General features: G+C 66.0%; 80 protein-coding genes. 54 read left to right on the forward strand and 26 right to left on the reverse strand.

Annotation, left to right across the window (positions count from 1 at the left end; genetic code table 11):
• The first annotated feature begins 278 nt into the window (after window positions 1–278).
• The 5 genes from DIE12_RS08175 (at window position 279) to DIE12_RS08195 (ending at window position 6,095) form a co-directional block, all read left to right on the forward strand.
• Complete coding sequence (locus tag DIE12_RS08175; protein WP_124521459.1) at window positions 279–1,892, forward strand: DUF2957 domain-containing protein; 1,614 nt, start codon at window positions 279–281, stop codon at window positions 1,890–1,892.
• Window positions 1,893–1,963: 71 nt separating this feature from the next.
• Window positions 1,964–3,217 carry a DUF2957 domain-containing protein gene (locus tag DIE12_RS08180; protein WP_124521461.1) on the forward strand — a complete coding sequence of 418 codons (1,254 nt, stop codon included), beginning with the start codon at window positions 1,964–1,966 and terminating at the stop codon, window positions 3,215–3,217.
• A 72-nt stretch (window positions 3,218–3,289) separates the two neighbouring features.
• Complete coding sequence (locus DIE12_RS08185) at window positions 3,290–4,114, forward strand: OmpW family protein (RefSeq protein ID WP_124485133.1); 825 nt, start codon at window positions 3,290–3,292, stop codon at window positions 4,112–4,114.
• A 123-nt stretch (window positions 4,115–4,237) separates the two neighbouring features.
• Entirely contained in the window at window positions 4,238–4,741 is a 504-nt protein-coding gene (locus tag DIE12_RS08190; RefSeq protein ID WP_044844380.1) for a hypothetical protein, read from the forward strand.
• Between the two features lie 223 nt (window positions 4,742–4,964).
• Window positions 4,965–6,095, forward strand: a complete 1,131-nt coding sequence (locus tag DIE12_RS08195; protein WP_124521463.1) for a hypothetical protein — start codon at window positions 4,965–4,967, stop codon at window positions 6,093–6,095.
• Window positions 6,096–6,172: 77 nt separating this feature from the next.
• On the opposite strand, the gene betA is transcribed toward DIE12_RS08195, so the two are convergent.
• The 3 genes from betA to betI are packed head-to-tail and all read right to left on the reverse strand — an operon-like array spanning window position 6,173 to window position 9,982.
• Window positions 6,173–7,873 (reverse strand): choline dehydrogenase, encoded by a 1,701-nt coding sequence (gene betA / locus DIE12_RS08200; RefSeq protein ID WP_044844378.1) that lies wholly within the window; start codon window positions 7,871–7,873, stop codon window positions 6,173–6,175.
• 22 nt (window positions 7,874–7,895) lie between these two features.
• Window positions 7,896–9,365 carry a betaine-aldehyde dehydrogenase gene (gene betB, locus DIE12_RS08205; protein WP_044844377.1) on the reverse strand — a complete coding sequence of 490 codons (1,470 nt, stop codon included), beginning with the start codon at window positions 9,363–9,365 and terminating at the stop codon, window positions 7,896–7,898.
• 32 nt (window positions 9,366–9,397) lie between these two features.
• Entirely contained in the window at window positions 9,398–9,982 is a 585-nt protein-coding gene (betI, locus tag DIE12_RS08210) for a transcriptional regulator BetI (protein ID WP_044844376.1), read from the reverse strand.
• A gap of 719 nt (window positions 9,983–10,701) precedes the next feature.
• Here betI and DIE12_RS08215 point away from each other — a divergent pair.
• The 8 genes from DIE12_RS08215 to fdhA all read left to right on the forward strand — a co-directional run bounded on the left by DIE12_RS08215 (window position 10,702) and on the right by fdhA (window position 20,768).
• Window positions 10,702–11,604, forward strand: a complete 903-nt coding sequence (locus DIE12_RS08215; protein WP_124485137.1) for an alpha/beta fold hydrolase — start codon at window positions 10,702–10,704, stop codon at window positions 11,602–11,604.
• Window positions 11,605–11,671: 67 nt separating this feature from the next.
• A complete protein-coding gene (locus tag DIE12_RS08220; RefSeq protein WP_124485138.1) occupies window positions 11,672–12,241 on the forward strand; it encodes an isoprenylcysteine carboxylmethyltransferase family protein in 570 nt (189 codons plus the stop codon).
• A 17-nt stretch (window positions 12,242–12,258) separates the two neighbouring features.
• Window positions 12,259–13,542, forward strand: coding sequence for a glycosyltransferase (locus DIE12_RS08225; protein WP_124521465.1), 1,284 nt, complete (start codon window positions 12,259–12,261; stop codon window positions 13,540–13,542).
• Window positions 13,539–15,125, forward strand: a complete 1,587-nt coding sequence (locus tag DIE12_RS08230; protein WP_124521467.1) for a DHA2 family efflux MFS transporter permease subunit — start codon at window positions 13,539–13,541, stop codon at window positions 15,123–15,125. The genes DIE12_RS08225 and DIE12_RS08230 overlap by 4 nt, the downstream gene beginning before the upstream one ends.
• Before the next feature lie 10 nt (window positions 15,126–15,135).
• Entirely contained in the window at window positions 15,136–16,074 is a 939-nt protein-coding gene (locus tag DIE12_RS08235; RefSeq protein ID WP_124521469.1) for a glycosyltransferase family 2 protein, read from the forward strand.
• 8 nt (window positions 16,075–16,082) lie between these two features.
• Window positions 16,083–17,960, forward strand: a complete 1,878-nt coding sequence (locus tag DIE12_RS08240; protein WP_124521471.1) for an efflux transporter outer membrane subunit — start codon at window positions 16,083–16,085, stop codon at window positions 17,958–17,960.
• Window positions 17,960–19,150 (forward strand): efflux RND transporter periplasmic adaptor subunit, encoded by a 1,191-nt coding sequence (locus tag DIE12_RS08245; RefSeq protein ID WP_124521473.1) that lies wholly within the window; start codon window positions 17,960–17,962, stop codon window positions 19,148–19,150. Before DIE12_RS08240 ends, DIE12_RS08245 begins: the two co-directional genes overlap by 1 nt.
• A 421-nt stretch (window positions 19,151–19,571) precedes the next feature.
• On the forward strand, window positions 19,572–20,768 hold the full coding sequence (gene fdhA, locus DIE12_RS08250; RefSeq protein ID WP_044844368.1) for a formaldehyde dehydrogenase, glutathione-independent: 1,197 nt from the start codon (window positions 19,572–19,574) through the stop codon (window positions 20,766–20,768).
• A gap of 278 nt (window positions 20,769–21,046) precedes the next feature.
• Here fdhA and DIE12_RS38025 read toward each other — a convergent pair whose 3' ends face one another.
• Together DIE12_RS38025 and DIE12_RS08270 are read right to left on the reverse strand one after the other, a co-directional pair.
• Window positions 21,047–21,910 (reverse strand): ATP-dependent serine protease, encoded by an 864-nt coding sequence (locus tag DIE12_RS38025; protein WP_185640986.1) that lies wholly within the window; start codon window positions 21,908–21,910, stop codon window positions 21,047–21,049.
• An 8-nt stretch (window positions 21,911–21,918) separates the two neighbouring features.
• Window positions 21,919–23,340 (reverse strand): PLP-dependent aminotransferase family protein, encoded by a 1,422-nt coding sequence (locus DIE12_RS08270; RefSeq protein ID WP_124521479.1) that lies wholly within the window; start codon window positions 23,338–23,340, stop codon window positions 21,919–21,921.
• 283 nt (window positions 23,341–23,623) lie between these two features.
• Between DIE12_RS08270 and DIE12_RS08275 the strand changes: the two genes are divergently transcribed.
• Window positions 23,624–25,036 carry a discoidin domain-containing protein gene (locus tag DIE12_RS08275; protein ID WP_044844365.1) on the forward strand — a complete coding sequence of 471 codons (1,413 nt, stop codon included), beginning with the start codon at window positions 23,624–23,626 and terminating at the stop codon, window positions 25,034–25,036.
• A gap of 56 nt (window positions 25,037–25,092) precedes the next feature.
• On the opposite strand, the gene DIE12_RS08280 is transcribed toward DIE12_RS08275, so the two are convergent.
• Window positions 25,093–26,118 (reverse strand): GlxA family transcriptional regulator, encoded by a 1,026-nt coding sequence (locus DIE12_RS08280; protein ID WP_124521481.1) that lies wholly within the window; start codon window positions 26,116–26,118, stop codon window positions 25,093–25,095.
• Window positions 26,119–26,342: 224 nt separating this feature from the next.
• Window positions 26,343–26,567: a hypothetical protein gene (locus DIE12_RS08285; protein WP_124485147.1), complete on the reverse strand. Its 225-nt coding sequence runs from the start codon at window positions 26,565–26,567 to the stop codon at window positions 26,343–26,345.
• 9 nt (window positions 26,568–26,576) lie between these two features.
• Between DIE12_RS08285 and DIE12_RS08290 the strand changes: the two genes are divergently transcribed.
• The 11 genes from DIE12_RS08290 (at window position 26,577) to DIE12_RS08340 (ending at window position 40,876) form a co-directional block, all read left to right on the forward strand.
• Window positions 26,577–27,851 carry a serine hydroxymethyltransferase gene (locus DIE12_RS08290; RefSeq protein ID WP_044844363.1) on the forward strand — a complete coding sequence of 425 codons (1,275 nt, stop codon included), beginning with the start codon at window positions 26,577–26,579 and terminating at the stop codon, window positions 27,849–27,851.
• Window positions 27,852–27,894: 43 nt separating this feature from the next.
• On the forward strand, window positions 27,895–28,866 hold the full coding sequence (locus DIE12_RS08295) for a dipeptidase (RefSeq protein WP_124521483.1): 972 nt from the start codon (window positions 27,895–27,897) through the stop codon (window positions 28,864–28,866).
• Between the two features lie 139 nt (window positions 28,867–29,005).
• Window positions 29,006–29,539 carry a DUF5943 domain-containing protein gene (locus DIE12_RS08300; RefSeq protein WP_006488993.1) on the forward strand — a complete coding sequence of 178 codons (534 nt, stop codon included), beginning with the start codon at window positions 29,006–29,008 and terminating at the stop codon, window positions 29,537–29,539.
• Window positions 29,540–29,612: 73 nt separating this feature from the next.
• Window positions 29,613–31,676, forward strand: coding sequence for an NADH:flavin oxidoreductase (locus DIE12_RS08305; RefSeq protein ID WP_044844361.1), 2,064 nt, complete (start codon window positions 29,613–29,615; stop codon window positions 31,674–31,676).
• A gap of 3 nt (window positions 31,677–31,679) precedes the next feature.
• Entirely contained in the window at window positions 31,680–33,605 is a 1,926-nt protein-coding gene (locus DIE12_RS08310; RefSeq protein ID WP_124521485.1) for a (Fe-S)-binding protein, read from the forward strand.
• Between the two features lie 4 nt (window positions 33,606–33,609).
• Entirely contained in the window at window positions 33,610–34,779 is a 1,170-nt protein-coding gene (locus tag DIE12_RS08315) for an electron transfer flavoprotein subunit alpha/FixB family protein (RefSeq protein WP_124521487.1), read from the forward strand.
• The gene (locus DIE12_RS08320) at window positions 34,776–35,561 is read left to right on the forward strand and encodes an electron transfer flavoprotein subunit beta/FixA family protein (protein WP_044844358.1); all 786 of its coding nucleotides are present in this window, start codon (window positions 34,776–34,778) and stop codon (window positions 35,559–35,561) included. Before DIE12_RS08315 ends, DIE12_RS08320 begins: the two co-directional genes overlap by 4 nt.
• A 52-nt stretch (window positions 35,562–35,613) precedes the next feature.
• The gene (locus DIE12_RS08325) at window positions 35,614–36,855 is read left to right on the forward strand and encodes an SRPBCC family protein (RefSeq protein WP_124521488.1); all 1,242 of its coding nucleotides are present in this window, start codon (window positions 35,614–35,616) and stop codon (window positions 36,853–36,855) included.
• Window positions 36,856–36,882: 27 nt separating this feature from the next.
• Complete coding sequence (locus tag DIE12_RS08330; RefSeq protein WP_124521490.1) at window positions 36,883–38,031, forward strand: hybrid-cluster NAD(P)-dependent oxidoreductase; 1,149 nt, start codon at window positions 36,883–36,885, stop codon at window positions 38,029–38,031.
• Window positions 38,032–38,180: 149 nt separating this feature from the next.
• Window positions 38,181–39,044, forward strand: coding sequence for a glycine betaine ABC transporter substrate-binding protein (locus DIE12_RS08335; protein ID WP_044844355.1), 864 nt, complete (start codon window positions 38,181–38,183; stop codon window positions 39,042–39,044).
• Window positions 39,045–39,220: 176 nt separating this feature from the next.
• Window positions 39,221–40,876 (forward strand): APC family permease, encoded by a 1,656-nt coding sequence (locus tag DIE12_RS08340; protein WP_124521492.1) that lies wholly within the window; start codon window positions 39,221–39,223, stop codon window positions 40,874–40,876.
• Window positions 40,877–41,026: 150 nt separating this feature from the next.
• Here DIE12_RS08340 and purU read toward each other — a convergent pair whose 3' ends face one another.
• Together purU and DIE12_RS08350 are read right to left on the reverse strand one after the other, a co-directional pair.
• Window positions 41,027–41,914, reverse strand: coding sequence for a formyltetrahydrofolate deformylase (gene purU, locus DIE12_RS08345; RefSeq protein ID WP_124485154.1), 888 nt, complete (start codon window positions 41,912–41,914; stop codon window positions 41,027–41,029).
• Window positions 41,915–42,374: 460 nt separating this feature from the next.
• Window positions 42,375–43,301: a choline sulfate utilization transcriptional regulator gene (locus DIE12_RS08350; protein ID WP_124521494.1), complete on the reverse strand. Its 927-nt coding sequence runs from the start codon at window positions 43,299–43,301 to the stop codon at window positions 42,375–42,377.
• A gap of 202 nt (window positions 43,302–43,503) precedes the next feature.
• On the opposite strand from DIE12_RS08350, the gene betC reads away from it, so the two are divergent.
• The 7 genes from betC to DIE12_RS08390 all read left to right on the forward strand — a co-directional run bounded on the left by betC (window position 43,504) and on the right by DIE12_RS08390 (window position 53,148).
• The gene (betC, locus tag DIE12_RS08360; protein WP_124485156.1) at window positions 43,504–45,039 is read left to right on the forward strand and encodes a choline-sulfatase; all 1,536 of its coding nucleotides are present in this window, start codon (window positions 43,504–43,506) and stop codon (window positions 45,037–45,039) included.
• 43 nt (window positions 45,040–45,082) lie between these two features.
• Window positions 45,083–46,054, forward strand: a complete 972-nt coding sequence (gene choX / locus DIE12_RS08365; RefSeq protein ID WP_124485157.1) for a choline ABC transporter substrate-binding protein — start codon at window positions 45,083–45,085, stop codon at window positions 46,052–46,054.
• Between the two features lie 256 nt (window positions 46,055–46,310).
• Window positions 46,311–47,450 carry a porin gene (locus tag DIE12_RS08370; protein WP_124485158.1) on the forward strand — a complete coding sequence of 380 codons (1,140 nt, stop codon included), beginning with the start codon at window positions 46,311–46,313 and terminating at the stop codon, window positions 47,448–47,450.
• A gap of 225 nt (window positions 47,451–47,675) precedes the next feature.
• On the forward strand, window positions 47,676–48,926 hold the full coding sequence (locus tag DIE12_RS08375) for an MFS transporter (RefSeq protein ID WP_124485159.1): 1,251 nt from the start codon (window positions 47,676–47,678) through the stop codon (window positions 48,924–48,926).
• Between the two features lie 589 nt (window positions 48,927–49,515).
• Window positions 49,516–51,711, forward strand: coding sequence for a TonB-dependent siderophore receptor (locus DIE12_RS08380; protein ID WP_124521496.1), 2,196 nt, complete (start codon window positions 49,516–49,518; stop codon window positions 51,709–51,711).
• A gap of 46 nt (window positions 51,712–51,757) precedes the next feature.
• The gene (locus tag DIE12_RS08385; RefSeq protein ID WP_124521498.1) at window positions 51,758–52,441 is read left to right on the forward strand and encodes a Fe2+-dependent dioxygenase; all 684 of its coding nucleotides are present in this window, start codon (window positions 51,758–51,760) and stop codon (window positions 52,439–52,441) included.
• A 56-nt stretch (window positions 52,442–52,497) separates the two neighbouring features.
• Window positions 52,498–53,148, forward strand: a complete 651-nt coding sequence (locus DIE12_RS08390; RefSeq protein ID WP_409333441.1) for a PepSY-associated TM helix domain-containing protein — start codon at window positions 52,498–52,500, stop codon at window positions 53,146–53,148.
• An 18-nt stretch (window positions 53,149–53,166) separates the two neighbouring features.
• Here DIE12_RS08390 and DIE12_RS08395 read toward each other — a convergent pair whose 3' ends face one another.
• The 5 genes from DIE12_RS08395 to DIE12_RS08415 all read right to left on the reverse strand — a co-directional run bounded on the left by DIE12_RS08395 (window position 53,167) and on the right by DIE12_RS08415 (window position 59,216).
• Complete coding sequence (locus DIE12_RS08395) at window positions 53,167–53,535, reverse strand: YbjQ family protein (protein WP_124485163.1); 369 nt, start codon at window positions 53,533–53,535, stop codon at window positions 53,167–53,169.
• Between the two features lie 119 nt (window positions 53,536–53,654).
• Window positions 53,655–54,908 carry a M20/M25/M40 family metallo-hydrolase gene (locus DIE12_RS08400; RefSeq protein WP_124521502.1) on the reverse strand — a complete coding sequence of 418 codons (1,254 nt, stop codon included), beginning with the start codon at window positions 54,906–54,908 and terminating at the stop codon, window positions 53,655–53,657.
• Between the two features lie 76 nt (window positions 54,909–54,984).
• Window positions 54,985–56,697, reverse strand: coding sequence for a M36 family metallopeptidase (locus DIE12_RS08405; protein WP_124521504.1), 1,713 nt, complete (start codon window positions 56,695–56,697; stop codon window positions 54,985–54,987).
• Between the two features lie 474 nt (window positions 56,698–57,171).
• Entirely contained in the window at window positions 57,172–58,116 is a 945-nt protein-coding gene (locus DIE12_RS08410; protein ID WP_044847758.1) for a GlxA family transcriptional regulator, read from the reverse strand.
• Window positions 58,117–58,253: 137 nt separating this feature from the next.
• Window positions 58,254–59,216 (reverse strand): helix-turn-helix domain-containing protein, encoded by a 963-nt coding sequence (locus DIE12_RS08415; RefSeq protein ID WP_124521506.1) that lies wholly within the window; start codon window positions 59,214–59,216, stop codon window positions 58,254–58,256.
• A gap of 241 nt (window positions 59,217–59,457) precedes the next feature.
• On the opposite strand from DIE12_RS08415, the gene DIE12_RS08420 reads away from it, so the two are divergent.
• From DIE12_RS08420 to DIE12_RS08450, 7 genes are all read left to right on the forward strand, one after another.
• Window positions 59,458–60,615, forward strand: a complete 1,158-nt coding sequence (locus tag DIE12_RS08420; protein ID WP_124521508.1) for an amine dehydrogenase large subunit — start codon at window positions 59,458–59,460, stop codon at window positions 60,613–60,615.
• 7 nt (window positions 60,616–60,622) lie between these two features.
• Window positions 60,623–61,180 (forward strand): MauE/DoxX family redox-associated membrane protein, encoded by a 558-nt coding sequence (locus tag DIE12_RS08425; protein WP_124521510.1) that lies wholly within the window; start codon window positions 60,623–60,625, stop codon window positions 61,178–61,180.
• Complete coding sequence (gene mauD, locus DIE12_RS08430; protein ID WP_124521512.1) at window positions 61,177–61,812, forward strand: methylamine dehydrogenase accessory protein MauD; 636 nt, start codon at window positions 61,177–61,179, stop codon at window positions 61,810–61,812. Before DIE12_RS08425 ends, mauD begins: the two co-directional genes overlap by 4 nt.
• A gap of 39 nt (window positions 61,813–61,851) precedes the next feature.
• Window positions 61,852–62,397, forward strand: coding sequence for a methylamine dehydrogenase light chain (locus tag DIE12_RS08435; protein ID WP_044847763.1), 546 nt, complete (start codon window positions 61,852–61,854; stop codon window positions 62,395–62,397).
• Window positions 62,394–62,897 carry a cytochrome c gene (locus DIE12_RS08440; RefSeq protein ID WP_124521514.1) on the forward strand — a complete coding sequence of 168 codons (504 nt, stop codon included), beginning with the start codon at window positions 62,394–62,396 and terminating at the stop codon, window positions 62,895–62,897. Before DIE12_RS08435 ends, DIE12_RS08440 begins: the two co-directional genes overlap by 4 nt.
• Window positions 62,898–62,938: 41 nt before the next feature.
• On the forward strand, window positions 62,939–63,421 hold the full coding sequence (locus DIE12_RS08445) for a cytochrome c (protein ID WP_185500327.1): 483 nt from the start codon (window positions 62,939–62,941) through the stop codon (window positions 63,419–63,421).
• 133 nt (window positions 63,422–63,554) lie between these two features.
• Complete coding sequence (locus DIE12_RS08450; protein ID WP_044847766.1) at window positions 63,555–63,932, forward strand: RidA family protein; 378 nt, start codon at window positions 63,555–63,557, stop codon at window positions 63,930–63,932.
• 37 nt (window positions 63,933–63,969) lie between these two features.
• Here the strand turns inward: DIE12_RS08450 and DIE12_RS08455 are convergent, their stop codons facing one another.
• The 6 genes from DIE12_RS08455 to DIE12_RS08480 all read right to left on the reverse strand — a co-directional run bounded on the left by DIE12_RS08455 (window position 63,970) and on the right by DIE12_RS08480 (window position 70,013).
• Window positions 63,970–65,496, reverse strand: coding sequence for a CYTH and CHAD domain-containing protein (locus DIE12_RS08455; RefSeq protein ID WP_124521517.1), 1,527 nt, complete (start codon window positions 65,494–65,496; stop codon window positions 63,970–63,972).
• Window positions 65,497–65,521: 25 nt separating this feature from the next.
• Window positions 65,522–67,309 carry a SulP family inorganic anion transporter gene (locus DIE12_RS08460; protein ID WP_124521519.1) on the reverse strand — a complete coding sequence of 596 codons (1,788 nt, stop codon included), beginning with the start codon at window positions 67,307–67,309 and terminating at the stop codon, window positions 65,522–65,524.
• Window positions 67,310–67,546: 237 nt separating this feature from the next.
• Complete coding sequence (locus tag DIE12_RS08465) at window positions 67,547–68,521, reverse strand: alpha/beta fold hydrolase (protein ID WP_124521521.1); 975 nt, start codon at window positions 68,519–68,521, stop codon at window positions 67,547–67,549.
• A gap of 82 nt (window positions 68,522–68,603) precedes the next feature.
• Window positions 68,604–68,942 carry a muconolactone Delta-isomerase family protein gene (locus tag DIE12_RS08470; RefSeq protein ID WP_124521523.1) on the reverse strand — a complete coding sequence of 113 codons (339 nt, stop codon included), beginning with the start codon at window positions 68,940–68,942 and terminating at the stop codon, window positions 68,604–68,606.
• Window positions 68,943–68,985: 43 nt separating this feature from the next.
• The gene (locus DIE12_RS08475; protein WP_124521525.1) at window positions 68,986–69,462 is read right to left on the reverse strand and encodes a hypothetical protein; all 477 of its coding nucleotides are present in this window, start codon (window positions 69,460–69,462) and stop codon (window positions 68,986–68,988) included.
• Between the two features lie 5 nt (window positions 69,463–69,467).
• The gene (locus DIE12_RS08480) at window positions 69,468–70,013 is read right to left on the reverse strand and encodes a tautomerase family protein (protein WP_124521527.1); all 546 of its coding nucleotides are present in this window, start codon (window positions 70,011–70,013) and stop codon (window positions 69,468–69,470) included.
• 104 nt (window positions 70,014–70,117) lie between these two features.
• Between DIE12_RS08480 and DIE12_RS08485 the strand changes: the two genes are divergently transcribed.
• From DIE12_RS08485 to DIE12_RS08505, 5 genes are all read left to right on the forward strand, one after another.
• Window positions 70,118–71,155 carry a GlxA family transcriptional regulator gene (locus tag DIE12_RS08485; protein WP_044847771.1) on the forward strand — a complete coding sequence of 346 codons (1,038 nt, stop codon included), beginning with the start codon at window positions 70,118–70,120 and terminating at the stop codon, window positions 71,153–71,155.
• Window positions 71,156–71,356: 201 nt separating this feature from the next.
• Window positions 71,357–72,349, forward strand: coding sequence for a carbon-nitrogen hydrolase family protein (locus DIE12_RS08490; RefSeq protein ID WP_044847772.1), 993 nt, complete (start codon window positions 71,357–71,359; stop codon window positions 72,347–72,349).
• Window positions 72,350–72,529: 180 nt separating this feature from the next.
• Window positions 72,530–73,909: an epoxide hydrolase family protein gene (locus DIE12_RS08495; protein ID WP_124521562.1), complete on the forward strand. Its 1,380-nt coding sequence runs from the start codon at window positions 72,530–72,532 to the stop codon at window positions 73,907–73,909.
• 176 nt (window positions 73,910–74,085) lie between these two features.
• Window positions 74,086–74,718, forward strand: coding sequence for a LysE family translocator (locus DIE12_RS08500; RefSeq protein WP_124521529.1), 633 nt, complete (start codon window positions 74,086–74,088; stop codon window positions 74,716–74,718).
• A 188-nt stretch (window positions 74,719–74,906) separates the two neighbouring features.
• Window positions 74,907–76,034: an aminotransferase class V-fold PLP-dependent enzyme gene (locus tag DIE12_RS08505; RefSeq protein WP_124521531.1), complete on the forward strand. Its 1,128-nt coding sequence runs from the start codon at window positions 74,907–74,909 to the stop codon at window positions 76,032–76,034.
• A 186-nt stretch (window positions 76,035–76,220) separates the two neighbouring features.
• Here the strand turns inward: DIE12_RS08505 and DIE12_RS08510 are convergent, their stop codons facing one another.
• Complete coding sequence (locus tag DIE12_RS08510) at window positions 76,221–77,033, reverse strand: DNA-binding transcriptional regulator (protein ID WP_124521533.1); 813 nt, start codon at window positions 77,031–77,033, stop codon at window positions 76,221–76,223.
• 163 nt (window positions 77,034–77,196) lie between these two features.
• On the opposite strand from DIE12_RS08510, the gene DIE12_RS08515 reads away from it, so the two are divergent.
• The 7 genes from DIE12_RS08515 to DIE12_RS08545 are packed head-to-tail and all read left to right on the forward strand — an operon-like array spanning window position 77,197 to window position 85,000.
• Window positions 77,197–79,044: a bifunctional 3-(3-hydroxy-phenyl)propionate/3-hydroxycinnamic acid hydroxylase gene (locus tag DIE12_RS08515; protein ID WP_124521535.1), complete on the forward strand. Its 1,848-nt coding sequence runs from the start codon at window positions 77,197–77,199 to the stop codon at window positions 79,042–79,044.
• Between the two features lies 1 nt (window position 79,045).
• A complete protein-coding gene (locus tag DIE12_RS08520; protein ID WP_124521537.1) occupies window positions 79,046–79,999 on the forward strand; it encodes a 3-carboxyethylcatechol 2,3-dioxygenase in 954 nt (317 codons plus the stop codon).
• Between the two features lie 4 nt (window positions 80,000–80,003).
• Window positions 80,004–80,792 carry a 2-keto-4-pentenoate hydratase gene (gene mhpD, locus DIE12_RS08525; RefSeq protein WP_124521538.1) on the forward strand — a complete coding sequence of 263 codons (789 nt, stop codon included), beginning with the start codon at window positions 80,004–80,006 and terminating at the stop codon, window positions 80,790–80,792.
• A gap of 17 nt (window positions 80,793–80,809) precedes the next feature.
• A complete protein-coding gene (locus DIE12_RS08530) occupies window positions 80,810–81,757 on the forward strand; it encodes an acetaldehyde dehydrogenase (acetylating) (protein WP_124485186.1) in 948 nt (315 codons plus the stop codon).
• A 15-nt stretch (window positions 81,758–81,772) separates the two neighbouring features.
• Window positions 81,773–82,795: a 4-hydroxy-2-oxovalerate aldolase gene (gene dmpG, locus DIE12_RS08535; RefSeq protein ID WP_311766323.1), complete on the forward strand. Its 1,023-nt coding sequence runs from the start codon at window positions 81,773–81,775 to the stop codon at window positions 82,793–82,795.
• Window positions 82,796–82,853: 58 nt separating this feature from the next.
• Window positions 82,854–84,107: a 3-(3-hydroxy-phenyl)propionate transporter MhpT gene (gene mhpT / locus DIE12_RS08540; protein WP_124521542.1), complete on the forward strand. Its 1,254-nt coding sequence runs from the start codon at window positions 82,854–82,856 to the stop codon at window positions 84,105–84,107.
• A 14-nt stretch (window positions 84,108–84,121) separates the two neighbouring features.
• Window positions 84,122–85,000 (forward strand): alpha/beta fold hydrolase, encoded by an 879-nt coding sequence (locus DIE12_RS08545; protein ID WP_124521544.1) that lies wholly within the window; start codon window positions 84,122–84,124, stop codon window positions 84,998–85,000.
• Between the two features lie 326 nt (window positions 85,001–85,326).
• On the opposite strand, the gene DIE12_RS08550 is transcribed toward DIE12_RS08545, so the two are convergent.
• Together DIE12_RS08550 and DIE12_RS08555 are read right to left on the reverse strand one after the other, a co-directional pair.
• Complete coding sequence (locus tag DIE12_RS08550; protein ID WP_124521546.1) at window positions 85,327–86,334, reverse strand: HEAT repeat domain-containing protein; 1,008 nt, start codon at window positions 86,332–86,334, stop codon at window positions 85,327–85,329.
• A 145-nt stretch (window positions 86,335–86,479) separates the two neighbouring features.
• Entirely contained in the window at window positions 86,480–87,145 is a 666-nt protein-coding gene (locus DIE12_RS08555; RefSeq protein ID WP_124521548.1) for a HEAT repeat domain-containing protein, read from the reverse strand.
• 233 nt (window positions 87,146–87,378) lie between these two features.
• Between DIE12_RS08555 and DIE12_RS08560 the strand changes: the two genes are divergently transcribed.
• Together DIE12_RS08560 and DIE12_RS08565 are read left to right on the forward strand one after the other, a co-directional pair.
• Entirely contained in the window at window positions 87,379–87,687 is a 309-nt protein-coding gene (locus DIE12_RS08560) for a hypothetical protein (protein ID WP_124521550.1), read from the forward strand.
• 634 nt (window positions 87,688–88,321) lie between these two features.
• Window positions 88,322–88,555, forward strand: a complete 234-nt coding sequence (locus DIE12_RS08565) for a hypothetical protein (RefSeq protein ID WP_124521552.1) — start codon at window positions 88,322–88,324, stop codon at window positions 88,553–88,555.
• A gap of 1,423 nt (window positions 88,556–89,978) precedes the next feature.
• Here DIE12_RS08565 and DIE12_RS08570 read toward each other — a convergent pair.
• The 3 genes from DIE12_RS08570 to DIE12_RS08580 form a co-directional block, all read right to left on the reverse strand.
• Window positions 89,979–90,536, reverse strand: coding sequence for a DUF6891 domain-containing protein (locus DIE12_RS08570; RefSeq protein ID WP_124521554.1), 558 nt, complete (start codon window positions 90,534–90,536; stop codon window positions 89,979–89,981).
• A gap of 278 nt (window positions 90,537–90,814) precedes the next feature.
• A complete protein-coding gene (locus tag DIE12_RS08575; RefSeq protein WP_124521556.1) occupies window positions 90,815–91,543 on the reverse strand; it encodes a transporter substrate-binding domain-containing protein in 729 nt (242 codons plus the stop codon).
• A gap of 124 nt (window positions 91,544–91,667) precedes the next feature.
• Entirely contained in the window at window positions 91,668–93,968 is a 2,301-nt protein-coding gene (locus tag DIE12_RS08580) for an NADP-dependent malic enzyme (RefSeq protein WP_124521810.1), read from the reverse strand.
• A 136-nt stretch (window positions 93,969–94,104) separates the two neighbouring features.
• Between DIE12_RS08580 and DIE12_RS08585 the strand changes: the two genes are divergently transcribed.
• Window positions 94,105–95,076 carry a LysR substrate-binding domain-containing protein gene (locus tag DIE12_RS08585; protein ID WP_124485204.1) on the forward strand — a complete coding sequence of 324 codons (972 nt, stop codon included), beginning with the start codon at window positions 94,105–94,107 and terminating at the stop codon, window positions 95,074–95,076.
• Window positions 95,077–95,809 lie beyond the last annotated feature (733 nt).

Below are 95,809 nucleotides of genomic sequence, written 5' to 3' on the forward strand. Positions count from 1 at the left end.
GCGACGCGAGTCGCGTGCCTGCGTCATCACATCGCGTTGCCGCAGTAGCGACGCTCCATCTTCCGTTTCGATTGCTCCGACGGTGCCGTGCCGCATGACGGCGCCGCCGGAGAGCGCTTGCCTGCCGCGGCGGTCCTGATCACGTTTGCCCGACCGGCAACGCGGCGCGCATTGCGCGCATCGTCATGCGCCGCGCGCCGTCGCGGCGGCGCGATACCAACCGGCGGGCCACGCAGCCCGTCCGGACGAGACTTGTCGTACCTCAAAAGGAGGGGTTGATGCTTTGCATTCCTGAATGGCGGAAGGCGATCCTGTCGTGCGCCGTGCTGGCGCTCCCGTTCGTCGCCGGTTGCGGCGGCGGCGACGATCCGGGCCCGATCAACGTGCCGCAGTGCTCGGGCAGCGCATGCGGGCCGAGCGGCGCCGAGACGACGCCGCCCGTCGTGAAGAAGCTGTGTCCGGATTCGCTCGACTACACGACGACCTACACGGGCGGCGCCGGCAGCGGCGAATACGTGAAGGTGAAGTTCGACACGACGAAGCTGACCTACCAGATGCAGTTCATCGAGTCGTCGGTGCCGACGTCGGCGGGGCAGGTCAACGACACGCGTGCGGGCCTGACGATCAGCGGCGCGTTTCACCATCCGGCCAATCTGCCGACCGCCGAGCAGAACCGCTGCGCGTTCGTGCTCGACAGCGGCGCGACGAGCGACGGCGCGTATGCGGTGACGATCAATCGCGCGGACCCGCCGATGCTGTTCGTCGGCAACGGGGTGGTCGGCGGCGGGATTCCGGGCGCGACGATCGCGTTCGCCGGTCTCGAGCCGTTCCCGGGCGTCGTGCTCGGCACCGTGCCGTCGCGCACCTTCGATTTCTATCCGTTCATCGGCTTCACCGACACCGAAACCGACTTCTCGAAGGTCGCCGGCAACTACAACGAACTCGGCATCCACCTGTCGCCGGTCGGCGGCAGCGCGCAGAGCAGCACGGGCGCCGTCGGCTGGCAACCCGATGTCGTCAACTGGAACCAGACGTTCAATGCCGACGGCTCGTGCACCATCACGGCGGGCAGCGACTACTCGTGCCAGACCACCGGGACGCCGTGGGCGTTGCGCAAGAATACGGACGGTTCGCCCGACAACGTGTTCGTGAGCCACCCGGTGGCGAAGGCGGGCGGAAACCTCATCTATCCGTTCGCGGGGCAGGGCTCGGCAATCGTCATCGTCGCGCCGAGTCAGGCGAAGGGCATCATGATCGTCGGCAAGCTGAACGGCGTGCTGGTGCCGATCGTGATTCGCGTGGGCTACACGCATATCGACGCGAGCAACCTGCTGGCGTCGGTCGCCGATGCCGAGGTGGGGATCTCGATGCTGTCGCGGACCACGGCCGTCGGCGCGAATTCGCTGAAAGGCGGGTTCATCGGCGCAACGAGCGCGTCCGCGTGCGGCGTCGTGGCACCCAGCACCGCGACGTTCGCGATCGCGACGTCGGGGCCGAGCTTCAACAACAACGTTCCGCATCCGGATCTGCCCGGCACCTTCGACGGCACTTTCTTCCTGGCGCAGGCCGGCAACTGCAACGACGGCACCGCCGTGTCGACGATGGCCGCGAACTATACGTCGACGCTGTTCCAGGGCGCCACCGCGGCGTTCATCGATCCGCAGACGTCGTCGGTCACGTCGCAGTTCGCGCTCGACTACACGCAGGCGACGCCCGGCAAGATCAAGGTCACGGCCTCGCAGGACTTCGACGCGAAGGGGGCGAACGGCAACGTGGCGATCTTCGGCAAGGGTGACACGGGCTGGCTCGTGACGGCCGGCAACGTGTACGCGATGGTCGTCAACAACAGCAAGGTCAATCCGTTCTTCACGGTCGGCGCGTTCGTCCAGTAACCGCGGACTGAACCCGGAACACCGGCGGCGCATGCGTCGCCGCCGGCGAATCGAAATTCAAGAGGATTCCTATGAATGTGAAGCATTGGATGGCCGCGGCGTCGCTCGCGCCCGCGCTGGCCGCCTGCGGCGGTGATGGCGACCCGCCGCCCGCACCGGTGGTCCGGCTGTGCCCGCAGGCCATCGACTACGGCACGGTGTTCGTCGGCGGCTCCGGCTCGGGCGAACTCGTGAAGGTGCAGCTCGACACGACGAAGATGACGTACCGGATGACCTACCTCGCCTCGCCGGTGCCGACCACCACCGGCACCGTGCAACCGACGCGCGACACCGCGCCGGCCAACGTCGTCGACGGCACGCTGGCCGACGAAACGGGCCTGCCGACCGTGAAGCTGAACCAGTGCACGTTCCGGATGCAGAACGCGAGCCTCGACCCGAGCCGTCCGGCGCGCCTGTTCCTCGGCGAAGGTGTGCTCGGCGGCGCGATTCCCGGGGCGACGATCCAGTTCGACGGCGTGATCGGTGTCGGCAGGATTCCGAAGACGACGTTCCCGTACTACCCGTTCATCAGCTTCTCGTCGCTCGAAACCGATCTGTCGAAGATCGCCGGCACGTACAACCAGCTCGGCTACCACCAGGTGCCGTCGCAGAACTTCCAGCCGGTGGCGCTCGACCAGCAGGTGACGATCCACGCGGACGGCAGCTATGTCGAGACCGACAACTTCGGCAAGAAGAACGGCGGTCAGCCGCTCGCGTCGAGCGCGACCGTGAACCAGCCATTCACGCTGCGCGCGGACGCCCCGGCGTTCCAGTCGCTGAACTACCAGCCGCAGATTGCGCCGACGCTCGCCGCGCTCGATCCGGCGAGGGCCGGCAAGGGGATCCTGATCGTCGGCAAGCTGCGCAACCAGCTCGTGCCGGTTTTCATCCGCACGGGCGCCGCGAACGCGGACCTCACGCAGGGCCCGCCGAGCGCCGACGACGAATCGGGCATCTCGTTCCTGAGCCCGCAGGCGGCGATCGCGCAGGGATCGCAGAACGGCGAGTACACGGGCGTCGACAGCGCGTTCAACTATCGCGCGACCGCGCTCGTCGGTGCGCAGGCGACGCTGCTCGATCCGTTCAACGCATCGCAGGCCGCGCTCACGCGCGCGCTGAACCTCGATTACACGCAGAAGGTGCCGGGCGTCGTGACGACCGTGCACGCGGACGCGGCGTCGGGGCCGGCGACCGGCAAGTTCGTGTTCACCGGCGGCGTGTTCGGGTTCCTCGACATGGCCGATACGCGCAATCCGTACTTCACGGTCGGTGCGTTCGTGCAGTAACCGCGCATGGATGGAGACACGGCGGTGCCGCGCGCAACGGCGCGGTGCCCGGACGAAACGAGGGGAGACTTGATGAAGAAGCTGATTGTCGCGGGTGTCGTCGCAGGCGTGTCGACGCTCGCATCGGCCCAGCAGGCGGGCGACAACGTCGCGACGCTGGGCTGGTTGCACATCATGCCGCAGGATTCGACCAACGGGCTGACGACGAATCTCGCGAGCATGCCGATCAACGGGCCGCTGCGGCTGCCCGGTTCGTTCACGTCGCCGGGCACGAGCCTGACGGTCAACAACGCCGATACGGTCGGCCTCACGCTCACGCACTTCTTCACCGACCACATCGCGGTGACGTCGGTGCTCGGCGTGCCGCCCGAGTTCACGCTGACCGGGCACGGCGTGATCAGGCCGCCCGGTCCGGCCGGTTCGCTCGGCAACGTCGACATGGACAAGCCGGCGAACCAGCCGGCCGTGAAGAACGCACGGCAATGGAGCCCGACGATCATTCTGCAGTACTACTTCAATGCACCGACCGCGAAGTTCCGTCCGTTCGTCGGGATCGGCGTGGCCTACAGCTGGTTCAGCAACATCGAACTGAACGGCAACTTCGCGAAGGACATCAACGAGAACCTCGGCAGCGTGCTCGCGGCCGGCGCCGGCAAGCCGGGGCCGACGTCGGTGGAGGGCAAGGCGTCGTCGTCGTTCACGCCGGTCTACAACGTCGGCGCGAGCTATGCGATCGACAAGCACTGGGGGCTCACGGCGACGCTGACCTACATGCCGCTGAAGACCTACTCGTCGCTCGTGATCAAGGCCGCCGACGGTTCGACGCTCGCGACCACGCGCACGCGGCTGAAGGCGGACCCGCTGATCACGTTCGTCGGTGTTTCCTACAGGTTCTGAGCCGTCCGGCGTGCATCGCGCACGCCGGCGGCTTCCTGCGACCGCGCGGCCGGGCGAATCCGGCCGGCGTGTCGCGTTCCTGGCGGCGTGCCGCCAATTGTGAAGAGAGAGGGGGCAGTTCAAATGAGCATTCGCAAACTCGTATCGCTTGTTGCTGCAGTGGCATTCACCGTGGTTTCGGCCGCGCCTGCTTTCGCCGTGACCGTTTCGCGCGTCGACGGGCACGCGATGAACCCGAACGGGGAACCGTTCTCCGCGACGGGCCTCACGGTCCTGGCCAAGGGGGCGATCAACGCGAGCTGCAACGCGACGTTCAACGGCACGATCAGCTCGACGGGCATCGTCAACATCACGTCGACGACGTTCGCGGGCGGCGCGACGTGCGGCCTGATCAGCGGCAGCGCGACCAGCGCGGCGCCGTGGACGGGGCAGGCCGACAGCACGACGCAACTGACGATCAACAACGCGAAGGTGACCGTGACGCTGCTCGGTACTTGCGGGCCGAGCAAGATCGTGACGACGTGGAGCGATCCGAACTCGTCGCTGACGTTCAACAACGCAGTGCTGACGCCGGACTGCACGGTCAGCGGCACGGTTGCCACGTCGCCGAAGTTCCACGTGCAGTAAGCGGCACCTGATCGAGGCCGGACGCCCGCGATGAATGAGGGCCGTGCAGGGATGCGCGGCGGGCGTTCCGGTTTCGCGATGCATCCGCGTCGTCGCGCGTAGCGGCGCGACGGCCGGCGGGCCGCCTGCCTCGCGATCCGAGGCGGGCGGCCGTGCAGGGGGCCGGTGCGGCGCATCGTGCCGCCTGCTTCGGCCGATACAAGACAACCATTCCGGACCCCCCATGCTTACTGACCCAGCGAAGTATGGCGATGCCCGCGGTGCGACGCTCGACCGGCTGCGCACGGCCGCGTGGCTGCAGTATCTGATCGAACACCTGAACGAAGCGGTTTGCGTGGCGACGGCCGACGCCGACGCTGGCGCCGACGCACCGGCTGTCCTGCCGGCGCGCGCGGCCCGCGGGCGAGCCGGCGTGAACCTGTCGCGCGAAGCGATCGCCGTCCTGCACGAACTCGCGCCGTGGATTGCAACGGACGGCGGCGGTTGCGCGTGCGACGCGAGCGATCCGCTCGGTGCCTGCCTGCACATTCCCGACACGGCACAGCTCGCGCATGCCGAGCGACGCTGCCGCGGATCGCGCGCGGTATTCGATTCGGCGCACGGCTTCGTCGATGCATGGGCTTTCGACGATCCCGACGACGGCTGGGCCGCGCTCGAGCGGATTGCCGGCGGTGTCGAACCCGGCGGTGACGATGGCGGCGAGCACGAAGTACGGGAACCATCCGCGAACGGCGAAGCACCGCCCGTGAAGAACCTGAGAGAACGACGCGCGGCCGTCGCGGCAGCTTGCGTGGCGCCGTCGGCGCAGCCCGGGGCGATCATCGACGCGATCGTGCTGCGCGTCTGCGGGCCGCGCGACGATGCCGCGCGCGTCGACGAGATGGCCGCGCTCGCGATGTTCTGCGCGGAGCTTGCCGCCGGCAACGGGGTGTCCTTCGCTGCGTACGGCGGTCGGCACAACCTCGTTGCGCGCGCGATTCGCGAACGGCGCACCGATCTCGCGTCGATGGACGGTCTGCTCGCGGCGGTGTCCGTATGCCGGCTCGACCGGCTCGTCGGCGCGGGCAGCTTCTGGGCGTATTACCTGCTGGCGGGCATCGTGATCGCGGCGCCGGGTATCGTGCGCAAATTCGCGCGCCGCTTTCACGGCGACGCGTGGCGGACGTGGCTCGATGAAGCGCTCGCGTGGCCGGCGGTCGGCCGCTTCGGACCGACGGAGAATGTCGCGTTCGATCGCTTGCGCGGCGCGATGAGCCTGACGTCGCGAACGAATCCGATCGTGCGCGCGAAACGCGTGCGGCTGAGGGCGGCTGCGACCACGCGATTCAATACGGGCGGCGAGCGCGCCCGATGAAATGAAAAACGGCTCGCGGTGAAAACACCGCGAGCCGTGCAGGTTGCTGCTGCGCCCCGGGGAGGGTGCTTGCGCGGTTACGCCGTTTCCGGCTGCCGCACCGCCTTCGCGACATTGCGCGCCATCGCGCCGTTCGCGACGAAGTAAGGCACGTCGACACGCGCGAGCGGCTTGCGTCCGCGGATCTTGTCGGCGATCTTCTCCGCGATCATGATCGTCGGCGCGTTCAGGTTGCCGGTCGTGATGATCGGCATGATCGACGCGTCGACCACGCGCAGCCCGTCGAGCCCGTGCACGCGGCCTTCCTCGTCGACCACGGCCATGTCGTCGTAACCCATCTTGCACGAGCACGACGGATGGAACGCGGTTTCAGCGCGGGCCCGCACGAACGCGTCGAGTTCCTTGTCGGTCTTGCAATCGGCGCCCGGGTTCAGCTCGCGGCCGCGATAGCGGTCGAGCGCGGGCTGCCGCATGATCTCGCGCGTCGCGCGGATCGCATCGCGGAACTCGCGCCAGTCGAGCGCTTCGGCCATGTAGTTGAACAGGATGCTCGGATGATCGTTCGGGTCGCGCGAGCGCAGCTTCACGCGGCCGCGGCTCGGCGAACGCATCGAACCGACGTGCGCCTGGAAACCGTGCATCTCGATCGCGTTCGAGCCGTTGTAGTTGATCGCGACGGGCAGGAAGTGATACTGGATGTTCGGCCACAGGTCGTCGTCGCGCGTGCGGATGAAGCCGCCCGCCTCGAAGTGATTGGTCGCGCCGAGGCCGGTGCCGTTCAGCATCCATTCGAGGCCGATCTTCGGCTGGTTCCACCACTTGAGCGCCGGATACAGCGACACCGGCTCCTTGCACTCGTACTGGATGTACATCTCCAGGTGATCCTGCAGGTTCTGGCCGACGCCAGGCAGGTCGAGCACGACGGGGATGTCGAGTTCCTTCAGCCACGCGCCGGGGCCGACGCCCGAGCGCTGCAGCAGTTGCGGCGATGCGATCGCGCCGCTGCACACGAGCACTTCGCGGCGCGCATGCGCGGTCGCGCGCTCGCTGCCGCGCAGGTACGTGACGCCCGATGCGCGCTTGCCGTCGAACAGGATGCGGTCGGCGAGCGCGTGCGTGACGATCTCGAGGTTCGGCCGCGCGCGCGCCTGGTCGAGGTAGCCGCGCGCGGTGCTCGCGCGACGGCCCTTCGGCGTGACGGTGCGGTCCATCGGGCCGAACCCTTCCTGCTGATAACCGTTCAGGTCGTCGGTGCGCGGATAACCGGCCTGCACGCCCGCATCGACCATCGCCTCGAACAGCGGATTCACGCCCGGCTTGCTGGTCGTGACCGACACGGGGCCGTCGCCGCCGTGGTAATCGTTCGGGCCGACGTCACGCGTCTCGGCCTTCTTGAAGTACGGCAGGCAGTCGAGATACGTCCAGTTCTCGAGCCCCTTGTGCGTCGACCAGTTGTCGTAGTCGAGCGCGTTGCCGCGGATGTAGCACATCCCGTTGATCAGCGACGAGCCGCCGAGCCCCTTGCCGCGGCCGCATTCCATCCGGCGGTTGTCCATGTGCGGCTCGGGGTCGGTCTCGTAGGCCCAGTTGTAGCGACGGCCCTGCAGCGGATAGGCGAGCGCCGCCGGCATCTGCGTACGGAAGTCGAAGCGGTAGTCGGGGCCGCCCGCTTCGAGCAGCAGCACCGTGACATTCGGATCTTCCGTCAGGCGCGTCGCGAGCACGTTGCCCGCGGAGCCCGCGCCGCAGATGATGTAGTCGTATTCGCGTGTCGTCATGACGGGGAATCTCCTCTCGTTCTCAAAACACCGGGTTGTAACGGCCGAGCTCGACCTGTACCGACTTGATTCGAGTGTAGTGTTCGAGCGTCGTGATGCCGTTCTCGCGTCCGACACCGGATTGCTTGTATCCGCCAACCGGCATCTCGGCCGGCGATTCGCCCCACGTGTTGATCCAGCAGATGCCGGCTTCGAGGCGGTGGATCGTGCGGTGCGCGCGCGACAGGTTCTCGGTCACGACGCCGGCCGCGAGGCCGTAGTGCGTGTCGTTCGCGCGGGCGATCACTTCGTCTTCCGATGCGAATTCGAGGATGCTCATCACCGGCCCGAAAATCTCCTCGCGCACGATCTTCATGTCGTCGCGGCAGTCGCCGAACACGGTCGGCGCGACGTACTGGCCGTTGCCGAAGTGGCCGTCGGTCAGGCGCGTGCCGCCCGCAAGCAGCTTCGCGCCTTCGGCCTTGCCGCTCTCGATGAAGCCGAGCACCTTGTCGAGCTGCGCGGCCGACACGAGCGGGCCGAAGTTGGTGTCGGCATCGGTCGGCTTGCCGACGCGGATGCGCTTCACGCGTTCGAGCACCTTCTGCGTGAACGCGTCCTTCACCGAGCCGTGCACGAACACGCGCGTGCCGTTGGTGCAGACCTGGCCCGAGCTGAAGAAGTTGGCGGTGACCGCGATGTCGGCGGCGCGGTCGAGGTCGGCATCCTCGAACACGATCAGCGGCGACTTGCCGCCGAGCTCCATCGTCACTTCCTTCAGCGACGATGCGCCGGCCAGCGACATCACCTTCTTGCCGGTCTCGACGCCGCCGGTAAACGACACCTTCGCGATGTCCGGATGGCCGGTCAGCAGCGCGCCGACCGAACCGTCGCCCTGCACGACGTTGAACACGCCGGCCGGCACGCCGGCTTCCGTATAGATTTCCGCGAGCTTCAGCGCGGTGAGCGGCGTGACTTCGCTCGGCTTGAACACCATCGCGTTGCCGGCCGCGAGCGCGGGCGCGGTCTTCCAGCAGGCGATCTGGATCGGGTAGTTCCATGCGCCGATGCCCGCGCACACGCCGAGCGGCTCGCGGCGCGTATACACGAACGACTCGGCGCGCAGCGGCACCTGCAGCCCTTCGATCGCGGTCGCGAGGCCCGCGTAGTACTCGATCACGTCCGCGCCGGTGACGATGTCGACCGCGAGCGTCTCGCCGATCGGCTTGCCGGTGTCGCGCGTCTCGATCGCCGCGAGTTCGTCGTTGCGTTCGCGCAGCAGGTCGACCGCGCGCCGGAGGATGCGCGAGCGCTGCATCGCGGTCATCGCGGCCCATTCGCGCTGGCCTTCCTGCGCCGATGCGACCGCGCGGTCGACGTCGGCCGCGCTCGCCTGCTGCACCTGCGCGAGCAGTTCGCCGGTGGCGGGATCGAAGGTGTCGAAAGTCTTGCCGCTGGTGGCGTCGACGTAACCGCCGCCGATGTAGAGGCGCTGCAAACCGTATACGGACATGAGGATCTCCTTGAGGGCGAGTGCGCGACGCGTCAGTCGGACGCGAGCAGCAGGTCGATGTAATCGTGGGTGAGCTTCAGTGCAGCCCGGGTGTCGATCGGGCCGCCGGCGAGCGCGCCGCGCAGCCACAGGCCGTCGATCAGCGCGGCGAGGCCGCTGGCGGCTTCCCGTGCTTTCGCGCGCGGCAGCGCCTTGGCGAATTCCGCGCACAGGTTCGAATGGAGGCGCCGCGTGTTCACGTGCTGCAGGCGCTTGAGCATCGCGTCGTGCATGCTCTGCGACCAGAACGCGAGCCAGGTCTTCATCACGGGCGTGCTGACCTGCGTGACGTCGAAGTTCGCGGCGGCGATCGCGCGCAGCCGGGAGCGCGGGTCCTTGCGGGCGGCGACGCGGCGGCGCGTGGTGGCCGCCCACAGATCGCGCAGCACGTGCCGCATCGTGGCTTCGAGCAGGCCGTCCTTGTCGCCGAAGTAGTGGCTGACGATCCCCGTCGAGATGTTCGCGCGCTGCGCGACCGAGGCGAGCGTCGTGCCGGGCAGGCCGGCTTCGTCGATCGAGCGCAGCGTCGCGTCGATCAACTGCGCGCGACGAATCTCCCGCATTCCGACTTTCGGCATCGCGACTCCTTCGCCCGGACGGGCCGTTCCTGGAAGCCGAGAGCTTAGCGGTTTTTTATTGACCGTTCAATCAATAAAAAATCGGGGTCCGACGGTAGATGGAAGGGTGGAGGAACCAAGCCGATGATGCCGCCGCGATTGTGCAGGTGCGGAAAAACCGATTGAAAGGTGGTTAAATAATTTGAAGTTTGTTTAAAACGGTTTCGGTAAAGACGGTGCAATGGCCGCGAATGTTTCCGTATTCGATTTATTACTGATCGAAAGAATGTCGAGCTATGTGAAATTCTCGTAAATCCGGGAATTCGAATGCCGTGCGCCGCTAACGGAAATTTCTGAAAACTCGCTTCAATCGATCGATTAAAACATTTTATCTATTTGAATTTAAAGGAAATGATTCGGTGGTGCCATTGATTGAAGGCTCGCTCGCAAACGATTGCCGCCACCTTCTGATCGATTCCGCATACCATAAAAAATGCCAAAAATATTCGAATCTGGCGTATTTCCAGGTGGAGTAGAGGGGATCGTTTGAATGACTTGAGTAAGTAATATTGCCCGTATTAGTATGGCGCCGCACCACAAGGAATGAATCGGCGCCGCGGGTTATTCCCGCGGTGCGTCGGCAATGGGCGCGGCCAACGACCGCGACAGGGCCGGCGCCCGCCATTGCGCACCTGCAGCATGCCGCGACGCCGAGACGCCGCATCCACCGGAGAACGACGATGCCGACCGAAAAATACGTGGTCCCGCTACCGAATGGTCTGAAGGTCTACGTCGAACGGAACGTGTTCGATCCGTCGTTCGACACGGCGATGCTCGTCAACGGCGCGCTCGCGACGACCGCCTCGTTCGGGCAGACCGTCCAGTATCTCGGCGAGCGGATGAACACGATCTGCTTCGACCTGCCGTACGCGGGGCAGTCGCGCCAGCACAACCCCGGTTGCTTCATCCTGACCAAGGACGACGAGGCCGCGATCCTCCAGCATCTGGTCGAGCGTTTCGCGCCCGCGTTCCTCGTGTCGGTATCGTGGGGCGGCGTCGCGTCGCTGTTCGCGCTCGCGCGCGGCTGCCCGAGCGTGCGGCGCGCGGCGATCTGCTCGTTCTCGCCGTTCCTGAACGACGCGATGGTCGACTACGTGACGCGCGCCCGCGACCACATCGCGGCCGGCGAGAACCTGAAGGCCGCGCAGCTGCTGAACGATACGGTCGGCCGCTACCTGCCGCGCATCATGAAGCTGTACAACTACCGGTATCTGACGCGGCTGCCGCGTGACGAGCAGGACCAGGTCGCGTTCCACGTCGACCAGATCCTGTCGCTGCAGCCGGAGCGCTACCTGAGCGAGTTCTCGAACATCGGCTGCGAGCTGCTGTTCCTGAACGGCGAGCGCGACGAATACACGACGCCGGCCGACGTTCGCCAGCTGGCCGCGCACGTGCCGCGCGCACGCTTCGCGACGATTCCCGACGCCGGCCATTTCCTCGACATCGAAGGCCGCGCGCAGCGCGAAGCCACGCGGGCGGCGCTGCTCGACTACTTCTGCGACGCGCCGCCCGTTGCCGCGGGCATCGCGCTCGGCGCCGCGCATGCGTGCGTGCCAGCACCGATGCCGGCGCTGTCGTCGTGACGCAGCACGTCGCGCACCGGGCACGCCGGGTGCATCCGAATTCTCATCCACACGAGGCAGGCCAGCCGTGAATATCGTTCAGACCATCGCCATCGTCGCTCCGTGGGCCATCTGGCTCGCCTACTGGATCGCGACGTCGCAGGCCGTGAAGACGACCGTGCGCAAGGAGGCGTCGCGCTCGCGCACGCTGCAGTCGATTCCGCTGATCGTCGGCGGCGCGCTGATCATCCTGCCCGATCCGTCGTGGCAGGCGCTCGTGCCCGACTGGCAGCGCTTCGGCCTGCAGGCGCAATGCGGGCTCGCGGTGCTCGTCGCGGGGCTGCTGTTCTCCGTGTGGGCGCGGCTGCATCTCGGCACGAACTGGAGCGTGTCCGTCACGCTGAAGGAAAACCACGAACTCGTTCGCACCGGCCCGTACGGCCTCGTGCGTCATCCGATCTACACCGGCTGCCTGATCGCGCTGGCCGGCGCCGCGCTGATCGGCGGCGAGTGGCGCGGCGCGCTCGGCGTCGCGCTCGTGTTCGCGTCGCTCGCGTACAAGGTGCGTGTCGAGGAGAGCTGGCTGACCGGCCATTTCGGGCCGGCGTACACGCAGTATCGCCGCGAGGTCGCGGCGCTGATCCCCGGCTTCTACTGACTCCCGCGAGGCGCGCGATGGCGAAGGTGATCGTGACCGCGATCGGCTCGGCGGGCGACGTGCATCCGCTGCTCGGCGTCGCGCGCGCACTCGCGACGCGCGGCCACGACGTCGTGTTCTGCACGCATCCGCCGTTCGAGGCGGCCGCGCGCCGCTGCGGCTTCACGTTCGTGCCGGTCGGCACCGCGGCCGAGTACGAGGCCGCGATGGCGAACCCGGCGCTGTGGGATCCGCGCACGTCGTTTCGCACGCTGTGGCAGGTGATCGCGCCCGTGCTGCGCCCGCACTACGACGCGCTGCGCGCGCTGACCGATCGCGATACCGTGCTGGTCGGCACGCTGTGGGCGTTTTCCGCGCGCTTCATGCAGGAGCTGCACGGCACGCCGTACGTGTCGGTGCAGGTGTCGCCGTCGACGCTGCTGTCCGCGCACGTGCCGCCGACGCATCCGCGCCTGACGATTCCCGCGCGCTGGCCGCTGCCGGTGAAGGCGGCGCTGATGACGCTGATCGAGCGGCAGGTGCTCGACCGCGTGTGCGGGCCGGCGCTCAACGCGGTGCGCCGCGATCTCGGGCTCGCGCCCGCGCGGCGCGTGCTCGGCCGCTGGCTGCATTCGACCGACGGCGTGCTGTGCCTGTTTCCCGACTGGTTCGCACCGGCGCAGCGCGACTGGCCGGCCGGTCATCTGCAAAGCGGTTTTCCGCTGTTCAACGACATCGCGACGCCCGGCGACGATCGCGCGCTCGACGCGTTCCTCGCGGCCGGTGAGCCGCCCGTCGTGTTCACGGCCGGGTCGACACGGGTCGATCACGCCGCGTATGCGCGCGCGGTCGCGGACGCGCTGCATGCCACCGGCGCGCGCGGCATCCTGCTGAGCCCGCACGATGCGGCACCGGCCGGCGACCGGCTGCTGGTGCGCCGCTTCGTGCCGATGCGCGCGCTGCTGCCGCGTTGCCGCGCGCTCGTGCATCACGGCGGGATCGGCACTGCAGCGCTCGCGTTCGAAGCCGGGATCCCGCAGGTCGTGACGCCGTTCGCGCACGACCAGTTCGACAATGCGCAGCGCGTCGCGGCGAGCGGCGCCGGCGTGCGTATCGACGGCCCCGTCGACGGCGCGCGTCTCGGTGCGGCGCTCGCGCGCGTGCTGGACGAGCCGGAATTCGCGGTGCATGCGGAACGCACGCGTGCGCTGATCGATCGGGCGCCGGACGGCTGCGAGCGCGCCGCCGATTTCATCGAGCGCTTCGCGCCTAACCACGGACGCGCGCGGGTGCAGGCCTACCTCGCGACGGCGGGCGCATGAGCACCGCAGCGCCGCTTCAGGACGCGCCCGCCGCCGTCGATGCACGCGAACCCGCACCCGCCGCGCCGCCGGTGCGCGGCGCGCGGCTCGCGCTGCTGACGTTCGCGCTGTCGCTCGCCACCTTCATCGAAGTGCTCGACTCGACCGTGACGAACGTCGCGGTGCCGGCGATCTCCGGCAGTCTCGGCGTCTCGAATAGCCAGGGTACGTGGGTGATCAGCTCGTATTCGGTCGCGGCCGCGATCGCGGTGCCGCTGACCGGCTGGCTCGCGCGGCGCGTCGGCGAGCTGCGGCTGTTCGTCGGCGCGGTGCTGCTGTTCACGCTGACGTCGCTGCTGTGCGGGCTCGCACGCGACCTGCACGTGCTGGTGGTCTGCCGCGCGCTGCAGGGGCTGTGCTCGGGGCCGATGGTGCCGCTGTCGCAGACGATCCTGCTGCGCACGTTCCCGCCGGACAAGCGCACGGTCGCGCTCGCGCTGTGGGCGATGACGGTGCTGCTCGCGCCGATCTTCGGGCCGGTGGTCGGTGGCTGGATCGTCGACAGCTTCTCGTGGCCGTGGATCTTCCTGATCAATTTGCCGATCGGGCTGTTCTCGTTCGCCGTCTGCACCGCGATGCTGCGCCCCGACGCGCAGCGCGGCGCGGCCGGCCCGATCGACGTGCCGGGCATCGTGCTGCTCGTGATCGGCGTCGGTTCGCTGCAGGCGATGCTCGATCTCGGTCACGACAAGGGCTGGTTCGATTCGCCGCTGATCGTCACGCTCGCGGTGGTCGCGGGGCTCGCGATCGTGTCGCTGCTGATCTGGGAGGCGGGCGACGCGCATCCGGTCGTCGACCTCAGCCTGTTTCGCGACCGCACGTTCTCGTTCTGCGTGCTGATCATCTCGCTCGGGATGATGAGCTTCTCGGTGGTGGGCGTCGTGTTCCCGCTGTGGATGCAGGCGGTGATGGGCTACAACGCGTTCCACGCGGGGCTCGCCACCGCGTCGCTCGGCGTGCTCGCGCTGGTGTTCTCGATTCTCGTCGGCCTGCACGCGCATCGCTTCGACGCGCGTGTGCTTGCGACGTTCGGATTCCTGATATTTGAGGCCGTACTCGCATGGGATGCGCATTTCACGCTGAAGATGACGTTCGTGCAGATCGCCGCGCCCGGGTTGATCCAGGGTATCGGGCTGCCGTGTTTCTTCATTCCGCTGACGGCCGCGACGCTGTCGCGCATCCCGGACGACCGGCTCGCGGCCGCGTCGAGCCTGTCGAACTTCCTGCGCACGCTGTCCGCCGCATTCGGCACCGCGATGAGCGTGACGCTGTGGGACAACCGCGCGACCTATCACTACGACGTCGTGTCGCAATCGGTCACGCACGCGTCGGCGAACACGCAGCGCTTCGTGCACACGCTGAACGCGATGGGCGTGGACGGCGTGCGCGAGCTGTCCACGCTGCACCAGGTCGTGATGCAGCAGGCGTACATGATGGCGACGGGCGACATGTTCTGGATGGCGAGCATGACGTGCCTCATGCTCGCCGCGATGATGTGGCTCACGCGGCCGAAGCGCGGCGCGGCCGCTTCGTTCGGACATTGAGGAGAGCGGCATGACGACACTCGGCGCACTCGTGATCCTGTATCACCCGAGCGACGCGCAGCTCGCGGCGCTCGGCGCGTGGCGGCACGCGTGCGACGCGCTGCTGGTCGTCGACAACACGCCGCAGCCCGATGCGCGCGCTCGCGACGTGTGCGCGCGCGACGGCATCGCGCTGCTGCATCACGGCAATCGCGGCGGAATCGCGGGCGCCTACAACGCGGGGCTCGCGGCGCTGTTTCGCGACGACGTCGACGCGGTCGCGCTGTTCGACCAGGATTCGTCGGTGCCGGCCCGTTACTTCGCGACGATGCGCGACGCCTGCACGGGGCTCGCGGGGCGCGCGTTCCTGGCCGGCCCGCGCATCTTCGACGAGAACGCGCGCAGCTTCCTGCCCGAACTCGCGACCGACGGGATCGCGTTGCGCCGGCTGCATCTCGCGCCCGACGCGCCGCCGCAACGCTGCGCGTTCCTGATCTCGTCGGGCTGCGTCGTGTCGCGCGCCGCGTTCGAGGTGCTCGGCCGCTTCGACGAGACGCTGTTCATCGATCACGTCGATACCGAGTACAGCTTCCGCGCGCTTGCGCGCAACGTGCCGCTCTACGTCGTGCCGTCGCTGGTGCTGCCGCACCGGATCGGCGCGAAGCAGCGGCACGCGTTCGGCCCTTTCGAAATGACGTCGATGAATCACTCGTGGCAACGGCGCTACTACAGCGCACGCAATGCGGTGCAGCTCGGGATGCAGTACGGGTTGCGCTTTCCGGTGGCGATCGTGCCGAACCTGCTGACCGTGTGGCAGGTCGTGCAGATCGCGCTCGTCGAGCGCGACAAGCGCGCCAAGCTCGCGGGCATCGCGTTCGGCATCGCCGACGGCCTGTTCGGGCGGCTCGGTCCGCTCGAGCGCACGCGGCCGCGTCTCGCCGCGCGCGCGCGGCGCGTCCAGCAGGGGTGAGGGCGGCGATGGAACGCATCATGAAAGCGGCGCGAGCCGCTCGGCCGGCGCGGCGCGGGGAGGGCGGCTGGGCGATCGTCGCGGCCGCCGCGCTGCTGGCGCTGGGCGGCTGCGTGCCGTCGGGGTTCCTGCCGTCGCTGTCGCTGCGCTCACCGGCCGGCGACGCGCTCGCTCGCACCGCGGGGCCCGGCGCGGATGGCGCATGGCCCGCGCCCGACTGGGTGAAGCAGCTGCAGGATCCGCAGCTCGACGAACTGGTCGTGGAGGCATCGCAGAACAATCCGGATCTGCAGGTCGCGCAGGCGCGGCTGCGGATCGCGCAGTCGCAGCTTCAGCAGTTCGATTCGCTGACGGGCTTGACCGGCACGGCCGGCGCGACGGTCAGCCGCGCGCGGATGCCGAAGCCGGGCGACATCGCCGACGTGACGGCGGGCGGTTATCGCGTGCCGGTCGAGATCTTCGGCGATCCGGTCGTGTCGCCGTCGTCGGTGTTCGTCGGGCTGAACTACCAGCTCGACCTGTGGGGCAAGAACCGCGCGGCGACGAAGAGCCTGATGTCGCTGCGCGACGCGGCCGGTGTCGAGGCCGAGCAGGTGCGGCTCACGCTCGCGGTCGCGATCGTCACCGTGTATTGCCAGCTCGATGAGGCGTACGCGGTGCGCGACCTGCTGCAGCAGAAGCTGAAGATCAGCCAGCGCGTGACGGCCGTGCTGCGCGAGCGCACCGCGCGCGGCCTCGACAATGCGTACGACGCGAGCGACGCGTCGATCAAGCGCAGCCGCCTGCTCGCACAGATCGCGCTGAACGACGAACAGATCAAGCTCGCGCAATTGCAGCTGGGCGTGCTGTCCGGCCGCGGGCCGGAGCGCGGGCTCGCGTTGCAGCGGCCGCGCGTCGGCGCATTCCCCGGCGGCGCGCTGCCCGCGCGGCTGCCGGCCGATCTGCTCGGCCGCCGGCCCGACATCGTCGCCGCGCGGCTGCGCGTCGAAGCCGCGTTCGCGAATGCCGATTCGACGCGCGCGCAGTTCTATCCGGACGTGAACCTCGTCGCGCTCGGCGGCGTGTTCGCGCTGACGCCCGCGTCGCTGTTCTCGCGCGATTCGCTCGCCGGCTCCGTCGGCCCGGCGATCTCGCTGCCGGTGTTCGATCGCGGCCGGCTGAAGGCGAAGCTCGGCGCGGACGTCGCGCAGGCCGACGTCGCGATCGGGCTGTACAACAAGACCGTCGACGACGCGCTCGGGCAGGTCGCGCAAATCGTCACGTCGCTGCAGACCGCGCAGACGCTCGTCATGCAGCAGCAGGATGCCGTCGCCGCCGCGCAGAAGATCGTGCAGATCGCGGCTGATCGCCATCGGCGCGGCGTGTTGATGCAGAAGGATGTCGATGTCGCGGACCTCACGCTGATCGACGAACGCGCGCAGCTGATCGCGCTGCTCGGGCGGCAGCGGACGCTGCGCGTCGGGCTGGTCGGCGCGCTCGGCGGCGGGTTCGATGCGAGCGCAACGACTGCGGGTGCGGCGATGCCCGCGGCGCGTACCGCGCAAGGCGCGCGGACGAAACGCGGCGCGACGGTGAACGCCGCTGCCCGCGGTAGCTCGGCGGACACCAGCGCGCAAGTGCGGCGCGCGGCGGTGTCAGGTAGCGGCGCCGCGCCGCGTGCCGCGCGGATCGATCCGCCGGCGGTGTCGGTCGCGCCGCGTAGTCCGGCTGTCGATGCCGCGAATGTGAGTGTGAGTACCGGCGCGAGTACGAGCGCCAGCGCAAATACCAGCACGAGCGTCGGCGTCGGCTCGCGCCGCGCGCCCCCCACCGTTGCCGCCGACACGCGCGCGTCCGCGCTCCCCGTGTTCCAGCATGACCGCCTGATCGTTACGCAAAGCGACTGATGCACCACGACAACCTTCACACCGCGGCGCAGCCGGCCACTCTGAACGACCCCGCACTCGACGCGCGCCGCGCGACGCGTCGCAAGCGCTTCATGCTGTTCTTCGCGATCGTGATGCTCGCCGCGCTCGTCTGGATCGCGTTCTGGCTGCTACGCGACCGCTATTACGAGGATACCGACGACGCGTACGTCGCCGGCAGCATCGTGCAGGTCGCTGCACAGATTCCGGGCGCCGTGACCGACGTGCTGGTCGCCGATACGCAGCCCGTGCGCGCCGGGCAGACGCTCGTGCGGCTCGACGACACGGAAGCGTCCGTCGCGTTCGCGCAGGCGAAGGCGCAGCTCGCGCAGGCCGTGCGGCAGGTCGCGAACGCGAAGATCTCGAACACGATGTACGTGGCAGCCGTGAGCGCGCGCCAGGCCGACCTGTCGCTCGCGCAGCGCGCGCTTGCCGCGCGTTCGGGCGCGTCGGTCGAGATCGTCGCGCCGGAGGAGCTGGCGCGCGCCCGCGCGGCCGTCGCCGGCGCCCAGGCGAACCTCGCGGCCGCGCAGGCGCAGCTCGACGCCGCGCGGGCGCTCGGCAGCAAGCTGCCGGTGGACGAGAGCCCGGCAGTCGTGCAGGCCGCGGCGCAGTTCAAGCTCGCGTACCGGAACCTGAAGCGCACGACGATCATCGCGCCGGTCGACGGCACGGTCGGCCAGCGTTCGGTGCAGGCGGGCCAGCAAGTCGGGCCCGGCGTGCCGCTGATGTCGATCGTGCAGTTGAACCGGCTGTGGATCGAGGCGAATTTCAAGGAAGGGCAGATCCGCCACATGCGCGTCGGCCAGCCGGTCGACGTGGTGTCGGACCTGTACGGGTCGCGCGTCGTCTATCGCGGCCGCGTGCAGGGCTTCTCGGCCGGCACCGGCAGCGCGTTCTCGATGCTGCCGTCGCAGAACGCGGCCGGCAACTGGATCAAGGTCGTGCAGCGCGTGCCGGTCGTGATCGCGCTCGATCCCCGCGATCTGGCCGCGCATCCGCTGCGGGTCGGGCTTTCGATGCGCGCGACGGTCGATACGCGCAACCGCGACGGCCATGCGCTCGACAGCGAACCGCCGACGCCGGCCGTCAGCACGCGCGTGCACGACGGTGTCGCGAGCGACGCGGAAGCGGCTGCTGCCGCGATCGTCCGCGAGAATCAGGGCGGGTGAGTTTCCTACGCCGGCGCACGCAGAAAACACACGAACCAATCCGGGTGACAGATGGCGGGGGCGGGTGACCGGTGCATCCGACCAACGCGCCCGAATAGGGCACCCGATCGGCGCCCCCGGATCAAGGCCCCGATCAAGGTACCAATCAACGCACCCGACCAACGCACGGATTGGCGGGTCGTTCGCGCCGATCGGCGGCTCCGGCGGCCTCGCGGCCTGCATCTCCTGCAGCCCCCACCACGCACCCCTTTTCCGGCCCGACTTTCGCATTTCCGCCACCGATGTCGGCACCGATCAAACGCGTGTCGCGTTTGAGACATCGACGCCCCCACCTCCGGGACTACTCTCGAACAGCACGTTGCGTAGCACCGCATCTGCCGGCGCACAGCAGCGCCATCCAACGAGACATGGAGACAATACGATGAGCAGCAATCGAGGTGTCGTCTATCTTGGGCCGGGCAAGGTCGAAGTTCAGAAGATCGATTATCCGAAGATGGTCGATCCGACCGGCCGCGCGATCGGCCACGGCGTGATCCTGAAAGTGGTCAGCACGAACATCTGCGGTTCCGACCAGCACATGGTGCGCGGCCGCACGACCGCGCCGATCGGCCTCGTGCTCGGTCACGAGATCACGGGCGAAGTGGTCGAGGTGGGCCGCGACGTCGAGACGCTGAAGATCGGCGATCTCGTGTCGGTGCCCTTCAACGTCGCGTGCGGCCGCTGCGCGATGTGCAAGGACACGCATACGGGCGTGTGCCTGAACGTGAACCCGTCGCGAGCCGGCGGCGCATACGGCTACGTCGACATGGGCGGCTGGATCGGCGGCCAGGCCGAGTACGTGCTCGTGCCGTACGCCGACTTCAACCTGCTGAAATTCCCGGACCGCGACCAGGCAATGGCGAAGATCCGCGACCTGACCTGCCTGTCCGACATTCTGCCGACCGGTTATCACGGTGCGGTGAGCGCGGGCGTGAAGCCGGGCTCGACGGTCTACATCGCGGGCGCGGGCCCGGTCGGGATGGCGGCGGCCGCATCGGCGCGCCTGCTCGGCGCGGCGGTCACGATCGTCGGCGACATGAACGCGGAACGCCTCGCGCACGCGCGGGCGATGGGCTTCGAGACGGTCGACCTGTCGAAGGACGCGTCGCTCGGCGAGCAGATCGAGCAGATCCTCGGCGTGCCGGAGATCGACTGCGCGGTCGACTGCGTCGGCTTCGAGGCGCACGGCCACGGTTCGTCGGGCCATTCCGAGGAAGCGCCCGCGACGGTGCTGAACTCGCTGATGGAAATCACGCGTCCGGCCGGCGCGATCGGCATTCCGGGCCTGTACGTGACGGACGATCCGGGCGCGAAGGACAAGGCCGCGCAGCACGGCAGCCTGAGCATCCGCTTCGGCCTCGGCTGGGCGAAGTCGCATTCGTTCTTCACGGGCCAGACGCCGGTGCTGAAGTACAACCGCAACCTGATGCAGGCCATCCTGTTCGACCGTCTGCCGATCGCGAAGATCGTCAACGTCGAGGTGATCTCGCTCGATCAGGCGCCGGAAGGCTACAAGAAGTTCGACGGCGGCGCGCCGCGCAAATTCGTGATCGATCCGCACGGCTTGCTGGCGGCCTGACGCACGAACGGGCGGAACATGAAACGGGCGGTACCGGAAACGGTGCCGCCCGTTTTTGCTGTGGCCGGGTGCTGCCGGCGCAGGCGAACCCTGATCGCTGCGGCCCGCGATTGCTGCGATATGGCGTGCGGCACGAGACCGATCGCCGCGGCCAACCGGCTGCCGAACGCCGACACGAACGGCCGGACGCTCGCCGGCTTGCGCTTCGAGTCGTATGCGGCGATCCCGTACGACAGCATCGCGGCCGCGATCGCGCCGAATTCCGGCGCGCCCGGCGCTCAGTGCGCGCGATAGACCATGGCCACTTGGGTCGCGCTTGCCGTCGCGCGCCGACCGTGGCGCGTATGCAGGCTCACGCGGCGGATCGCGTGCGCGTGTCGCGTCGCGGTAGCGCCGCCTTTCCAGTTGACGACGCGAGTACCGCTGCGCGCGCGCACCGCCGGTGCGTGCCGCGCGACCGTGGTTGCCGTGCGTCCGGTCATGTGTCGGCTCGTGCCGGCATAGCCTGCTCGATCGGTTGCGTCCAGCCGGTCGGCGGCGGCAAGCCGGTCGGTGTCGAGCGCCGGGTGGTCGGCCGGATGAAATGCATAGACGGGCGCGGGCACGACCGGCAACGTCTGCGCGTCGGCCGCATGCAGACTGGCGTCGTTTGCCGCTGGCGCCGGCGCGCCCTGGCCGCGGCAGACCGGGTCGGCCTTGCACGTCCGGTCGAACGTCACATAGCCGCCGACCAGCAGCACGAGGGTCAGGATGCTCAGCAGCGGCGCGCTCGACGCGCTCGGCCGCCGGATCGCCGCGCTGCGCACCGCGGCGCCGATCCGCGACGACCATGTCGGGACGGGGAGCGCGTCGTGCGGAGGAGCGGCCTGCGCTTCGTCGCTCCGGTTGCCCTGGTCGCTCGATTCGCTCGATTCGCTCGATTCGCTCGATTCGATCGATTCGATCGATTCGCTCGATTCGCGCAGCGGCGCGAACGGCCAGTCCCCGAGTCCGCAGACGGGGCATTGCTCGGTGGCGCGGAATGCCATGAAGCCGCATTGCCGGCAGCGCTGGCTGACGGCATCGCGCGGCTCGGCGCGCAGGTTCAGTGCGCCGCGCAACGTGTCGCGCGTGCGGACTTTCCGGATGGGCAGGACTTGCATGGTCGTTGCTACCTCGTCTGTCGTTGCCGCCCCGCGAGCGTCCCGAGGGTTTGCATCGCGTCCTCGACGGCAGGGGTCCACGGCCGGCCGTAGTTCAGCCGGACGTAGCGGTGAAAGGCGCCCGTCATGGAAAAAATCGGCCCGGGCGCGAGGCTGACGCCGTTTTTCATCGCGTCGCCGAACAACCGCATCGCATCCACGTGCGGCGGCAATTCGATCCACAGTAAATACCCGCCGCGCGGGGCATGCACCGCCGTGTCGGGCGGGAAGTACGCGCGGACGGCCGCCAGCATCTGTGCCTGGTGCGCCGCCAGGTTGCGGCGGAGCCTGCGCAGGAAGCGGTCGTACGCGCCGTTGAGCAGGTAGCGGGATACAGCCATCTGCGCGGGCACGTCGGCCGCCGGCGCGCTCGCGTTCTTCACCTGCCTGATCTGCTTCACGTAGCGTCCGGCCGCGACCCAGCCGACCCGGAAACCGGGGGCGAGGCACTTCGAGAACGAACCGCAATGCAGCACCAGCCCGCTTTCGTCGTACAGCTTCGCGGGCCGCGTGGGCGTCGGGCCGAAGTGCAGTTCGCCGAACACGTCGTCCTCGATCAGCGGCACGCGGTGCGACGCGAGCAGCTCGATCAGCGCGCGCTTGCGCTCGTCGGGCAGCGTCGCGCCGGTCGGGTTGTGGAACGAGGTCATGAACCAGCAGGCGCGCACCGGATGCGTGTCGAGCGCGTCGGTGAGCGCATCGAGATCGAGGCCGGTGCGCGGATCCACCGGGATTTCGATGGCCTTCAGATGCAGCCGCCGCACGGCCTGCAGTACCGCGTGGTAGGCCGGACGTTCGATCGCGACGATGTCGCCGGGGCGCGTGAGCGCCTGCAGGCTCAGCGTCAGCGCTTCGGCCGCGCCGGTCGTGATGACGATCTCTTCCATCGGCAATGACGCGCCCGCGTTCAGGTAGCGCAGTGCGATCTGGCGGCGCAGCGCTTCATGGCCGGGCGGCAGTCCGGCCAGCAGTTTCGCGCGGTCCATGTTGCGGGCCGCCGCCGCCGCATACCGCCACAGGCTGCTCATCGGAAACAGCGAATAGCTCGCGAATGCGGAACCCAGCGGCACGATGTCGTCGAATTTGAGCGAGTCGAGCAAGCGGAACAGCACATCGTTGTCGCCGGCCTGCGGCGCAGCCGGTTTGCGCGGGGTGTCGTGACCCGCGCGCACGCGCTTGTCATCCAGGTTCGCAACGAAATATCCGGAGCGCGCACGCGCGGTGATCAGGCCCTCGCTTTCGAGCTTGTAGTACGCGCGAAACACGGTGGATGGACTTACACGGTAAGCGCGGCACGCTGCGCGCACGGTCGGGATACGCGCGCCGGGCCCGAGGTCGCCACGCCGGATCGCGTCGCCAATCGTCTGAGCCAGCGCCGCATAACGCTTCATGCCTGCCCTCCGGCCGATCGCGGCCGTCGTGAAAAAAGAGTAGCACGGCCTCCGCCGCGTTCAATCCCGCCCTCAAACGCTGATGCGCCTGTCGCTGATCCGGTTGTTTTCGACTCACTTTGAGCCTTTTCTTCAGACGAGCGAGCAGGCATCCTGCGCAAGTTTCATTCCCGATGCGTGATCGATACCGAGTTCGCGCCCTCCGATGGCGGACCCGTGATCCCCGTGCACCGTGTGCGGGACCCGGGCCGCTCCGTCCCTACCTTTCCCGGAAGCAATCAGCGTGAAATCGAAGTTCCTCGCTGCGGGCCTCGTGGCCGGCATCGCTCTCAACCTGTCCAGTGGTGCCGCCGAAGCGGCCTGCATCAGCAATCCTCCGACTCAATCCAACGCGTCGTTTCCCGCGGCGCTGACCGGCAAGCTCGTCTATCACAGCTACGTCAACTACGGCGACGGCACGAGCCAGCTGTTCCTGTACGATTTTTCGGCCCATACGCTCACGCAGTTGAGCAAGAGCAGCTGGGGCATCACCGATCCGATGAACGGCGTGTTCAGCCCCGACGGCAAGTGGCTCGCGTTCATGGGCATCAGCAACGGCGCATGGAACGTGTTCATGCTGCAGCTCGGCGCCGGCACGCCGCCCGTGAACCTGACGAACAGCACCGGCGCGACGCGCAACGAAGATCCGAAATTCAGCGCCGACGGCAAGACGCTCGTGTTCAAGCAGAACGGCGACGTGAAGCAGGGCACGCTGTCGTACACGAGCGCGGGCCCGGTGTTCACGTCGGTCGTGAGCCTGACGAACGCACCGGCCGGCGCCGAATACTCGATGCCGTTCCTCGCGCCGGACGCGAGCGCCGTCTACTACGCGACGGGCACCGGCTCGAACATGGGGCTGATGAAGCGCACGATCGCGACCGGCGCGACCGCCACGTTCGATCATCCGGCCGGTCTGCAGACCTACTATCCGATCGTACGCGGCGACGGCATGGTGTTCTATGCACGCTGGAAGGATAGCGGCGGCGCGGACCAGATCTACACGAAGACCGCGGACCCGGCATCGACGCCGAACGCGCTGCCGATCAACGACTGCGTGAGCAACAACTCGGACCCGGCGCCGGTGACCGGCACGAACTACGTGTTCTTCTCGTCGACGACGGCGGGCGGCTACCAGCTCTACGTCGGCGACGTGACGACCGGCCAGCGCTGGAGCCTGTCGCAGTTCGGCGTGAACGCGGACACGACCAAGGCGAAGCTCGGCTCGAGCTACTACGGCGGCCCGGCCGCCGCGCAGCCGACGCTGCTGTCGCAAGGGCGGCCGGCTGCCGCGTCGGCGAGCTACAACACATCGCTGACGGCGGACAAGGCGTTCGACGGCAACACGACCAGCACGCGCTGGGATTCGCCGGAAGGGGCGGGCGTCGATCCGCAATGGATCTCCGTCGATCTCGGCGCGGTGAAGAAGATCAGCAGCGTCGATCTCTACTGGGACGCGGGCGCGCTCGTGTACCAGATCCAGACGTCGAACGACAACGCGAACTGGACGACGGTCTACTCGACGAACAACGGCGTGTCGTACGGTCACGTCACGTTGCCGAACCTGAATGCGCAGGGGCGCTACGTGCGGATGCTCGGTACGAAGCGGGCGACGCAGTGGGGGTATTCGCTCGACGAAATGCAGGTGTGGGGATCGTAAGCACCAGCAAAAAGCGGCCTTCGAGGCCGCTTTTTTTTTATCGCGCAACTCGTGCGTCACGCATGAATCACATGCGCCGGAAACGCCGGCGCGGATGTCGCCGCGCCCTGCGCGAGCGGCGCGACCTGCTTGCGGCGTTCGCGCGTCGGCGCGACGCCGAACGCGTCGCGATAGCTCTTGCTGAAGTGGCATGCCGACTGGAAGCCGCACGCCATCGTGATGTGCATGATCGACATGTCGGTCTGCAGCAGCAGCTCGCGCGCGCGGCGCAGCCGCAGCGTCAGGTAATAGTGCGTGGGCGTCATCCCGAGGTGTTCGCGGAACAGGCGCTGCAACTGCCGCTGCGACATGTTCGCGAGCCGCGCGAGTTCCTCGCGCGACAGCGGTTCCTCGATGTTGTTCTCCATCAGCGAAATCACTTCGAACAGCGACTTGTTCGCCGAGCCGAGCCGCGCGACGAGCGGCATCCGCTGTTGCGCGCTCGTGTCGCGCACGTGTTCGACGATGAACTGCTCGGCGATCTGCGTGACGCGCGGCGTGCCTATCCGCGCGGCGATCAGGTTCAGCATCATGTCGAGCGGCGCGACGCCGCCCGTGCATGTGATGCGATCGCGGTCGACCACGAACAGTTCCTTCAGGAAGCGCGTGTCCGGAAACTCTTCCTTCAGCGCCGACATGTTTTCCCAGTGGATCGCGCACGCGTAGCCCGCGAGCAGCCCCGACTTCGCGAGCGCATAGGTGCCCGTGCACAGGCTGCCGAGCGGAATTCCCGAACGCGCGAAGCGGCGCAGCGTCGACAGATGGGCGGGCGTGGTCGCGCGCTGCACGTCGACGCCGCCGCACACGAATACGATATCCGGCTGCCCGACGCACTCGGCCGGGCCCGTGTCGACCGTGAGGCCATTGCTCGCCGTGACCGGGCCGCCGTCCGGGCTGATGATCGACCAGCGGTAGAGCGGCTGGCCGCTCAGGTAGTTCGCCATCCGAAGCACCTCGATCGCATTGGTGAACGCGATCATCGTGAAGTTCGGTAAAGGCATGAACGCGAAGTGGGACAGCGACGCTGTGCGGTCGGGCGACATGGGGAGCGTTCCTTGAATCTCTAATAGCTTTTAGCCCGAGGCACGGATCGGGCTGCCGTATTGTGGGAGCGAGCGCAACAACCGTGCCATACGGCTAAACCCTAGCTCCATACGTTGTATGGGCGCGGGGCGGATGCTGCACTGCACCGTAAGCGGGCCGCGCTGCACCCGGGACGCACAGCACAGGCACCGGCGAAGTGCCTGTCCATCGGTGAACCGCGAATTCACCGCACACGCCGGCTTGCCTCGTCATCCCAAAAAGCACGACCGGTCACTTGTACAAAACGGACGCGCATGGCGGAAAAGGTAAAGAACGCGTCTAAATTCATCAATCCGTCGAAAATCCGAACGACAAGAATAGAGCCGTCGGCAGCCTTGCACTGGATGCGCTGGAAACCCAGGTATGGCGGGCCTCGAGCTTCGGTTTCACGCCCTTTATTCTTCGTCACGGACGCACTATGTCGAACACCCAGCCTTTCTTCTCGCAGCCCCTCGCCGAGCGCGACGCGCCGGTGCGCAGCGCCATCCTGAAGGAACTCGAGCGCCAGCAGTCGCAGGTCGAGCTGATCGCGTCGGAAAACATCGTGTCGCGCGCGGTGCTGGAGGCCCAGGGTTCGGTGCTCACCAACAAGTATGCGGAAGGCTATCCGGGCAAGCGTTACTACGGCGGCTGCGAATTCGCGGACGAGGTGGAGGCGCTGGCGATCGAGCGCGTGAAGCAGATCTTCAACGCCGGCTATGCGAACGTGCAGCCGCACTCGGGCGCGCAGGCGAACGGTTCGGTGATGCTCGCGCTCGCGAAGCCGGGCGACACGGTGCTCGGCATGTCGCTGGACGCCGGCGGCCACCTGACGCACGGCGCGAAGCCGGCGCTGTCGGGCAAGTGGTTCAACGCCGTGCAGTACGGCGTGAACCGCGACACGATGCGGATCGACTACGACCAGGTCGAGGCACTCGCGCACGAGCACAAGCCTAGCCTGATCATCGCCGGCTTCTCGGCGTACCCGCGCGCGCTGGACTTCGCCCGCTTCCGTGCGATCGCCGACAGCGTCGGCGCGAAGCTGATGGTCGACATGGCGCACATCGCGGGCGTGATCGCCGCCGGCCGCCATGCAAATCCGGTCGAGCACGCGCACGTCGTCACGTCGACCACGCACAAGACGCTGCGCGGCCCGCGCGGCGGCTTCGTGCTGACCAACGACGAAGAGATCGCGAAGAAGATCAACTCGGCCGTGTTCCCCGGCCTGCAGGGCGGTCCGCTGATGCACGTGATCGCCGGCAAGGCCGTCGCGTTCGGCGAAGTGCTGCATGCGGACTTCAAGACCTACATCGACAACGTGCTCGCGAACGCGCAGGCCCTCGGCGAAGTGCTGAAGGCGGGTGGCGTCGACCTCGTCACCGGCGGCACCGACAACCACCTGCTGCTGGTCGACCTGCGCCCCAAGGGCCTGAAGGGCGCGCCGGTCGAGCAGGCGCTCGAACGCGCGGGCATCACCTGCAACAAGAACGGCATTCCGTTCGACACCGAGAAGCCGACCGTCACGTCGGGCATCCGCCTCGGCACGCCGGCCGGCACGACGCGCGGCTTCGGCGTCGCGGAGTTCCGCGAAGTCGGCCGCCTGATTCTCGAAGTGTTCGACGCGCTGCGCGCGAACCCCGAAGGCGACCACGCGACCGAACAGCGCGTGCGCCGCGAGATTTTCGCGCTTTGCGAGCGCTTCCCGATTTACTGATCGACGACCCCACATACAGCAGAGACTGGAGCGAGAGGCAGATATGAGCACGCTGCATCAGGACAGCATCATCATCGACGGACTGAACATCTCGAAGTTCGAGAAGCCGGTGTTCGAGGACATGCGCAAGGGCGGCATCACGGCCGCGAACTGCACGGTATCGGTGTGGGAGAACTTCACCAAGACCGTCGACAACATCGGCGTGATGAAGCAGAAGATCCGCGAGAACAGCGAGTTGCTGACGCTGGTGCGCACGACCGACGACATCTTCCGCGCGAAGAAGGAAGGCAAGACGGGGATCATCCTCGGCTTCCAGAACGCGCACGCGTTCGAGGACAACCTCGGCTACATCGAGGCGTTCGCCGACATGGGCGTGCGCGTCGTGCAGCTCTGCTACAACACGCAGAACCTGGTCGGCACCGGCTGCTACGAGCGCGACGGCGGCCTGTCGGACTTCGGCCGCGAAGTGATCACCGAGATGAACCGCGTCGGCATCATGGTCGACCTGTCGCATGTGGGCGGCAACACGTCGTCGGAAGCGATCGCGTTCTCGAAGAAGCCGGTGTGCTACTCGCACTGCCTGCCGTCGGGCCTGAAGGAACATCCGCGCAACAAGAGCGACGCGCAGCTGAAGGAAATCGCCGACGCCGGCGGCTTCGTCGGCGTGACGATGTTCGCGCCGTTCCTGAAGCGCGGCATCGAGGCGAACATCGACGACTACATCGAGGCGATCGACTACGTCGTGAACCTGATCGGCGAAGACGCGGTCGGCATCGGCACGGACTTCACGCAGGATTTCGCGAAGGAATTCTTCGACATGCTGACGCATGACAAGGGCCGCTATCGCCAGCTGACGAACTTCGGCAAGGTGATCAACCCGGACGGCATCCGCACGATCGGCGAATTCCCGAACCTGACCGCGGCGATGGAACGCCACGGCTGGAAGGAGTCGCGCATCCGCAAGATCATGGGCGAGAACTGGGTGCGCGTGTTCAAGGACGTGTGGGGCGCGTAAGCACCCGCCGAGCCGAACCGCCACCCGCGATTCAACACTAGAACAATCGGGACGTGCCGGCGCCTGTCGCGCGGGCACGCGGACGATGTCGTGCCTGCGCCTGAGCCGCGCGGCCAATTTTCCTCACGGAGTCACCACGATGCAACCGCAACTGCCGATCAACGTCGATCCCGATACCGGCGTCTGGACCACCGACGCGCTGCCGATGCTGTACGTGCCGCGCCACTTCTTCACGAACAACCACGTCGCCGTCGAGGAAGCGCTCGGCGTCGAGGCGTATGCCGAGATCCTCTACAAGGCCGGCTACAAGTCCGCGTACCACTGGTGCGACAAGGAAGCGAAGCTGCACGGCCTCACCGGCATGGCGGTGTTCGAGCACTACCTGAAGCGCCTGTCGCAACGCGGCTGGGGCCTGTTCTCGATCATCGAGGCCGATCCGGCCAGCGCACGCGCGAAGATCGAGCTGCGCCACTCGTCGTTCGTGCTCCAGCAGCCGGGCAAGGAAGGCAAGCTCTGCTACATGTTCGCGGGCTGGTTCGCCGGCGCGATGGACTGGGTCAACGACACGACGCCGGAAGGCAAGGGCGCGCCGCGCGCGCAGTCGAAGGAAGTGCAGTGTGCGGCCGAGCACCACGATCACTGCGTCTTCGAAGTGTCGCCGATCGCGCACTGACGCGCCGACCCGACGACACAGCAACAAACAACACCCGCAACACGAGACATTCGAACGCCAGAGGTCGCCTGCGATGCGTTATCCCCACCTGTTCAAACCCATGCAGCTGAACCAGCTGACGCTGCGCAACCGGATCGTCAGCACCGCGCACGCGGAGGTGTATGCCGAGCCGGGCGGCCTGCCGGGCGACCGCTACATCCGCTACTACGAAGAGAAGGCGAAGGGTGGCGTCGGCCTCGCGATCTGCGGCGGCTCGAGCCCCGTGTCGATCGACAGCCCGCAGGGCTGGTGGAAGTCGGTGAACCTGTCGAACGACAAGATCATCGACCCGCTCACGCGTCTCGCCGACACGATGCACAAGCACGGCGCGAAGATCATGATCCAGGCGACGCACATGGGCCGCCGCTCGTCGTTCCACGGCGAGCACTGGCCGCACCTGATGTCGCCGTCGGGCGTGCGCGAGCCGGTGCACCGCGGTAACGCGAAGATCATCGAGATCGAGGAAATCCGCCGCATCATCGGCGACTTCGCGGCCGCCGCGAAGCGCGTGAAGGCCGCCGGCATGGACGGCATCGAAATCTCCGCCGCGCACCAGCACCTGATCGACCAGTTCTGGAGCAAGCGTTCGAACCACCGCACCGACGAATGGGGCGGCAGCCTCGAGAACCGTCTGCGCTTCGGCATCGAAGTGCTGACGGCCGTGCGTGAAGCGGTCGGGAAGGATTTCTGCGTCGGCCTGCGCATGTGCGGCGACGAATTCCACGAGGACGGTCTCGATCACGAAGCGCTGAAGGAAATCGCGCAGGCGATGTCGGAGACGGGCCTGATCGACTACCTGAGCGTGGTCGGCTCGGGCGGCGACACGCACAACACGATCGCGAACTGCATGCCGCCGATGGCGCTGCCGCCGGAGCCGTTCGTGCACCTCGCGGCCGGCATCAAGTCGGTGGTGAAGATTCCCGTGATGCACGCACAGAGCATCCGCGACGCGGGCCAGGCCGAGCGCCTGCTCGCGAACGGCATGATCGACCTGGTCGGCATGACGCGCGCGCAGATCGCCGATCCGCACATGGTGATCAAGATCCGCGACGGCCGCGAAGACGAAATCAAGCAATGCGTCGGCGCGAACTACTGCATCGACCGCCAGTACAACGGCCTCGACGTGCTGTGCATCCAGAACGCCGCGACGTCGCGCGAAGCGACGATGCCGCACATCATCGAGAAGTCGCGCGGCCCGAAGCGCAAGGTGGTGGTGGTCGGCGCGGGCCCCGCGGGGCTCGAGGCCGCACGCGTCGCGAAGCTGCGCGGCCACGACGTCGTGCTGTTCGAGAAGAACGCCGAAGTCGGCGGCCAGGTGATGATCGCCGCGAAGGCGCCGCAGCGCGAACAGATGTCGGGGATCATCCGCTGGTTCGACATGGAAACCAAGCGTCTCGGCGTCGACCGGCGCCTCGGCGTCGCCGCCGACGAGAAGATGATCATGGCCGAGAAGCCGGACATCGTCGTGCTCGCGACCGGCGGTTCGAGCTTCACGTGGCAGGTGCCGGCGTGGGGCGTGGCCGAAGGTCTCGCCGTCAGCTCGTGGGACATCCTGACCGGCAAGGTCGAGCCGAAGCAGAACGTGCTGCTGTTCGACGGCGTGAGCACGCATGCGGGCGCGGGCGTGGCCGACTTCATGGCGAGCCGCGGCTCGAAGGTCGAGGTGGTGACGCCCGACGTGAAGGTGGCCGACGATTGCGGCGGCACGACGTTCCCGATCTTCTATCGCCGCCTGTACGCGCTCGGCGTGATCCCGACGCCGAACACGATGCTCGATCGCGTGTACGAGGAAGACGGCAAGATCATCGCCGTGCTGCGCAACGAATACACCGAGGAGCTGGAAGAGCGCGCGGTCGACCAGGTCGTGATCGAGAACGGTTCGTCGCCGAACGACGAGCTGTACTGGAAGCTCAAGCCGGAGTCGGTGAACCGCGGCCAGATCGATCCGCACACGCTGTTCGCGGCCGAGCCGCAGCCGTGCCTGTCGGAGGAACTGGGCAACGGCCGCTTCCTGCTGTTCCGTGTCGGCGACTGCATCTCGATGCACAACGTCCACGGTGCGATCTACGACTCGCTGCGTCTCGTCAAGGATTTCTAAAAAATGAATCCGGCTTTCCTCATTACCGCACTGCTGTGGCTGTCGGTGGCGGGGCTCGCGTTCGCGGTCGCGAAGCGCTCGTCCTACTGGCGTCTCGGGCGCGCGACGGCGCCCGGCTCGTTCGGCATCGCGAACCTGTTCGCGATCCCGAAGCGCTACTTCGTCGACCTGCACCATGTGGTCGCCCGCGATCCGTACATCGCGAAGACCCACGTCGCGACCGCCGGCGGCGCGATCGCCGCGCTCGCGCTGGTGTTCGTCAACTACGGCCTCGCGATCTACTCGCCGTGGCTCGACAAGCTGATCTTCCTCGCGGCGCTCGCGATGCTCGTCGGCGTGGTGTTCGTCTGGCGCCGCCGCGCGGCGAAGGACGTGCCGGCGCGCCTGTCGCGCGGCCCGTGGAACGCGCTGCCCTGGCTGCTCGGCTCGTTCGCGCTCGGCCTCGTGCTGTTCATGGTCGTGCCGACCGGCGCGATGTCGGGTGCGTTCGCGGTGCTCTGCGCGCTGCTGATCGGCGCCGGCGCCTTCACGATGACCGTCGGCGCCGCGAAGGGCGGCCCGATGAAGCACGCGATCGCCGGTCTGCTGCACCTTGCGTTCCACCCGCGCCAGGAGCGTTTCGCGGCCACCCGTGAATCGTTCACGGGCAATGGCACGGCCACGCCGCCGACCGCGCTGAAGCTGCCGGACATCGAGCACGAGGAGTATGGCGTCGCGAAGCCGGTCGAATTCCGCTGGAACCAGCTGCTGAGCTTCGACGCGTGCGTGCAGTGCGGCAAGTGCGAAGCCGCGTGCCCCGCGTTCGCATCGGGCCAGCCGCTGAACCCGAAGAAACTGATCCAGGATCTCGTCGTCGGGATGGCGGGCGGCACCGATGCCGCGTACGCCGGCAGCCCGACGCCGGGCCTCGCGGTCGGCCAGCATCGCGGCGAGCCGAACGGCCCGATCGTGTCGGGCCTGATCGAGGAGCAGACGCTGTGGTCGTGCACCACCTGCCGCGCATGCGTGCAGGAGTGCCCGATGCTGATCGAGCACGTCGACGCGATCGTCGACATGCGCCGCAACCGCACGCTGGTGCACGGCACGGTGCCGGGCAAGGGCCAGGAAGTGCTCGCGAACCTGCGCGAGACGGGCACGATGGGTGGCTACGACACGGCTGCGCGCTACGACTGGTCGGTCGACCTGAACGCGCCGGTCGCGCAACCGGGCAAGCCGGTCGACGTGCTGTTCGTCGCGGGTGAAGGCGCATTCGACATGCGTTACCAGCGCACGCTGCGCGCGTTCGTCAAGGTGCTGAACAAGGCGGGCGTCGACTACGCGGTGCTCGGCGGGACCGAGACCGACACCGGCGACGTCGCACGCCGCCTCGGCGACGAAGCGACGTTCCAGCAGATGGCGAAGCGCCTGATCGGCACGCTCGGCTCGCTGTCGTACAAGCAGATCGTGACGGCCGACCCGCACGTGATGCACAGCCTGCGCAACGAATACCGCGCGCTCGGGCTGCGCGTGACGGTCAAGCATCACACGACCTACCTCGCGGAGCTGGCCGACAGCGGCAAGATCGCGCCGAAGGCGGTCGAGTCGCTGCGCGAGAAGCGCACCACGTATCACGACCCGTGCTACCTCGGCCGCTACAACGGCGAGACGGAATCGCCGCGCAAGCTGCTGAAGACGATCGGCATCCAGGTCGTCGAGATGGAGCGCAACGGCATGCGCGGCCGCTGCTGCGGCGGTGGCGGCGGTGCGCCGCTGACCGACATCCCGGGCAAGCAGCGTATTCCCGACATCCGCATCGCCGACGCGCGCGCGATCTGCGCGGACGTGGTCGCGGTCGGTTGCCCGAACTGCACGGCGATGCTCGAAGGCGTCGTGGGCCCGCGCCCCGACGTGCTCGACGTGGCCGAACTCGTTGCCGCCTCGCTGGAGTGAATCGATGAACACGATCAAACGAATCGATCCGCGCCGGCCGTTCATCATCACGGCCGCGGGCCTGAAGCGCATCACGCTCGGCGAGGAAGGCAGCGCCGATGCGAGCGCCGCGCAGTGGTCCGCGCACGGCCACGGCGCCGCGGCCGCGAAGCCGCGCCGCGCGGTGCAGGACCCGAAGCACGTGATGCTGGTGGTGGCGCACGCCGAGCGCGGCGCGCTCGACGACCATGCGCGGCAGGCGATCGCCGCCGCCGCGGTGCTCGCCGACGCGCAGACCGAAGTCGCGCTGCTGGCATTCGGCGAACTGAAGGATGACGCCGCCGAACTCGGCGTCGACAAGCTGATCGAGCTGGCCGACTTCGACCGTCGCGCGTTTGCGCCCGAAAGCGAATTGCAAGCCTTGCAGGCATGCGCCGCGGCGCTCGCGCCGAAGCACGTGTTCGTGCCCGACAACGCGACCGGCGACGGCGATCTCGGCCGGCGGTACGCGGCGGCCGCCGGCGCGAGCGTCGCGACCCACGTGGTCGAGATCGACGCGAAGCATGTCGGCGCGTATGCGCAGGCCGGCCGCGCGTTTGCGACGCGCGGGCTGCCCGACGTGATCCTGCTCGCGCAGAACGCGGTCGAGGCGAAACTGCCGTTCGTCGGCGCCGGCGAGCGCCTGGCCGCCGACTTCATCCGCCCGGCCGGAGACGCGGCGCAGCCATACCGCGATCTCGGCCTCGAGGAAATCGACGCGGCGCAGGTCGCGCTGGAGGAGGCCGACTTCATCGTGTCGGCCGGCAACGGCGTGTCCGACATCGGCGCGTTCGAACAACTGGCCGGCGCGTTCGGCGCGGCGATCGGCGCGAGCCGCGTCGCGGTCGACAACGGTCACTTCACGCGCGACAAGCAGGTGGGCGCGACCGGCAAGACGGTCGAGGCGAGCGTGTACATCGCGTTCGGCATCTCGGGCGCGGTGCAGCACTTGCAGGGGATCAAGGACTGCCGTCACGTGATCGCGGTGAACCTCGACGGCAGCGCGCCGATCGCGAAGCGCGCGAACCTGACGGTGGTGGGCGACGCGCAGGCGACGATCGCCGCGCTGATCGAACAGGTGCAGGCCGCGCGCGCGTCGCGCGGACAATCGCCGGCCGCGGTCGGCTCGCGTGAAACCGAAGGAGTCGCAGCATGAACGCCCCCCGCCAGTTGCAACGCATCGCGGTGCTCGTGTCCGTCGGCCGGCACCCCGTCAGCGGCACCGCGCGCTACAGCCGCAACGACGCGGCCGCGCTCGAGGTCGGCCGCCAGCTCGCGGAGCGGCATCGCGCGCAGCTCGACGTGATCCATGCGGGCGATCCCGCGAATGAAGCGCTTGCTGAATATCTCGCGCTCGGCGCGCGGCAGGTCGAGGTGCTGGCCTGCCACGACGGCGACGATGCCGCGCATGCGCTCGCCGCGCGCGTCGAAGGCTACGACCTCGTGCTGACCGGCACGCGCGCCGAGGGCGCGTACGACACCGGGATGCTGCCGTATCGCGTCGCCGCGGCGCTCGGCTATCCGCTCGTCGGCTCGGCCGTCGACGTGACGGTCGACGGCGGCCGCGCGGCGGTCCGGCAATTCTTGCCGAAAGGGCTGCGGCGGCGCGTCGACGCGGCGCTGCCGGCCGTCGTCGCGGTCCATCCGCTCGCCAACGTGGCGCCGCGCTACGCGTATGCGCGGCTGCGCGCCGGCGCGATCCGCCCGGCCCTCACGTCGACCGGCGCGGACGCCGATGCGGCGGCCTGGAAGGTCGGCCCGATCGAGCGTAAACCCGTAAAGCTGGTCGCCGCCGAGAAGCGCTCGGGGCATGCCCGGATGCTGTCCGCGACCACGACCGAAAGCCGCGGCGGCAACGTCGTAAATGAAGGGAGTTCAGTCGAAAAAGCACAAGTGATCCTCGCGTATTTGCGCGAGCATCAGCTCATCGACTACTGATTTTGATGCCTGTCGGCAACCACACTGGGACGCAAGGAATCCGGAGCAAACGATGAAAGTATCGGCAGACATTCGTGCACTGATCGAGCGACGCAAGGAAGGTTACAGCCTCGAGGCGCCGTTCTACACGAGCGAGGACATCTTCGCCCTCGACATGGAGGCGATTTTCCGCCAGCACTGGATCCAGGTCGCGGTCGAACCGGACATTCCCGAGCCGGGCGACTACGTGACCGTGGAACTGGGCAGCGACTCGATCCTGATCGTGCGCGACGACGACATGGAAATCCGCGCGTTCCACAACGTGTGCCGCCACCGCGGCGCGCGCCTGTGCAACGAGGATAAGGGCTCGGTCGGCAACATCGTGTGCCCGTACCACAGCTGGACCTACAACCTGACCGGCCAGCTGATGTTCGCCGAGCACATGGGCGAGAAGTTCGACCGCTGCAAGCACAGCCTGAAGTCGGTGCACGTGCAGAACCTCGCGGGCCTGATCTTCATCTGCCTCGCCGAGGAGCCGCCGGTCGATTTCGCGCAGCTGCGCGCCCAGATGGAGCCGTATCTGCTGCCGCACGATCTGCCGAACACGAAGATCGCCGCGCAGATCGACATCATCGAGGAAGGCAACTGGAAGCTCACGATGGAGAACAACCGCGAGTGCTATCACTGCGTCGCGAACCATCCCGAGCTGACGATCTCGCTGTACGAATACGGCTTCGGCTACCAGCGCTCCGACGCGAACGCCGAAGGCATGGACGCGTTCGCTGAAACCTGCGTGCGCCGCGGCAAGGAGTGGGCCGAGATGGGCCTGCCGTCCGCCGAAATCGAAAAGCTGCTCGACGTGACGGGCTTCCGCACGCAGCGCCTGCCGCTCGACCGCCACGGCGAATCGCAGACGCTCGACGCGAAGGTCGCATCGAAGAAGCTGCTCGGCCAGTTCGACCAGGCCGACCTCGGCGGCCTGTCGTTCTGGACGCAGCCGAACTCGTGGCATCACTTCATGAGCGATCACATCGTGACGTTCTCGGTGATTCCGCTGTCGGCCGGCAAGACGCTCGTGCGCACCAAGTGGCTCGTCCACAAGGATGCGGAGGAAGGCATCGACTACGACGTGAAGAACCTGACGGCCGTGTGGAACGCGACCAACGACCAGGATCGCGCGCTCGTCGAATTCTCGCAGCGCGGCGCGACCAGCAGCGCATACGAGCCGGGCCCGTATTCGCCGTACACGGAAGGTCTCGTCGAAAAATTCTCGGCCTGGTACATCGGCCGGCTCGCCGAAAAAATCGGCGCGTAGTACAGCAGACAGCAAGTGGAGCTACACATGATGCGAGATTCGGCCAATTTCGAGCCGGTGGACAGCCGGGTGACGCACCCGGCGTTCTGGAGCGCGCTGCCCGAGCGCTGGACGAGCGACGTCGAGGAAACGCTGGTGTGCTGCCACGTGCGTCAGGAAACCCACGACGTGAAGAGTTTCTTCTTCCGTTCGCCGCAAGGCCGTGCGTTTTCCTTCGAGCCGGGGCAGTTCATCACGCTCGAACTCGACATCGACGGCGAGACGATCAACCGGTGCTACACGATCTCGTCGTCGCCCGCGCGGCCGCACACGATCTCGATCACGGTGAAGCGCGTGCCGGGCGGCAAGGTGTCGAACTGGCTGCACGACAACCTGCAGCCGGGCGCGTCGGTTCGCGTGCTCGGCCCGGCCGGCGAATTCACGTGCGCGCGGCATCCGGCGCGCAAGTACCTGTTCCTGTCGGCCGGTTCGGGCGTCACGCCGCTGATGTCGATGAGCCGCGCGCACCATGATCTCGCCGAGGATCGCGACATCCTGTTCGTGCACAGCGCACGTACGCCGGACGACATCATCTTCGCGCGCGAGCTCGACCTGATCGCGTCGAACCATACGAATTTCCGCACGTCGTTCGTCGTCGAGCGCGTCGGTGCACGCACCAACTGGCCGGGCGTCACGGGCTTCCTGACGCTGCCGCTGCTGAAGCTGATCGCACCGGACTTCATGGAGCGCGAGATCTTCACGTGCGGCCCCGCGCCGTACATGAAGGCCGTGCGCGACCTGCTCGACGAAGCCGGCTTCGACCGCAAGCAGTATCACGAGGAAAGCTTCTCGTTCGAGACGCTCGCGCAGACCGCGAGCGACGAGGTGATCGCCGAACTCGCGCCGGCGGCCAACGACGGCGACGTCGCGACGAAGCAGTACACGGTCAGCTTCGCGAAGAGCAATCGCGAGATTTCGTGCGGCTCCGAGCAGCACGTGCTCGACGCGGCGCGCCAGTCCGGCGTGCGGCTGCCGGCGTCGTGTACGCAGGGCATGTGCGGCACCTGCAAGGTGAAGCTCGTGTCGGGGCAGGTCGAGATGAAGCACAACGGCGGCATCCGCCAGCGCGAGATCGATCAGGGGATGGTGCTGCTGTGCTGCAGCAAGCCGCTGTCGGATCTCGTGATCGACAAGTAGTCGTATCGAGCCATCGCCGGTCCGGGCGCGTCGTGTCGCGTTGCGTCGCCTCCGGACAAGCATCCGTCGGAAAACAACGATACCGCGGATTTGTGGTTGAAGAACCTAGAGAGACAACGCGCACGGTGCGCATTTCAAGGAGATCGACCATGAAGTTGTTCGGAAAACTGCTGTGGACCGGCGCACTGTCGGCGATGGTGGCATTGAGCGCGTCGGCGCTCGCGGATACGAAGCCTACGCTGAAGATCGGTTACGTCGAAGGCTGGGACGACAGCGTGGCGACGTCGAACGTCGCGGCACGCGTGATCGAGAAGAAGCTCGGTTACCAGGTCCAGCTCGTGCCGGTGGCTGCCGGGATCATGTGGCAGGGCGTGGCGCGCGGCGACCTCGACGCGACGCTGTCCGCATGGCTGCCCGTCACGCACGGCTCCTACTGGGGCGAGTACAAGTCGAAGGTCGTCGATCTCGGCGCGAACTTCCCTGACGCCAAGATCGGCCTGATCGTCCCCGACTACGTGAAGGCGAAGAGCATCGAAGATCTGAATGCCGAGAAAAGCAGCTTCGGCGGCCGGATCGTCGGCATCGATGCGGGTGCGGGCGTGATGCGCAAGACCGACGAAGCGATCAAGAGCTACGGCCTCAGCTACACGCTGATGCCGAGTTCGGGCAGCGCGATGACGGCCGAGCTGTCGCGCTCCGTCGGCGCGAACAAGCCGGTGATCGTGACCGGCTGGGCGCCGCACTGGATGTTCGCGAAGTGGAAGCTGCGCTTCCTCGAGGATCCGAAGAAGGTGTTCGGCGGCGCGGAGCACGTCGACAGCGTCGCGAACCCGCAGCTCGAAACGAAGGCCAAGCCGGTCGTCGCGTTCCTGAAGAAGTTCCAGTGGAAGCCGGGCGAGATCGACAGCGTGATGCTCGCGATCCAGAACGGTTCGAAGCCGGAAGCGGCCGCCGATGCATGGATTGCCGCGCATGCGGACCGCGTGAATTCGTGGACTGAAGGCGCGCAGTAAGACCGCGGCGATTCGTCGCGCGAATCATAAAAAAATAGACCGGGAATGTTTGCAGGAATCCGAAGTAATAGGAATTTCATGCAAGCATATCCCGGCTTTCTTTTACTGATTCTGCAAAAAAGCGCGTAACTTGTTACACTAGCGCCCTTGTGCGGAGTCATCACAGGAGGAATTGGATGAGTCAGGCAGGACTGCGTGCTAATCGCACCAGTGACGTTGAGGCAACCATCTCACATGATTCGACGGGCCACACGCTGCATCGTGGCCTGACTTGGAAAGACGCATTCTGGGTGACGAGCGGCGTGCCGGCAGGCGTGCTGTTCACGATCGGCGGCGTATGCGCGACGATCGGCCAGCCCGCGTGGGCGATCTGGATCGCCGCGATCACGATGGGGCTGATTCAAAGCGCGACTTATGCGGAAATATCGGGACTATTTCCCCATAAATCGGGCGGCGCGTCGGTATACGGCGCGATCGGCTGGGTCCGTTACAGCAAGCTGATTGCCCCGGTTTCCGTGTGGTGCAACTGGCTCGCGTGGTCGCCGATGCTCGCGCTCGGCTGCGGCCTCGCGGCGAGCTATGCGCTCACGAGTCTCTTTCCCGCCGACGCGGCGGTGCTGCACTGGCAGTTCAAGGTTGCGGATCTCGGGTTCATCAAGCCGGGTCTTTCCCTGCGAATCAACGCGACGTTCATCATCGCGACGATTCTGCTTCTCATCACGTTCAAGCTTCAGCACAGCGGCGCATCGAAAGCTGCGCGCACGCAGCGCATTCTCGGCATCGCGTCGCTCACGCCGCTGCTGATCGTCGGCATCGTTCCGTTCGTCACCGGCGACGTGCCGATGTCGAACCTGCTTCCGCTGCTGCCGCTCGGTCATGACGCTCAAGGCAACCTCACGACCGCGACCTTCGGTTCGTGGAACGGGCAGGGCGTGACGATGGCGCTCGGCGCGATGTTCATGGCCGGCTGGGCGTCGTACGGCTTCGAAACGGCGGTCTGCTACACGCGCGAATTCCGCGATCCGCGTCGCGACACCGCGAAGGCGATCTTCTGGTCGGGCGCGCTGTGCCTCGTCGTGATGACGCTCGTGCCGATGGCGTTCCAGGGCGCGCTCGGCACGCAGGCGATGCTCGACCCGGCGATCGGCGACGGCACCGGCGTCGCGGCCGCGATGGCGAAGATCGTCGGTGGCGGTGCGTGGGTCGCGAACGCGGTCGTCGTGATGCTGATGCTGTCGATCCTGCTGATCGTGATGACGTCGATGATGGGCTCGTCGCGCACGCTGTACCAGGCATCGGTCGACGGCTGGCTGCCGAAGTACCTGTCGCACGTGAACGAGCACGGCTCGCCCACGCGCGCGATGTGGACCGACCTCGGCTTCAACCTCGTGTTGCTGATGATGTCGGACTACATGACGGTGCTGGCGATCTCGAACGTCTGCTACATGCTGTTCGTATTCCTGAATCTTCAGTCGGGCTGGATCCACCGGATGGACCGCGGCAACTGGGATCGGCCGTTCCGCTGCCCGACCTGGCTGCTCGTCGCCGGCTCGGTCTGCGGCTACGCGAATCTCGTCTATGTCGGCGCGGGCGCGAACCTGCAGGGCGAAGGCACGCTGCGCAACGGGCTGATCGCGATGCTGCTGATCGTGCCGGTGTTTCTCTATCGTCACTACTGGCAGGATCGCGGCCGTTTCCCCGCGCAGATGCAGCGCGACATGGAACTCGAAGTGCCGAAGCGCGCGATGTGGCTGAATCTGATGCCGTATGCGGCGCTGGTCGGTGCTGCGCTGACGATCTGGCTGTCGTACTACTTCGCGTGGGTGAAGTAAGCATCTGAACGCGGCACGCGCGTCGCGCGACGAACCCGGACACCGCACCCGGGGCCGTTGCGCGACGCGTCGAACGCAACGCGATAAAAAACCCGACCGGCAGATGCTGCCGGTCGGGTTTTTTGTTGGCTGCGCGCCGAACGGATGCGCTTACGGAAACACCACCGTCCGGTCGCCGTTCAGGAACACTCGCCGCTCGATGAACGCCTTCACCGCGCGCGCGAGCGTGATGCACTCGACGTCGCGGCCCACCGCGAGCAATTGCTCCGGACGCAGCGCATGATCGACGCGTTCGACCACCTGCTCGATGATCGGGCCTTCGTCGAGATCGTCGGTCACGAAGTGCGCGGTCGCGCCGATCAGCTTCACGCCGCGGGCATGCGCCTGGTGATACGGCTTCGCGCCCTTGAAGCCGGGCAGGAACGAGTGATGGATGTTGATTGCGCGGTTCGCGAGCTTCGCGCTGGTTTCCTGCGACAGCACCTGCATGTAGCGCGCGAGGATCACGAGTTCGGCGCCGCTCGACTCGAAGAAGTCGAGCCACTGCGCTTCCTGCTGCGCCTTGGTGTCGGCCGTGATCGGGAAGTGGCGGAACGGCAGCCCGTGCTGCGTGGCGAGCGGTTCGAAGTCCGGATGGTTCGACACGATGCCGACGATGTCCATCTTCAGTTCGCCCATCCGCCAGCGGAACAACAGGTCCGCGAGGCAGTGCTCGAGTTTCGACACCATGATCAGCACCTTCGGGCGCGCGTTCACGTCGTGGATCGCCCATTGCGTGTCGCCGTCACCGCCGCCGCCGAGCGCGGTCGCGATCGGACCGAACTCCTGGCGCAGCGCGTCGATCTGCAGCGTTTCATCCGTCGGATGAAACACGCAGCGCACGAAGAAGTGGTTGCTGAGATCGTCGTCGAACACGTTCAGCGCATCGACGTAGCAGCGATGGCGCTCGAGAAAGCCGACGACGGCGGCGACCTGGCCGGCCGCGCTCGGGCACGACAGCGTCAGGACGAATTGATCGGGGCGTGAGTCGGCGGTCATGAGATTCCTCGGATGTCAGGGAACGCAACGCGCGCGGCGGCGCGACGGGGCGCCACGCTACGCGGGTAGCGGGAGGCTCAAGTAAATCAGGACGATTCGGGCGCGGATAGAACCAACCCGCCGTGTGGCTGGTATCGGCGCGCCAGCGCCGCGGGGCGGTGGCGAGGCTTGAGGCGGGGGTTTTGGGGACGCTGGGCGGGGCGGGCGCGGCTGGTCCAGCGAGCGTCAGGCGGTGCAGCCGTAGCCGGTCCAGCGAGCGTCAGGCGGTGCAGCCGCAGCCGGTCCGGCGAGCGTCGGGCGGCGCAGTCGTACCGGCTCCAGCGGGCGTCAGGCGGTGCAGGCACAGCCGCTCCATCGGACGTCAGGTGGGGCAGGCGCAGCCAGTCCAGCGCGCGTCGGATGGGACAGCCGCAGCCGCTCCAGCAAGCGTCAGGCAGCGCTCCGCCGGCCAGCCGCCCGCTCAAGCCGGCGCGCACGCGTCCAGCAGCCAGCGCCGGAACACATGTGTCGCGTCCGGCTCGGGCCGCTGCGGCGGCCGCACGAGGAAGTAGCCGCGCGACGTGACGACGGGCGCGTCGACGAGCTTCACGAGCTGCCCGGTCGCGACGAGCTCGTCGACGAGCGGCGACCAGCCGAGCGCGACGCCGTCGCCGAGCAGCGCCGCGTGGATCACCAGCGCATAGCTGTTGAAGGTCACGCCGCGCGCGGCGGCCGGCGCCTCGAGGCCGTGCGCGTCGAACCAGCCGGCCCACGACAGCCAGCGTTCGGGGCGCGTCGCCTGCACGTGCAGCAGCGGCAGCGCCTGCAGGTGCTCGGGCCGCGCGACGTGCGCGTGCGCGGCGCGGAACGCCGGCGAGCAGACGGGCGTGACCGATTCGGGAAAGAGCCGCGCGGCCGTGCACGACGGCCAGTGGCCGTCGCCGAACAGAACCGCGATGTCGGCGTGGTCGCGCTGCGCGTCGTAATCCTGCGAGGTGACGACCCGCACGTCGACGTCCGGCATCACGCGCTTCAGGCCGGAGAGGCGCGGCATCAGCCAGTAGGTCGCGAAACCGAAATCCGTGACGATCGTGAGCGCGCCGTGCTCGCGGCGCGCGCGCAGCGTCGCGGTGGCGCCGCGCAGCGTGTCGAGGCTCAGCCGCACGGCTTCGTACAGGCACTGGCCGTCGCTCGTCAGCGTGACGCCGCGCGGGCTGCGCTCGAACAGCGGCACGCCGAGTTCCGCTTCGAGCTGGAACACCTGCTGGCTCACGGCCGGTTGCGTCGAGCCGAGCTCGCGCGCGGCGGCCGTGAAGCTCTGGAGACGGGCGGCCGATTCGAACGCGCGCAGCGCCTGCATCGACGGTAACGGTTCGGATTTCGACATAAGTCTCTCTAATGGCCTCATAAGGGCCGGACGCCTTCCCGCGCGAATTCGGGCGGGGGATAGTGCTTCGGACGGCACGGCGCCGCGCCAGGCCTTCCGCGATTCTAGCCAGTCGCGGCCGGTGCGCGCGGCACTTTCTTCAGGCTGCGTCCGTCATGCCGGCCGTGTCGCCGCCCGAGCGTCGCGCCGCTCCATTCGAACACCGATTTCCCCAAGACCGCCGATGACGAACCCGACTCCCAACATCCTGATCCTGATGGCCGACCAGCTGACGCCGTTCGCGTTGCCGGCCTACGGCAACCGCGTCGCGCGCACGCCGACGCTCGACCGGCTCGCGGCGCAAGGCGTGGTGTTCGACGCCGCGTATTGCGCGAGCCCGCTGTGCGCGCCGTCGCGCTTCTCGCTGCTGACCGGCAAGCTGCCGTCGGGTATCGGCGCCTACGATAACGCCGCCGAATTGCCGGCGCAAACGCTGACTTTCGCGCACTACCTGCGCGCGGGCGGCTACCGGACGATGCTGTCCGGCAAGATGCATTTCTGCGGACCCGACCAGCTGCACGGCTTCGAGGAACGGCTCACGACCGACATCTATCCGGCCGACTTCGGCTGGGTGCCAGACTGGGACCGCCCGACCGAGCGGCCGAGCTGGTATCACAACATGAGTTCGGTGCTCGAGGCCGGCCCGTGCGTGCGCACGAACCAGCTCGATTTCGACGACGAAGTCACGTTCGCGGCGAAGCAGAAGCTGTACGACGTCGCGCGCGAGCGCGCGGCCGGTCATGACGCGCGGCCGTTCTGCATGGTCGTGTCGCTCACGCATCCGCACGATCCGTACGCGATCACGCGCGAATACTGGGATCTGTACCGCGACGACGAGATCGACATGCCGGCCGTGCGGCTCGATGCGCAGCAGAGCGATCCGCATTCGCAGCGGCTGCGCTTCGTCTGCGAAAACGACCGCACGCCGCCGACCGACGCGCAGATCCGCGCCGCGCGCCGCGCGTACTACGGCGCGACGTCCTATGTCGACGCGCAGTTCGGCAGCGTGCTGGCCGCGCTCGAGCAATGCGGCTTCGCCGACGACACGATCGTGATCGTCACGTCCGACCATGGCGACATGCTCGGCGAGCGCGGACTCTGGTACAAGATGACGTTCTTCGAAGGCGGCTGCCGCGTGCCGCTGATCGTCCACGCGCCGGGCCGCTTCGGTGCCGCCCGCGTGCGCGGGCCGGTGTCGCACGTCGATTTGCTGCCGACGCTCGTCGACCTCGCCGGCGCGGCGCCGGCCGGCGGCTGGCCGGACCCGGTCGACGGCGCGAGCCTCGTGCCGCATCTGCAAGGCGCGCCCGCGCACGACGTCGCGCTGGGCGAATACCTTGCGGAAGGGGCGGTTGCGCCGGTCGTGATGATCCGCCGCGGCGACTGGAAATACGTACATTGCCCGGCCGATCCCGACCAGCTCTACAACCTCGCCGACGATCCGCGCGAGCGCACGAACCTGGCCGGCCTGCCGGAAGCCGCCGGCGTGCTCGCCGCATTCCGCGAGGAGGCCGCGCGCCGCTGGAACCTGCCGGAACTCGACGCGCAGGTGCGCGCGAGCCAGCGGCGGCGCCGCTTCCATTACGCGGCGACGACGCAGGGCCGCATCCAGGCGTGGGACTGGCAGCCGTTCACCGACGCGAGCCAGCGCTACATGCGCAATCACATCGAACTCGACACGCTCGAAGCGATGGCGCGCTTTCCGCGCGTCGGGCGCTGAACGGGCCGCAGCGGACATTGACGAACGACGGAGGAAGCGAATCATGAAACGGCAATGCAATGCAGCAATCCGGAGTATGGGCACCGCGCTCGCCGCGGCTGCGTGCGTGGTGGCGATGCAGCAGCCCGCGCGCGCCGCCGACCCGCAGACGTGCCGCGACGTGAAGATGGCGGCGCCCGGCTGGACCGACATCGACGCGACGAACGCGATGGCCGGTGTCGTGCTGAAGGCGCTCGGCTATCGACAGGACGTCGCGAACCTGTCGGTGCCGATCACGTACCAGGGCTTGAAGAAAGGGCAGGTCGACGTGTTCCTCGGCAACTGGATGCCCGCGCAGGCGCCGCTCGTGAAGCCGTTCGTCGACGAGAAGTCGATCGACGTGCTGCACGCGAACCTGAACGGCGCGAAGTTCACGCTGGCGGTGCCCGACTACGTCGCGGCGGCCGGCGTGCACACGTTCGCCGATCTCGCGCGCTACGCGGACCGCTTCGGCGACAAGATCTACGGGATCGAGCCCGGCGCGCCCGCGAACCAGAACATCAAGCGGATGCTGTCCGACCATGCGCTCGGCGCGGCGAACTGGTCGCTCGTCGAATCGAGCGAGACGGGGATGCTCACGCAGGTCGAGCGCGCGGTGCGCGACAAGCGCTGGATCGTCTTTCTCGCGTGGGAGCCGCACCTGATGAACACGAAGTTCAAACTGACCTACCTGTCGGGCGGCGACGCGTATTTCGGTCCGAACTACGGCGGCGCGACGGTCAACACGGTCACGCGCGCGGGCTTTGCCGGCCAGTGCGCGAACCTCGCGCGGCTGTTCAGGCAGATGACGTTCTCCGTCGACGTCGAGAACCGGATGATCGCCGACATGCTCGACCACAAGACGTCGCCCGCGCTCGCCGCGCAGCATGCGCTGAAGGCCGATCCAGCGCTCGTCGAAGCGTGGCTCGACGGCGTTACCACGGCGGCCGGCGCCCCCGCGTTGCCGGCCGTGCGCGCGGCCCTCGACGCCCGCTGACAGCCTCCGCGCGGCCGGTTTCTCGCCGCGCCGCCCGCCTCCGTGTTTTCCCGAACGGTCGCATCGAGACCATTTGGTGTCGCCTTCAGACGGGTGACCTGAAATATGGGTTTGTATTTTTCGCCAATGGCTGCGTTATTGCGGAAAACGAAATGCCGAAGCCAGCGGACGTACCGAATTCGAATCAGCCGGCGTATTGCTGTGCGCGCCAGGCCACGGTTCTTTCCATCGAAGGGTTCAGGGAGGGTGGTCGACAATGAAGCAAAAGAAAGTTGCCGTAGCCGCCGCGCTGGCATGCGCGGCCTGTATTCCCGCCATCGGCCACGCGCAGAGCAGCGTGACGCTGTACGGGATTCTCGACGCGGGCATCACATACGTGAACAACACGGGCGGTTCGCACGTGGTCAAGTTCGATGACGGCGTCTCGTACGGGAACCGCTTCGGCCTGAAAGGCACGGAAGATCTCGGCGGCGGCCTGAAGGCCGTGTTTGCGCTCGAGAGCGGTTTCCACCTCGGCAACGGCCAGCTCGGCTTCGGCGGGGCGGAGTTCGGGCGGCAGGCTTATGTCGGTCTCCAGAACGATTGGGGCACGCTGTCGTTCGGCAACCAGCTCGACATCACCAACGAGCTCGTGTCGATCTACAACATCTCGGCATGGGGCAGCGGCTACGCGATCCACCAGGGCGACTTCGACCGCTTCAACGGCGACCGCCTGCCGAACTCGGTCAAGTTCCTGTCGAACGACCTGAACGGCGTCAAGTTCGGCGCGATGTATTCGTTCGGCAACGTCGCCGGCAACTTCCACCGCAACAGCGCATGGAGCGCGGGCGCGAGCTACACGAAGGGCGACTTCTCGATCGGCGCCGCGTACACGCGCCTGAACAACCCGAACGGCATCTACGCGTTCGACCCGTACGCGATGATCGGCACGCATACGTTCCTCGGCCAGCAGACCGTGACCGTCGATCCGGCGACCGGCGCGCGCACCGACCTGTTCGCGAACACCGCGATGGACGTCGACAGCCAGGGCACGTTCGGCGTCGGCACCAGCTACACGATCGGCAAGCTGACGCTCGACGCGAACTTCTCGTACACGACGATCAAGGGTTTCGGCCAGTCGTCGCACATGCAGGTGTATGAAGGCGGCGGCTTGTACCAGTTCACGCCGGCGCTGAGCTTCATCGCGGGCTACCAGCACACGCGCTTCGAAGGCCACCACTGGAACCAGGGCACGGCCGGCCTGCACTACCTGCTGTCCAAGCGCACCGATGTGTACATCTCCGGCGATTACCTGCGCGCGTCGCAGGGCGTCGATGCGGTGGTCGGCTACAGCTTCACGCCGTCGACGACGCAGACGCAGGCCGACGTGCGGATCGGGATGCGGCATTCGTTCTGAGCGGGGTGAGGTAGTTGTTTCGACGTCTTCAGCGAGGTCTCTCTTTGGCGCGAACCGCGGTTCGCGCTTTTTTTTTGCGGCGCGATGCAACGTCGTGCGGTGTGCGCCGTCCTTGCCCGCGGCCGGCGGGCATCCGGCAAGGTTTCGTTGGTTGAAGCTATCATCGCGCTTTGGCCGCATCGCGTATCGGCGATCGCCGGCCTTCCCTCCGATGACGTCTCGCCGATGACCACCCCGTTACCCGAATCCACTTCGCCGTCGCCGTTACCCGCCAACCTGTTCCGCCACACACCGTTCCAGCGCTTCTGGGGCACGCGCGTGATGTCGTCGCTCGCTTTCCAGATCCTGTCGGTCGCGATCGGCTGGTACGTCTATGCGCTCACGCACAGCGCATTCGCGCTCGGGCTCGTCGGGCTTGCGCAGTTCGTGCCGATGTTCGCGCTGACGCTCGTCGTCGGGCAGGTGGCCGACCGCTACGACCGCCGGCGCATCGCGACGATCTGCCAGGGCGTCGAGGCGCTGGCCGCCGGCGTATTCCTGTTCGGCGCGGCGCAAGGCGGGCTCACCGCCCCGGGCGTGTATGCGCTGGCCGCGATCGTCGGCACCGCGCGTGCGTTCGAATCGCCGTCGGTGTCGTCGCTGCTGCCGGCCGTCGTGCCGCGCGGCGACCTGCCGCGCGCGACCGCGCTGTCGACGTCCGCGAACCAGGCCGCGCAGATTCTCGGGCCCGCGTTCGGCGGGGTGCTGTATGGCGTCGGCGCGCCCGCGGCGTTCGGCACGAGCGTCGTGGCGTTCGCGATCGCGGCCATCCTGAGCGGCACGATTCCGCTGCGCAGTGCGCCGCCGGCGCGCGAACCGGTCACGCTGCGGTCGGTGTTTTCCGGCATCGCGTTCATCCGGCGCGAACCGGCGATCCTCGGCGCGCTGTCGCTCGACCTGTTCGCGGTGCTGTTCGGCGGCGCGACCGCGCTGCTGCCGATCTACGCGCGCGACATCCTGCAGGTCGGCCCGTGGGGGCTCGGCGCGTTGCGCGCGGCGCCGGCGGTCGGCGCGCTCGCGGGCACGCTGTGGCTCACGCGCTTTCCGCTGAAAGGGCGGCCGGGCCGCGCGATGTTCGGCGGCGTGATCGCGTTCGGCATCGCGACGATCGTGTTCGGGCTGTCACGCAATTTCGTGGTGTCGCTCGTCGCGCTGGCGGCGCTCGGCGCATCGGACGTGGTGAGCGTCGTCGTGCGCCTGTCGCTCGTGCAGCTGCGCACGCCCGACGACATGCTCGGCCGCGTGAGCGCGGTCAACTCGCTGTTCATCGGTACGTCGAACCAGCTCGGCGAATTCGAATCCGGCGTGACGGCTGCGTGGTGGGGTGCGCCGGTGGCGATCGTCGTCGGCGGCGCGGCGACGATCGCCGTCGCGCTGACATGGATGCGGTTGTTCCCGACCTTGCGGAACATGACGTCGCTGGAGCGCGATCATTGAATCGACGTCAGCGGGGCGATGCGTTTGCCGTTCACGGGAAACCGGCCTCATTCGCCGTAACTCATTTCAAATTGCTTTCTTGTTTCAATCGAATTCCAAACGGCATTCGGGTCGGATAATCGTCTGAACAATCAATCCGGTGCTGTCGTTTCTCGCGATGCGGGGTACCGGAGCTGAAAGCGGTGCTGGCATAATCGAGCCCACCGCGGTGGGAATCCGAAAAGAGGCTGATACTTCAGTGCCTTGCTGCACAAGGCTCCCAGCCCTGAATTTGTCAGACTGAATATCCCGATCAATTACAAAAGCCATTCATATAATTACATAAAAATTTCAGTAATTTTTCGAAACATCGTGCTTTCGTATGACGAAGCGGGTATCGATTGAAACGAAAAGAAATATCTGGAATGATACCGATTCTCATTTTCATGACCGCGGCCACGACTGCGCTGCCGGTCACTCGTCAACCGTAGCCAGCTAGTGTCGCCGTCGGTCTGATCGTCGGCGGCCAGCGAGCCAGCGTATATCCGTGCCTCGTGCGCGCGTCGCCGCGCGTCCACGCGGGGCGGTTTCAAATTCCGACTGGATTTTCATGCCGAACAAGACCCCGTTCGCGAGTGCGCTCGCGCTGGCCTTTGCTTTGCCTATCGCTTCGCCTGCATTCGCGCAGGGCACGAGCGCCGAATCGGCGCCGGCCGTCACCGCGAAACCGGGCAGTGCGACGCCGGCCGCGAGCGACACGCTGCCGACGGTCAACGTGTCGGGGCAGGCCGTGCATCAGGATTTCCAGGCCGAGCGTTCGAGCGTCGGCGCGAAAACCCCCACCGCGCTGCGCGACATTCCGCAGTCGGTCACGGTGATCAACAAGGCGCTGCTGGAATCGCAGGGGCTCACGTCGTTCCAGGACGCGCTGCGCAATGCGCCGGGCATCACGATCGGCGGCGCGGAAGGCGGGCAGATCGGCAACAACATCAACCTGCGCGGCTTCACCGCGCAGAACGACATCTATCTCGACGGCTTCCGCGACCGTAACCAGTACTACCGCGACACGTTCGATCTCGATTCGGTCGAGGTGCTGTACGGCCCGTCGTCGATGCTGTTCGGGCGCGGCTCGACGGGCGGCGTGATCAACCAGGTGTCGAAGAAGGCGAACCTGAAGCCGTCCGCCGAAGTGTCGACGACGATCGGCACCGACGACCACTACCGCGCGAGCGTCGACCTGAACCGGCCGCTCGGCGCGACCTCCGCGTTCCGCATCAACGCGTTCGGCCAGTCGCTCGGCTCGACGCGCGACGTGATGAAGAACAAGGACTACGGAATCGCGCCGGAGCTGCGCTTCGGCATCGGCACGCCGACGGAGATCACGCTGTCCGCGCTGGTCCAGCACAACTACGACATGCCGGACTACGGCGTGCTCGCGCTCAACGGCCATCCGGCGCCGGTATCGAAGCACACGTTCTACGGTCTCACCGACGACCGCACGATCGAGGACGTGCAGACGGTGTCCGCGCGCATCGATCATCGAGTCAACGACGCGCTGACGATCAGCAACCGCACGTCGTTCTCGCACTCGATGACCGATGCGCGCGAGACGGCCGCGAACGCGGTGCTGACCGGGCCGCTCGCGTCGAGCACCGCGCTCGCGAACGGCAACTACACGTCGTTGCCGATGTCCGCGCTGTACGTGAAGCTCGCGAGTCACGATCGCGTGATCGAAAACCATTCGGTCGACAACGACACGATGGCGCATTTCAAGTTCGACACGGGCTTCGTGAAGCACGACCTGATCGCGGGCGTCGAGGTCGGGCACGACAGCTACACGAACCAGGCGTACACGCGCAGCGGCCTGCCGATCCTGTCGCTGATCGATCCGGCCTATCTGTCGTCGAGCGCGTCCAACGCGACGCAGACGCCGGCCAATCACGCTGAATCGGGCGCGACGACGCTCGCCGCGTACATGAACGACACGGTATCGATCGGCCGCGACTGGAAGTTCGTCGGCGGGCTGCGCTGGGATCGCTTCCAGGCGCATCTCGCGAACACGGTGAGCGCGCCGCGCTACGCGTCGCAGACCAACTACTTCACGAGCGTGCGGGCCGGCGTGATCTACCAGCCGACCGAATCGCAGTCGTACTACTTCTCGTACGGCACGTCGTTCAACCCGTCGCTCGAGACGCTGACGGTCACGAACAACACGCAGAACCTGTCGCCGGAACACACGAAGTCGTACGAGGTCGGCGCCAAGTGGGATCTGCTGAACGACAACCTGTCGGTCACGTCGGCGCTGTTCCAGCAGGAGAAGAGCAACGCGCGCACGCTGACGTCGACGGGCGAATACCTGCTCGAGGGCGACATTCGCGTGCGTGGCTTCCAGGCGAGCGTGACGGGCCACATCACGCCGAAGTGGCAGGTGTTCGGCAGCTATACGTACATGAACGGCGTGATCCTGAGCGCGCTCGACGGCACCCAGGGCAAGACGCTGGCGAACACGCCACGCAACACGTTCACGCTGTGGACCACGTATGCGTTCACGCCGCACTGGGAAATCGGCGGCGGTCCGACCTACATGTCGGGTCGCTACGCGGCGAACACGAACTACGTGCAGGTGGGCGGCTATACGCGCTGGGATGCAACGGCCGCGTATCACGCGAAGCAGTGGGACCTGCGCCTGAACCTGCTGAACCTGACCAACAAGTTCTATTACGATGCGCTGATCCAGTCGGACGGCGGCCGCGCGGTGCCGGGCGTCGGACGCACGTTCCTCGCGACGCTCGACTACCGGTTCTGACCGCACGCGTGCGATCGCCGCGTCATTCGATGAAAAAGGTGGAACGATGCTTGTACACATCCCGAACGTGCTGACACCCGAGCAGGTGCGCACGGTGCGTGACCGGCTCGACCAGGCGGGCGACGCGTGGGTCGACGGCCGCGCGACGGCCGGCTACACGGGCGTGCCGGTCAAGCGCAACCAGCAGATCGCCGAGCATGCGCCGATTGCGCGCGAACTGGGCGACGCGATCCTCGCCGCGGTCGAGCGCAATCCGCTGTTCATCAGCGCGGCGCTGCCGAACCAGGTCTATCCGCCGCTCTTCAACCGCTACGAAGGCGGGATGACGTTCGGCAGTCACGTGGACGGCGCGGTGCGCGTGCTGCCGAACGGCGTGAAGCTGCGCACCGACGTGTCGGTCACGCTGTTCCTGTCCGCGCCGGACGAATACGACGGCGGCGAACTCGTGATCGAGGACGCGTATGGCGTGCAGCAGGTCAAGCTGCCCGCGGGCGACATGATCGTCTATCCGGCGACGAGCCTGCACCAGGTCACGCCGGTCACGCGCGGCGTGCGCGTCGCGAGTTTCTTCTGGGTGCAGAGCCTCGTGCGCAGCGATGCACAGCGGGCGCTGCTGTTCGACATGGACACGGCGATCCAGCGGCTCAACGCCGGCGGCGCCGATACGCAGGCTTGCCGCAGCCTGGTCGGCTGCTACCACAATCTTCTGAGAATCTGGAGCGAGACGTGAGCGTTGCCGATCCCATCGACATCGACGCGGCATCCGCGTCCCGCATCGCGCCGGGCATGCGCCCGGCCGGCTCCGGCGGCGCGCGTTCGCGCCGCGGCACCTTCATCAAATGGCTGCGCAAGGTGCACGGCTGGATCGGCCTGTGGGGCGCGGCGCTCGGCCTGCTGTTCGGCACGACGGGCTTCCTGCTGAATCATCGTGCGCCGCCGCTGCGCATCCAGACCGGCGCGCCGCGCGTCGAGACGTTGCGGCTCGGCGTGCCCGATCCGCGGCCCGCGTCACCGCGCGAGCTCGAGCAATGGCTGCGTGCGCAACCGGATCTGCATCTGCCCGAACGCATGGGCCGCGTGCAGAAGGAGCCCGCGCATCCGGTCGCATGGGGCGACCGCGAAACCGTGCAGCCCGAGCACTGGCAACTCGTGTTCGCGTCGCCGCATGAAAACGTCGCGGTCGACTACTGGGTCGGCAGCGACACGATGACGCTCAAGCGTATCGGTAACGGCACGCTCGCGTGGCTGACGAACCTGCACAAGGGCGTCGGGACGAGCATCGGCTGGGTGCTGCTCGTCGATACGCTCGCGGGCGCGCTGGTCCTGCTGTCGCTCACCGGCGTGCTGTTGTGGACGGAGCTGAACAAGCGCAAGACGATCGGCGTGGTGCTCGTGATCGGCTCGATCGTCGCGATCGTGTGTGCGGCCGGCGCATAAGCGCATAACGGCTGACGGTCAGACGCCGGCGTCGCGCGCGACCTGTACGGCCGTGCCGTAGCAGATGACTTCCGTGACGCCGGACCCGATCTCGGTCGAGTCGTAGCGCATCGCGACGATCGCGTTCGCGCCGAGCTTGCGCGCGTCGGCGAGCATCTTGTCGAACGCCTGCTGGCGCGCCTTCTCGCACAGCGACGTATAGAGCGTGATGTTGCCGCCGAAGATGGTTTGCAGCGCCGCGCCGAACGAGCCGACGATCGAGCGCGAACGCACGATGATGCCCTGTGCGACGCCGAGCGAGCGGACGATCGTGTGGCCGGGCAAATCGAATGCGCTCGTGACGTGCTCGGGCGAGAGGGCGTCGACGGAGCGGGAGAAATCGGTCATGGCGGAGCACCGTGGTGCGGAAGTGGTCGAACGACGATTCTATCCGGAACGGGAAACGTGCTCGACCGGGCGCGCATGACGCATGCGCGCCCGGTGCGACTCGCGCCGGCCGAGGCCGGTCAGCGCTTGACGGTCGTACTGCCGTCGCCGCCGAGATCGACCGCATACGCAAGCGCCAGCTTGCCGAACTTCAGCGCGTGGTTCGCCTGCCGGTCCGAATTCTCCAGCGTGTCGTTCACGGTATGGATATAGGGACTGTCGTTCTGGTCGGCCTCGAACGGGAACGACGCCGGATAGCCTTGCGCATGCCACGACGCGTGATCCGAGCACGCATAGCCGCATTGCGACGTGCCGATCGCGAGCTCGGGCAGGTAGGTCTTCGCGAGGTTCGTCAGGTAGGTGTTCTGCGCGGCGTTCGTGTAGTCGGTGATCAGGTAGATGTCTTTCGGATCGCCCTGGTAGTTCGTCATGTCGAGCTGCAGCACGCCGACCACGTTCGCGTTCTGCGTGCGGAACTGCTTCGCGATCGCCTTCGACCCGAGCAGGCCGGCTTCCTCGGCCGCGTAGCCGACGAACTTGATCGTCCGTTTCGGCCGGTAGCCGTTCGCGAGCAGCACGCGCAGCGCTTCGGTCAGGCTGGCGATGCCGGACGCATCGTCGTCGGCGCCGGGCGAGCGCGTGTTTTCCGTCGTGCGGCCGACCGTCGAATCGAGGTGGCCGCCCAGCACGATCGTGCCCGAGGCCGGATTGCTGCCGCGGATCGTCAGGATCACGGATTTTTGCGGAAAGCCCGCATGCGTGAACTGCTCGACGGCGATGTCGGTGCGCGAACCGGCCAGTTGCCGCCACTGCAGCGCGAGCCAGTCCGACGCGGCGACGCCGTGCGACGTCGTGTAGTAGCGGTTCGTGAAGCCGGACGGCGACGTGATCGTGCCGACGATGTTGCTGGCCTGCAGCTGCTGGATCCAGGCCTTGATCTGCGGCGCGTTCGATAGCTGGTAGGCGGGCACGGCCGCCTGTTTCGCGAGTGCTGCGGGTACCGGCTGCAAAGCCTGCCGTGCGTCGTCGAACGAGTCGTGCACGATGTAGCCGGGCCCGTGGCCGCGCGCATGGTGGACAGCATGGGCGAGTTCGCCGAGTCGTGAATCGTCGATCTCGACGATATGCACGGTTTCGCGGCGCACGGCGCCGTCGGCCGTCTTGCCGGCGTCGACCACCGTGCTGTACTGCGCGGTTGCGCTCGCATCGATGCGTTGAAGCTGGCGGAACGCGGTGTCGCCGAGCGTGATCCACACCGGCGTCGCGTGCGCGGCGGCGGTCAGCAGCATGACGCCAAGCGCGGCGCTCAGGCGGGTCAATGTCAGAGTAGGCATGTTCGATCTCGTGAGGATGGCGATGTCGAGGAAGAGGGGCGTCGCAGGTCATGCGACGCCCCCGCCTGCTGCGGAATTACGACTTCTGCGGCACGGTCACGCCGTACGTGCAGCTCTTGTTGTATGCATTGCCGATCGCCGTGAGTTGCGCGCTGCTGTAGCCGAGCGCGGCGGCGGCCGTCAGCACCGCCTGGGCGGCGGCCTTCTGGTTCGTCGAGCTGTTGGTCATCGACAGCCCTTTCAGGAAGGCCTTGTCCATCGCCTGCGCGCCGATCGCGTCGCGCGCGACGAGGTTGCACGACGCCCAGTACTGGCCGGCCGTGTGGATCTCGGCGCCGCGTGCCTGCGCGTAGGTGCGTCCGACGTTCCAGTTCGTCACGCGGCCGCCCCAGTATTCGTTGTGGCCGTCCCAGTTGTAGACCCAGTGATACTGCGCGTCGGACGGGCTCCATTGATTGAAGTCGCGGCTGTACGCGGCGGCGAGATAGTCGCCCGTGCCTTCCGACAGGCCTTCCTGCTGCGACAGGCCGCCGTTGGTCACCCAGTCGTGGATGCCGTGGCCGAGCTCGTGGATCACGACGTCCGCATCTTCCGCGTCGTCGACACCGCCCTGGCCGAAGGTCAGCCGGCCGCTGCTCGACGAGTACGACGAGTTGTCGTCGCCCGATTCGCCGTGCGGGTCGTACTGCACGCCGCCCGTGTACTGGTAAGGCAGCGCCTTGATGCCGAGCGTCTGGTTCACGTAACGGAGGAACGTGTCGATGTGGTAGTACGTGTTCACCGCCTCGAAATACAGGTTGCCGCGCGTGAACTCGAACGTCGGCGTCGCCTGCGCCGGACACGCGTTGTCGCGCGGCGCATCGAAGTCGACGCACGACGCATACGGGCCCGACAGCACGTAGCGCGAGTTCGACTGCGCGAGATCCTTCAGCGTCACGCGCACGCGCGCCGCCGTGAGCTGGGTGGAATCGGCGTCGTTGCCGTCCTTGTAGCCCGTGCTGCCGTAGCTGCTCTTCGTCGACGAAAGCGGATCGGGCCGGAATACGAAGCCGGTGCCGTCGGTCGCATAGAACGCCTTGTCCTCGGCGCGCAGCACTTCGCCGCTGTCCGCGTCGATCAACAGTTCCCAGTCGCCCTTCGGGCCGTCCTGCGGGCGGCCGCGTACCTTCCATGCGGTATGCGTGCCGGCCTTGTCGACGAACGCGACGCGCTGTGCGTCGAGGTTCGTGAAGCCGCTGACGCCGAGATACGCGCGGGCGCGGTCGAGCGCCTGCTGCTGGTCGACCGCCTGTGTCTTGCGCGCGGTGACGGCCACGCCGTTGATCGTGTTGCTCGCGACGTACAGGATGCGGCCGTCCTTCGCGACCGTCACCGCGATGTCGCTGCCGTACACGGGCAGTCCGGCCGCCTGCTGCTGGAAGTGCACGACGGTGAAGTCGACATCGCTGCGCTCCGACGTCACCGCGAGGCTCGCGAGCGCGGCCGGGTCGAGCCCGAGCTGCGTCGCCTGCGACGCGACGAAATCGCGCGCGGCGGCCGCGGGCGTGGCGGCCGCCTTGTTCGCGCGATAGGCGGGGTTGTACAGCGTGACGGCGACGCCGTCTGCGCGGAATTGCCCCGCGGCGGTATCGGCCTTGGCCGCGGCCGGTGCCACGCCGCGCGTCAGGCTTTCGCGCAGGCTCGACGCCTGCGGGTTCGCGACCTTGGTATCGGCCGCGCTGCCGCCGACGATGCCGAAACCGAGCGCGAGACCCAGGGCGAGCGGCAATGCTTTGCGTGATGTCTGCATGGGTGATCCTCATCTCAACGGTTGGACACGCCCGCGCGCTCGTGGCGAGCAGGCACGACACGGCTCGCGCGCCGGCTCGATGGAACCGGTGCGGCGAAGCGGTGCTGGGAGATTCGACTGACTGAGGATAACTAAGCGTCAGGTCGAAACGCATCGGAACGGAATGGCGGCGGGGAAGCGAACGGCAGGCAGGTGCGGCGACGGTGAGGCGAGCATCGTCATGTCATACCCCTCGGAATTGATATCGGTTTGGCAGCCTGCGTGGCGCGACATGCGTCGGGCCCGGGCTCTCATCTCCTTAGGGCTGCCTATCTAATTGCGAGGTATGTTACAGAATATTTTCGGCAACTTTGCAATTTATTTTCGAAGGCCGCTTCGGTCCGTCGATCAATCGGCGGCATTGTTGAGCGAATGGCGGGAAACGCTGCCGGCGCGTGCAATGGCGCGCCGGATTGTACGCAAAAGCGGCGCCGTTCAGCGCGTCGCGCGGCGGTCGCTGCGCGGGCTCACGCCGAAACGCGAGCGATACGTGCGCGAGAAATGAGACGGCGATTCGAAGCCGCACGCAACGCACACCGACGTAATGCTCATGTCGGTCTGCTGCAGCAGCTCGCGTGCGCGATCGAGGCGCAGGTTCAGGTAGAAGCGCGTCGGCGTGTCGTTCAGCGTCGCGCTGAACAGCCGTTCGAGCTGGCGCCGCGTGATCGCCACGTCCTGCGCGAGCGCATCGGAGCCGAGCGGAGTTTCCATGTGCCGCTGCATCGTGTCGATCACCTGGATCAGCTTGCGGTTGTGCACGCCATAGCGCGCGGCGATCTCGAGCCGCTGGCTGTCCGAGCGCTGCCGGATGCGGCTCACGACGAACTGTTCGGAGATGGCCGCCGCGAGATCGGCGCCATGCCGCCGGCCGATCAGGTCGAGCATCATGTCGATCGACGCGGTGCCGCCCGCGCAGGTGATGCGCCGGTCGTCGATCTCGAACAGTTCCTGCGTCGCGTTCAGGCCCGGGTAGCGCTCGCGGAACGCGGCGAGCGCTTCCCAGTGCAGCGTCAGCGTTTGCGATGCGTCGAACAGCCCGGCTTCCGCGAGCACGAAGCTGCCGGTGTCGATGCCGCCGAGCGTCGCGCCGTGCCGGTTCTGGCGGCGCAGCCAGTCCGCGAGCGCGCGGTCGTAGCATACGAGCGGATCGAAGCCGGCGACGACGAACACCGTCTCGACCTGCGCGACGTCCGCGTACGCGGCTTCGGCCGCGACAGGAATGCCGTTGCTCGCGGCGACGGGCGTGCCGTCCGCGCTGATCACGTGCCAGCGGTACAGCTCGGTGCGAAAGCGGTTCGCGACGCGCAGCGGTTCGACCGCCGACATGAAGCCGAGCGCGGAGAAGCCGGGCAGCAACAGGAAGTGGAAATCCTCTGGCATCGGGGCGTGGGGTGGAAGCGGGTGGTCGTCACGTACTGCGTGGGCGCGGCACGGCGAGCGGGCAGGCCCGCGCACGCCGCGCCCGGCCCGCGGAAGCCGGACGTTCAACGCACGATTATCGCGGTTTTTGCCGGCGCTCAGCGCGTTTTTGCGCCGCGCACCGTCCGGCGCGCCGTCGTCGAAGGCAGTTCGCCGAACTGGGCCCTGTACGCGTTCGCGAAATGCCCGAGGTGGATGAAGCCCCAGCGCGCGGCCGCTTCGCTGATCGGCAGGTCCGACTGCCGCGTGTCGAGCAGCAGGCGTCGCACCTGCGCGAGGCGCAGCGAGCGCGTGTAGTTCAGCGGACCGGTCTGCACGACCGACTGGAAGCTGTTCTGCATCGTGCGCCGGCTCACGCGCAGCTGCGTGCACAGGCTCAGGATGTCGACGGGCGCTTCCGGGTGCCCGATCACGTAGTCGTGCACGCGCCGCACGATGTCGGCGTGGCACGCATGCGTGAGGCGGTTCGACGGCTCGGGCATCCGGTAGGTCAGGAGATCGACGAGCACGTTGGCGACCTCGCCGCGCAACTCGGACTGCGCACGCGCCGCATCGAACGTGGCGGGTGCCGACAGCACGCGTTCGAGCAGTGTCGCGAACTGCAGGCTCGCGCGTTCGCGTGCGGCGACCGGCACGTCGACGACGCCGCGCCGCAGCGCGCGCTCGTCGACCCGGACGTCGGCGGCATCCTCGATCTGCTGCATCAGCTCGGCGTCGACGACCACGCCGATCAGCGACATGTCGTCGGGTGAATGCAGTTCGAACGGCGAGCCGCCGCGCGCCATCACGATCGTGCCGCGCTCGATGCGCGCATCGCCGAAGGCGAAGGTACCCGAGCCGGTGAGCGGCATTCCGAATACCGTATGGCCAGCCGGCAGGCGCCCGCGCTGGATGACGCGCACGTTCGCCGCTTCCTGGAACAACTGCACGCCGTCGAGCTCCACGTGCTTGACCGTGCTGCGATACGAGCCGCAGCCGATCTGGTCGTAACGCTGATCCCAGCCGCGCAGCGCCTCGGCATGCCGGTCTGCGTCGTCGAACATCTGGTGAAACACGAGCACGGCGCCTCCGGCGGTCGTTCGGACCGCGCAAGATTAAACCGACCGGGCGGTCGGTGCAATACGGATGAGCGCTATTCCGGCAGGGGTTCTGGCGGGGTCGGATGGGGTGCGCCGCAGGTGGCTTTCAGGCGGTTTTCCAATATCCCGAATCGGCACGCACGCGTTGCCGGTCCGGGTGCTGAACCGATTTATTGTCGAACTACAGTCGCCCCACATTACCTGAATCCCAACTGGAGGCGACATGAGAACAAGGCGACGCACCGCGGCTTTCGCGGCGACGCTGGCGTTCGCGGCGGCGTGGGCCGGCAGCGCGGACGCGACGGAAAAGCCCGAGGAACTGGTCGTGCAGAAGATGCCGCCGTGGCATCCGCACGCGGTGTACGTCGTGGACATCGCGATGCCGACGATGACCGACGGGCGCATCTTCGTGTACGACGCCGACGCGAAGAAGCTGCTCGGCCAGATCGACGGCGGCTTCGCGCCCGGCCTCGCGATTTCGCCCGACCACAAGACGAGCTTCATTGCGACGACCTATTTCTCGCGCGGCTCGCACGGCACGCGCACCGACGTCGTCGAGATGACCGACAACACGACGCTCGATCACACCGGAGAGATCGTGATTCCGGCGAAGCACGGGCAGCACGTGCCGTCGCCGTACAACACCGCGTTCAGCGCGGACGGCAAGCGGCTGTACGTCGCGAACATCACGCCGGCCGCGTCGGTGACGGTGATCGACGCGGTGTCGAAGCAGGTGCTGTCCGAGATCGACACCGCGGCATGCGTGCTTGCGTATCCGTCGGGGAACGACCGCTTCACCGCGCTGTGCGAAAGCGGCAAGGCGCTCACGGTCACGCTCGACGCGAACGGCAAGGAGGTGAAGCGCACGATGTCCGATGCATTCATCGACGTCGACAACGATCCGGCTTTCATCAACGCGTCGCGCTACCAGGGCGGCTACCTGTTCACGACGTATCACGGCAACGTGCGCAGCGCCGATTTCGGCGGCGCCAGGCCCGCGTTCGGCAAGTCGTGGTCGCTGCTGACCGACGCCGAGCGCGCCGAAGGCTGGCGCCCGGGCGGCATGCAGCAGACGGCCGTGCAGGTCACGCAGAACCGCTACTACGTGCTGATGCACAAGGGTGGTGACGGCACGCACAAGGATCCCGGCACGCAGGTGTGGATCTACGACCTGAAGACGAAACAGCGCGTCGCGCGCTGGGATCTCGCGCAGCAGAAGGTCGATCCGCTCGTGTCGATCCAGGTCAGCGAGGACGACAAGCCGCTGTTCTACGGGCTGACGGGCACGTCCGATCTCGTCGTGATGGACGCGCACAGCGGCAAGCTGCAGCACGTCGAGAAGCAGATCGGCAGTACGCCGACGCTGCTCGTGAACCCGTGAGGTCGCGATGACGCTCGATCCCGTACTCGCCACCAGCGCGCAGGCCGGCGCGGCCGTCGTCGTGTTGCTCGGCGCCTTCGCGAAGATGCGCCGGCCGGCCGCGTTCCGCCAGGCGCTCGCCGGCTATCGCCTGCTGCCCGATGCGCTCACCGCGCCCGCCGCGTTCGCGATTCCGCTCGCCGAAGCCGTCTGCGCCTCGGCGTTGCTGTTTCCCGATACACGCATGACCGGCGCGCTCGGCCTGATCGCATTGCTGCTCGTGTTCGCGGCCGGCATGACGATCAACATCCTGCGCGGCCACACCGACATCGACTGCGGCTGTTCCGGTATTGCCGCGGCCGCGCGCACGGATGCGCCGCGCGGCATCGGCTGGCTGCATGTCGCGCGCGTGCTGCTGCTCGTCGTGCTGGCCGCAACCGCGCTCGTCGAGCCGGGCAGCCGCGCGGTCGTGTGGTTCGACTACCTGACGCTGTTCTCTTCCGTGCTGCTGATCGTCTGCGCGCTGCTCACCGTCGACGTGCTGCTCGCCAACGTACCGCGCCTTTCCCACCTGAGGAATTCATGATGCAAACCGCTCTCACCGTTTCCACCGCCTTGCTGTGGGTCGCCGTGCTCGCGCTCGGCGCGATCTGCCTCGCGCTCGTGCGCCAGATCGGCATCCTGTACGAACGCATCATGCCGGCCGGCGCACTGATGATCGACAAGGGGCCGGCGGTCGGCGCGATCGCGCCCGCCTTCGAGCTGACCGACATTCGCGGCTCGCAGGTGAAGGTCGGCGGCATCGACGCAGCGGGCAAGGCGACGCTGCTGTTCTTCCTGTCGCCGACGTGCCCGGTCTGCAAGAAGCTGCTGCCGCTGTTGCCGTCGCTGCAGGCGAGCGAGTCGACGCCGGTGAACATCGTGCTCGCGAGCGACGGCGATCCCGACGAACACGCGCGCTTCGCGCAGAAGCACGACCTCGCGCGCTTCCCGTACGTGCTGTCGCAGGAGCTCGGCCTTGCGTACCAGATCGGCAAGCTGCCGTACGCGGTGCTGCTCGACGACGCCGGCACCGTGCGCGCGAAGGGGCTCGTCAATACGCGCGAGCATCTCGAGAGCCTGTTCGAAGCGAAAGAGCGTGGCGTCGCATCGCTGCAGCAGTTCGTGCACGGCGATCACGACCACGACGGCCATCAAGAGCACGCGCAGCACGCGTGATCGGCCGACCTTCCTTCAACGTCAACGGAGAACAACGGAATGGGCCTGTTTGATTCATGGTTCGAACGGTCGGCGCGTGGCGTCGCGCAGCATAGTTCGCGGCGCAGCGCGATGGCGAAGCTCGGCAAGGTGCTGGTGGGATCGGCGATGCTGCCGCTGTTGCCCGTCGATCGAACCGCGTATGCGGCCGACGCGGCCTCGGGTGCATCGGCGGCGTCCGGTGCCGCCGCATCGGGCGCGAGCGACGATCCGATGAGCTGCGACTACTGGAAATACTGCGCGATCGACGGCTGGCTGTGCAGCTGCTGCGGTGGTACGTCGAGCAGCTGCCCGCCGGGCACCACACCGTCGCCGATCACGTGGATCGGCACCTGCCGCAATCCGCACGACGGTTCGGACTACATCGTGTCGTACAACGACTGCTGCGGCAAGACGTCTTGCGGCAAGTGCTTCTGCAACCGCAACGAGCGCGAGAAGCCGCTGTACAAGCTGTCGCTGAACAACGACATCAACTGGTGCATGGCGAACGGTAATTCGAATTACCACTGTTCGGTTTCGGTCCTGCTGGGAGCGGCAAAGCAATGAAAGTGAAGCAAGCTGGAAAGATCGTGGCCGCGTGCGTGGCGGCTGCCGCCGGGTTTCTGATGCTGCCGGACGAGGCCGGTGCGCAGCAGGCCGTTCATTACCCGGCGGGCAAGAGCCTGTTCGACGCGCAGTGCGCGGTGTGCCACCAGGCGGGCGGCAAGGGGCAGGACGGCCTCGCGCCGCCGCTGACCGAGTATCCGGGCAAGTACGCGACGGCCGACGCGGGCCGCGCGCAACTCGTCGCGACGCTGTTGCACGGGATGTTCGGCGAGATCGAGGTGCACGAAAAGCGTTACAACTTCAAGATGCCGTCGTTCGCGAGCGCGAGCGATGACGACATCGCGAACGTGCTCAACTACGTCGTGTTCGATCTCAACGACCGGCACGGCGACGCGAAGCCGTTCACGGCAGCCGACATTCGCGCGGCGCGGGCGAAGGAGATGGACGGCACGGCCGTTCACGCGCAGCGTGCGATCGTGACGAAGGGGCTGGGGCTGTGAATGCGGCCGGCATTCGGCGTCGCGGCGGGCGTACGGCGGCGTTGCGGATCGGCTCGTTCGTGACACGCCGTCTGTCTTCGGCGCTGGTGATTGCTGTCGCGACATGTGCGATTGCAGCTCCCGCGCATGCCGACGGCGCGGCCGACGCCACGCTCGCGCGGCAGCACTGGGTCCTCAACTGCATGGGCTGCCACACGGCGACGGGCGGCGGCATTCCGGGCAAGGTGCCGCCGCTCGCGAACTCGCTCGGCTATTTCACGCATCTGCCGGCCGGGCGCGAATATGTGATGCGCGTGCCCGGCGCGTCGAACTCGGCGCTGTCGGACCAGGATCTCGCCGACGTACTGAACTGGGTGCTCACGACGATGAATCGCGATGCGCTGCCGCGCGATTTCAAGCCTTATACGGCTGACGAAATCGCCGCGCGTCGACGGCCCGCGTTTTCCGATGTCGCGACGGTGCGTGCGAGGCTCGTGCGCGAATTGCACGAGCGCGGGATCGACGGTGTGTCCGAGCGCTATTGATTGGCGACGACGGGGCGACGCAGCATGTCGCGGCGCTTCGGTCGCGAACACCGGATTGGCAGCGCGCGGGTTCCGCGCTACGCTCGTCGTCATTGGCCGGCGCAGGCGCCAGGCGGATCGAACGGAGGTTCAAATGGCAATCGAATACTTCGCAGAAAGCAACCCCGTCACGCGAAACCTGCCTCGATCGTTGGCGACCAAAGCCGGCGATCTGGTATTCGTATCCGGTCAGGTGGCGAGAAACGAAGACGGCAGCATCGTTGCCGGCGGGATCGAAGCGCAGACACGTCAGACGTTGAAGAACGTCGCACACGTACTCGCGCTGGCAGGATGCACGCTCGGCGACGTCGTGAAAACCACCGTCTGGCTCGAAGACGCGCGCGACTTCGCCGAATTCAATCGCGTCTATGCGGAGTTCTTCCCCGAGAACAAGCCGTCACGCTCGACGTTGCAGGCGACGAACATGGTCGGCACCAGGATCGAGATCGAGGCGATCGCGTGCAAGCCCTGAGTGCCATCGCGCCACGTCGATGCGGCCGCGTGCCGCTTCAGTGCGGCGGCGACAGCCGTTTGAAGCGGCTCCACAGCTGCTTCAACGTCTGATGATCGGCCGCGGCGCGCGCGGCCAGAAAGCCGCGAGCAAAGCCCGCACCCGGCGCGGCGTCGGGTGACGTGCGAGGCAGCGCTTTCAGAAACTGCTCGGCGACCACGGCATCGTTACGCCAGCCCAGATCATCCTGAAGTTCGGACAGCGCGTCGACGTACGAGCGGACGGCTTGCTTGCGGCACAGCGACGCGAAAAATTCGGTGGCGTACCGGACTTTCTTCGCCGCGATGCGCGCACGGTGACGCCGGTGATCGTCGAGATCGGCCAGCCTCTTGCCGCGTTTGATCAGTTTCCGGTGCCGGCGACGCAGAACTTCGTGAGCAAACGGACTCGCCGGCTGCATGATGGCATCGCGCCGTTCGTCAGGCATCCCGTCCCGCCAGCCCTTTCGGTTCACCCATGACGCGAGCTGTAACGCGAGCCGCGTGTAGCGAACCGATCCGACTGCGGAAGCCGCGCGCTGGCGATTGAGGGCGGCAATGCGCTTGCAGGCGTTCCGCACTGGACGGATCTCGTCCGGATTGCCGTTCGTGCCGGCATGGTCGAGCGTCGCTCCGGCAAGTACTTCCCAGTCGCGCGCGGCGCCGAGCTCGCCGGCGATCCAGCGCAGTTCGTCGTCAAGGCCGGGATACGCGGGAATCACTTTCGCGAACAGGTCGAGCGCCGAACGCAGGCGACGCAGCCCCACCCGCATCTGATGCACGCTCGACGGATCATGGCCGGACTCGACACCGCGTTCGTTGGCGCGGATCTGGTCCAGGCAGTTGCGCACGATCCGGCAGAACGCGTCTTCGATCGAATCGCGCTTCTTCAACTGCACCGGTCGCGCCTTGACGGCCGGCTGGTGCTCGGCGACGAGCAGCCCGTACCCGAGATCGGCCTTGCTCTCGTGATCGATGCGCAATGGCGCGATGTCGAGCAATTCCAGTGCGATGCCGTACAGGTTTTCGGGGCGGCCGCGTTTCAGTTCCAGTTCGATCGCGGCGATCGGGACCGACTTCGAATCCGCGTCGACCGTCCCCTTGTCGAGCGCGACCTCGACTTCGTCGCCGGAAGGCAGGCGCAGCGGTAGAACCCGCCGCTTGATCCGCGTGACGAACACGGGCTGAAGATCCGGTGCCGTGGCCTGGTCGCGAACCAGGCGGCCACACTCGGTGTCATCGGGGAGCGTGTCCCGCAGCCGTGTCAGATCGGGGACGTCGCCGTCGACGGGCGTCTCGAATTCGTCCCGCTCGAACAGGCCGGCCCGGGCCGATCCTTCCAGTTTCAACGTCTGGACTCTGTGGTTGCCGGCCGCACGCACCCGCAGGGAAGCCGCGCACCGGTGAAATGCGAGCGTGGCAGTGTCGAAGTACGTGCTCGTCAGCTGTTGAGTCGCACCGGCGCCGTTGGACGGCGCAAGCAACGGCGCGTGGCGCAACTTGTCGAGGTTCTTTGCGGAAACCCGCAGCTTCAGCTCTCGTTCCATACCGCCTCCGATATGTTGCCGACCATCAGTTCCCCGCCGATCCCCGGGAGTCTTCCCAGTCGTGCCACTCGATTCGATGCATGTCCACATAACGGCTTACCGCTGCGCCGATCGTCGGAAAGAAGTTGTCGTCGCCGAACATGCTGTACATGCCGTAATGTTTGAGGCTGTCCTTGACGGGGCCTTTCAGCTCCGCGAAGACCAGCTTGACCTGCCGCGCGGCAAGTTCAAGATGCAGCCGTTCGAGGACATCGGCAGCCGTGAGGTCGATGTCGGTCACGGGCTCCGCCGCGATGACGATCCAGCGTGCCGGCTCCGGCGATTCATCGACCGCGCGCAACACCCGTTCCCGAAAGATTTCGCCATTCGCGAAAAAGAGCGGCGCATCCCAGCGCAGCAGCACGAGCCCGGGCACGCGCCGCGCGTCCGGATGGCGCGACACGTCGTGATAGCCCTTCGTGCCGTCGACCCGCCCGAGCACGGCATCGTAAGGCCGCCACGCGCGCCATAGAAACGACAGCACGGTGAGCAGCAGTGCCAGCGCAATGCCGTTCACGACCCCGACGGCTGCAACGCCGACGAAGCACGCCACCGCCTGCACGAACTCGCTTTTGCGGAGCCGATAAAGCCGCACGACGCCGCGCACCTCGATCATGTTCACGCATGCCGCGATCACGACGGCGGCCAGCGCGGATTGTGGCGTGTGCGCAAGCGCGCGCGGCGCGAACAGCAGCAGTGCGGCAACGACCGCGGCAGCCACCACGCCCGTCGCCTGCGTCTTCGCGCCCGCCGCTTCCGCGACGGGCGTGCGTGAGCCGCTCGCGCTCACCGCGAACCCTTGCATCAGGCCGGCGGCGAGGTTCGACAGCCCGAGCGCGATGCATTCGTGATTCCGGTCCACGCTGGTGTCGTTGCGCAGTTCGTAGGTGCGGGACAGCACGCTGATATCCGTGAACGAAACGAGCGCGATCGCCGCTGCGCTGCCCGCGAGATGCAGCCAGTCGTCGAAGCTCACGTCGGGGATGCGCGGCACCGGCAGGCCTTGCGGGACCGCACCGACGGTTGCAACGCCGGCGCGCGTCGACAGATCGAACCACATCACCACCGCCGTCGCGCCCGCCACGGCGAGCAGCACACCCGGCATCCTGGGCCAGAGCCGTTTGCACGCGAGTATCAGCGCGAGCGCGGCGACACCGAGTGCGAACGACGTTGCGTTCACCTTCGATGCCGCGATGCCGGCGACCACGTCGCGCACCTGCTCGATGAACGATTCGCCGTTGCCCTTGTAGCCGAGGAGCTTGGGCAATTGTCCGATGCTGATCGTCAGCATGATGCCGTTCAGAAAACCGTACCGGATGGGTAGCGACAGCAGCTCGGTGACGAATCCGAGCCTGAGCACCCCGACCGCGATGCAGATCGCGCCCGCGAGTATCGCGAGCGCGCCGGCAAGGGCCAGCGCATGCGCGGCATCGCCGTGAGCAAGCGGCGTGATGCTTGCGGCAATCAGCGCAACCAGCGCGGAGTCGGGGCCGAGCACGAGGATGCGGCTGGGGCCGAAGAGCGCGTACGCGAGCATCGCGGCAAGCGACGCATAGAGCCCGTTGACGGCGGGCAGGCCCGCTGCGTTCGCGTACGCCATGCCGGCGGGCACGAGCACGGCACTGAGCGTGACGCCGGCAAGCAGATCGTGCGGCAGCCAATGCAATCGATACGTGCGCGCCGCGGCGAGTCCGTTGATCCACCGCAGCAGGCCGGCATCGGGCTTGCGGGGCGGGCGGGCCGTGTGCTGGTGGGCACGGCTTTTGATGTTCATCGCAGGACGTCAGGGAACCCGGGCGGAATCGTTCGTTACGTCCGCCGGTATCGTTAAAGATTATGTTCCCGTGCCCTCGGAGCGCAAGCCCGGTTTCACGATGTTGCGTTTCGACGCGTCGGCCTGACGGTCCGGCTACTTCGCCGAATGCCGGTCCGATCCCGGCTGGCGATGGCCGAAGTGATCGGCGGTGCGATTGAATCGCCCGGCGGGAGCGGAGTCGTCCCCCGTTGTCCGCTACTTGGTCGCGCGATCGCTCGCCTCGCCGAACGAAGCCCGAACTTCGTTCGCCGTCCGGGCGGGCGCCTGCAGATGCGGAAAGTGGCCCAGTTCCGGAAGAATCGAAATGTTCACCCCGTTTCGGTCCGCGTACTCGATGCCCATTTCCTTCTTGATATAGATGTCCTTCCCGCCCCACACAACCTTAACGGGGACTTTCAGCTTTGCCATATTGGCTTCGAAGTAGTCCTGATCCCGGGTGAAGCATGCGTAGTAGTGGAAAAAGGCGTCGGCCGCGGTCAAGTCACCGTCCCATCCCTTCGCCACGTCGTCCATGAATTCCTCGGGCAACGTGTAGCGCTCGTCATCCTCCATGCCCCGGAAGAACGTGTTTGCGAGGATTTCGTCGCGATTCCTGTTCATGGCGGCGCGCACGATATCCGATGAAGGCTTCGACTTCAGGCCTTGCAGGCTTTCGTACATATATTGCGGCCGGTTGAACGGGGCAAAGTCGCCAACGATGATTTCCCGCGCGATATCCGGTTGTTCCAACGCTGCCAGCAGCGCCGGAAGCGCACCGATATCCGTCGCATAAATCAACAGTCTCGAACCATCGATGCCCGACGTACGGATGTAGTCTCGCAGCACACGGGCATAGTCGCTCGGCGCGTACGAAAAGCGATCGGCGCGCGGACGCGACGATTGCCCGTAGCCTGGCCAGTCGAACGCATGCACCTCGTAGTCGGAGGACAGTGATTCGGCAATCGGCTTCCACGCATACATCGTCTCGGGGAAGCCGTGCAGGAACAGCACGATGCCCTTCGATCGTGCGGGGCGGTAGACCATGCGGCGCAGCGTGATGTCGGCATCGACCTGCACGTCGCCGACATCGACCGTGGGTTCCGGCGACGATGGCGCCGGCACGGTCGGGCACGTTGAAGAACCCGCAGCGGCGGCGGGAGAGGCGGGTGTTTTCGTTACGGGTCGAGTCATGATCGAGGATCTCGTTCGGTGCGACATCGCGCGGCACACGGTGCGCTTCGCTGTTTCGAAAGATGGCGGGGTGCAGGGGTTTCTACTGAGCCGCCGGAGGATTCAAGAGCTTGCTCAATGGCTTGAGCGGGCCGATCGGGAGCAGCGTGAACGTCATGAGGTGAGCCTTCCCCAACGGGAGTCGTTCCAGCATTTCATGCGCTTCACCCGTGTCCGTCACGTTCAGGACGAACGCGACCGCGGGCCGGTCCTGCAGGGAATACCACTGATCGATCTTGCCCGCGAGATACAGCTGTGTCGTCTCGCGGACTTCGGTCGGAAGAATGGTCTGGACGTGCTGCATGTCCGTGCCGGGAGGAAACGTACCGATCGCCAGTATCTTCGTGATGGGCGTGGTCGGCAACGCAGCGGAATGTGCCATGGAGACTCCTGCGAAAGCGAGCAGCAAGCAAGCTGCCGTCAAATCAAGAAGAAGGCGTTTCATCCTGCGGCCCCGGGCCCGGTGGCGGGACGGCTGCCGCATTGAGCGCGGCGGCTTCCCGTTCCGATAGATAACACGCGCGAAAGCGCTCGTCCACGCGCTCGCGCATCAATTGCGAGAAGAGTAGTGCGGCATCGAGCGGTCGATGATTGATGACGACGGAATCCGTATCGCCTTGCTCGTTCATATGGGCGACGACCACCGTCTCGATCGGCACGCCATTGATACGTGAACGATAGGATTCCAGATAAAGTTCGTTGCCGATCATGCCTTTGTAAGCATGCTGCTGGAACTCGTAGAGCGAGACCGCGTGCTTGATCACCGAGAGAATGTCGGCTCGCCCGTCGATCGGGCGCTTCAGCACGGTGGCTTCCAGCGTCGCGTTTTCGGCCAGGCGCGCCAGCCACCGCGGTGGACCGTCGGCTGGTGCCATCATCGGGGCCGTGTCGTTGAATTTCATGGCGGTTACTCCTTGCACGCGTTGCGCGTGACACCTGCGTTTGCGGCATCGAGCGCTGCCGCGAGCGCAACGCGTGCCTTTTCTCGGCGCCGTCGCGCAAGGCGCTCGGCGCCCGCGTCGCGCTCCGGTTCGCCCGCGAGCAGCGCGTGGATATCGGGCAGCGTCCAGATCGCGCCGCGCGTTCCCCACGCACCGTCCGGTATCTCGGTCGGAAAGATCCAGACGCGCGGTGCGACATCGTCGAACGGCCGGCCTTCCGCGCGTGCCACGGCTTCCGTGACGCGTCGGACGAGCGAGCGGCGCGATTCGTCGGTGTATTGCCCTTCGGGAACCGAAGGAATGATCCGGTAGCGCACCGTATCGGTACGTTCGCCGCCGATGTAGATCGCGGCCGGCCGGTGCAGATGGAATACGGTCACGCGCTGAACGAGCGGGCTCGCGGGATCGTACCCTTCTGCTTCGATGAGGATATCGGTCAGTTCCCTGATGAGGCGGGCTTCAGCATCGGGCGTCAGTGCGTGGTCGGGCCACATCGCATCGATCATCGGCATGGGATGCTCCTGTTTTCGGTTGATCGGATGGCGCCATCGTCGCGGTTTACGCGGGCGCAGGAAAGTGGCAGCATCGCCACTATTCAAGGAAATTCGGACACGCAATGGCGATCATCCGCATCTGGGTCTATGACGGAATCCTGGCGTCCGGCGTCGCGGGCCCGGTCGATGTCTTCAGCGCTGCAAATCAGTTTCATGCGCGCCGGGCGGAACCGGGCGCGTCGTCCGCGCCGTTGTTCGCATGGCGCGTGGAGTCGCTCGACGGGCAACCGGTGAAGGCGGCGTCAGGTCAGATCATTCCGGTCGACGGCAAGATCGACCCGCGCAAACGAGCCGACGCCGTGCTGCTGACGGCGCCTTTCTTTTCGCGGATCGACGAGTTCCTCGGGCATCGCGAGCAGTTGAGCGAACTGACTTCCGCACTGCGGCGTCAACACAAGGCAGGCGCGATGCTCGCCGCGTATTGCACGGCGAATTACCTGCTTGCCGAGGCGGGCCTGCTGGATGGCCGCGTCGCGACGACGCACTGGGCGAGAGCAGCGGATTTCGCGCGCCGCTATCCGCGTGTCGAAGTCCGCGCGAACGAGCTGCTGCTCGCGCAAGACGGGATCATCTCGGGCGGCTCCGTCACGTCCTATCTGAACCTCGCCGTGCATCTCGTCGAAGCCTGCGCCGGCGGAGAACTCGCGACGATGACCGCGAAGGCGCTGTTGATCGACATGAACCGGACGTCGCAGGCCTCCTTTGCCACGCTTCTCGACGAACACGGGCATACCGACACGCTCGTGGCGCGCGCTCAGCAGCGGATGGAAGCGACATTGCAGCAAGGATTCCGGCTCGGCGATCTGGCGGCATCGCTTGCCGTCAGCGAACGTACGCTCAATCGTCGCTTCAAGGAAGCGGTCGGCCTCGCGCCGTTGACGTATCTGCAGAATCTGCGGGTCGAGGTTGCGAAACGTCTGCTGGAAACACGGCCGATCGGGCTCGAGGACGTGAGTCAGCGCGTCGGTTACAGCGATGTCAGTACGTTCCGGCAACTGTTCAAGCGCAAGACGGGGTTGTCGCCGAGCGAATATCAAGTGCAGTTCTCGCGTGCTGCGGCAAAGAGCGTGCAAGCCGAACCACGCGATCGGCGCGATTGAGCGTCGCGACGTCGCGTTGCCGATCGCAATGGAATCGCGCCGCTCCTGGTGCTCCATTTGTATCCCGAAGTATCTGCAACAGACGCGGATACGTACGCATACACATCGCCGACTTTCCGACAAGAACGGGATACGTTCGCCTGCTCCAATGCGCCAGTCGCGAGCGGAGTGCCGCACCGCGCATTGTCCAAGGAGTGTGTCATGAAAGTCGTCAAGGCCGCCGCTGTCCAGTTCAGCCCGGTGCTCTACAGTCGTGAAGCCACCGTCGCCAAGGTCGTGGAGAAGATCCACGACCTTGGCCGGCAAGGTGTGCAATTCGCCACTTTTCCCGAAACGGTCGTCCCCTATTACCCGTATTTCGCGGCCGTTCAGACGGGCATCGAACTGCTGTCCGGTACCGAGCATCTTCGGCTGCTGGAACAGGCCGTCACCGTGCCGTCCGCCGCGACCGATGCGATCGGCGAAGCAGCACGCAAGGCCGGCATGGTCGTGTCCATCGGCGTCAACGAGCGCGACGGCGGCACGCTGTACAACGCGCAATTGCTGTTCGACGCGGACGGGCAACTGATCCAGCGCCGTCGCAAGATCACGCCGACGCACTTCGAGCGCATGGTTTGGGGGCAGGGCGACGGATCGGGGCTGCGGGCGGTCGACAGCGCCGTCGGCCGTATCGGGCAGCTCGCGTGTTTCGAGCACAACAATCCGCTCGCGCGCTACGCGATGATCGCCGACGGCGAGCAGATTCATTCGGCGATGTATCCGGGTTCGGCCTTCGGGGAAGGCTTCGCGCAGCGCATGGAGATCAACATCCGGCAGCATGCGCTCGAGTCCGGCGCGTTCGTCGTCAATGCAACGGCGTGGCTGGATGCCGACCAGCAGGCGCAAATCATGAAGGACACCGGCTGCGCGATCGGCCCGATCTCGGGCGGCTGCTTCACGACGATCGTGTCGCCCGACGGCATGTTGATGGCCGAGCCGCTTCGATCGGGCGAGGGCGAGGTCATCGTCGATCTGGACTTCTCGCTGATCGACCGTCGCAAGATGCTGATGGACGCGGCCGGTCACTATAACCGCTCGGAATTGCTGAGCCTGATGATCGACCGTACGCCGACCGCGCATGTTCACGAACGCGTCGCGCAGCCGGTGGCCGGATATGACGCGGGCGCGGACGATTGGCGTGCCGCGGCTGCGTGATGCGCGGGCTTGCCCGGCCGTTGCCGAACATTCGGCTTGCCGATCGGGGCCGGCAGTCGTCGCATGAACGCGCATTTTCTTGATCGCAACATGTGCATATGCATGTAAGGGTGCGATGAAATCTTTCCTTGAAAGGTGTGTGATATGAAAACGAACGCTGCCGATGATCGGCCGCTCCTGATGTCGGGCGCCGAAAGCGCGCCTGCCGGTGCCGGTCGCAACGTGACGACGTCGTTGTCGCGCCGGCGCTTTGTCGGTATCGCGGCCGCCGCACTGGCGGCCGGCTCGCTGAGCCGCCTGGCGCTCGCGCAGACCAGCCCGGCAATCGGCACCGCGGAACCCGCACGCGGCGACAGATCGGCGATCCGGCCATTCCGGGTGCATGTGCCCGACGCGCAGCTCGCCGACATGCGGCAGCGCATCAACGCGACGCGTTGGCCGGACCGCGAGACCGTGGCCGACGAGTCGCAGGGCATTCAGCTTGCGACCATTCAGGCGCTCGCGCGGTATTGGGCGAGCGACTACGACTGGCGCAAGTGCGAAGCGACGCTGAATGCGTACCCGCAATTCGTGACCGAAATCGATGGCCTCGACATCCACTTCATCCATGTGCGTTCGAAGCACGAGAATGCGATGCCGTTGATCGTGACCCACGGCTGGCCCGGCTCGATCATCGAGCAGTTCAAGATCATCGCGCCGCTCGTCGATCCGACTGCGTACGGCGCGCCGGCGTCGGATGCGTTCCATCTCGTGATTCCGTCGCTGCCCGGCTATGGTTTTTCGGCGCGACCCACGACGACGGGATGGGGGCCGGAGCGCACGGCGCGCGCATGGGTGACGCTGATGAAACGGCTCGGCTACGCGCGCTTTGCTTCGCAGGGCGGGGACCTCGGCGGCATCGTCACGAACATCATGGCGAAACAGGCGCCGCCTGAGTTGATGGGCATTCATGTGAATTTCCCGGCGTCCGTGCCGGCGGAAATTCTGAAGTCGCTGACGGCCGGCGATCCCGCACCTGCCGGCTTGTCGGACGAAGAGCGGCACGCATATGAACAGCTGAGCGCCAATTTCAAGAGGAAGCGCGGTTACGCGATTGAAATGGGTACGCGCCCGCAGACGTTGTACGGACTCGCCGATTCGCCCGTCGCGCTGGCTTCGTGGCTGCTCGACCACGGAGACGGTTACGGCCAGCCGGCGGCAGCGCTGAGCGCGGCCGTGCAGGGTCGCCCGGTCAACGGCCACTCGGCCGGCGCGCTGACACGGGACGACGTGCTCGACGACATCACGCTTTACTGGCTCACGAACACGGGCGTCTCGGCGGCGCGTTTCTACTGGGAATCGCATGCGAACTTCTTCCTAGCGGCCGACGTCGGCGTGCCGGCGGCGGTGAGCGCGTTTCCGGGGGAAAACTACCAGGCGCCGCGGAGCTGGACCGAGAGGGCTTATCACAATCTGATTTACTTCAACAAACCGGCAACAGGCGGGCACTTCGCGGCATGGGAAGAACCGATGATCTTCGCGAATGAAGTGCGTGCCGGGTTGAGACCGTTGCGCGCGTGACGGGCGACGCGCTCCGCCTCGTTTGCGGCGGAGCGCGTCGACAACGGCGCGGTAGCGTGCATCGATGCGGTCTCGCCGGCTTGTCCGAAATTCAACGGAAGATGGCGATATTGCCTCTTTCGCCGGCTGCGCCTGTGTCCGATCATCCGGCCACTTTTCGTTGCGGAATCCAGAACATGACGGCCAATGCCCACCTCGCGACCGACCTGCTGTTTGCCTATGCAATCTATTTCGTCGGTACCGCGAGCCCCGGACCGAGCAATCTCGCCATCATGTCCATCGCGGCGAATCACGGCCGAAAGGCGGCATTGACGTTCTCGCTTGGCGTCCTGTCGAGTTCGATGTTGTGGGCGAGTGTGGCCGTGCTGGGCGTATCGGCTGCGCTGATCGCGTATGCCCCGTTCATCGTCGCGATCAGGATTTTCGGCGGACTGTATCTCTTGTGGCTTGCATTCAAGTCGGCGCGCAATGCGCTCGGACGGGTGCCGCCCGCCGTATCCGAAACGGCGCGAACGCCGACGTTGACCAGCATCTATTGCCGCGGTGCGATGCTTCATCTCATCAATCCGAAGGCGATCCTCGTGTGGGTTTCGATCGTTGCGCTGTCGTCCGGCGGCACCCGGCAGTCACAAGGTGCACTGGTCGTGGGTTGTGCGGCCATTGGGTGCGGCGTGTTCGCCGGTTATGCATGGCTGTTTTCCATGGAGCCGGTTCGAAGGATCTACATGCGAACCCACAAGGCACTGGACGGGTGTCTGGCCGTCGTATTCGGGGTCGCTGGGATCAGGTTGCTGGCATCGCGTCCATAGCGCGGCTACCCGTCGCGCGCACGACACCGGATGTGCCGTGCATGAGACAAGCGCCGAAATTTCCAACGAGCGGACAGCTTTCGTTAGAATCGTTCGTCTATCAGAGAAAAGCAGCGTTGCATCGGCGCAGCGGCATCCGCTCATGAACACCGCTCGCGCTCATCCCATGTCCTTTACCGGAGGCGAACGTGCCAGGATTACTTCCCGATGTCGACCGCGACGGGCTTCTCGAATACTCGGTCGTGTACACCGACCGGTCGATCAATCACATGTCGCAGCGCTTCCAGGGCGTGATGCGCGACATTTCCGCTGCGCTGAAGAAGGTCTACAACGCGAAGGCGGTCGCAATCGTCCCGGGCAGCGGGACGTTCGGCATGGAAGCCGTGGCCCGGCAGTTCGCGACGAACAGGAAGTGCCTCGTCATCCGCAACGGCTGGTTCAGTTTCCGCTGGTCGCAGATTTTCGACATGGGCAGCATTCCGTCCGAGTCGATCGTGCTGAAGGCGCGTCCGGTCGAAGCGGGCAGACAGGCCGCCTTTGCGCCGGCGCCGATCGATGAAGTCGTTGCGGCGATTCGCGAGCACAAGCCGGATCTGGTGTTCGCGCCGCACGTCGAAACCGCGTCGGGGATGATGCTGCCCGATGCGTATCTGCGTGCGGTCGCCGACGCCGTGCATGCGGTCGGCGGCATGTTCGTGCTCGATTGCATCGCGTCCGGCACGATCTGGGTCGACATGGAGGCGAGCGGTGTCGACGTGCTGATCAGCGCACCGCAAAAGGGCTGGAGCGCGTCGCCCGGCTGTGCGCTGGTGATGCTCGGTGCGCTCGCCCGCGAGCGCATCGATGCGACGACGAGCACCAGTTTCGCGTGCGATCTGCGCAAGTGGCTGCAGATCATGGAAGCGTACGAAAACGGCGGGTTCGCGTATCACGCGACGATGCCCACGGACAGCCTCGCGACGCTGCGCGACGTGATCAAGGAAACGGACGCGTACGGCTTCGACAAGGTGAGGGCGGAACAACTGGAGCTCGGCACGCGGATTCGTGCGTTGCTCGCCGAGAAGGGGTTCCGGAGTGTCGCGGCCGAAGGCTTCGAGGCACCGGGCGTCGTCGTCTGTTATACCGATGACGACGATATCCGGTCCGGCAAGAAATTCGCCGATGTCGGCATGCAGATCGCGGCCGGCGTGCCGTTGCAATGCGATGAGCCGGCGGATTTCAAGACTTTCCGGATCGGCTTGTTCGGGCTGGACAAGCTGAATGATGTCGATGCGGCGGTTGCGCGGTTCGCGAGTGCGCTGGAGCGGGTGCTGTAGCGCGTTCTGTAGCGCGTCGCCGATCCAGGCATGAATTGCGGCGCATGACGTGACGAGATCGATCCGATCACGGGTCACCGATGCGCCGCGTTTTCCGAATGCCGCCGCGATTGTCCGGCGCGGTCGGCACATAGTCATTTGCGTGACCGTTCGGCTCCGTTCACGACATTCAGCCGGTCCAGGTGCCTACGTTGATGCACGGGGACGCGTTGCTGGTTCCTGCCTCAATGCTTCGGCGATATCCAATGCTGCTTTTTGCAGCTCGGGCACATAGCGGCGAGTGGCATCTTCGAGACTTACCGCGCGCGACAGGAAGACGACATTGAGACTGGCGATCACGCGTTCGTCCGCGCTGATCGCGACTGCCACCGCGCCGATTTTCGCCTGCGCGGTCCAGTCGCCGTGATTCGATCCGAAACCATCCTCGCGCACACGCCGGATCAGCTTGCGCACGAGCGTATCGTTTCTCGCGAGCGCCTGTTGTTCTTCACCGCCCGCGCCGGAGCGCAACAGGTCCAGAATATCCTCGCGCTCCTCATCGGGGCACATGGCGAAGTAGGCGCGGCCCGCAGCCGTCAGCAACATCGGCAAACGCCGCCCTACCATCGCGCGATGAAACGACAGCCGGCTGAAGCGGTGCGTCGTCTCGCGGATGATCATCGCGTCGCCATCGGGCGTGGTCAGATCGGATGGCCACGCGACGCGCTGCAGCAGCTGCCCCATGATCGGCGGCGCCACGGTGGCGATGCGCTCGGTATCGGTGAAGCCTTCGCTCAAGGAACGCACGGCGAGCGTCAGGCGGAAGCTGTCGTCCGATGTGCTGCGGCGCACGAATCCTTCCTCCATCAACGTTTCGAGCAGGCGGCGCACCGTAGTGCGATGCAGGCCGGTCAGATCGGCGATCTGCTGACTCGTCGCGCGTCCGTTTTCCATCGCATTCAGAGCCCGCAGTACCTGGAGGCCGCGCGCCAGTCCGCGCACGTTCGTGTAGGTCGTCACGGAAAAATCCCATTGAAATCAATAATGTGCATTCTATGCACATTCCGGAGATTTTGTTGAGGGTGTTTTCCGCCGTCCATAAACTGCGCTCATAAGCTGAACGATCGAGAGCCAGGCGCTTCGTCGGTTCAGCACATCGGACAAGCCCAGTCAGGAGACAAGCATGCGCCCCGCCTTTGAACCGGCGGCCGGCAACGGCCGCGCTCATCCTCACGAAACGACACATCGTTCGATCGACGCAGATGTCGCCATCATCGGCGCGGGCCCGGTCGGCCTGATGATCGCGAACATTCTCGGCCTGCAGGGCGTGCGCGTCGTCGTTATCGAGAAGCTCGCGCAGATCATCGACTATCCGCGCGCCATCGGCCTCGACGACGAAGCACTGCGCGTATTCCAGTCGGTCGGCCTTGTCGACGAGCTGCTGCCGCACACCACGCCGAATCACTGGATGCGCTTCACGCTGAAAGGGAAGTGCTTCGCGTCGATCGAGCCGCGCACCGACGAGTTCGGCTGGCCACGCCGCAATGCCTTCATCCAGCCGCTCGCCGATCAGATTCTGTACCGCGGTCTCGGGCGTTTCGGGAATGTATCGACGCTGCTTGGCCACAGCGTCGACAGCTTCGCGCAGGACGAGAGCGGGGTGACCCTCGACGTGACAGACGCGAACGGTGCGAAGACAACGATTCGCGCCGCGTACATGGTCGGCGCGGACGGCGGCAACAGTTTTGTGCGCCGCGCGCTCGACGTGCCGTTCGAAGGCCGCACGAAGCCGAATCAATGGATCGTGATCGACGTGCGCAACGACCCGATCGGCTCTCCGCATGTCTATCTGCATTGCGACGCGCGGCGTCCCTACGTTTCGGCGGCGCTGCCGCACGGCATCCGGCGCTTCGAATTCATGGTGATGCCGGGCGAGACGGAGGAGGAACTGTCGAAGCCGGAGAACATGGCGGCGTTGGTGCGCGGGGTCGTCGACGATCCTGACAAGGTCGACTACATTCGCCGGCGGGTCTATACGCACAACGCGCGGCTCGCGAGCACGTTCCGCGTCAAGCGCATCCTGCTCGCGGGGGACGCAGCGCACATCATGCCGGTGTGGCAGGGGCAGGGCTACAACAGCGGCATTCGCGACGCGAGCAATCTCGGCTGGAAGCTTGCGATGGTCGTGAAAGGCACCGCGCACGACGCGCTGCTCGGTACCTACACGACGGAGCGGCGTGCCCATGCGCGCTCGATGATCCACCTGTCGGAAGTCGCGGGCGATATCTTCGCGCCGACGAGCTTCTTCGGATCGAAAGTGCGTGACGCGTTCGTGCGCTGCTTCGATGTGCTGCCCTCCATGAAGCGCTATTTCGTCGAGATGCGCTTCAAGCCGATGCCGCGCTATGAAGAGGGCGTCGTGCTTCTGGCGCGACGCACGCGGTCCGAAGGGCTGCTCTCGCGCATGATCGCGAAGCGCGGACACGGCGCGTTCGGCAGGCTGGTCGGTTTGATGAGCGAGAAACGTGAATCGCTGATCGGGCGGATGGTGCACGGCCGCGATGCGCAGGCTGGCACTCCTGTGGGTCGCATGTTCATCCAGCCACGCGTGCGTCTGGTGGATGGCAGCATCGTCCGGCTCGACGATGCGATCGGCAACCGCTTCGCGATCGTGGGGTGGGGCACGGACCCGACCTTCGGCCTGACTCCCGAGGCACGCCGCATCTGGAACGCGCTTGGGGGGTGTTTCGTGATCGCGAAGCCCGACCCGCAGCTCGCTTTCCACGACGACGTGCCCGACGACGTGATCGCCGTTGGCGATGTCGACTCACGCCTGCGCGACTGGTTCGCGCGCGTGCCCGAATCGGTCGTGCTGTTGCGGCCCGACCGCTTCGTGGCCGGCATGTGCTCGCCGCAATGTGTATCGGGTTGCGTGTCGCAGCTTGCGCAACGGCTGTCGCTTGTGATGGCAACGGGCGCGACGGCCAATGGCGCGACGTTCGCGCACGCCGCCGACCTGGTAGGGGCCTGAGATGCCGATTCATCTCGAATGCATGTCGCACACGCCCTTGCACGGGTATTTCGACCCCAGTCCGGAAGTCGTCGCGGAAGTCGAACTGGTGCAGCGCGCGGCGCGCGAGCGGGTCGATGCGTTCGATCCGGAGCTGGTGATCGTGTTCGCGCCGGACCACTACAACGGATTTTTCTACGACGTGATGCCGCAGTTCTGCATCGGCGTGAGTGCGACGGCCATCGGCGATTTCGGCAGCGCGGCCGGCCCGTTGCCCGTCGCGCGCGATGTGGCGCTCGCGCTCGCCGATGCCGCACTCGCGAGCGATATCGACGTAGCCGTTTCGTATCGCATGCAGGTCGATCACGGCTGCGCGCAGGCGCTCGAGGTACTCACCGGTGGCATCGACCGTTATCCAGTGGTGCCCGTTTTCATCAACTCGGTTGCGCCGCCGATGGCGTCGTGCCGCCGCGCCCGGCTGCTCGGCGATGCGATCGGCCGTGCCGTCGCGCGCATGCCGCGGCGCGTGTTGCTGATCGGCTCGGGCGGTATTTCGCATGAGCCGCCGGTGCCGGAAATCTCGGGCGCGGACGATGTCGTCGCGGAACGGTTGATCGCGGGGCGCAACCCGTCGCCGGAGTCGCGCAATGCGCGGCAGTCGCGCACCGTCGCGGCGGCCAAGGCATTCGCGGCGGGTGACAGCCGGCTGCATCCGCTCAATCCCGCATGGGACCAGAAATTTCTCGAACTGCTCGAACGCGGTGAACTCACCGCCGCCGATGGCTTCATGAACGAAGCGATCACGCGTGAGGCAGGCAAGTCCGCACATGAGATCCGCACGTGGGTTGCGGCATTCGGTGCGCTTGCGGCGAGCGGTCGTTACGAGGCATCGATCGATTACTACCGTGCGATTCCGGAATGGATCGCGGGCTTCGGCGCGATGCACGCGCGAGAACGGACTCTTTCCAGGAGATAGAACCATGTCGGATGACAGCAACATTCTTTCGATGGCCGCGCGCCTGCGTGAGGCGCAGTCCTTGCGTCGGACGATCGCGCCACTGCGCGATACGTGTCCCGAAGGCGATCCGGCACTCGCGTACGCGATCCAGCAAATCAACAACGACTTGCGCGCGGCGAACGGCGAGCGCATCGTCGGCAGGAAGATCGGCCTGACTTCGCCCGCGGTGCAGAAGCAACTCGGCGTCGATCAGCCCGACTTCGGCGCGTTGTTCGCGTCGATGGCTTACGGCGACAGCCAGCCGATGCCGCTCGCATCGTTGATTCAGCCGAAGGTCGAAGCGGAGATCGCACTCGTGCTCGAACGCGACCTGACCGCCGAGAAACACACCTTCGCGGATCTGATCTCGGCGACCGCGTATGCGGTGGCCGCGATCGAGGTCGTCGACAGTCGCATTCGCGACTGGGATATCCGGTTTTTCGACACCGTCGCGGACAACGCGTCGAGCGCGCTGTTCGTGCTCGGTAGCCGGCCGGTGCTGCTGCGCGATATCGAGCTGAGCGCGTGTGCCATGACGCTCACGCAGGACGGCGAAGTGCTTTCACGCGGCAATGGAAGTGCGTGCCTCGGCAATCCACTGAATGCGGCTGCGTGGCTCGCGGATCGGATGGTTCGACTCGGCACGCCGCTGCGCGCCGGCGACATCGTGCTGACGGGTGCGCTCGGCCCGATGGTCGCGGTGAACGCGGCCGGCACTTATACGGCACACATCGAAGGGCTCGGCGGTGTGCGCGCCAGTTTCAGCGAATGACGGACGGAGACATTTCCATGGCAGCAGACAACACCAAGTGCAAAGCCGCGATCATCGGATCGGGCAACATCGGCACCGACCTGATGATAAAGATCATGCGTCGCAGCCGGCATCTCGAGGTCGCGGCGATGGTCGGCATCGATCCGGCCTCGGACGGTCTCGCGCGCGCGGCGAAGCTCGGCGTGGCGACGACGCATGACGGCGTGGAAGGGCTTGCGCGCCTGCCCGTGTTCGACCAGATCGACTTCGTTTTCGATGCGACGTCTGCCGGCGCACATGTGGCGAACGACGCGTTCCTGCGCACGCTCAAGCCAGGCATCCGCATGATCGATCTGACGCCCGCTGCCATCGGCCCGTACTGCGTGCCGGTGGTGAACCTCGACGCGCAACTCGATGCGCCGAACGTGAACATGGTCACGTGCGGCGGACAGGCGACGATCCCGATGGTCGCGGCAGTGTCGCGGGTCGCGAAGGTGCATTACGCGGAGATCGTCGCGTCGATCAGCAGCAAGTCGGCGGGACCTGGCACGCGCGCCAACATCGACGAGTTCACCGAGACGACGTCGAAGGCGATCGAAGCGGTCGGCGGTGCCGGCAAGGGCAAGGCGATCATCGTGCTCAACCCGGCCGAGCCTCCGCTCATGATGCGCGACACGGTCTATGTGCTGTCCGAAGCGGCAGACCGGACGCTGATCGAAACGTCCGTCGATCAGATGGCCGCGGCGGTCCAGGCCTATGTGCCCGGCTATCGCCTGAAGCAATCCGTGCAGTTCGACGACATCCCCTCCGCTGCGCCGTTGCATATTCCCGGACTCGGCCGTTTCAGCGGACTGAAGACCTCGATCTTCATCGAAGTGGAAGGCGCGGCCCATTATCTGCCGGCCTACGCGGGCAATCTCGACATCATGACTTCCGCCGCGCTGGCAACGGCCGAACGCATGGCTGCGTCGCTCGTGAACGCCTGAAGCAAGGAGCACTCGATCATGGACAAAAAACTCTATATCTCCGATGTGACGCTGCGCGACGGCATGCACGCGATCCGTCATCAGTATTCGATTCAGAACGTGCAGGACATTGCCCGCGCGCTGGATGAAGCGAAGGTCGACAGCATCGAGGTCGCACATGGCGACGGCCTGCAGGGTTCGAGCTTCAACTACGGCTTCGGCGCCCACAGTGATCTGGAATGGATCGAGGCGGTAGCCGATGTGGTGAAGCACGCGAAAATCGCGACGCTGCTGCTGCCCGGCATCGGCACGATTCACGACCTGAAGGCCGCGTACGACGCGGGCGCGCGTGTCGTACGTGTCGCGACCCATTGCACGGAAGCGGACATTTCCAAGCAGCACATCGAATATGCGCGCAGCCTCGGCATGGATACCGTCGGCTTTCTGATGATGAGCCACATGACCGCGCCCGACCACCTCGCTATCGAGGCGAAGAAGATGGAAAGCTACGGCGCGACCTGCGTGTACGTGGTCGATTCCGGCGGCGCGATGAACATGAACGACATCCGTGCGCGCTTCAGGGCGCTCAAGGCCGTCCTTCGCCCCGAGACCCACACGGGCATGCATGCCCATCACAACCTGAGCCTCGGCGTGGCCAACTCGATCGTTGCGGTCGAGGAGGGGTGCGACCGCATCGATGCGAGCCTGGCGGGCATGGGTGCGGGAGCGGGCAATGCCCCGCTCGAAGTGTTCATCGCGGCGGCCGAGCGCCTTGGCTGGCATCACGGCACCGATCTCTATCGCCTGCTCGATGCGGCCGACGATATCGTCCGCCCGTTGCAGGACCGACCGGTGCGGGTGGACCGCGAAACGCTCGCGCTCGGCTATGCGGGCGTGTATTCGAGCTTCCTGCGGCATTCTGAAATCGCGGCGAAGAAGTACGGCCTGAAAGCCGTCGACATTCTCGTCGAGCTCGGCAAGCGACGCATGGTGGGCGGTCAGGAAGACATGATCGTCGACGTCGCGCTCGATCTGAAGAAGCGCGAAGCACGCGCCTGAACCATTCGGTATGCCACGCGCCATGAAGAGCGCTGCATCGTTCAACCTGGAGACATCAATGAAAACGTCAACGGCTTCCCCCCCGCGCGCCGGCGGCGCCATCACCATCGGCCTGTGCTTCGCAGTCGCGCTCCTCGAAGGGCTCGATCTGCAATCCACCGGCATCGCCGCACCGCGCATGGCACGCGAGTTTCATCTCGCTGCCGCGCAGCTCGGCTGGGCATTCGGCATCGGCGCGCTCGGTCTGTTGCCGGGCGCGGCGATTGGCGGCAGGCTCGCGGATCGCATCGGCCGCAAGCGCGTGCTGATGATGTCGGTCGCACTGTTCGGGATATTCTCGATCGCAACGACCCAGGTGTGGGATCTGCAGAGCCTGCTCGTCGCGCGCTTTCTCACGGGCCTCGGTCTCGGCGCTGCGATGCCGAACCTGATCGCGCTGTGTGCGGAGGCGGCGGCGCCCGGACAACGCAGCACGGCGGTCGGCGCGATGTACTGCGGCATGCCCTTCGGAGCGGCGCTCGCGGCGGTAATCGGCATCGTCAGCCCGAGCGTCGAGGCCTGGCGGCATATCTTCTATGTCGGCGGGATCGGCCCGCTGCTGACCTTGCCGCTGCTGGCGCTTTTCATTAAGGAGTCGACGCACTTCGTCGCGGCTGGCCAGGGTGCGACCCATGAGTCGAAGGACGGCATCGTGCGCGCGCTCTTCAGTGACGGGCGTGCGGTGACGACCATCGCGCTGTGGATCAGCTATCTGGGGACGCTGATCGTGCTGTACTTCTTGATGAACTGGTTGCCGTCGATGGTGCTCTCGCGCGGCCTCACGCCGGTACAGGCAAGCATCGTGCAGATGATGTTCAACATCGGCGGCGGCGTCGGTGCGATCGTGATCGCCGGCCTGATGGATCGCATCGGCAAGCGGGTGGTCGTGGTCGGCATGTATACCGGCATCGCGACTGCGTTGCTTGCGCTCGCCAGCGCGAACGGCAGCACGTCGATGGCATTGGGCGGCCTGCTGGCGGGCCTGTTTCTCGTCGGCACGCAGTCAGTGCTGTACGCGCTCGCCGGTGCAACGTATCCGACGCGGGTTCGAGGCACGGGCGTCGGCGCGGCGGTGGCCGTCGGCCGCGTCGGCTCGATGGTAGGCCCGCTGATCGCCGGGCAACTGTTTGCGCTCGGCCAGAGCGCGTCGATGCTCGTGATCTCCAGCATTCCGCTCATCGTGATCGCGGCGCTCGGCGCGCTCGCGGTGGTCGGGAAATTTCCGCGCGAGTCGGCCGACGGCTCGCGCACGTTTGGAACCGAATCAATCTGACGAAGGATCTCGACATGACTGACACTGTGACTCATAGCGAAGCCGCGACCAGCAAGTACGTGAACGTGGTGGAAGGCGGCACGGAACTGCGCGTGCACTACAACGACACCGGCGCGGGCAAGGAAACGCTCGTTCTGCTGCACGGCTCCGGCCCGGGCGCGAGCGGCTGGGCGAACTTCCATCGCAATGTGGACGCGTTCGCGAACGCGGGTTATCGCGTGATCCTCGTCGACTGTCCCGGCTGGGGCAAGAGCGATTCGATCGTCTGCACCGGCTCGCGCTCCGACCTCAACGCGCGCGTGCTGAAAGGCGTGCTGGATACGCTCGGCATCGAACGCGCGCATCTCGTCGGCAACTCGATGGGCGGGCATAGCGCGGTGGCCTTCGCGTTGTCGTATCCGGAGCGCGTCGGCAAGCTGGTGCTGATGGGCGGCGGCACGGGCGGTCCGAGCCAGTTTGTGCCGATGCCGACCGAAGGCATCAAGCTGCTGCAAGGGCTGTATCGCAACCCTACGCTCGAGAACCTGAAGAAGATGCTCAATGTGTTCGTCTACGATGCGAGCACGATGACGGAAGAGCTGATGCAGACGCGGCTCGATAATATGCTGGCGCGGCGCGATCATCTCGAGAACTTCGTGAAGAGTCTGGCGGCCAATCCGAAGCAATTTCCAGACTACGGTCACCGGCTGAACGAAATCAAGGCGCCCGCGCTCGTGATTTGGGGGCGCGATGACCGTTTCGTGCCGATGGATGTCGGCCTGCGGCTCGTTTGGGGTATGCCGAACGCCGATCTGCATGTGTTCGGGCGCTGCGGGCACTGGGCGCAATGGGAGCACGCGGAGCGATTCAACCGGATGGTGCTGGAGTTCCTGCGCCAACAACAAGCCGTTTAGTCTGCTTTCCGCGATCCCTCCGTCGGGCGGCTTCTGTGCTTCGAAAGCGGCCGTCGACGGGCACCGGCGTCGTACGACCGAGATGGGTCGGTGACGGTCGACCGCGTGCGGCGTTAGCCGGCCACCAGCTGACATTTGGCGTCTGAAGTCGAAATGCTGGCTTCTCGGCTATCTCCGGCCGCTCCTGATATGAGACCCTCCCGGACAAGCGCACGTCTGCTGCCGAGCAAGCGAGCAGACTATTTCCCCGCCGACAGATCCGGGAGAGACAGGAAACGAGGGCATTCGCCTCCAAGGAAGAGGCCGACTATCAAACTCAAACTCGACTACGTTGGCGCGTCGTTGCGAATACCGATCACGTAACGCGCATTGCGCGCCACGGACGGGTCGGGATCGGTGGCCAGCCGGGCAAGCAGGGCCGACGCCGTGCCATTGAATTCGGCGAGCGCCTGACAAACACGTACACGGGTCTGGACATCGGCTCGACCGTCCGAGATCGCTGCTTCAAAGCGCTCCACAATTTGCCTTGCGATCGCGGGGTCTTCCGCCAAATCGGCTAACGCATCGGCCGCCTCGACATCGTGAGTCCCGCCAAGGACCTGCTCGATCAGCAGGGGAATGGCGTCGCGTATCCCCCATCCGCCCAGCACCCGCGCGGCGCGATACCGCACGCGCTCCGCGGGGTCGAGGAGCGAGCCACGCAAGGTCTCCACCGCATCGGAACCGCCGAGTTTCGCCAGCGCGAGCACGGCCCGTTCGCGTACTGCCGGATCGGGCTGTTGAAGCGCCGCGCCAAGTACGCTGGCGCCGCTGCCTACGGTTCTTCCCAGCGCCCAGTGCAGCGCACCTGCGACATTCGGCTCCTGTTCCTGGAGCAGTGCGTGGGCGATGAGTGCTGCAAGCGGGGCATCGCTGGACGCCGCGTCAAACGCAGCACGCTGTCTCTCAGGCGCATGCGTCGACTCCAGTCCTTTCAACAGATGCACGACCTCAAGCACTGCTGACCAATCCTCGGGAGAGGTGGCGGACACAGAAGTCAGCCGGCAAAGCAACGCTTGCTCTGCGGCCAGCCGCTCGCGGCTGCGAACCATCAGCGCGTCAATGAGCACATCGGGGTGAGGCGCCTGTTGGCTGAGCGCCTGACGCACCTCGGCCAGCCCAAGGCCCAGCGAACGCAGGCTCTCCACCTGGAACAGGCGCAAGGCATCGGCTTGCGAATACTCGCGGTATCCCGCTTCCGTACGTCCCGATGGGCTGACCAGTCCGATCGCGTCGTAGTGCCGCAGCATGCGCGCGCTGACGCCGGAACGATTGGCCAACTCGCTGATGCGCATCACTTGTCTCCGGTGTCATCTGGTTCACGCCGCGTCGTGTCTCGGCCTTGGCTCCCATCGAGCCTCGAAAATTCTAACAAACCGCCAACGGCTTCCATCACCTCGGCCAAAACGTGGCTCATCACATCGATCGCCGTCAACCCGCCTATTCATCGGCGTAGGGCAACGGTGCACTTGCGCGCCACGCATCGGCTGGATCGAGCACAAACGCACTCTCCGGGTCCGCAATGAGCCTGAGGCTCGCGCAGGCATGAACGCGAACCGCCGGGTTCGTGTGTCGGGCCGCCGCATCGAGCGGGGCCATGGCGTCGTCTCCAAGCATGAGTAAGGCCCGGCTCAGACTGCGCTTGAGGTCCTTGTCGCCGCGGCCCAGCTCGCGAACCAGTTCGCGTGCCAGGGCGGCTCGTCGCCAGGTCGGCACCAGCCCCGCCGCGGTGCGCCACGCAGTTCGTGCCACCTCCGGATCGGGGTCATGTAGGTGCCCGCTCGTGATCGCTGACCAGGTTGCGGGGTCGCCGATCTTCGAGAGCGTATGCAGCGCCTGGCTACGCGCTTGCGCCAACGGCGAGCGCAGCTCGTCAAGCAGCAATGGCAATGTCAGGTCCTGCGCATGCCGGGTGAGCGCCCAGGTGAGCATGTCGCGAACGAAGAAATCCGGTTCGACACCGCAACGCTTCACCAGTAGCGTGATCTGGCCTGGATCGGGAGCCGTGCCGGCACCCAGCGCAGCCGCAAGGCGGAGCGAAGCGTCCGGATGCTCGAGTGCCGTGGTCAGTGCGTGACGGGAAGTCGGGGGATAGTGATGGGTCATGAACGCCTCCTCGCCCGACAGTGGACGCCTTGTCACTGTGACAAGGTCAAGTGTTTTCGGACGAGGGGCGAATTGCACGCCCAGACTGCCGTTCGTGGGGCCGATCATCGCTTCCTCCGCGGGTGAGGGGGCGGCGGGTGGCCATGAGCAGTCGGTCGACGTCGACGGCTAGATCATTGACAATTGCTGTGCCGGTCCATCGATGGCTTGGCGCGGGCAGGAGGAAAGGTGCGATGGGGCAAAAATTGGCCGATACCGAGTTAGCGCTTTACAGGAGATTGGATGAGGTTCTGTACTACGTATGGGACCCAATCGGCGTCGCATCCAGCCCCGCGGCACGCGACGAATATCAAGGGTATCTGCCCAAGGTTTTCGCCATGTTGCAGGAGGGATTGGACGCGTCGTCCATTGCAGCATACCTCGACAATGTTGCGACTGAGAGCATGGGTCTGGGCACGAATCCAGGACATTCCAGACGCGTCGCGGAATTGCTGCTCGACTGGAAGACCGAGATTTATGGGGTTCGGCATCGACAAACTTGATCCATTCGACGGAAGTCTCAGTTCGATGGCGGTCCCGATCAGCTTCCCGAATCGGCCATGACCAGCCTCACAGTCGGTGCTCTGATAAGTTGATCGTTTGCAACCGGGGTATGGGTTGGCTCTATGGTTAGCCCGTGGGTGATTTATCCGTCGCTTGGGAATTAATGATAGAGGGGAAGAATGATGTTGAAGATCTTCCGTGACTCGTGGCCGACGCCGCCGAAATTGTCAAGATCTCAGTATCGGAGACATCGCCTCCGGTGTCTTGTGTTTCTGTTGACATGGGTTTCTTTTGGCGTGGGTTTGTATTTGATATGGGGGCACCTAAATCTTATGCTGCAGATCATCTTGATTCTCGTCGGTGCGGCATTTAGTCCGGGTGTGGATATGGTTGAGCGGTTATTTGTGCCGTACGAGAAATATGAAAAGGAGGGGCCAGATTAATAGCGATAAATTTTAGAAACCAAAGTGCGACATATCCGGAGGCTGCGTCGATGCGCCCGAAGCGAGACACATTTGCAGCAAGAGTAACTGTCCGTGATGCCCCTCAGTCTACGGGCCAGTTCCGAGCTTCGTCTAAAATAGATGTTTGAAAGCTGCATCAAAGTTATTGGAAGAAAAGTTTTGAGGAGTCATGGGTCATCCTGTATACAAACTGCTCGAAACACTGGATGCCAAACGACTTTATTACGCACTTTCGCGACATCGCAGTGACGCCATATTGGTTTCGGTAACGCTCGTAGGAATGCGCGTTGAGGTCGATGTTTTTGACGATGGGCGAATGGATGTTTGCTGCTTCTGCGGCGATGAAAGTGTCGAAGGATTTGAAGATCTGATCTACACACTTGTCGCGGAATACGGAAAATAATGGTACCCGCGGCGGTGTTGCCGCCATCGAGCAGCAACGCAAAATCCGCAATCGTCAACAATGCGAGACCGACTGACACGACGAATGTCGGCTTTCGGCAAGTGATAGCGGCTGCTTCGGGTCGGGGGCGGCCGATCGCGTCGGGCAGGTGTCGGCCAAGAAGGGCCGTTCAACGGCACCTGGTAGATCGTCAACAATCTGTGCGTTATAAACTGTGGCATTACAATCGCAACCGACTACGAAGTGAATGCCACAACGCTAGGCGGATTTTCTAATAGGCGCTGAGCCGCAGACAACCGAGAGTCCCTATGTACGCTCCTGGTGATTCTATATTGCTAGCATTTTTCTGGTGTTGGGTATGGTTCTCCACCGTTTTTGTGAGCCTGACCACAATCTCTTTTGTGGGGGCGCACCGGGATGAGAGTTGGTTAAATCGGTCCCCGCTATGGTGGGCAATACGGATACTGATAATAGTATTGTCGGGTGGTGGAATGCTTGGCGTGGCCCGTGTCTCATATATCTTACGGGCCGCCAATGCGTTACACATGCTAAGTTGGATGTTCGGTATCGTCGTCGGAGTTGGTCTATTTATTGCGCTGCGGAATCCTCGGAGTAGAAAGGATAACCCTGGCACCAATTAAGTGGTCATCGTCCCTAGAGTCCCAATAAATCTCGGCAGACGTCCGCTTCGGAGAACTCGGAACGTCCCTTGCGGGTCGGCCTGAGGCGATGGTCGTCGGCCCGGGTTCAGCCATGAAGGGACGGTCGCCCCCTCACGTCATCGTCGGCAGTCAGCGCACTTCATGAGCCGGGATTCTCGCTGGATCTGTCTAGACTCAAACATGCGAAATGACCCAAAGCTCGTTACTGAAAGGGGCGCTTGGATCTATCAATAGCAATGCCAATTATTAAACTAATGCCGGCTATCCAGAACAAGCCATTCAAGGAGCGGAATTCATTCTTATTAAGGTAGGCGATCTGGCCATGGACGTCATGCATATAGACTCTGCCTTGGGAAGGATCAGGCACCTTCGAGCGCGAATTGACAAAGTCATAAGACAAGTAGATTGCCGAACAAAATGATATTACCGAAATTGCAAGAACAATTGCCTCGCACTGTCTCCAGAATTTCATAAAATCACCCTTTCGTCTCGACGACCGACCGATGCGAGCGGCGCGCGCAGCACCTTGCCAATTATGCATGAGACGATCGGCGAGTTCTATGATGGCACTGGCCGCCACCTCGTTAGTTTTCCGAGCCGGGATTGCAGGCAGCCCCGGTGCGCCACTGTCTATGTCCGCTATGGATTGCCATGACAGTCAGCTGTGGGTCGATCACCACCATTGGCGACGAACGATCGTATTATCCGAGACCCAATCTGACGTTGACCGACCAGTCAGATCCCGGCCTATACACCCGATGCTACCGATGACGTCTTTTCCAGTCGAACGATGGAAGCTCGATACGACTGGCGACAGACCCGTTCCAGGACGTTTCGAACCCGGCCCGCGCAAGCGCTTCCGCGACCTGGCGGCCCACTACCGAACCGCGCGCGTCGTCGCCGGCGAGGTCGCCGAAGGCGAGCGTGAGGCCGTGTCCATCCAGCGCTCTTTCGACATCCTGTCCGTGATAAAAGCAGTACCCGTGATAGCGCCCTTGCGGCGCGTCCTGCACGGCTTCCGAAACGTCCGAGTGGCCATCCGACATCGTGTATCCGGCGTTCGACAGCGCGCAGATGCCGTCGTCGTCCAGTTCATCGAACACGCGGTCCAGCCGATCGCAATCCGTCTCCCGAGGCCAGGACCGTTCTGCCGCAGCCTTGCGTTCGAATTCCGACTCGATGAAACCTTCCAGCCGATCCGCGTCGCAGTCCGGCTCCAGGATGTCCTCCATCATTTCCCGCACATCATCGGGGTCGTTAAAGCCCGACCACACCCATTTGGTGATGCACTCCATCACGTATTTTTCGGTGTCCGTCACGTCATGGCCTCCAGGTGTCGTCTTCGACGTTCAACGCCGCTGCCGGCCGTTACCCGTCAGCGACAGTCCTGCTCGACAGTTCGCACCGGCGTATTGAAACCGTGTCGAGCGGCGAACATCCCTCCGGAAAACGGTTCGGCGTCTCGACGCGCGCCAGCGGCGCCGCCCGTTTTCGCGAGCACTAGCACCAGCACAAGCGTGCGCGATGCGCAGCTTCCAGCATCACCATGTCGAATGCGCTTTCTCCAGTTGCCGGTGCTCATCGTCGCGGCACCGTTTCAGCGGAGGGCAGGATCGATTTCGGCACTGCTCAATCCGAATCCCGCCATGCGCGCGCGATGCTCCGGCGAGCCCAGATACGAGCGCAGCTGCCGGTTGACTGCATCGAGCAACGCGCTGTTTTGTCGATTGAACGAGAAGGCACCCAACGGCGGCAGGCGGTGTATCCGGTCCGCTACCGGTTCGTGCGCGACGGCCTCGAGCAATGCGCCGCCCATCCGCTTCGCCACGATCCGAAGTCCGAGCGCAGTACTGGCGTACGCGTCGACCGCGCCGGCGCGCACCGCGTCGATTGCATCGGCTTGCCGGTCGAACAGGGTGATCTGATGCTCGCTCACGCCCGCGGCTTTCGCCGAGTCGTGCTGTACCTGTCCGGTTATGATGCCAAGACGTGCATCGGGACGCGCGGCAAGCGACGCATAGCCGGTCAGTTGCTTCGGGTTTCCGGCACGAACGAGAAAGCCGTCCGCGATTCCCCACACGGGTACGCTGAACGCGACCATGGCGGCGCGTTCCGGCGTAACGAAGAGCGGAACGTTCATGTCCCAGCGGCCTGCGGCGACACCGGGCAGCAGTTCACTGAACGTCGTCAGGTGAGGTTCGATCCGCGTGACACCGATCGCCCGAAGGATCTCGCCGGCGAGATCGAGGTCGGCACCGGTTGCCGTGCCATCCGGTTCCGTCCATCCAAATGGCGGTTCGTCGAGGTATGCAATCGTTACCTTCATCGCGTCTTCTCGCGAGCAGGGACGGCCGCCGAATCGGCAGCCGATTGCCGACGATTCTAATACTTCGCTCGCAGGACAGGGCCGGCCGCAGCCGGCCCCGATCATGCGACTACCTGGGCCAAACTCAACCCGCCACGTTCCGATTCGCTTCGATCACGGTCAACGCCGTCATGTTCACGATCCGTCGCACGGTCGCGCTCGACGTGAGGATGTTCACCGGCGCATTGACCCCCAGCAGGAACGGCCCGACCGCGACGTTGCTGCCGGCTTCCGTCTTGAGCAGGTTGTAAGCGATGTTCCCCGCATCGACGTTCGGGCACACGAGCAGGTTCGCCGCGCCCTTCAGCGGCGACATCGGCAGCAGCCGCGCACGCAGCGCCTCATCGAGCGCGCAGTCGCCATGCATCTCGCCATCGGCTTCGATATCCGGCGCGTGCGCGCGGATGATCTCGAGCGCCTTGCGCATCTTCACGCCCGACGCCGCGCTGCCCGACCCGAAGTTCGACCGCGACAGCAGCGCAGCCTTCGGCGTGAGGTTCAGCCACTCCATCTGCCGCGCGGCCGCGATCGTGAATTCCGCGATCTGCTCGGCATCCGGGTTGTCGTTCACGTGCGTATCCACGAGCGCGACCGTCCGCTGATTGAGCAGCAGAATATTCATCGCCGCGTAGGTCGATGCATCGGGCTTCTTGCCGATCACTTCATCGACGAAGCGCAGGTGGTTGTGATACTCGCCGACCGTCCCGCAGATCATCCCGTCCGCATCGCCGAGCCGCACCATCATCGCGCCGATCAGCGTCAGGCGCCGGCGCATTTCGACGCGCGCCATTTCCTTCGAGATGCCGTCGCGGCAGCGCAGTTCCCAATACGTGGTCCAGTATTGCGGGAAGCGCTCGTCGTATTCCGGATTGGTCACCTCGACGTCCTGACCGAGACGCAGGCGCAGGCCGAACCGCTCGATCCGCGCGAGCAGCACCTCCGGCCGGCCGACCAGGATCGGGCGCGCGAGCTTCTCGTCGACGATCACCTGCACCGCGCGGAGCACGCGCTCGTCCTCGCCTTCGGTGAACACGATGCGTGCCTTGCCGCCGTCGCGCACGAGCTGGCGTGCGGTCGCGAACAGCGGCTTCATGAACGCGCCCGAGTGGTAGACGAACTGCTGCAACTGCTCGACATACGCGTCGAGATCCGCGAGCGGGCGCGTCGCCACGCCGCCTTCGATCGCCGCCTTGGCGACGGCCGGCGCGATACGCACGATCAGGCGCGGATCGAACGGCTTCGGAATCAGGTATTGCGGACCGAACGACACTTCATCGCCGCCGTAGGCCGCGGCGACGATGTCGTTCTGCTCTTCCTGCGCGAGGCCGGCGATCGCGTGAACCGCGGCGATTTCCATTTCGCGGGTGATCGTCGTCGCGCCCACATCCAGCGCGCCGCGGAAGATGTACGGGAAGCAGAGAACGTTATTGACCTGGTTCGGGAAATCCGAGCGGCCGGTCGCGATCACGACGTCGTCGCGCGTCGCGTGCGCGAGTTCGGGGAAGATCTCCGGCGTCGGGTTGGCGAGCGCGAGAATCAGCGGCCGCGCGGCCATCGCCTTCAGCATCTCCGGCTTCAGGATGCCGCCGACCGACAACCCGAGGAACACGTCCGCGTCGCCGATTACTTCGGACAGCGTGCGCGCATCGGTTTCCTGCGCGAAGCGTTCCTTGGCCGGATCCATCAGCGTGGTGCGGCCGCGATAGACGACGCCTTCGATATCCGTCGCCCAGATGTTCGCGACCGGCAGCCCGAGGTCGACGAGCAGGTCCAGGCAGGCCAGCGCCGCCGCGCCGGCACCCGACGTCACGACCTTCACTTCCTTGATCGACTTCCCGACCACCTTCAGCCCGTTGATGAACGCGGCGGCGACGGTGATGGCGGTGCCGTGCTGGTCGTCGTGAAAGACGGGAATCTTCATGCGCTCGCGCAGCTTGCGCTCGACGGTGAAGCACTCCGGCGCCTTGATGTCCTCGAGGTTGATCCCGCCGAAGGTGGGCTCGAGCCCGGCGATGATGTCGACGAGCTTGTCCGGGTCGGTTTCGTTGATCTCGATGTCGAACACGTCGATCCCCGCGAACTTCTTGAACAGCACGGCCTTGCCTTCCATGACCGGCTTGGACGCGAGCGCGCCGATGTTGCCCAGACCCAGCACGGCGGTGCCGTTGGTGATCACGCCCACCAGATTCCCGCGGCTCGTGAAGCGGTGCGCGTTCAGCGGCTCGGCGGCGATCGACTCGCACACGCTGGCGACGCCGGGCGTGTAGGCGAGCGCGAGATCGCGCTGCGTCACGAGCGGCTTGCTGGCGACGACGGAGATCTTCCCCGGGGTCGGAAACTCGTGATAGTCGTACGCGGCCTGCTGCTGGGTCTCTGTCTGTTTCATGTTGTCGGGTCCGGGCGTGCGCGTCAGGCCAGTCCCGACGCGATCCATGGAGGTGATTCTAGGGATCAGCCATAAGGAGATGATTCTGTTTTAATATCGGTCCATCACTTTTTCATGATGGCGTGGCGGTACGGCAATGACATTCGACGCGAACGACGTGGTCAGGCGGCTTGGCGCGCGCCTGAAGATGCGGCACCTGATGCTGTTGCTGCAGATCCAGCAGCACGGATCGCTGACGCGCGTCGCGGAGCACATGGCCAGCAGCCAGCCCGCCGTGACGAATGCGCTGTCCGAGCTGGAAAGCATGTTCGGCACGCCGCTGTTCGAGCGCTCGTCGCGCGGGATGCGGCCGACCGCGCTCGGTTCGGTCGTGCTCGAGCGCGCCAAGGCGATGCTGAAGGATCTCGACCATCTCGCCCGCGAGATGGAGGCGGTTGCCGCCGGCCATGCGGCGCACCTGCATATCGGCGTGATTCCGTTTATTTCGGGCCAGATGCTGTCGGCGGCGCTCAAGCGCCTGCAGTCCCGGATGGAACGGCGCCTGACCGTGACGATCCACGAGGGCACCAGCGATCAGCTGCTGTTGCAGCTCAAGGACCACAGCGTCGATCTCGTGATCGGGCGGGCATCGTCGGCGATCGATCTGGGGCAGGTCTCCTTCGAAGTCCTGTACCAGCAGCAGCCCCGCATGATCGCGAGCCGGCGGCTCGCCGCGAAACTGGCCCGCACGAAACTCGACTGGGAGAAGCTGCACGCGCTGGACTGGATTCTCGGCGCGCCCCACACGCCGATGCGGGAGCAGGTGACCGACCTGTTTCTGTCGGCGGGCATCGCGCCGCCCGTGCCGATCGTCGAAAGCTACTCGTCGAAGCTGATCGGCGAAATGATCGCGTCGAGCGACGACGCGGTGTCGATCGTGCCGGCCGATATCGCGGAAGAAATGGTGCGCATCGCCGGCGTGGCGATCGTGCCTTACTCGCTGGTCTGGACGTTGCCGCCCATCGCGCTGTTTACCCGCGCTGCCGAATCGCATGCGCCGACGCGGGATGTGCTCGTGCAGGCGCTGCGCGAGATCTGCAGGGAAACCTACGTCGAAGCGCCGCGATAAGCCTTCGGTTGCCGGCCGGTACGTGCGCGGCCGGCAACCGCGTCATTCCCGCTTTTCATCGTCCGCCGATTCACATGGCGTGCTGTGGCGGGCGTGTTGCAATTGCATGGATCGTCATCGTCAACTGCGTCGTCAACCATTACTGGAGCGTCACGGCGCATGGCCGGCAACAGAGGCGACAAGTCCGATGCTGGCACGACTCGATTTCGTCATCAAGAAACGAGCGGCATGGGTGAATTTCCAAATAGTGGTTGTTCATTGCGCGGCGCTTGTCCTACCCTCATAACCGGTCCACAAGGAAGGCTCGCGGCGGCCGCGTACCGTATCGATTCCATCGTCTTTGTCGCTTGTTCCGTCGCAGTTCGGCGGATTATCAACGTCAGACGCGTGCTTGTCGATTCGTATGGTGTGCGTTGCATCATCGCTGCCGTGACGGCATGGGTTGCCGGCCAACGATAATGCGCCGGCGTGTGCGGTGCGATCGGCAAGCAGCCGTTTGCAGGAAGGGTATCGGGATGTCGGGCAACCTGCTCGCGCCTGGCGCGGCGAGGGCCCGGATGTTTTTTCGATCGATTGCGGACACAACGTGCGCGCTCGCGAGGCATGCAGCGGGCGATCGAGACGTGGAGGGGCGAGCTTGATTTTGCGACTCACATTCAAACATTTCGCATCGCTGATCGTGGCCGCCGCACCGGCGGCCGCGTTCGCGCAGACGAGCGTGACGCTGTACGGC

The sequence above is a fragment of the Burkholderia sp. Bp9015 genome, from assembly GCF_003853505.1.
Lineage (GTDB): Bacteria > Pseudomonadota > Gammaproteobacteria > Burkholderiales > Burkholderiaceae > Burkholderia.

Bases quoted from the DNA above. Each gene is read 5' to 3' on its own strand.
- mauD (WP_124521512.1), top strand. From the start codon at position 61,177: ATGATGCAAACCGCTCTCACCGTTTCCACCGCCTTGCTGTGGGTCGCC.
- betC (WP_124485156.1), top strand. From the start codon at position 43,504: ATGACGAACCCGACTCCCAACATCCTGATCCTGATGGCCGACCAGCTG.
- DIE12_RS08455 (WP_124521517.1), bottom strand. From the start codon at position 65,496: ATGGAACGAGAGCTGAAGCTGCGGGTTTCCGCAAAGAACCTCGACAAG.
- betA (WP_044844378.1), bottom strand. From the start codon at position 7,873: ATGACGACACGCGAATACGACTACATCATCTGCGGCGCGGGCTCCGCG.
- DIE12_RS08420 (WP_124521508.1), top strand. From the start codon at position 59,458: ATGAGAACAAGGCGACGCACCGCGGCTTTCGCGGCGACGCTGGCGTTC.
- DIE12_RS08545 (WP_124521544.1), top strand. From the start codon at position 84,122: ATGACTGACACTGTGACTCATAGCGAAGCCGCGACCAGCAAGTACGTG.
- DIE12_RS08185 (WP_124485133.1), top strand. From the start codon at position 3,290: ATGAAGAAGCTGATTGTCGCGGGTGTCGTCGCAGGCGTGTCGACGCTC.
- DIE12_RS08440 (WP_124521514.1), top strand. From the start codon at position 62,394: ATGAAAGTGAAGCAAGCTGGAAAGATCGTGGCCGCGTGCGTGGCGGCT.
- DIE12_RS08585 (WP_124485204.1), top strand. From the start codon at position 94,105: ATGACATTCGACGCGAACGACGTGGTCAGGCGGCTTGGCGCGCGCCTG.
- DIE12_RS08305 (WP_044844361.1), top strand. From the start codon at position 29,613: ATGCGTTATCCCCACCTGTTCAAACCCATGCAGCTGAACCAGCTGACG.
- DIE12_RS08435 (WP_044847763.1), top strand. From the start codon at position 61,852: ATGGGCCTGTTTGATTCATGGTTCGAACGGTCGGCGCGTGGCGTCGCG.
- betB (WP_044844377.1), bottom strand. From the start codon at position 9,365: ATGTCCGTATACGGTTTGCAGCGCCTCTACATCGGCGGCGGTTACGTC.
- DIE12_RS08400 (WP_124521502.1), bottom strand. From the start codon at position 54,908: ATGCCTACTCTGACATTGACCCGCCTGAGCGCCGCGCTTGGCGTCATG.
- fdhA (WP_044844368.1), top strand. From the start codon at position 19,572: ATGAGCAGCAATCGAGGTGTCGTCTATCTTGGGCCGGGCAAGGTCGAA.
- DIE12_RS08370 (WP_124485158.1), top strand. From the start codon at position 46,311: ATGAAGCAAAAGAAAGTTGCCGTAGCCGCCGCGCTGGCATGCGCGGCC.
- DIE12_RS08295 (WP_124521483.1), top strand. From the start codon at position 27,895: ATGAGCACGCTGCATCAGGACAGCATCATCATCGACGGACTGAACATC.
- choX (WP_124485157.1), top strand. From the start codon at position 45,083: ATGAAACGGCAATGCAATGCAGCAATCCGGAGTATGGGCACCGCGCTC.
- DIE12_RS08565 (WP_124521552.1), top strand. From the start codon at position 88,322: ATGGGTCATCCTGTATACAAACTGCTCGAAACACTGGATGCCAAACGA.
- DIE12_RS08410 (WP_044847758.1), bottom strand. From the start codon at position 58,116: ATGCCAGAGGATTTCCACTTCCTGTTGCTGCCCGGCTTCTCCGCGCTC.
- DIE12_RS08350 (WP_124521494.1), bottom strand. From the start codon at position 43,301: ATGAGGCCATTAGAGAGACTTATGTCGAAATCCGAACCGTTACCGTCG.
- DIE12_RS08450 (WP_044847766.1), top strand. From the start codon at position 63,555: ATGGCAATCGAATACTTCGCAGAAAGCAACCCCGTCACGCGAAACCTG.
- DIE12_RS08230 (WP_124521467.1), top strand. From the start codon at position 13,539: ATGAGCACCGCAGCGCCGCTTCAGGACGCGCCCGCCGCCGTCGATGCA.
- DIE12_RS08560 (WP_124521550.1), top strand. From the start codon at position 87,379: ATGGGGCAAAAATTGGCCGATACCGAGTTAGCGCTTTACAGGAGATTG.
- DIE12_RS08460 (WP_124521519.1), bottom strand. From the start codon at position 67,309: ATGAACATCAAAAGCCGTGCCCACCAGCACACGGCCCGCCCGCCCCGC.
- mhpT (WP_124521542.1), top strand. From the start codon at position 82,854: ATGAAAACGTCAACGGCTTCCCCCCCGCGCGCCGGCGGCGCCATCACC.
- betI (WP_044844376.1), bottom strand. From the start codon at position 9,982: ATGCCGAAAGTCGGAATGCGGGAGATTCGTCGCGCGCAGTTGATCGAC.
- DIE12_RS08515 (WP_124521535.1), top strand. From the start codon at position 77,197: ATGCGCCCCGCCTTTGAACCGGCGGCCGGCAACGGCCGCGCTCATCCT.
- DIE12_RS08340 (WP_124521492.1), top strand. From the start codon at position 39,221: ATGAGTCAGGCAGGACTGCGTGCTAATCGCACCAGTGACGTTGAGGCA.
- DIE12_RS38025 (WP_185640986.1), bottom strand. From the start codon at position 21,910: ATGCAAGTCCTGCCCATCCGGAAAGTCCGCACGCGCGACACGTTGCGC.
- DIE12_RS08335 (WP_044844355.1), top strand. From the start codon at position 38,181: ATGAAGTTGTTCGGAAAACTGCTGTGGACCGGCGCACTGTCGGCGATG.
- DIE12_RS08390 (WP_409333441.1), top strand. From the start codon at position 52,498: ATGCGCCCGGCCGGCTCCGGCGGCGCGCGTTCGCGCCGCGGCACCTTC.
- DIE12_RS08375 (WP_124485159.1), top strand. From the start codon at position 47,676: ATGACCACCCCGTTACCCGAATCCACTTCGCCGTCGCCGTTACCCGCC.
- DIE12_RS08270 (WP_124521479.1), bottom strand. From the start codon at position 23,340: ATGAAGCGTTATGCGGCGCTGGCTCAGACGATTGGCGACGCGATCCGG.
- DIE12_RS08195 (WP_124521463.1), top strand. From the start codon at position 4,965: ATGCTTACTGACCCAGCGAAGTATGGCGATGCCCGCGGTGCGACGCTC.
- DIE12_RS08225 (WP_124521465.1), top strand. From the start codon at position 12,259: ATGGCGAAGGTGATCGTGACCGCGATCGGCTCGGCGGGCGACGTGCAT.
- purU (WP_124485154.1), bottom strand. From the start codon at position 41,914: ATGACCGCCGACTCACGCCCCGATCAATTCGTCCTGACGCTGTCGTGC.
- DIE12_RS08470 (WP_124521523.1), bottom strand. From the start codon at position 68,942: ATGGCACATTCCGCTGCGTTGCCGACCACGCCCATCACGAAGATACTG.
- DIE12_RS08405 (WP_124521504.1), bottom strand. From the start codon at position 56,697: ATGCAGACATCACGCAAAGCATTGCCGCTCGCCCTGGGTCTCGCGCTC.
- DIE12_RS08495 (WP_124521562.1), top strand. From the start codon at position 72,530: ATGTCGGGCGCCGAAAGCGCGCCTGCCGGTGCCGGTCGCAACGTGACG.
- DIE12_RS08465 (WP_124521521.1), bottom strand. From the start codon at position 68,521: ATGACTCGACCCGTAACGAAAACACCCGCCTCTCCCGCCGCCGCTGCG.
- DIE12_RS08485 (WP_044847771.1), top strand. From the start codon at position 70,118: ATGGCGATCATCCGCATCTGGGTCTATGACGGAATCCTGGCGTCCGGC.
- DIE12_RS08190 (WP_044844380.1), top strand. From the start codon at position 4,238: ATGAGCATTCGCAAACTCGTATCGCTTGTTGCTGCAGTGGCATTCACC.
- DIE12_RS08315 (WP_124521487.1), top strand. From the start codon at position 33,610: ATGAACACGATCAAACGAATCGATCCGCGCCGGCCGTTCATCATCACG.
- DIE12_RS08290 (WP_044844363.1), top strand. From the start codon at position 26,577: ATGTCGAACACCCAGCCTTTCTTCTCGCAGCCCCTCGCCGAGCGCGAC.
- DIE12_RS08330 (WP_124521490.1), top strand. From the start codon at position 36,883: ATGATGCGAGATTCGGCCAATTTCGAGCCGGTGGACAGCCGGGTGACG.
- DIE12_RS08575 (WP_124521556.1), bottom strand. From the start codon at position 91,543: ATGAAGGTAACGATTGCATACCTCGACGAACCGCCATTTGGATGGACG.
- DIE12_RS08325 (WP_124521488.1), top strand. From the start codon at position 35,614: ATGAAAGTATCGGCAGACATTCGTGCACTGATCGAGCGACGCAAGGAA.
- DIE12_RS08215 (WP_124485137.1), top strand. From the start codon at position 10,702: ATGCCGACCGAAAAATACGTGGTCCCGCTACCGAATGGTCTGAAGGTC.
- DIE12_RS08490 (WP_044847772.1), top strand. From the start codon at position 71,357: ATGAAAGTCGTCAAGGCCGCCGCTGTCCAGTTCAGCCCGGTGCTCTAC.
- DIE12_RS08310 (WP_124521485.1), top strand. From the start codon at position 31,680: ATGAATCCGGCTTTCCTCATTACCGCACTGCTGTGGCTGTCGGTGGCG.
- DIE12_RS08475 (WP_124521525.1), bottom strand. From the start codon at position 69,462: ATGAAATTCAACGACACGGCCCCGATGATGGCACCAGCCGACGGTCCA.
- DIE12_RS08580 (WP_124521810.1), bottom strand. From the start codon at position 93,968: ATGAAACAGACAGAGACCCAGCAGCAGGCCGCGTACGACTATCACGAG.
- DIE12_RS08480 (WP_124521527.1), bottom strand. From the start codon at position 70,013: ATGCCGATGATCGATGCGATGTGGCCCGACCACGCACTGACGCCCGAT.
- DIE12_RS08395 (WP_124485163.1), bottom strand. From the start codon at position 53,535: ATGACCGATTTCTCCCGCTCCGTCGACGCCCTCTCGCCCGAGCACGTC.
- DIE12_RS08500 (WP_124521529.1), top strand. From the start codon at position 74,086: ATGACGGCCAATGCCCACCTCGCGACCGACCTGCTGTTTGCCTATGCA.
- mhpD (WP_124521538.1), top strand. From the start codon at position 80,004: ATGTCGGATGACAGCAACATTCTTTCGATGGCCGCGCGCCTGCGTGAG.
- DIE12_RS08245 (WP_124521473.1), top strand. From the start codon at position 17,960: ATGCACCACGACAACCTTCACACCGCGGCGCAGCCGGCCACTCTGAAC.
- DIE12_RS08280 (WP_124521481.1), bottom strand. From the start codon at position 26,118: ATGTCGCCCGACCGCACAGCGTCGCTGTCCCACTTCGCGTTCATGCCT.
- DIE12_RS08555 (WP_124521548.1), bottom strand. From the start codon at position 87,145: ATGACCCATCACTATCCCCCGACTTCCCGTCACGCACTGACCACGGCA.
- DIE12_RS08235 (WP_124521469.1), top strand. From the start codon at position 15,136: ATGACGACACTCGGCGCACTCGTGATCCTGTATCACCCGAGCGACGCG.
- DIE12_RS08520 (WP_124521537.1), top strand. From the start codon at position 79,046: ATGCCGATTCATCTCGAATGCATGTCGCACACGCCCTTGCACGGGTAT.
- DIE12_RS08180 (WP_124521461.1), top strand. From the start codon at position 1,964: ATGAATGTGAAGCATTGGATGGCCGCGGCGTCGCTCGCGCCCGCGCTG.
- DIE12_RS08550 (WP_124521546.1), bottom strand. From the start codon at position 86,334: ATGCGCATCAGCGAGTTGGCCAATCGTTCCGGCGTCAGCGCGCGCATG.
- DIE12_RS08240 (WP_124521471.1), top strand. From the start codon at position 16,083: ATGGAACGCATCATGAAAGCGGCGCGAGCCGCTCGGCCGGCGCGGCGC.
- DIE12_RS08425 (WP_124521510.1), top strand. From the start codon at position 60,623: ATGACGCTCGATCCCGTACTCGCCACCAGCGCGCAGGCCGGCGCGGCC.
- DIE12_RS08175 (WP_124521459.1), top strand. From the start codon at position 279: ATGCTTTGCATTCCTGAATGGCGGAAGGCGATCCTGTCGTGCGCCGTG.
- DIE12_RS08530 (WP_124485186.1), top strand. From the start codon at position 80,810: ATGGCAGCAGACAACACCAAGTGCAAAGCCGCGATCATCGGATCGGGC.
- DIE12_RS08385 (WP_124521498.1), top strand. From the start codon at position 51,758: ATGCTTGTACACATCCCGAACGTGCTGACACCCGAGCAGGTGCGCACG.
- DIE12_RS08320 (WP_044844358.1), top strand. From the start codon at position 34,776: ATGAACGCCCCCCGCCAGTTGCAACGCATCGCGGTGCTCGTGTCCGTC.
- DIE12_RS08300 (WP_006488993.1), top strand. From the start codon at position 29,006: ATGCAACCGCAACTGCCGATCAACGTCGATCCCGATACCGGCGTCTGG.
- DIE12_RS08380 (WP_124521496.1), top strand. From the start codon at position 49,516: ATGCCGAACAAGACCCCGTTCGCGAGTGCGCTCGCGCTGGCCTTTGCT.